The following is a 115,343-nucleotide window of genomic DNA, read 5'->3' as shown; positions in this document are numbered from 1 at the left end:
TCCCAGTAAACACACCTGTTGACCAACGGGGCGTCCATTGTTTGCTTACTTGCATCTCTGCCGCAAAGGTATGCTCTCCTTGATAGCGGTTTCTTGCAATACCCCTCAACTGAATGTCTGGATAGTATTGAGGCGATAGAAAGCGTTCATCAGTCGACAGGGATTTATATTGGCCCCGCAACGCGAGATTCCATTCCTTGTTGATCTCCCAATAATTCAATCCCTCTAGATTGAACGTTTGATAGTTGTAATCACTGCCAAGTCCATCACCAAACCATAGATACTCAGCGACATAGTTATAGCCTTGAGTTGGATTTAGAAAGCTGTTTTTACTGTCGTACTCAACGATTAAACCCAAGCCTGATGAAGTAGGCGAGGTATTTCCAATATTATTTAAGATCTCTTGTGCTTTTGGATGGTTATTTAACGATAACGTAGGCGCAAAAAATTGCTGCGATAAACCGACTAGCCATGGTGTATCTTGGATTCGAAACTGAAGCTTTTGTATTCCTCCCATGCCTTTTAAGCCGAGCTCGATACCTTCGTTTGGAGCGAGGGGTGAAAGAGCATCTGATGAGCTTTGTCGGTAGAAAGTCATATTGATATCGCCATAACCCAAACCACCAAGGTAGCGTATCGAATCCTCTTTCCAGCTTCGCTTGTGACCAATAAATGCCATCCAAGTGCCATTTTCTGTGGCAAAGCCACCGACTGCGGTGATCGCAGGTGTTAAGAGTTGTGCGCCTCCATCAAGGGACTTCTCCGCCAGTGCTTTGCGTGTGTTTTTCTGTTCTTCTGATTCATGAAGGAAGATACCGGTGAAACCACCACCATAGCCAACGGCTGGCTCCGTAATTAGAATCGGGACAGGCAAAAAGCCATAGGCATTTTCAGCTAGGTATTCACCCATGTCTAAGTGACCATCGATTTGGTCGATAAAACTCACTGCACCTGCTGTTGCAGGGAACAGCACGAGCGTGCTCGCGGCTAGGGGTTTTAAACTCATAACGTTCCGTATTATTCACTGTCCAATAACTTCAGTGTAATCAAACAAATAGATAGCGCAATAAAACGAACGTTATTAAGTAAGTTAGGTGTTTAAAGGTGGATCTATGATTAAAATTTCGAATACTTTAAGTATGTGTTGTTTCAATGTGATTTGAGTGAATGATTGATTATAAACAGTTTGCATAGAACGGCATGCCGCATTAACGTGGTGAAAGATTGGGAGGCATTATGATTAGTTGCAGTGATTACGATTATATTGAAATTGTGTGTATGCACAGGTACCCAGTTAAACTCACTTTACACTCCGGTGAACAGGTCGAGGGTGTTGCTTTAGATACCCAACGCAACCAAGACAAAGATGAATGTATTAAGTTAAGTGTCGCTGGACAAGAACAACTTGTTGTATTGACAGGGATTGCTGAATTAGAAGTGTGTGTCGATAACCCCCATTTTAAGCAAAAATTTTTTAAAACCTTGTAGGGGTGACATATGAATACTTCGATAGAGCATTGCTACTGCACATCTTGTCGTGAGCGTACGCAACATGTTGTTGTTTTGGTGAGAAAGGAGAGTGAATTCGCGGGTAAACCAAATCAAAAGCGGCTTGAGTTTATTTCCGGTCTGGTCAAAGGCTGGTTTTTAGGCGGTTTTATCGCTGCGATGGATGAATTTTCTCGCCATGTTGTTTGTGAAAAGTGCGGACATAAAGAGATCCAAGATTAGAATTGACTCGGCTTAACGATTGATAAGTTAATATGGCTCAGGGAATAGAAGAGTGAAAGAACAAACATTAGAGGCAGTAAAAGCGTATGGCTTTGCGGTAAGAACGAATAATACTGATGAAGTTGACCCAGCTAAGGCGAAAATTGGTAAGTTGTGGCAAGGCTTTTTCGAACAAGCTTTTCCTAAGCTAACTCCGGACTCAAAGGTTTACGGCGTTTACACCAATTATGAGTCGGATTTTACCGGTGATTTTGATGTGATTGCATGTACCAACGCTCTCACTGACAACACCATTGACCAATTGGTCGAAACAAAAATCAAAGCAGGAAAATATCTTACTTTCTCAGCAGAAGGCGAGTTGCCACAAGCGGTGATCGATCTATGGGGAGAAGTTTGGGCGTATTTTAACGCGCCAGATTGTCCACATACGCGAACCTACACAACAGACTTTGAGTTGTATAAAGGTGAAACTGAAGTCGAGATTTCAATTGCGATTCAATAATCTCTGAGCGCCGATATTTCGCGTAAAAGTTAATGAAATAAAAGAGCCGTTCGGTATGAGTGGCTCTTTTGCTGTTTGGTCTTATCCAAAAAGACAATCTTGTTTAGTGTCATTCCACAATGGGTACTGTTTCATTACTTGGGTATAGAGCTTACTTTCCAGGTGAGTTCGTAACCAACGTCCTACATTCTGGTATTCAGATTGCACAAACCATTTCTTTTCCACTCTTACAAACTGGCTAACGAAAGGCATAACGGCAAAGTCGGCTAGGCTAGGTGAATCTCCAAACAAATAGTCGTGCTGGGCCAGTTTTCGTTCAAGCTCAGTGATAAAGGCTTCACACAAGTTTCTACGCTGCTCGATGTCGTCATTTCGATAGCGGACTGAAGCGCGATACTTTTCTAAGTGACCAATAAACTCATTGTCATTGTGTTGGATGAGCTGGTGGATTTGGTCACTAAGTGAAGGATTACCCGAACGAAGAAGATCTTGAGGATCGTTTTGTTGAAGCGCCCACATCATCACATCTAAACTCTGCTCAATAACCTCTCCATCGGGTAATACTAATACTGGGACTGTACCTTTTGGCGAGCACTCAAGCAGTTGCTCTGGCTTATCCTTAGTGACAATTTCACGGATTAAGACTTGTTGATTTGCAAGGAGAATTCCTAACCGTCCACGCATTGCATAAGGGCAGCGACGTAGTGAATAAAGGATAGGCAAGTCTTGAGGAGTCTTTGTTGTCATTAGGTTTAAAAGTTGCTGTGCGGTGGTAAAGGGTTGGTGATGTGGGTAGAATACGCGGCTTAAAAATTATAAGTAAGTGAGCGACTTCAAATATGAGCAGAAAAATTGAGTTATTAGCCCCAGGTGGCGATGTAGAGGCGATCAAAGCAGCTATCGTTGCAGGTGCTAATGCGGTCTATTGTGGACTGGGTACATTCAACGCCCGTAACCGCGCCTCGAATTTATCTTTAGACGAACTGAACGGCATTATTCGTCTTGCTCATGAGTACGGTTGTCAGATCTTTCTGACCCTGAATGTCGTGTTACTTGAGAGCGAAATCAAGAACATCAGTAAGCTTCTAAACCAGCTTGTGAACACCAAGGTTGATGGCATCATTCTCCAAGACTTGGGTCTGTTTGATCTGGTGAAGAAATACTTTCCAACGATCGATGTTCACGCTTCTACCCAGCTAACTACGCACAACGAAGGCCAAATCAAGTTCTTAGCTAAGATCGGTGCGTCACGTGTGAACTTATCGCGTGAGTTAAACCTGCCAGAGATTAAAGAGCTGACTCAAGTTGCGCATGAACACGATGTTCTAACAGAAGTCTTTGTTCATGGAGCTTTGTGTATCGCGTTTTCTGGCCAGTGTTACTCAAGCTCAGTGAGTGTCGGTAACTCAGGTAACCGCGGTCGCTGTTCACAGGCGTGTCGTGATGAATATGAGATTACTGATGCAGGTAACCGCTACCCACTTAATTTGAAAGACAACTCCGCTTACTACGATTTGCCAGAACTGGTAGATGCTAAGGTCGATTCACTCAAAGTAGAAGGCCGTATCAAGGGCGCTCACTATGTTTACACCGTGATTGATACGTGGCGCAAACAGATCGACAGCTTCATTGAAAGTGGCGTTCTGATTGACGATGATTCGAATCTTCACAAGGTGTTCAACCGCGACTTCACCAACTCTTTCTTAAAGGGCAATCTAACGAAAGATATGTTCATTGATAATCCGCGTGACAACAGTAAAAACTACGCGGTAGAGCAGGCAGCGAAGCAAGTTCAACAGTTTGACCCAAATGCACAAGACGCGATCTCAGTTGTTCAGATCGAAGATATCAGCAAAGACCTTCACGCAGCGAAAGATGTATTGGGTGATGAGATGCGCAGCAAAATTCAGTATCTGGATATCCGCAAAACACCAATCAAGCTGGCGTTCAGTGCCTGTGAAGGCGAGCCATTAGTGGTGTCAGTGATTTCTGACAAAGATAACTTTGAAGTGAAGTCAAAGTCAGTACTCGTCGCCGATGGTGAAAAGCCATTGACCAAGGATATCTTGGAGAAGCGCTTTAAATCACTTCGCAGCGGTATTCACTCACTTGAAGGTTATGATTTTACTCAGTTCAATGAAGGTCTATTTGTCTCTTTAAAAGAGCTAACTCAGCTAAAAGAAGAGATCGAGTTTATCTTGAATGGTTCTGTAGACGTTGTTAAGAATGTTGATGTACCGGCGCTGCCTAAATTTGGCAAAGTGAATGAAACACCAACATTGTCTATGTTGATTGCTGACACTGCCGATCTGCACCTATGTGATGTGACCGATGCGGATATCTATTTCAAACTGCCTGAGAGTTATAAGAAGCGCAATAATAAGTACATTGATATTCTTTCTGAAAACCCGCACTTGATCCCTTGGTTCCCTGCTGTCTTAATTGGTAAAGATTACATTGAAGCGGTTCGTATTCTTGAAACGGTTAAGCCAAAGCGTATCGTTACCAACAACACAGGTATTGCTTACAAGGCGTATGAGATGGGAATCGAATGGGTGGCGGGTCCATTCATGAACACCACCAACTCACACGCTTTGTACACGCTAAAAGAGCAGTTGAACTGTTCAGGTGCTTTTCTTTCAAACGAGCTGAACAAAGGTCAACTGCGCCATGTTCGTCGTCCTGAAGGCTTCAAGCTTTATTACAGCATTTATCACCCAATCCTGATGATGACCAGCCGCCAATGTTTCTTCCAAAGAACAGTTGGCTGTAACAAGCCTGCTATTGAAGACGGTTGTATGCTGCGATGTGAGAAAGCAACGACCATCACCAATGTGAAAGGCACTTCATTTGCGGTAGATAAGCAGAAGGGTGGTTACCCAAGTATTTACAACCATGAGCAATTCTTAAACCAAGATGCGGTGGCAGACCTTTCAAATCTGTTTGATGAGTTCTTTATCGACCTTACTGATATCGGTTCTGGTTCAAAAGAGAAAGCAGACAAGGTTGAGTTGATTAAACAGTTTGAAGCGCTTGTGAAGGGTGATCAAACCGCAACGGATAACCTAAACCACTTAGTGCAGATCAGAACCAACAACCAATACGTTCAAGGTTTGTAATCAGACACACTCATAAAAAAACAAAGGCCACTCAATCGAGTGGCCTTCTTAATTCTAACAAATATATGGTTCGTTACTCAGCGACTGTTTCTTGCTTAAAGCATGGGCTTTTAAGTGTACTCATGTTCTGAATTTCATTGAGCAATCGGACAGAGAGTAGTGCTTTCTGATTGGATGCAAAGTCAAACATAACGATAGTGGCTGTACCGATGGTGGTGACTTTTTGTTGTGCCTTACTGACGATAGCGTATTCCATGGTAAAGCGGTCGTCTTGAACTTCTGTCACTTTGGAACCCACTAACAACGTGTCAGGGTAGGTGACTGGGCGGAAGTATTTGCAGTAAGTATCACCGAGCACTGGGCCAACTTTGGTGACAGCCATCTCTTCCATAAGCTCAACGTGCTTGAAAAAGTCTAAGCGAGCGGTTTCAAAATAGCGAAAGTAGACCGCGTTGTTTACGTGGTTGAGTGCGTCCATCTCTCCCCAAGCCACGGGGATTTCTGTGATTACAGGGTATTCAGATAATAGTGCTTCCATGCAGACTCTCTTATTGTGGTTAGAATGATCTTTGAGAAATCATGAGTTATTGGAATAAAAACACTATCGCCATTTTAACATTGCTGCAACATAGAAAATGGCGAGCTGTGACTTGTGACCAATGAGCAAATACTCATCAATTTCGTTGACTAACTACGTACGTGTTTAAACTGCAGTTCTACCAGTCTCTGATAAAGGTCGCAGCTCTTCATGAGCGAGTCGTGATTCCCTAAATCCACCAGTTTACCTTGGTCAAGCACGGCAATTTGGTCGGCGTGCTTGATGGTCGAAAGTCGGTGGGCAATGATGAGAGTTGTTCGTCCTTTCATGAGTTCTTCCAGGGCTTGCTGGACATGGTGTTCGCTTTCACTATCGAGCGCGCTGGTGGCTTCGTCCAATAATAGGATGTTTGGATCTTTTAGGATCGCACGGGCAATCGCGATACGTTGACGTTGCCCCCCAGATAAGCGAACACCACGCTCGCCTAAGAAGCTTTTGTAGCCTTCAGGTAGCGACATAATAAAGTCGTGAGCATGCGCTTTTTTTGCGGCTGCAATGACTTCTTCATCAGTGGCATTTGGATTCCCGTAACGAATATTGTGGAACACATCGTGACTAAACAGAGCGGGTTGTTGTGGCACCAACGCCATTTGCGAGCGCAATTCGTTAGGATCGAACTGATGAAGCGGAACGCCGCCAAGTGTAACGCTACCAAGTTGCGGGTCATAGAAGCGTTGCAGGAGTTCGAATAGCGTTGTTTTACCGGCGCCAGACGGCCCAACGAGCGCCAATACCTTCCCTTCTTCGGCTGTCATAGTGAGAGCCGTCGTTGCTGGATCATCTGGGCGAGAAGGGTAGCTAAAGGTGACATCATTGAAGGCAACCTCTGCCGATAACCCGTCGATGGATTGAGGGTGATCAACTGGTGCAACAATATGACTCTCAACGTGTAAAATCTCTATCAGCCTTTCAGTTGCACCTGCTGCACGTTGAAGTTCACCCATTACCTCTGAAATAGTGCCAAGCGATGAGGCGACCATAATTGCGTAAAACACAAATGCGCCCAGATCACCTGCCGACATAGTGCCATTAATCACGTCACTACCACCTACCCATAGCATCCCTGAGATAGCGCTGAACACGATTAAAATCACGCCAGAGATTAGAATCGCACGCTGTTTAACGCGTTGACGCCCAATCTCGTAAGCCTTTTCTACCTCTTTACCAAATGAAGCGATCTCTTGTTGTTCGTGACTATAGCTCTGTACGGTTTTGATGTGCTCTATTGCCTCGCCAGCATAAGAGCCGACATCGGCCATTGAATCTTGGCTCTGACGAGAAAGCGCCCTTACACGTCGACCATAAACTAGAATCGGTACCAGAACGAAGGGAACGGATGCCAAAACGATTAGGGTAAGTTTTATATTGGTCGCGAACAGCATGATCACAGCGCCGATACACATCAATGCGCTACGCATCGCCATTGAGAACGATGAGCCAATAATGCTCTGTAGCAGGGTAGTGTCAGTAGTGATACGCGACATAATGTCACCACTGCCGTTGGTTTCAAAATAACTCGGATGCAGGGAGACCACATGTTTGAACACGGCTAAACGTATATCGGCACTGACCCGTTCTCCGACTGATGACACCAAGTAGAAGCGGAAGAAAGTCCCGACTGAGATTAAACCAATGATCACCAACATAAATTGAATCGCATTGCCCAGTTCATCGGTTGAACGCTGGGTAAAGCCTTGGTCAATCAAGATTCGTACACCATGACCGACAGTAAGCGTCAGACTCGCGGTGAAAATGAGCGCTATTAACGCGATAGCGACTTTGGTTCGATACGGCTTAATGAACTGAAAGAGCTCAAGTAAGATCTTCAGGCTCTTTTTCGTATTCTCGGGCGGTTGTGTGGTTTGCTCTTCAAGCGTAGAAGCAGAGTCGGACATTAGACTACCTTTATGTTGGTTGATAACTCATTAGAGCATGTTATCGCTGGCCAAAATGTGCGATACCGAATGATCTTGGAGATGGTTATTATTCTAACTATATGACTCACTGAGCTTATTTTAAACCACTTCACACCGGATTAAGCGGTTGCACATAACTATCTCCAAACTCACTCTACCAATACTTATTCACCGAATATCTCGATATTTGTTAACTTAAAATGTAGAGCTGTCCAATGCTTGTTTTATAAAACAGAGGTGAAACGTTTGCTAATTAAAACGCCTTTCTTGTAATTCAATAAGATAGATGTAGAACTTATACGACCAGATAAATAGCCTACATTTTGCGCAATATCTGTTACAAAAATTCAACAAAGTAAATTTTTATACATTTTTCTTGCATAAAAAGTCCAAATGAATAGAATGACCAACAAATGACAATTAATGCAGTATTTTGGCATGAGTATTCAAGTAAAGAGCATCAACAAATCGTATGGCGACATCCAAGTTCTTCACGACATTTCGTTTAATTGCGAAAGCGGTGAAACACTGGTTTTACTTGGCCCAAGTGGTGCCGGTAAGAGCTCGTTGCTTCGTGTATTAAACCTGTTGGAAATTGCAGACGATGGCCAGCTAGAGATTGCTAGTGAGTCGTTTGATTTTTCAAGCTCAATCCTAGAGAAACAGGGCCTACAACTTCGTCGTAAAGTTGGAATGGTTTTTCAACAGTACAACCTTTGGCCACACATGACGGTGATTGAAAACCTGATTGAAGCGCCAATAAAAGTTGCCGGAATGGACAAGCAAGAGGCGATTGCTCAAGCGAAGAAAGTCCTAGAAACACTGCAATTAGCTGATAAAGCCGATGCGTGGCCGCTAAAACTTTCCGGTGGTCAGCAACAACGTGTCGCGATTGCACGCGCTTTGATGATGAAACCAGATGTGTTGCTGTTTGATGAACCAACCGCCGCGCTAGACCCTGAAATCACTAACCAAGTTGTCAGCATTATTAAAGAGTTAAGCGGAACAGGCATCACTCAAGTGGTAGTGACTCATGAAGTCGATTTCGCGAAAAAGATTGCTAGCCATGTTCTCTACCTAGAAAAAGGGTACATCGTAGAGCACGGTACGAGCGATGCGTTTATCAATCCGCAGACTCCTCAGTTTGCTGAATACCTGACGCACTAGCTCTACTCAAAGAACCAGATTTAGTAAAAACACAACATCAACTAAAACCAATCAAATTATAAGAATGGCCACAGGCCGCTATTACACTGTATTCGGAGTAACAAAATGAAAAAGATTCTATTAGCTTCACTTATCGGCCTTGCTTCTTTTAACGCAACGGCACAACAAGAAATCAAGTTCGCAATGGAAGCGACATACGCACCATTCGAGTTCATGGATGAAAACAATCAAATCCAAGGTTTCGATGTTGATCTAGCAAACGCGTTGTGTGAAGAGATGAAAGCGAAGTGTACTTTCCATAACCAAGCGTTCGATAGCTTGATCCCAGCGCTTAAATTTAAGCGTTACGACGCAGCAATTTCTGCAATGGATATTACTGATGCTCGTCTTAAGCAGGTGAACTTCTCTAACGCTTACTACGATAACTCTGCTGCATTCATTTCTATTGAAGGCAAAGTCGCAGACCAAGCCGCACTAGAAGGCAAGCGTGTCGGTGTTCAAAACGGTTCAACCCACCAAAGCTACCTACTAGAGCAGATGACTGGTGTAACTGCAGTACCTTACTCAAGCTACCAAGATGCGTTCATCGACATGAAAAACGGTCGTATCGATTCAGTATTTGGTGACACAGCGGTAGTTGCTGAGTGGTTTAAAAAGCAAGACAACCTAACGTACGTTGGTGATCAAGTAACTAACCAAGAATATTTTGGTAATGGCTTTGGTATCGCGGTAAACAAGAGCAACCAAGAGCTAGTTGACCAATTGAACGTGGCGTTAGCGGCTGTGAAAGCGAACGGCGAATACGACGAGATCTTCAACAAGTATTTCGGTAAGTAATATGGAATTAACGGGTTACTCTCTAGGGCTCGTCGAAGCAAGCTGGATGACCATTCAGCTTGCATTTGTCAGCCTATTAGTCGGATTAGTTTTAGCTGTACTGTTTGCAAGTGGAGAGATGTCTCGACGTATCGCAATTAAATGGCCAACCACGGCGTTTGTAACTATGGTTCGTGGTTTACCAGAGATCTTAGTAGTGTTGTTTATTTACTTTGGTTCGACTCAAGTGCTGTTTATGATCACTGGTGATTTCGTTGAAGTGAGCCCGTTTTTATCTGGTGTTGTTGCACTGTCACTTATTTTCGCGTCTTACGCTTCGCAGACTTTGCGCGGCGCTTTAAAAGCCGTCAGTAAAGGACAAAGAGAAGCAGCTAGCGCACTGGGTATTCCTCAATCGCACGCTTTCTTCAAGATTGTTCTCCCACAAGCAGTAAGACACGCACTACCTGGTTTAACTAACCAGTGGCTGGTTCTCCTGAAAGACACAGCATTGGTATCGTTAATTGGTGTGACTGATCTACTAAAGCAAGCACAACTGACTTCTGCCGCAACACATGAAGCATTCACATGGTACGCAACAGCAGCCGCTATTTACTTAGTGATCACCTTGGTGACGCAAAGAGCAGTAAAAGTGATTGACGCGAAATACTCAATCCAAGGCTTAGGTGCAAAAGGAGCGATGGCATGAATGAACAGTACTTCTCTCAAATGCTTGAAGGCCTAGCAACCAGTGTTCAACTAACAGGTGCATCACTGCTTGTCGGCTGTATCTTATCGCTACTAATGACTGTGACTTTGGTGTTAAGACTGCCAGCTGTCCACTGGTTAACTCGAGGTATTATCACGCTATTCACAGGTACACCGCTTTTGGTTCAAATCTTCTTGGTGTATTACGGCCCAGGTCAGTTCGATTGGATTCGTGAAAGCTTTATGTGGACTTGGCTAAGTCAGCCATGGTTCTGTGCAATGTTGGCCTTAGCACTAAACACTGCGGCATATAGCACACTGCTGTTTAAGGGCGCATTTAACGCGATTCCAGCAGGGCAGTGGGAAGCTTGTCGCGCGTTAGGTATGGATAAAGTGGCAACACTTAAAGTGCTACTTCCTTATGCACTGCGCCGCGCCGTTCCAGCTTATTCAAACGAAGTGATTTTGGTATTTAAAGGTACGTCACTCGCGAGCACCATCACCATCATGGATTTGATGGGCTACGCACAGCGTATCAACGGTCAAACCTACGATACTCTAACGGTTTTCGGCATCGCTGGTGCATTTTATCTAGGCGTAAATGGACTACTTACACTGATTTTCCGCCAAGTTGAAAAGAAAGCCCTCGCATTCGAAGCTGCTTAACCCGCTAAGTACAATCGACATTAAATTTTAAGCCCGTGGTCTTGTAATGGATTGCGGGTTTTTTGTATCTCGTTTTTGTTTAGAAACTTATATGGCGATATACCGAACAGTTGACTATCCCAAAGAGCGTTTCCTTAGCAAAATAATCCACATTTTGTGACTCAGTCAAAAGATGGGTGATTTAAGTTACTGAAAATAATGGGGATATAGTGGTATTGTGTTATCCATATGAAACAGAGAGAGTTATTCAGTTATGAAATGCTGATTTGCTCTCTTGATGAAATAACATAAGGAAAAAATGATATGCAAGGTAAGAAAATGGAATGTCCTAAATGTAGCTCCGATTTTGAGCAACTACAGACACCATTTGGCGATGTGGAAAGATGCGTGGACTGTAAAGGTTTGTGGATCGACCGATGTGAAGTTGAATCCATGAAACCTTTAGCAGATGTGATTGATAATGGTGACGAAGAGGTAGGTAAGGAATTTAATGCAGTAGACCGCATTAGTTGCCCAGTTTGCCCTAATAACAAATTATTGCGTCTAGTCGATCCTCAACAGCCTCACATCTGGTTTGAGAGTTGCCCTACATGTAAAGGTCGCTTCTACGATGCGGGTGAATTTAAAGATTTGGCGACACTCGACTTATCAGACTTCTTTAAGAAGTTTGGCCTCGAAGAGCGCGTTTAGTTCTTTTGCAAACAAAGTTATAGCGTTAAAGGAATTACATGGAAGTAGTAGAAGCGAGCATTGGTTTAGCGCCATTGATGGAAAGCTATGCCAAGGAGTGCTCTGAATCGGGTATTCCCAGATATCAAGACGTAGAGAAAGATCCAGAAGGGCATCTTTCTGACATCATCAGACGTGAAAAAGACACCACAGGATTGCCAGAAGGCTATCTACTCAGTAAGACCTATTACTGTGTATCAGATAGTCAAATCTTGGGTGCGATTCGAGTCAGACAAGGTACCAATGACTATGTAGAAAACGTAATTGGGCATATTGGTTACGAAACAAGGCCTACAGCTCGAGGAAAAGGAGTGGCTCCCTTTCTATTGGCGTGGGTTCGAGACAACGCAATTACGGAATCGGCGATAGTCACGTGCTCAGTTGATAACCCAGCTTCTCAAAAAGTGATTGAGAAGTGTGGTGGCGAATATCTTGGCAGTTATACCGCGGAAATAGAAGGGACGGTTAGACGCTATCGTATCAATCGAGCTTAGTTTCTTTAGTTAAACTGATGCAAGAGTCTTGGCGTTTAACTTTGTATCCAACATGTTTTAGCGGACTGCTGCATCACAACGCTTATCCAGACAATAGTCAAAAAGGTTGTAATAAACGTAGCTTTCTACAAACGAGTCTCAATCGATTTACAAGCTTTTTACGAACCTGTTTAGTGTCACAAATCGATGATGAATTTGGTCGTTGATGGCGTAAAAAGTTGGTATCGGCGTTAGCAAAATTCTAATGTAGTGGCGAAGTTTGAAGTGTTTTTGTTTTGTATTTGGCATCTAAATGAATACCTGATGGAACACAATGACGTTACCCCGAGGTTCGTTTTGGTGCTCATGCAACGCTTCAAACAATTCATATATCGATATATTTATACCGCTTTAGGTCACTATCAAATAGGTTGAAACATGGATATAAAGGCAAAAATGCACAGCCAAGAGGTCTATTACTGTGATGACGTCGATCTGCTTGCCGAACAAACACAATGTTTAGAAGTGCTTTACGATTTTAACCACACACGCCCGAGTGAAGGCGACAAACGACAACAGATTATGAAGCAGCTGTTCGCGGAAGTAGGGACGGATTGTTACATCGAACCGCCACTGCACGCGAACTGGGGGCGCCATACGCATCTCGGCAACAATGTATATGCGAATTTCAACCTAACGCTTGTGGATGACACAGACATATTTATAGGTGACAACGTGATGATTGCGCCTAATGTAACCATTGCAGCAGGCACACACCCTATTAGTCCTGAACTGAGGCTCAAAGCAGCACAGTTCAATGTTCCAGTTCGTATCTGCAATAACGTATGGCTTGGCGCACATACGGTTGTGCTACCGGGCGTGACGATTGGTGAGAATTCTGTAATTGGCGCTGGCAGTATCGTAACAAAAGACATTCCAGCTAATGTTGTCGCGGTAGGTAATCCTTGTCGAGTGTTACGAGAAATCAATGAAGATGATCGTGAGTACTACTATCAAGGGCGTCGTATTCCTGAAGAATTAAAGTAGAGCAAAGAAACAAAGATCCGGTGGCGTTAACTAACTAAAGCCGTATCTTCACTATAAAAATGAATCAATACATATGGCACTTATTTGGGTTTTAAGTCATGGATTAATCCCCACACAAGATAATAAATGGAGACAACAGTGAAAGATTACACAGTGTACCTTTTCGACTTGGACGGAACATTGGTTAATTCAGAACCATTGAAAGGTCAGGCGCTTGCAATGGCTTGCGCTGACTACGGCTCGATCGTGGACCACAATATTTACAAAGATGTGATGGGTGAAAGCTGGCAAGTTGTAACAGGTCACTTCTTTCACCATGCTCAAATTTCACCGGAACTCACGGAATTTAATCGCTATTTCCGAGCGCACTATGAAGAATTACTGAGAGTGAGCCTTGAATTGAATTCCGGAGCAAAAGAGTATGTGGAGGCGTTGAAGAAGTCAGGTAAAACCTGTGGTGTCGTGAGCTCAGCTGCTACTTGGATGGTGGAGAATATCTTGGCGTCTTTGCAGCTAGAGAATCTTTTTGATTTAGTGATTACCCAAGAACACGTTACCAAGCATAAACCTGATCCTGAAGCCTATATTCTTGCACTGGATAAGCTCAATGCATCGCCAGAGCAAACCGTTATTTTTGAAGATTCAAATGCAGGTGTCATCGCAGGTAAAGGCAGTGGTTGCGACGTTATCGCTATTGAACACAGCTTTAATGGCAAGAACGATCTTAGTGGTGCTATCGCCAATATCCAATCATACGATGAGCTGTATGGACAGTTGATGGTTCTGAGTTAGTTTAGCTGTGCTGTATTGGGCTATTGAAGATAACAAACAGGGTAGATAGATGGACTACTTTCAATATTACGGGATCGATTGGGTTGCCATGGTGCTTACCTTTCTCGCAATTTGGCAGATAGGAAATAAAAATAGGATCGGATTTGTGTTGATGATGTGCGGCAACACAAGTTGGGTGGCGGTCGGTTACTTGACTGAAAGCGTTGCGATGATTATTGCTAACATTATCTTCTTTTCGATGAATATGAGAGCCATCATCAAATGGTCGGCGCCAAAAACATCTGCTTTAGAATGATTGAAGAATGCGATAATTATAAAAATACCGCCTACTGTTAGGCGGTATTTTTGTTGAATTGCGATTAATTGTTCGCTGCGAGTTCTATTGCACCAGTAGCTGGTTGAGTCTCAGAGTTTGGTTGTTCAGTTTCGACTTTCCAATCGCCCCCAAGTGACTTGTAGACAGCAATCGCGGTATTCGCCGTTTGTAGTTTGGCGGCGACTTGTCGGTCTTGCATCATTTTTTGTTGGCGCTCCGCGTCGAGTACCGCTAAGTAGTCAACAAGGCCTGCTTTGTATAACGACTTCGCCTTACTTACCGCTTTATCAACAGCGAGGGTTGCTTCGTCAATACGCTGCTGATTTTGCTGGCTTCTTCCGTAAGCGAACAGTGTTGAGTCTACTTCGACAAAAGCACTATCTACGGCGTGTTGATAGTTTAGTGCGGCAGATTTAAAGCGTGCTTCGTTCATTTCTACCAGCGCTTCACCGCGTCCACCATCGAACACATTCCAGCTTATCCCTGCAGATGCAGCCCATCCAAAGGAGTCACTGCTAAATAGGTCGTCGAAACTTCCAGCGGTAACGCCTGGCGTACCAGTAAGGAAGAATTTTGGATAGCGGTTCGCGATGCTCGCACCCAGCTCTTCATTAACTGCGGCCATTTCACGTTCGGCGATTTTTATATCCGGACGTCGTGTCAGCAAGTCAGATGGAAGCCCAGTAGGGATAACGCCTTTAAGTCTTGGTAAGGTGTAGTCGCCTTCAAGTTGAACCTCTAATTCAGATAGGGAAGTGCCTAATAGCACTGCCATTCTGTGTTTGTGTACTTGTTCTGCAATCTCTAACTGAGGCGTGATCGATTGGGTCGCTGCTAGTATCGCTTTTGCTTGAGCTAAGTCGAGTTCAGAACCGTAACCACTACGAACGACTTTCTCAACTAGGTTCAAGGTTTGTTTTTGATCCTCAATGTTCTCTAACGCGATTGTTTTACGTTCTTGAGCACCTCGGTATTGCAAGTAGTTATGAATAAGGTCGGCGGTAAGCAGTGTATTTAAGCCTGATTGCAGTATCTCAGCTTGTTCTACTCGAATAGCTGCCGCTTCAGCTTGGCGATCTATTCGTCCGAAGAGGTCCGCTTCCCATGCGATGCTAGCACCAAGAAATCCGCCATCATGCTGTGCTTCAAGTAGTGACATCCCTGTCGCAGATTCAACGGCGTCTGATGCACCAAAAACAGGGCCTAGCAGAGAGTCGTTTTCACTGAGTTGATAGTTGTAATAACCCGCTCCGATGTTAACGGTAGGCACTTTGAATGACTCCACCACGCTCTTGTATGAGCTAGCCATTTTGATGCGCTCAGAAGCGACTTTAAGCGTGGTGTTGTCTGACTGTAGCTGAGTCACTAGTTGGTTTAAAACTGGGTCATTCAGCTGCAGCCACCAGTGTGATTGCGTGGCTTGTTGGTTATCTTCTGAATAGAGAAACGTTTCAGCCATTGTCGTTTGTGGTGCTTGATAGTCAGGGCCTACTGCACAACCAGCTAACAACAGAGAGAGAGCGATTGGTGCTAGTGTCCATGGTTTTTGTGAAATAAAAGACATCATGGCGCTCCTTATTGCGTTGATTCGGTGAGAGTTGCATTCTCTTCTATCGAAGTGCGTGTCTCTTGAGTTCGATAAAAGATCTTGTACAGCGCTGGCATCACAAACAGTGAAAGTACTGTTGCTGCAGCAAGGCCGCCAATGATGGTCGCCGCCATTTGGTCAAACAGTAAGTCAGTGAGTAGTGGAATCATGCCAAGTGCAGTGGTAAGTGCACCCATTGATATCGCCATAGTACGATTTACCGTTGCTTCTTTAATGGAATCGGATAGTGAACGGCCATTGCTGCGTTCTAGCTCGATTTGGTCCATGAGTACGATGCCGTTTTTAATGATCATCCCCGTAAGAGTGACCGCCCCAATCAGTGCCATGAAGCCGAATGGCTTATCGAGAAGCAACAAACTGAAAGTTGCACCTGTGGCCGCTAAAGGCAGGGTGGTGAGAATAATCACCGGCTGTTTGAAGCCGTTAAACATCGCAACCAAGATGATCACCATCAGTAGCATCGCTTTTGGAAGCTGTTTTAAGATGTCACTGACTGCTTTGTGTTCATCATAGTATTCTCCAGCCCATTCAAGCTGGTAGCCTGCTGGTAATTCGATGGCTTCAATTTGTGCTTTCACGTCATTTCTCACGGCTGCTGGAGTTGTGTAACGACCAACGCCTGCCTGAGCTGTAATGGTTTTTACGCGGTCACGACGCCAAATCATGGTCTCTTCACTGGTCATCTCAAAGCCATTAATAACTTGACCTAACGGCACACTATGCAACCCAAGTAGGGAGTTGACAGGCAGTGTCTCCAACGAATCAAGAGAGCGATCAACCCCTCGGACTTGAATTGTCACTAGTTCATCGTTTAGGTTCATGCGACCAATTGGCATTCCCTCTGAAGCGCGCTTGAGTGCGAACGCAATGTCTGCACGGTTGATGCCCGCTTGGCGGCTTTTCTCTTGATTGATGATAGGTTGCAGTACTTTGCTTTGTTGTCGCCAATCATCACGCACATACTTGGTATCAGGATGAGCTTCTAAGATGGCTTTTGCTTGGTTTGATAGGTGATGTAATACATCGACATCAGGCCCCGAAAAACGCGCTTCAACACTGAATTTGTCTGCGGTTGCCAATTTCAAACCACGGAACCTTGGATCTGATTCTGGAAATTTTGTGGCAAGCCACTTATCACCGCGAGCAATGAGTTGGTTGAGTGACTCGTAATCTTTGGCGTTGATAAGAATCTGACCGTAAGCAGGATCGAACGGTTCAGGTTCTATCGTCACCGAGAATCGAGGTGCGCCTGCGCCAACGTACGTAGAGAGATCGACGACTTCAGGTTGTTCGAGTAACCAAGACTCAATTTTTTTCATATCCTCCGAGGTTTGTTCAATCTTCGCACCATTTGGCAGCCAGTAATCTAAGAACAGAATAGGGCGGTCTGCTTGTGGGATGAAATTGATCGCAATGTTAGGAATTGCAAGTGCAGTCACGGCAATCAAAGGCAGTAGTGCACTTAGAGCTTTGAACGGGTTATCTACCGTCCAGTTGACACTCTTGCGATACAAGCTCTCTTTGGTTTGTTGTTGTTTCTTACTTGGTTTAATGAACATCCAACACATTAACGCGGTGAAGGTCATGGCAACGAACCAAGACAGTAGCAATGAAGAGGCAATGATCAGGAATACAGAACCTGCAAACTCGGCTGCGTCTGTTTTTGAGAATATCACCGGGCTGGCACCCATAATTGCAATCACGGTAGCCCCAAGCAGTGGTGTTGCTGTCTCTTTAACGGATTCAACGGCAGCTTGGGTTCTATCAATGCCACGGTTGATTTTTACGATCATCATATCGGTAATCACAATCGCATTATCAACCAGCATCCCTAGCGCGAGAATGAAGGTGCCCAGTGATACACGATGTAGATCGATACTTGCCAAATTCATATAGATAAGGGTGAGTAAGATGGTAAGAAGCAAACTCGAACCAACAATTGTCGCACTCTTAATCCCCATGAAAACAGTGAGTACGATGAATACAATCGCAACACTCTCAAGGAGGTTGTTAACGAAGTTGTCGATCGATTTTTGTACTTCATCAGGTTGGTTGGCAACCGTCGCGATTTCCACACCAAGAGGCAATGAATCTTGGAAATCTGATACGATTCTGTTGATATCGTCACCCAGAGAAACAACGTTAACACCAGACACCGGACTCATCGCAAGTGTTACGGCAGGTGAACCATTGTAGCGGTTCTCCGTCATCGCAGGTTCTTGATAACCCATCGTAATGTCCGCAATGTCACCTAATCGAATAAGCCCTGTACCTAATTCACTGATTCCGCCTTTGAGCATCAGATTTTTGATGTCATCAATAGAGCCAAATTCACTAGACTGCTCGATACGAATTCGCTCGTTGGTGGTCGCAAATCGTCCTGCATCGAAGGTCGTATTTTGTGTATTAAGTTGATTCCACACTTGGGAGATGGATAAACCATATTGAGCTAAGCGCTCATCTGGGATATCGATGTATACAACGCGCGGTTGTACACCATGAAGTTCAACCTTCTTAATACCGTCAACGGTTTTGATTCGACGCTGTAGTTCTTCTGCGTACTGACGTAGCTCGTTTGGTGTTGCATCTTGGCTGTAAATGGAAAACAACATGCCATAGACTTCAGAGAACTCGTCCTGAACCACACTGATTTGCGCTGTGGAAGGCAACAAGAGTTTCATGTCAGACACTTTGCGTCTAAGTAGATCCCACTCTTGGGGTAGAGCGTCTGAATTCAATGACTCTTTAAGGTCGACAAACACCATCGACATACCAGGGCGAGAAAGTGAACGCAGTCGATTGAGTGTGGCCATTTCCTGTAGTTTCGTCTCAACCGTGTCGGTGACTTGCTGTTCGACTTCTTCGGCAGAAGCGCCAGGATACAGGGTAACAACGACCGCAGTTTTAACGGTAAAACTTGGGTCTTCGAGTTTCCCAAGGTCGAAATAAGAGTAGAGCCCAGCAATCACGCTAAGCGCAGTGAAAAAAAGCACAAAGGTGCGTTGCTTTATCGCGAAATCCGCTAAATTCATGACAGTTACCTACAGCTCTTTGACTTGAATTGATGGGAAGTGCTGACCTTCCTGAACGTATTGCGCACCACTAACCACAACATAATCGCCTTCATTCAGTTCTGATTGAACACAAACGTTTTCTTGGTTGAAAGAGCGAACCGAAACTGGCACAGCATGGGCTGTTTGGTCGTGAATCGTGAATACGAGATCTTGTTCCAGTGGTTTTACAATCGCGGAATAAGGGACACACAAAGTCGACTGTGTACTGCCGAGGTGTGTTGTGAGTGTCACGGCTTTTCCGGGTAGAAGCGCTTGGTTGAGTCCATCCAGTTGGTAAGTCACGGTATAGGTTTGCTTAATTGGATCAGGTAGCGTCGAAATCTCAGTGACTTGTCCAGCAACAGATCGTGCTTCGCCATACCAAGAGATTGCCGCAGATTGTTGGGGTTTGAATTGGTGAATCAAGTTTTCCGGAACGTCGATCTCCACCTCAAGCTGGTCAGGCTTATGTAGGGTGAACACGGAGATACCAGGAAGTACTTGCTCATATTGGTCAAAGTTAGATGCGGCGACCACTCCTGAGAATGGAGCGCGTAGTTCGGTGTAACGCAAGGTGTCTTTTGCGCGGCGAATATTTTGCTCGACTACTTTTACTGCTGCTTCACTACGCTCATAACCACTGATAGCGCGATCTAGGTTTACATTAGCAATGGCATCATCAGCGATTGCCTGTTTTACGCGAGCGAGCTCTGCTTTTGCAAGCTTATGGGCAGATTTGGCTTCAAGAGCGCGAGCTTGAAGTTCTTCCAATGCGACTTGGTAGTCATGTGGGTCGAGTGATGCGAGCGGTTGGCCTTTCTCAACGTAATCGCCAGTTTTCACCAATACTTTTTGAATTGTTCCAGGGACTCGAAATGCGACAGCTGCACTTTCAGCAGACTGCAGGGTACCCGTGAAGTGTTTGGCCGCTTGTTCTTCAGCGGCTTTAATTTTGATAACTTGTATTGGACGTGGTTCTTTAGTTGGTGCCACGGCTTGTGATTCATTGCAACCAAGTAATGGAAGTAAGCAGGCTGCGATGATGGAATGACGAAAGATAGTGTTCATGGATTGCTCCTATTAATATATAGGGCAATTCTATCTATCTATTTTCATTAGATAATCCGGTGACAGCGTGAAACACTGTCACACCAAATGAGACAATGTTCATAGTTTAGGCAGTTCTTGTAATAAAAAGTCGACCAAAAGCTGAGACGCATGACTGAGCGCTTTTCGCTGTGGATACAAGAGCCAGGCTTCCTCTTGTTGAAGCCTATCATTAGGGAATAGGTCAACCAAAGTACCGTCGCTGATCTCTTGGCGAACCAATAGTTCAGGCAATAGAGCAATTCCTCTGTGGCGAATTGCGCCACCTTTCACAAAACCGATGCTATCGCTCACGATTGAAGGTTCTACCGTCACGTTGATATTGGTGATGTCCCACTGTTGGTCGATATCGCCAGTTGGCCAACGAAAGCAAACAAATGGATAGTGAGACAGTTCGTGAACTGACGTTGGCTGGCCTTCTTTAGCTATAAAGTCTGGGCTAGCGACAAACACGCGCTGCAAATCCATCACTTTCCTAGCCACCAAATTGGCATCACTTAACCGACCGCCATGCATTGCGATATCGAGACCTTGGCGATGCATATCAACGAAACCATTGTTAATACTTCGAATATCCAACTCAACCTCCGGATATAAATCCTGAAAGCGGAATAGGGTAGATTGCAAAATATCGCTGGTCTCTGGGAGTAGGCCTATCTTAATTTTGCCGTGAGGTAGCACAGACAGGTTAGAGGCAACATGGTTTGCTTTCTCTAATGCTCCGAGAGCGACAAGGAGTTCTTTATAATAAAGCTCGCCAGATTGAGTTAGAGATAAACTACGAGTCGTTCTTAAGAACAGTTGAATTCCCAAAGATTTTTCGAGGTCGCTGATTCGCCGGCTTACATTCCCTCGTGGGAGGTCTAAAGCGTTAGCTGCAGCGGTAAAGCTTCCGAGCTCAACGACGGTAGTGAATAGTTTTAGGTCTTCAATTTTCATTTGTAAAAGGGAGGCTGCCAAAGTCTTCTATTATGGTACACCGTTTCTATTTTGATTTTTGTGAATAAAGTTCATATATGTTCAAAGCCTAACGCGACGACACGTTAGGCTTTGAGTTTACAAATCTAAGAGATCATTACACGAAGAATTAGCGACCGCGGCCATCAACCATAACGATGATAGTTTTGCTGATAATAGATAGGTCAGCAATGATCCAGGACTTCATGGAACATAAGCTCAGTGCGTAGCTATGATCGAAGCCGACTTTTCGTCTTACGTCTTCAATGCAAGTATCGTATCCTTGATTGACTTGAGCTAAGCCTGTAATGCCGGGCATCACGCCATATGTACGATCGGCAAAGTAAGGAATTTCAGTTTCTAATTTGTTGTAGAAAGTCGGGCGCTCAGGGCGAGGGCCAATCAATGACATATCGCCTTTGATTACGTTAAACAGTTGTGGCAGCTCATCAAGACGTGTTTTTCTTAAAAAGCGACCGACTGGCGTAATTCGCGGGTCATTTTTCGTCGCCCATACAGCACCAGATCGTTGTTCTGCATCTTCATACATACTACGGAACTTAAGAATTTCGAAAATCTCCATCTTTTCTGGTGTCGACTTACCAACACGGAGTTGACGATAGAATACGGGGCCTTTCGATGTCATCACAATTGCCAAAGCGATGATAGGGAACACCGGAGAGAACAAGATGATTGCAAACATAGACGCAAAGAAGTCGAAGCTACGTTTAGCGCGAGAAATCTTGTTTTGGTAAAGCATTTGTTGATGGTCTTGAGTAAACATAGTTGATCCTTAACGATTGACTCGTGTCCAAGGGGTATTCTCTAATCCAATCAGGTAACGGATACCGCCGACTAAATTGGCGTAATGGCCCACTACAAGATAAGAAATTAACGAAATAGGTTTGATGCTCAGTTTCTTTGGTAATAGATACCCAATGATACCCAGCGTATACACGGCGATTTGTGCCCAGAATAGAAAGTTAAATAGCAGGTAATCACGCAAGAAAAATGAGCATACCAAGCTAACAATCATTAAATACGGTGTGAGCAGCCTTAACCCTTTGCCAGAAAAGAAGGCAAACGCGATACCTTTGAATTTTGGGCTAAACAGACTAAACAACTCGATAGCTTGCTGCATATTGCCTGCTGAAATTCGTAGTCTTCTTTTGAAGTCAGCTTTGGTGTTAGTTTCTTCTAGTTCCAGTGCCACCATGCGCGTTTCATACTCAGCAATGTAACCTTGTTTGACGATCTGCATTGGTAAGATGAAATCATCATTAATTGTATTGCTTGGCAGTGGGCTAAATAGGTGAGTTCTGAATAGATAGAATGCACCGTGTGACCCCAGACTTGATCCCAGTGACGCTTCGCGTTCTTTAACGGCTGTTTGGTACTTCCAGTAGGCGTCTTCTCCTTCATTACCCGTAGGGCAGAGTTGATAAGTCGCATTCACGACACCTACTTTAGGGTTTTTAAAGTGCTCTCCGGCAATGAGTAGTGCGTCTAATGAAATCAATGCCGAAACATCGCTAAGCGCAGTAATATCTGAATCTATATTGGCTAACTCTTCGTTAACCGTTGCGACTTTGCCACGATTAAGCTGATGGTCATGAATCTCGAAGTAGATGTCACTACAAATCGCTTCTTGGATGGCCATTTGCGCGTTCTCAACGGTTTTGTCTGTACAACCATCACACGCGATGACGACTTTGAGCTTGTTCTTTGGATAATCTAGAGAAGCGAGATTACGAATTTTGTCTGCTATCCAAGCTTGTTCGTTGAACGCTGGAACCAAAATTGTCACTGTCGGAAGCTTACAGTCCTGTTCTTCAGCTTTGTATGCACGTTGGTTTTCATGCACTGGCGTCTTAGGGTGACGTTTCGCATACCAGCGAAGCAATATTGGGTAACCAGCGTGGTGATACACAATGAGTACACCAGCAAATAAGCATAGAGTAGCGAGTACTATGTCAATCATACGTAACTCTCCTCTGATAGCTTGTTGTAAGACTCGACCATATCGCTAATATTAAAGTTCTCAAGCACATAGCGACGAGGGTTAGAGAAATTCTCTAATGTTTCGTTTTGCGACGTTTTGAATAGCGAATAGGCTAGGTGAGGCACATTATCTGCCTTCACTAAATGACCCGTTGCTGGACAAAGCGTTTCTTTAACAGCACCAACATCCATCGCAACTGTCGGAATGTTGCAAGCTTGAGCTTCTAGTGAAGAAAGGGGAAGACCTTCTGAACGTGACGGAAGGCAAAATACATCCAACGCGTTATAGAAAGAGACCATTTCTTCGACAAGTCCAAGAAATATCACGCGATCTGAAACATTCAGTTTTTTCGCCAGTTGCTCAAGTGCGTCTCTTTGTGATCCATCCCCAGCAATGACGACTTTAATGCGTTTCGGAATTAGAGGCAGCGCTTTGATAAGTTGATCTTGACCTTTCACCTCTTCCAATCGACCTGCACAGCCAATGATGAAATCATCCTGACCGAGGTTAAATAGACGTCGAGCCGAGGCCTTTGACGTTGGACGGAATTTTTCGCAATCAATGCCATTTCGAATCGTCATGATGTTTTTGTAAGAAAAGGTAGAACACAGCTGGTTATAAACCTTAGCTGCATCAGCGACTAGCATAGGTTTTGCGAATTGAAGAGCGAGTGCTTGTAGGCGTCTTCTTTTCGCGTTCTTAAGGTGCCATGCGTCATGTTCCGTATGAATGCGATATGGAACACTGCATAGGCGGGCAGCGTAACCAGCGTAAAGGAGCGGGCCAATGTGGTGTGTATGAACCACATCTGGCTTGATGCTGCTGAATGCTTTGATAAGTGAAAGCAGAACGTTAAATTGCACGCCTGGTTTTTTGTCGAGGAACACGATTTGGGAACGGTATTGTTCCAACTTTGGCCAATTCGCGATGGAAGCGTCTCGTTGACCCTCTAAACTAACGATCAAAACTTGATCCTTTGGGTCAGCCAGACGAAGTAGGTCGAGAGTCAATGTTTCCAGCCCACCGGGTGCGAGGTGCTGAACGACATGAATTATTTTCTTTCCTTGTACTTTCATGTGGAACTCCGCTGTAAATGTTGTTGGTTAGTGGGTGAATAAGCCTTTTGAGATTTTCTGAATATTCTCGGTCCTTTATTCAGCTATACCTCTACCTAGCAGGTGCCGTGCCAAGAAAATTAAGTAATAAATACAGTGGTTTATTCGAATTTGGGAGGTTTTGAAATCTCATTCTCAAATTGAAAATCAAAACGCCTATTGAAAAACGGATTGGTAAGAAACGTATAAGTAGACAAAATAAAAAACCACCAGACAGAGCTGGTGGTTCAGGCGCAATAATCATCGAAAAAGTTAGTTCATTCTAGGAATCACGGTAACAACAGGGACACCTAACACTTCTTCAACTTGTGCACTTCCTTTCACTGATGAATCGAACAGTTCGAACAGTATCGCTAAACCTATCCCAAACCCTATCCCAGCTATCAAACCTGCAATTACAAAGATAAATGAAGGCATGTTAGATGGAATGCTTGGTGTGTAAGGTAGGTCGATGATTTTGACACGCTTGTTTTGCTCAAACACCCCAAGAGATCCAGTAAGTTGAGCCATTTCATAACGTTCAACCAATTCATCATAGAGCTGGCGTTTGATTTGAACATCACGCTGCAATCGGTACATCTCTTTCGCATTTTGACCAAAGTTGTTGGCTTTGTTTTCAAGTTCAAAGATCATGGTTTTGAGACTTTTGGTCTCCTCTTTCAGTGATTCAAAACGTGCACGGACAAGTTGTAAGCTGTGCAGTTGGGTTACCAATAACGGCTGTAGTTCAGACACATCATTAAAGGTATTGCTGCTGGCGATGTCCCATAATTGATCGCTATTCATGTTGGGTTGCTTCATTTCGAGCAGAGTTTTGCGTTCGCTCTCTAATCTTTCCAATTCTCGAAGTTTGGCTTGAACAGCACTGTGCTTGTTTGTGTATTTCGCTTGTAGCAATGTAAGTTCACTACGGATATCAATGATCTGATCTTCTATTTTCCCGATAACTGGGTTAGTTCGAGAGAGTTGTTGATCCATTGAGCCTAGGCTTTTCTTAACGCCTGCCATCTCTGCTTCTTTTTCCGACAGGCTCTGTTTGAGAGCCGCTAAGCGGTTGAGGCTCTGGCTTTGAATCTCTGGAGTCGACTCAATGTTATTGTTGCGATAAATCGCCAACGCTTGTTCCGCTTCGTCTAATGCTTCACGGCGTTTTTCTATGTGAATGGCGAGAAAGTTACTAGAGTCTTCAATTGAAGAACGCTCGGGAGCAAGCAACTGAGCAATAAAATGCTCGCTGACGGATGTGAGTGTCTCTTCCATTCTGTCAGGCGTGTCGCTAGTCAGACTGATTTTTAGAAAATCTTTACCCAGTTGTGTCACCATTAGTCGTTGTGAAAGGTCATTAATGATCTGTTCTTGCTCGATGCTAGACATACTTGAATCAATCAGTTCTAGCTCTTCGGCAACCGAGTAAAGAACATGACGACTGTGAAGCAGTGTCTTGAGCGCATTGATGCGATCTTTAAGCATGGTTGATACGGCAATGTCTTCTAAGAACGGGTTCATCTTAGCCGTTTCTTGAATCAGCATGCTGGTATGCGAATCGTACTTTTTAGGCGTTAGGTTCGCTACTAACAGGCCAATGACAGGCAATATCAACATTGGGATAATAATCACGTAGCGTTGTCGCCACGCACCATACAGTATGTGCAATAAACGAGTTTTTAGATTATTCATAGCGACTCCAAAATAGAGTGAACAATCTCACCGCGACTCTTCCAACTCTCTTTTTCAACAATCGTTGGTGAAACAGCGCGTGATTGGCGAGCATGAGTTAAGGCTTGTGATGTCTGTTCAGCGTTATGAACGGTTGTCACATACTCTTGATAAGGCTTGAGTGCCGGGAAAGGAGTAGAAACGACAGGGGTGCCAGCCGCAAGATATTCCATGAGTTTTAATGGGCTACAAGCTCTAATTTGTTCGTTGTCGACAAATGGCAACCAACTTACATCCCAGTGTTGAGAATAACGTGGCAATTCATGGTGCGCTCTTGGGCCTAGATAGAAAACATTGCTCATTGTTGGAAGAGCGAGTTCGTCTAATTCATTTGGTCCGATGAAAACAAAGTCCCAATCTGAGCGTGCTAATGCCGTTCTCTCAATCAAATCATAATCCAGCCATTGAGATAAACTGCCGTAAAAACCTGCAATAGGGCGGTGGTTGCTAGGTAGGTCTAACGCACGTTCAGAGGGTGTCGAAAATAGAGAAAAATCGACACCGTGTGGCAACAAGTGCGCTTTGCCGTGAGGAAATTTGTTCATCAACTTGTCACTGACAGCAAAGATCACATCCGCCTTTTGGACCAAGTCCTGTTCATGTTGAGCAACACACTGGTGGTCAACGCCAGCCAATGCAGCAAAGTCGTCACCACAGTAGTAAACAACATGACTTTCTCCTAAACAACCACAAAGGTCAGCTGCTGTTGGTAATGAGGTCCAAAGTACAGGGTTGTTCATCCCTAACTGCTTAATAACTGGCTTTAGTTGAGTGAGCATAAGCTCTTTAGCAAGCTTTCTTGCAATCGAAGAGCGTGGTGCTGGTATGGTTTTAAGATTCACCACAGTAATGTTGTCGAATCGCTGATTAGGCAACATGTTTTGCGTTTGTGCGTTACTTCTTCCAATGAGTTTGTTTAATGCACGAGTTGCGTCTTTGAGATTCAGCTTTGGCTGTCTCAAGCCAATCGAGTTCACCCATAACACCTTGTGCTGCTTCGATAAATGACGAATCAGGTGTTGTGTCGATGAAGGTAGCCCACCGAAGTCTTCTCCGAAAACAATGAGATCACGCATGATGACCTCCTTTAGATTGTTCATTATCGAACATACTTGATTGATTCGGGATGTTTCCAACAATGCGCGCTGGATTGCCCGCGACAATTGAAAATGGAGGCACACTCTTTGTCACAACGCTTCCTGCTGCAACAACACTGCCTTCACCTATAGTGACACCACCTTTTACGGTGACATTGGTACCAAGCCAAACGTCTTGTTCAAGAATGATATCGCCAATTTGTTCAGGGTCGTCACCTTCACCAAGGGCGCGTCGACGCGCGTCGAGAGGGTGCCCAGAATAACCAAATAGGAATGCACCACTTGCGATCCGCACATTGTCTGACAGGACAACTCGTCTACCGACTGCAATGGTTGACTGCCAACCGACATCAACGTTATTGCCGATTTCTAAGGAAGGCTGACTTCCATCTGCCGTAGGTTGTGTGCAGCCAGAAAAAGTAGTGTGGCCTGAAATACGACACTCGTTACCTACATTAATAGTTAGGGGACCACTTACAAATGGTAAACCTCCATAAAGGTATAGGTGCTTACCGCATTGGTTCAGACGTCCTTTGAAAGCAGGTGTCCAATAGAAAAAACGAGTGATACCCGAAATCAAACCAGAGACGCTGTTGTGAGCATGGTAAAGGCACTTACTCGCAAATTTTGGTAACGGAAGTTCGGTATTACGTATGTCTTTCAAAATGAAAAACAGATTACGAATATGAGAATTAGGATGAAACTTCAACCAAGTCTTAAATTGATGTACTGATACTGACGTCATTTTGAAATCTCCATTTCTTGTTTTAATGGAGTACTTTCATTATACGTGCCAGATAAAAAACTATTATTTTTCAGCTACTTACTGTTATGGTTAATTTAGCTTCTCATTTTGACGTTCAGTCTGAGATATATGAGAAACACAAACGGTGAGTGCGGAAAGGATATAGATAGGCCAGTTAAAGCCTTGAGTGAGGAAGGTGCCAGACACAATTGTCCCGATAAGCCCTGCATAAACGGCGAACGCTGAAGAGTAGAGGATCGGGTTGACGGAATTACCCTTATCTTTGATTTGTTTTAAAGATTTGCGCGCAGTGATGAGCAAAGAGCCAATCAAAATGATAAATACAATTAAACCAACAAAGCCCGTTTCGGCAAGTACCCCAAACCAAGTACTGTGCACTGCGTGGTTGAGGCCATCCCAATGTGGGCTGTAGAAAAAGTAATTCGAATAAAAGTTGTTTAAGCCAACCCCTGTAAGCGGGTTATCGAGAGCCATTTTAAACGCCGCCTCCCAAGCATACAGGCGTCCCATCGCAGAGGCATCAATACCGGCTTCAGCGGCTCCTCCTGAAGTTCGGTCTGATATACCAGCAGCAAAATATAGCCCAACCGCGGCGATTGCTCCTAAGCCGATTAAAGTGACTTTAGAACGAATGATGCTCAAGGCGAAAATTCCAAGTACAGCGATAGAACCCAACAGTCCTCCGCGGCTTTGTGTTGCAATAACTGCGTAGAGCAGGATTAAACAAGCGGCAGTTCCGACGAGACGGTGCGCCGTAGGGATGCCTTTAGTCGTCGCTTGGCTGATTGCAAACGCCATAGGGAACATAAGCACAAGAGCAAGGTCGTTAGGGTCGCCTAACATTGAGCCAATATCACGTCCGATGGTCACACGAGTACCTTCGACGAGTCCAACTCCATTAATTGAGTTAGAGATAGCGATAACGCCAATTAAGCAGCCTGATAAGATAATGATAGTAGACGTTTTTGCGAGCTTATCCATGCTATTAACCAACCATACGATGGCGAGTGTCATCACCATGATTTTCCAATAGATGCCTTTAAATTCTTGGATTGCAACGCCTCGATTCGACGCAAAGACGAGACCAATTGTCACAAGTAACCAGAACAGCGCCAACCAAGAGAGTGAGCGATGCCAATAGGGTTTTAATTCCTTACTAATGAGTGTGTGCCATATCAGAGCGGACAGAGCACCGAGAGAAAGAAACAGTGGCAATTTGAATGCATAAAGCTGAGGAATGGCTTCATGAATACGGAAAAACGAGAAGACGACGAAAAGAATCACCAGCCAATAGGTTTTATTAATGACAAAGAGAGCGCCCAGTGGAACAAACGCGAGGCATAACGCTACAGCAGGGTGTGGTGCAAGAAACCATACGCCACCCATCAACAAGCACAGCATGGATACTGTGACGATTGACGGTAATTTTTGAGCGGCGTTTGTCATAATGAAATTCCTCTGCGTCATATAGCTTACCTAGCAAGGCTTGTGCCCAGATGAGGTTCCGAATTTACTAATGACTTTAGCGCCACATTGCTGAACGAAATCTCTTACGGCTTCGACACGATATGCAGGAAGGCAGCAAATGATGGGAGCAATCACTGCCATGCCAAGACACAGCCAAACATTTTGCATGGAAAGCGCGAGCAAAAGGGACAGCACCAACACATTAAACTCAAAGACAAATAGACCTAACGAGTAGGGAAGGTGAGTGAGTTTTTGACTGTAGATAAACACAGCGACAGCTTTAAAAGCTTGAGCAATACAGAGTGCGCCAATAATGCCCCAGACGCCAAAGCCGCTGAGCAACCACATCATGCCAAGCCCGATTAAAGTGGCACTCACCGAGATAGACAGCTGCAACTTGGTCGCTTTTCTGTGAAGAATACCGATATTGAGTAACTCAGCGACTTCTTTGAACCATGAAAATAGCAGCGTTCCCAATACAAGCTGCGCTGACAACAGATAGCTTTCCGGTAGCGCCAACAAGATAAAGGCCTTGGCTGCGAAGGCAACGCCCACTGTCAGTAGAGTGATGTAAACAATGCCGAGTTGGGTTACCTCTGCGGTTTTACGTCTACCTTGAACCGCTAGAGTATTAAAACGTTTTGGCATCCACCACATTCCAAAAGGCTGAACCAGGATACACATGGCAAAAGAGAATTTAATCGCAATCGCGTATTGGCCAAGCGTATCGAGATTAGTGGAGTAGGCAACAAAGAAGCGTTCCGCACCATTTAAACCAAAGCCTATTAGGCCAGTCAGCATTAATGGCCAGCCGTAACGAAGATAGTCTCGAAATGCTGGGGTTGTGTTCAATACAAGCTTGAAGCGATTGATAATAAGTAGCGCGACGACTTGGAATAGGTAGGTAATAACCCCGCAGATTAAAATCTTTTCAACGCTCGGCCCTGAAAATAACACGCCAAGAATTAAGCTGATTTGTAGTAACGTCGAGGCAACACTCACGGTTAAAAACGTTAGTGCTTTATCCTGCATTCTCAGCCATGCTGTGGACAACCCAATGATGCCCTCAAGGGAGGCGCAGATAAGAATTAAATTGAGTTCAGTGCGGCTAGCGAATGCAAACTGATGACTAAAACTGATATTGATGTAGCCGAATAGAACAATAGACAGAATCAAAGAAACAACGCAAGTGAGTGAAAATATCTCACTGGCTTTTTGAAATCTTATTTTTGAATCACTCTCTTCTCCAACAAAGCGATAAAGTGCTTCATGCAAAGCAAAGGTGACAACAATACCGGCCACGGCTCCAATCGATGCTAGTAGATCTAAACGTCCAATCTGAGAAGGCGCTAGGTAGTTGGCAATAATTGGCAGCATGATTAGTGCTGCGCCTTTACTTATGACTAAGCCAACACCGTAAGTGAGCATGTTCATGAATGGTGTCGGCTGACGTAGAGACTTAATCATGTGAAGTCTCCAATGAACTGACCACTTTTGCATTGTGAGATTGTCCACGCAGTGCGACACAAATAGAGGCATAACACTGATCCGCTCGATACTGCTTAGACATCTCTAAACTGGCTTGTGACAAACGTTGGCGAAGCTGCGGATCATCCATCAGTTGTTGTACTGTCTCATACAAAGATTGCGGGTTTTGTGGCGTGAATTTAAGACAGTTGACCTTGTGTTCAAGAACTTGATCCCAATAAGCACCATCATTTGGAATCACAACGCACAACCCCGCAGCTAGGCTCTCTAGAACAGATAACCCAAATGGTTCGTTGATACTGGTAGAGACAAAAATACCCGAATCTGCACGTATTTGATCGAGATTGGTAGGCGCATGAAACAGTTTAGTATGCGCGTTTTCAGTTGGCAGACTGCTAACACCTAAATGTGTGTTTTGCGGCGTGATATAGCAAATATTCGCATCCCATGGCGTAGTTTGGTTAGCAATATCTAATGCCGTGTTGAGCGTCTCTAATCCTTTCCATTTGAGTAGAGAAGCAGCCCAAAAAACTTGGTTAGACGTTCCTTTACTCGGCGTTGGCCAGTTTGAGGGAGTTAAACCGTTGTTGAAAGATTCAAATCTCGCGTTTTCAAGCACGGAGCGCGTCATGATTTCAGTTTGCTCATCATCATGAGTTTTAGAAAAGTAACAGCTTAGAGCGGCGTGAATTGACTCGACACTTGAAGACAAATAGAACACGTAATCAGCGCGTGTAAAGCAATGGCCGATTGAACGAGAAAGCCCAACAGGTCCATGAACCAGCTGTATGATAGGCACTCTCGACACCCATTTGATAATGTACAGAGCCATATCAATACCCGGGTTTGAGGCACCAACTGCATAGTCAACACGTGGTAAACGGATACATGTAAATAGCAACATCAAAGCTAAAATGCATTGAGCGATCCAATAACGCAGTCCCTGAGGAACAGTAAGAAATCCCCAGTTAGGTAGAGTAATCACTTTCGCATTGAGATTGGTGACAGCTGAATTCCAAGAGTTAGGATCAGCGGTAATAATCGTAAAGTTCACCCGTTGGCTTAGATGATTTTTAATTGATTCGTGAGTGGTCATCAACATTTCAAGTGTTGCAATTTTAGAACCGCCTGCAAATGGAATCGGATCATAAACCAATCCATGTGTAGTGAGGTCGTTGGTATTATCTGTTTTAGTATTCATAGTTCTCTCCAACGATTGACGTTAATGAAATGCCCAGCGAACAAGCGGTTTTAAGCCGTTGAATAGGGAAGATGAGCTGTTCTGGTTGATGACCTTGCGGTATAGGTTTTCAAATTGCTTAGTGTTTGCTTCGATGGTGAGTTCCGAGTGTGTTAAGTGATAAAGTTGACTCGCGAGGTCGCCTCGTAAATGCGTATCTGACATAAGTCGGGTCATCTGATGGCACATTTCATCGATAGGATTGCTAGGGTCAAATAAAAGACCGGTGCGATTATGGTGGATAAACTCAGGTATACCGCCAACACGAGGGGCGATGACGGGTAGTCTCGCCAATCCTGCTTCAGCAAGAACTAAACCAAAGGCTTCGTATCTCGCGCCGCTAATAAACGCGTCGACGTTACCGCACAGCCAGTCTGCCACATCTTCTCTTTCTCCAACAAAGTGAACTTTAGACGTTAAGTCCAAGTCGGCTGCTAATGCGATCAGGTTGTCTTTGTCCTCTCCGTCACCAATGACAATCAAGTGCGCATCTTGTTGAGGTTGGATTCGATTCAGAGATTGGAGGATCAAATCAACGCCTTTTCTTACAATCAAAGAGCCAACGGTAATGAAGACGAAGCTTGATTGCGGGATATCTAGCTCTTTTCGTACGTCTTTGTTTGTTGTTCGATGTTGAACGACACCATTGTGAATAACAGACAGCTGGTCTTGGGGATAGCCGTCATCAAGCAAGCATTTACTGACATCGTGACTCACGCAGGCGATATTCGGTGAGAGATGAAGCCCGAGTGTAAAACGGTCTCGTAGTTGATAGTCACTATGAAGTTGAGTCACAACAGGCACGCTACACAGTTTGGCCGCGATACACATCCATTGGCATGGAGCCCCACTGTTGATATGAACAAGGTCAATCTTATGCTGTTTGATGAGGTCAATAGCTTGCTTTAATTGAGCACCCCATTGGTAAAGATTGAATCTTGGAGCATTCCAACCAAACAACAATTGAAAAGGCGTGTGAACGGTAGGTACTGACTGCTGCTTGAAGTGCTCAGCTAACGGTTCGCAATTGCTCCAAACCACAGGTCGAAATTTTGCCTTATTCAAGCTAGCAACTAAATTGATTAAGCACGCTTCGCTACCACGAATCCAGTTATCACCGTAATGCACAAAGAGTATGTTCTTTTTGTTGTTCATGGTTAAGCCTCACTCTCTACCAATTCAAAGACGCTGTCCCGATTAGGGATAACTTGTTTGTATAGAGTGAACATAGCAAGCGGAGTGCCAGTATGGGTTGGTAATTAACTCATTGATTTTATGATGATTTAATTCTAACGGTTAAACGGATGTCAATTTGAGAATCAGTTTGATGGGTAATTTTTTAGATAAAAGATGAATATTCTATTTTGAGAAACAGAATGCCATGGACTTGAGAGAACATTGCAATATGAGAATCAGAGCCCGTAACACTGTAGCAATTGTGGGATAACAGCTTTGGGTGAGTAGGTATGATTAATAGTTTCAATCGCGTTTTGGCTGATGATCGTTCTTTCATTCTGAGAGAGGGATAGCCAACGGTTCGCGCACGCTGTAAGTTCTTCTGGTTGATTGGCGAGATAACCGTTCTCATTATGATTAATAAGTTGGGGCAAATTACCAACGGCGGTCGCAATCACAGGAATGCCGAGTGACATCGCTTCAAGTGCAGACATTGGTAAACCTTCGTAACGAGATGGGATAACAAGCAAGTCTATGCTTTGCCAAACGTGTTTCATGTTTTGCTGATGGCCATGAAAGGTACAGTTATCCGTTTTTAGTAACTCTAACCGTTCACGCTCGGGACCATCACCAAACAGATGAAACTGATGCTTGGGAAATTGGCTAGCCAAATCCAAAAATCGATCGGCAGCTTTCTCATGACTTAAGCGACCGACAAAGCCAAATCGGCATGACTCTGAACAATCATCATGGAAAATCTGGCGTTCTGGCATCGAAACAAAGTTATTGAGCAGTGTTGTTGTACTGGGGATCTTGTCTTTGATCTTGTTACTAACCACAAGCGAATGGCTAGATAGAAAGCCGGTGTAGCGATCGAGTGCATCATATAACCAAACGCGACCTTTTGGCGTTTCCCCCGCGTGATAGGTGGATACTTGGTAAAGTGAAAGGCGAGGGTTGAGCGTTTTGGTGAGCTTACCAATAATGCTGGATTTGTACCCGTGGCAGTGAAGTAGCTTGGGTTGGTAAGTTTCAATAGCTTGCTTGAGCTGTACTAGTGATGGCCCTTGATTGGAAACCAAATCCTGGAGAAAAGAGTAGTTGAGTTTGGTTTGTACTAGACGTTCAATGATCGGTGGTGCTGGCGAGTAACGAGTGAGCAAAACAATGCGCACCATGTACTGATGCGCTTTGAGCCCTTTAGCTAACTCCAATACATGAGTTTCAATCCCCCCAAAAGTTTGGCTGTCGAGCAACAGCCAAATCTCTTGAGGTTCAATCTCGAGTGATTGAGCTGCGTTAGGCTTGGTTGTACTCATCTTCCGCTTCCCACGCCTGCTTCTTACGATAAACGGTAGAAGGGCTAAGCTCTAATAGCACAGCAGCATTTAAGACATTACCGTCACAATGGTTAATTGCATTCTGGATAGCTTCTCGTTCGATCTTCCACATCGGACGAATACTACCATCAGCAGCGGTGAGAGCAGGGCCGCTGGTTTCCACTGGTGTTTCGATTTGCTCTGGAGTTAGTGGCGCAGGTTTGGCGACGGTTTCTGCCACGACCTCTCGAACGGGTTCTACTCGCTTAATCGGAGTCACGACTTTATTGCGACCACCGGTTCCATTAATCGGTGCAGGAATCATCTCTTTGGTCACACTGGTTTCATTATTAAGAACAACAATATTGCGAATTATGTTCTGTAGCTGACGAACATTACCCGGCCATGGATAGTTCTTTAGCAAGACCTGCGCTTCTTTATCGATCGACTTAAACTTCTTGCCATCTTGCTTAGCGTAGATTTTCAGAAAGTGCTTACAAAGCGTGACAATGTCACTGCCTCGCTCACGCAGAGGTGGCATCTCGATAGGGACAACGTGAACACGATAATAGAGGTCTTCTCTAAATCGACCTTCCTCAACTTCTAGCAGCGGGTCTCGGTTGGTTGCACAGATGATTCGCACATCCACTTTGACTTCACGAGTTGCACCCAAGGGAGTAAATGTACCCGTCTGTAAGAATCTTAGGAGCTTCTTCTGCATTTCGAGCTCCATTTCACAAAGCTCGTCGAGAAAGAGAGTACCGCCATGTGCTTGCATCGCCGCACCTTTTCTGTCGGTCGTTGCACCTGTAAACGCCCCTTTAACATGACCAAAGATCTCACTCTCCATCAGGTCTCTAGGGATTGCACCACAGTTAATCGCAACAAACGGTTTGTCTCGACGTTGACTCTCTTTGTGAATGGCTTCTGCACACACTTCTTTACCTGTACCACTCTCGCCATTAATAAATACGCTGGCAGTGGTAGGGGCTACTGAATCGATGGTTTTGTAAACAGCTTGCATCGGTAAGCAAGAACCAATGAATCCTTGGAAAGATTCTCTATCGAACTTACTTTTTATATCTTCAACTAGGTTTTCTAACTTGGCACGCTTAAGGTGCAGTTGTACTGAGGTTTTTAGGCGTTCTGCTTGGATTGGCTTTTCGAGAAAGTCTTCTGCACCACGCTGAATGAGGCTCACAGCAATATCGACCGAACCATGAGCGGTCGCAATAATCACAGCGGTAGGGACTTCATTTTCAGTTATCCAATCCAGTACCTCTTCACCTGACATATCAGGCAATTTCAGGTCGAGAATAACCAGTTGAGGGGTATGACGCTCAATAAATTTTTTAGCTTCCGCCCCTGTTTCGACGTGGAAAATGTCGTAGGGCTCGTCTTTTACATACTGTTTGTATAAAACAGCTAATGAAGTGGAGTCTTCAACCAACAATACCTTAGGGCGCATTGTGTTATTCCTTTTGAATCTTGTCCTAACCAAACGTCAAAAATTACGTTTATCACTAAATTTCGTTTTGTATCTTTTAGTCTAGAGATTGATGTTTTGTTTTAGAAACCAAGCTCTTTTCGGTCTATCAGTGCCTGTATCGAGTCATCTGCAAGTGTGAGTAACTCATCTACACGTGTAAAAGCGAGTTCGGTTTGCTTCTCTAAGCACTGACGTTCAATGTCCCGAGCTAGGGTAGAGAGTGCGCGGTTCCCTAGAGCGAGTGATGTACTGCCTAAAGTGTGTACTTCGAACTCAAGCGCTTCACCATCTTGGGATTCGGCTGCTTTTTTTATAGCATCAATACGTGTTTTAGACTCGGTCACATAGTGATCGATCAAAATAGGGATGACCTCTGCGCTGGTATCTACAATCATTTGCTGTAGAACCGATTCATCAACAAGGGCTTGGCTTTCAGTATTGGTAACTGTCATCGTAAATAGATCCGTCTATTGATTTCGGTGAACACTCGACGGTTACTCAGGGGTAACATCAACGAATAGCATGTAACGCAAATAGATATTTAAGTATTAGACATTTTTTAGAACAATTTCAACTGCTTGAATATGGAAGATCGTAAAAATGCCAAGCAAGGTGGGTTATGGGTGGTATGAGTAACATTGGAACAATAATAAATGCGCCCACTGCCGTTTAATAAACGTACAGCGGGCGATGTTCAGAAGCTGAATACTAGAGCCTAAGAGGCCTTATCAATCACGGGCTTTGGGGCAGTTTCAGTTTCTCCAGGTTCCGCAAAAATGTCAGCGACAGCACTTCGTTCGAGTTCACCTTTCAAGTTGCCTTCTTCGTCAACAACTGGCAATGAGTATTCACAAGACATGGTATCTTGCAGAATCTCTTCGATAACAGCATCCGGGTTGACTGCTGGAACCTCTTCATAGATGTCATCACTAAAGTCACTCACGCTGTTGTCTTCAACGGCATCTTGTAAGCTCTCTTTGGTCACGAGACCTTGATAACCCTCATCTGTAACATGGTAAGCATAATCGTGCTTCAACATCTTCATTTGAGCCAGCGCGCCCTCAATTGTTTCCGAAGTAATGCGATAGAGTGGAGGTTGCATCACTGTTTCAACGGTCAAGGCGCGTGCACGGTTAACGTCTTTAACGAAAGCTTCTACGTAATCATCCGCTGGATGCAAAAGGATTTCATGCGGCGTGCCTTGTTGAACCAGTTCACCGTCTTTCAGGATCGCAATTCGGTCACCAAGTCGCAGCGCTTCGTCTAAATCGTGGGTAATGAAAATAATGGTTTTATGCAGTTTCTCTTGGAGCTCGATAAGCTGATCTTGCATCTCACTACGAATCAATGGGTCGAGAGCTGAGAATGCTTCATCCATCAGAAGGATTTCCGCATTAGTACAGAGCGCTCGTGACAAACCAACTCGCTGTTGCTGCCCACCAGACAACTGAGCAGGGTATTGATTTTCATAGCCCTTAAGGCCAACCGTGTCTAACCACTCAGATGCTTTGGCTAATCGCGTTTCCTTTTTGATACCTTGAACCTCAAGCCCATAAGCCACATTCTCAACCACAGTTCGGTGAGGCATTAACCCAAAGCGTTGGAATACCATCGACATTTTGTGACGACGAAACTCTTCTAACTCTTTGGTGTTGAGGCTCATTACGTCGGTGCCTTCAACGGTGATTTTACCTTCTGTTGGCTCAATCAAGCGATTGAAGTGGCGAATCAATGTCGACTTACCCGAGCCAGATAGACCCATGATAACGAATATCTCACCACGATTGATTTCTAGGTTAATCTCTTTCAGACCCACGGTATGACCCGTATCGGCAAGGATTTGGTCTTTGTTTTGACCACTATGAATACGCTCGATCACCGACTTTGGCTTGGGCCCGAAGACTTTATACAGTCCGCTAATTTCAATCAGAGGCTTATTAGTCATGTTTAAACCCTCCTAAGTGAGCGTTAGTTCGTTTTGCGTACGCCTGTGACGCGCGGTCGAATAAAATAGCTAATGCCACGATAGCGAAACCATTAAGTAGCCCTAAGGTGAAGTATTGGTTGGTAATTGACTTTAATACAGGTTGTCCTAATCCTTTAACACCAATCATAGACGCGATTACCACCATCGACAGTGCCATCATGATGGTCTGGTTAATTCCCGCCATAATGGTTGGCATAGCCAAGGGGAGTTGAACGCCCCAAAGACGTTGCTTTTTATTGGCACCAAACGCGGTCGCCGCTTCAAGTACTTCTTTATCAACTAAACGAATACCTAGGTTGGTTAGACGAATCACAGGTGGGATAGCGTAAATCACAACCGCGATAAGCCCTGGGATCTTGCCGATACCAAGCAGCATGACTACAGGTATCAAATACACGAACGCTGGCATGGTCTGCATAATATCGAGGAGCGGTGTAACCATAGATTGGACGCGATTAGAGCGTGCCATCGCGATTCCAATAGGAATACCCAAACATATCGACACTAAGGTACACACGGTAATGATACTGAGTGTGCGCATTGTGTCTTCCCACATCCCAAAGTAACCAATCAGAAGCAGTGAACCAACACAGCCTAATGCAAGTTTCCACGATCTGCTCGCAGCGTACACAAGAGCGGTACAAACAGCGAGAACTATAAACCAAGGGGTAGAGATCAGGAGTTTTTCAAACCAGACGAGGAAGGAGAGCAGAGGGTCAAAGAAAGATTCAATCATTTCGCCATATTCACGAGAAAAATCGCGGTAGGCGCCGTCTAGTGTTTTCTTAATTGCTCGTAAATCTGAGCGTTCCATTTCAGGAAAACTGGATAACCAGCTATTGTCAGCCATTTTATATCCTTATATTCCGAAGCGGTTGATGAGCTCAACCGCTTCGAATGCTGAATAACATCAAGTATAGCGACGTTATAATGTGTGATTTTATTGCGTTATAAACCCTTATAAGCAATAAACTGTTTACAGCTCTGCTTCCACTTTCTTAGCAACATCTTGAGATACCCAAGGGTGCCAAATGTCTGGATATTCGCTTAAGAAGTGCAGCATCGCTTCTTCACCGTCGGCTTGATTGTCTTCCATCCAAGCTAATAGAGCATTCATCTTGTCGTTAGTGAACCCACGTTTCGTGAAGTAGTCGTAGGCTTCAGGCGCACGACTTGCAAAGCTTTCGGTGGTAATAGTGTGTACTGGAGAAGGCGGGTACATTGTTGCTTTTGGATCTTCACACTCTTCTTGAGTCGTACAATTTACGAACTCGTCTTTATCGACACCACTGCCAAAATCGACTTTGACCATGTCATATTTACCGAGCACCGCTGTTGGTGCCCAGTAATAACCAAACCACGCTTCTTCACGCTCATAAGCTTTGGCGATAGCCCCAGAGAGACCCGCACTAGAGCCTGGATCGACAATGCTAAAGCCACTCTCTTCGAGTGCTAGCGCATTGAAAAGGTTGCCTGCACTGATTTGGCAGTTCCAACCTGCAGGGCAGCTGTAAAATGCGGATGTATCTGGATCTTCCGGATGTTTGAATAATTTGGCGTGTTTACGAACCCCTTCGATGGTCGCAATTTCAGGATATTGGCTCACTAGATATTTAGGTACCCAAAAACCCTCTTCACCGCCGTTTACGAGTGCTTTACCCGCGTAACGGAGTCGTTTTTCCTCAACGCCTTTATCGAGCGCAGTTTTCAAACTGTTGCTCCAAAGTTCAGGGGCTACATCAGGTTGACCTTTTTCAATCATGGAGGTGCCAGTTGGCATGGTGTCGCCGGGAATCAATTCCGCGTCACAACCGTAGCCATGTTCTAGGATAAACCTATCGATATTGGCGATGAGTGTTGCAGAGTTCCAGTTCATGTCGGCGATTGTTACGCTGCCACATTCACCAGCGTTAGCGTTACTGGCTGCGGCGACTAACAAAAACATGGAGCTTAACTTGTATTTCATATTGAGGTTCCTTTCTCATTAAAGTTTGTAACTCGCAGAACAAGAACACAGGAGAGATGTGTTTGATTATGGAGCTACTGTGAGTGGTCTTGATGTGACGAGTCATATCCTTTGGTCGTCCTACGGGCTGGTTCCTATCGAACTACGAAGGAACAGATAAATGCAGCAAGAGTGGTACCCAGTATTTATGACGAATCAACAAAAATTGACCACTTTTTATAAGTTTAGGGAATATCTGGATAAATTCCATGTTTGATCTGATTTGATTCCAGCATTAACTATGTAAGTCACACTATCGAAGATTAGCATGGTGTTTTTGTTGGAATTTTCATTGAAATGTAGTGATTTTCTGCGAAATTAATTGATTTTAAATAAAATCACTACATTTGGTAAGGCTAAATAGGTAGGTTTAAGAACTCATTTTGAGAAAGTTTGTTGCAAAGGTTGGTACGCCACTTTTGTGGAATAAACTTCATTCTGTTTAATTGACGCCCCAACTCTTGAGTGAAACTTGGTGCGTGTTTCATATTCATGATGGCACCAGATAGTAAAATACCATCAGTGGCTAGTAGTTGTTTCGCTTGTGCCAGTTGACTGGTTGTTGTCTCACCATAAGCGAGCACTAGTAGGGTGGAATCACAAGCATTGGCAACAGACTGTGCAGGGATATTACCTTTATTCACTTGCAATAGTGGCGAAGTATCTATTACTACACGGTCGTATTGCGTTAACCATTTGGCAACCGTACTTTTTAGTGTTGTAGGATCTTTAAACGCTAACTGAGTAGACGCTTCGCGCGGAGCTGGTACGCCAACAAATAGTCGCTTAGACTCTTTGTGCTCAATCAACTGGCCTTGCTGTTCAAGATTAACCAGGTCAAGGTCGTGGAATGCAGGGTTGAATAGGTTTAAGTCGACATACAGAGTCGAGTGACCTGCAAGCATACAGCGCTCTGCAAATGCTGAAGCAATAGACGTGACGCCGTCACCACTTTGACAGGCGGTAATACATGTCGAACGGTAGCCATTAAGCTCTGCTGTTAAATAGAGCTTTTCGACTTCGGCTTGTGTGGCTGAAATAGTCATTATAGCGCTCCAATTAATACGATAGTTGTGGTTAGACGTAGAATGTCATCTAGGGTGACGCGAGCTTTCTCAATAAAGCTCTCACTACGATCTGGAATGTAAATTGTGTCACCAGCACGAAGGACGGGTAGGTGGTAAATGTTTGCGGTTTTGCTGAATTTAATCAGGTCAAACGTACGTGCTTGTCCCTGACAACAAGACATATTTACAACGGTTATTTTCTCTAGATATGCGTTTTCAGTTGGACCTGCGGCTTCTGCTAATAGGTCAAGAATCGTCATGTTGTCGTTAAACACGTAACGTCCAGGCTTGTTGACTGCACCCAATACTCGTACCGTTGACTCTTTCGATGTATCTAACCAGTTCTTGTCTTTCTCAGGGATGTAGATCGTATCACCCGTGGTCACGCGAGGTAATATAGACTCGTCACCGGTTTCAAAGTATAGCGATAGGTTTAGTTTGCTTACTTTCGCATAAGGTTTGTCTCTGTGAGTGACACGAATGTTGTGAATGTCAGCGTCTTTGGTTGGGCCATCAGCCGCCGATAAGATATCTAAAAAGTGCATATCTTTGGTGAAACGGTAACGTCCTGGAGCATTTACTTGTCCAAACACATAAATAGACGCGTCTGAGCTTTGACGAACCCACTGAGATTTGTTGTCGGATGGGTCTTGAGGTAAGTCATGGATACGTACAATAGCACCAGCTCGGATGAATGGCAGGTCTTCACGTGGCGCGCCATTTTTGATGTAGGCATCTAAATCGAAAACGGTAAGTTTGCGCCCGTTTACAACTTCAATTTTCGTTGTGTCTGCACGAAGAGTTGGACCGCCAACGTGAGCAAGAAGATCCATAAGATCCATTTCGTCAGACCATTCAATACGCCCTGGGCGAACGACTTCACCTATCACATTCACAGCGCGGTCTGGTGAAATCTTGAGCCAAGACTTCTCATTCATGTCAGTTTTTTCTGGAACAAAGATAGCGTCGCCCGGTTGGATTGCTGGCGGCTTCACTCCACGTAAACCTTCTGTGTAAGCGGTTAAATCGAACTTAAGAACTTGACCACTGGCTTTAATAACACGGATTTGGCGTGACTCTGCAAATCGAGTTGGGCCACCTGCATTAGCGAGGATGTCCATAAAAGTCGCGCCTTTTTTGCCATCGTATGCGCCCGGCTCGGCGACCTCACCCATAACGTAAACGGTATTTGCGCCTGACTTAATCTCCACCTCTTGTTTAGGTACAAAGATTGTTGAACCAGGACGTAATACAGGCAATAGAGATTCATCGCCCGAATCCAAGTACTGTTTTAGGTTGAATAGGGTGGGTGTGTTGTTTGAGATAACTCGGATCTGTTCAACACCCGCGTAACGAGTTACGCCGCCAGAACGCATGATCACATCAACAAGATCGGTATTATCTTTGTAGGCAAAAGAGCCTGGTGCATTTACTTCGCCGAACACTTTGATTGAATTGCGAGAGTCGGCACTGTCACCAGAGTTAGCAAGCTTGGCAGCGTCAAACTCCTGTTCAATGTTGCCGACAAGCGGAGACGCAGGTACGAAGATCGAATCTAGGGATTGTAATTGGGATAACTGAGAATCATCGCCCGAGTCTAGAAAGCGTTTATAGTTAAACTCTTTTCTATCCGCACCACGTTTAAGAATCAATTTGTCCAACTGCGCACCTGGTCTTAAACCGCCAGCCGCGTATAACGCCATTTGAACGCTAGAGCCAAGCGATAACGTATATTCGCCGGGCTGTTCAACATAGCCTTGCACTGAAATTAGGATTTGTTGCTCTTTGATAAATACCGTCGCTGTCGAAAGATCACGATAAGTTGTGCTTAGAGCGTCAATGACCACTTTCTCTAATTGTTGGTTGTCATAGCCAGCAACAAACACAGCGCCCACTTCTGGAAGCGTAATGCGTCCACGTTTATCAACTTGGAACCCTCTGTTCAAGCTCTCTTCACCAGGTACGTTAACTTGAATGAGGTCACCAACTTGAACTGCGCCGCTGAACTCCTCTTCCGCGTGTACAGATGTAAAGATGAAAGCAAAGAAGCACAGAAGCGTAGTGATTAGAGTTTTCATAGCGAATCTCCCATCATTTCAGCATTATCTGGAGAGACAACCTCAATACTCACACGGCGGTTAGTCAGACGAGTGCCTTCAGATTCACCCTCGAACAATGGCACCGTCTCACCAACAGAGACTGCTTTAATGCGAGTTGGGCTTAATCCGAAAATGGTCAGGTAACGCTCTACTTGTTGAGCTCTGCCTAAAGCCAGCTTATCGTTGTATTCTTCAGTACCTGTCGCGTCAGCATGGCCTGTCACGATTAAATCTAGCGTAGGGTGATCTTTTAAGATCGCACTTGCCTCGGCTAGGTGACCCATGTATTTCGGGTTAACTTCCGTGGAGTTACGAGCAAACTGATTATCTACATTGAGTAAGTCGTAAAGCTGTTCGATAACTGACAGTTGCAATCTGAATTGGGATTCGTTTTTGGGCGGTGCACAACGAGCTTGTGAGGTTACGTAGTCTAAACGAGTCTCTAAGTCGTTTAAGCGTTTGCGCTGAATCACTAGATCATTGGCGGCATCAAGAAGAAGGCCACCTTGAAGCTCACGTGCAATGCGGTTTTGCTTTTCTATCGCTTGAACCACCGCTGCAGGGAAACACCAACGCGCACCTTCTTGAATGAGGGAATCTAAATGAAGTTTCGCTAACTGCCAGTCGAATCTCAGACCATGCTCTGGGCCTAGTGGCTCATCGGGCATTACTGGAGAAAAATCGGCGTTTTGATAATTAATTGAGTCATAACTTTCTGCCAAGCCTCCTGTGCCATGTTCTGGATAGCTGCTGCAACCCACAACAAGGGCAGACAGGGGAAGGGCTATGTAGTAATTCCATTTATTCATGCCAACGTCCTTTGAGTTTTTATTATAGTTATGTCTATCTTTAGCTTAGTGGAACTTTATGAATTCGCAGCCTTTTTTGAATTAACAGGGATAGCGTGACCGATGCGAAGCAGATTCATGATTTCCAGTGGTTGACCTGTTACGTTTTCTAAACGCATATTACGTTCGCGTTCCGTTAGGCGCTTGAACATGTAAACAATCGCGCCAACACCTGATGAGTCAAGAAACTGTACTTGACTGAAGTCGATTTCTACTTCTGGATGAAGGTCGTTTGTAATCACATCATCGATGTCTGGTTGTACTTTGCGACTGCCAGAAGCATCTAGGTCGCCAAAAATTGAAAGAGTTAGAGTTGAATTGTTTAGCTCAATTTTACGTAGTTCCATGATGTCTCTCCTTGAAGCTGTTACTTTTCTTTTTTAGTTTTCTCCTACATTGCAGACTCTGTGCCAATTTTATTTATCATTATTTTCAATAGTTTAGCTTTATGCTTTGGTGTTTCTCAGAATAGGAAATGGCGTTTTCTCAATATGAGAATGAAAAAGAGTGGGCTTCATGGGGGCAACAACACATACAAAATGAAAATGAAACGACGGTAATTATAGTTTTGGTGAGTGTGTCGCATCAGAACCATTCAGGCAGTGAAAGTTAATGCAGGGGGTTCTTAAATTGGAGAAGGACGTTCAATCATGGAATGACAATGACTTTAAACAAATTGACGATCGCCACCTTGCTTGCTCTTTCACCCCACCTCAGTGCAGGAATCCAACCGACCTATCAAGTGATGTTGGCTAACCATTACGATCAACACATCGACATCAATGAGTATTGGCAAAGTGAAAAGCTTGATGGAGTCAGGGCAATTTGGGACGGTCAGCACCTTTATACGAGAAATGGGAATCGTATCTATGCGCCTTCTTGGTTTACAGACCCATTACCACCAATACGTTTGGAAGGAGAGCTTTGGGCGGGAAGGGATCGGTTTCATATTGTCCAGTCAACCGTTCTGGATACGACACCCGTTGATCAAGCTTGGGGTCAGATAGAGTTCATGCTGTTTGATATGCCAGGTGCAGCGGGCGATTACCAGAAGCGCTATTACAACATCATTGATTGGGTCAAACGAATCAATCGAAAACACATCCATTATGTCGAACACTACCCAATAGAGAGCGAAGCCGCGCTGTATACCCAACTCGATAATATCGATAACGAAAAGGGTGAGGGTATTATGTTGAGAAAAATTACTAGTCGCTATCAAGGTGGACGCAGCAACGATCTACTCAAACTAAAACGTCATCATGATGCAGAAGCGATTGTCGTTGGCTATAAGAGTGGTACTGGGAAGTATTCGGGAATGATGGGCTCATTGTTAGTTCATACAGAGAAAGGCGTGCAATTCTATATTGGTACAGGGTTCACCGATGAGATGCGGTTAGATCCACCACAAATCGGAAGTCGAATCACTTTCCGCTACAACGGGTTCACGCAAAATGGGAAACCCAAATTTGCCCGCTTTGTTAGAGAGAAAGACGAATACTAAAAGAGCCCTTGGTACAGGGCTCTTTGTTGTCATGAAGTCTAGGAATATCGCTCTTAGCGCTCACTAAAGGCCATTTGCACACTGTCTTCTTGCTTGTGCATCCAACGCAGTCTCAGTCCTAATAACAAGGCTGCGGAAGAGAGGCCAACAATAAAGCCTGTCCAAAAACCGTGAGCGCCCATCGGCTCAACAATCCAATCAGTCATACCGAGAATGTAACCAAGCGGTAAACCTAAAATCCAATAAGCAATGAAAGTGCGATTGAAGATAGAACGCATGTCTTTGTAGCCGCGGAGTGCGCCCGCTGCTATCACTTGAATCGCATCAGTACATTGGTAAACCGCTGCAAACAACAGTAATTGCATAGCAATAGTAATTACAGCTTGGTTTTCGGTGTAGAGAAGAGCAATCTGCTCTCGGAATAGAACGGTTATTAATGCAGTACAAAGCGACATCGCTAACCCGACTAGAATACCAACATGCGTTGCGATTTTTGCACCTTCGGTACTGTTTTCCCCGAGCTTATGCCCAACACGAATACTTACGGCCGCGCCAACACTCATTGGTAACATGAACACTAAAGAAGAGAAGTTAATAGCAACTTGGTGTGCGGCAACGATCATAGGACCAAGCGGTGCGACCAATAGCGCAACAACCGCAAATAACGTCACTTCAAAAAACAGAGCCGCTGCGACAGGGAAGCCAAGTTTAAACAAGCGTATCTGAGCTTTTAATTGCGGCTTATGGAACTGACCAAACAAGTTAATTTTAGCTAAACGTTTTGACGTCATCACATAGCCAAGTAAGAGAGCGAACATCACCCAATAAACGATGGCGGTTGCAACACCACAACCCACACCGCCAAGCGCAGGCGCTCCTAATTTGCCATACACGAACATCCAGTTAAGTGGGATGTTGAGCAGTAAGCCTATGAACCCAATCACCATCGCGGGCTTGGTTAGTGACATACCGTCTGTAAAGCTTCGAAGAGTCTGGAACAACAGGAACGCAGGTACCGCATACATCACTGCATGCATGTAACCGTTGGTTTTTTCTGCCATCAAAGGCTCAACATCCATCAAGTTAAGAATGCCTTGGGTTTGAAACAAAACACCAACGATTGGCACCGAGATAAGCAAAGCCATAACAGCGCCTTGTTGAATCTCAAATGAGATTTTCTCTTGGCGACCAGAACCATTCAGCTGTGCAACCACAGGAACTAGAGCCATCAACAAGCCGACACCGAACAGAATAGAAGGCAACCAAATACTTGCAGCGATAGATACCGCAGCCATGTCAATTGCACTGACACCACCGGCCATGACGGTATCGACAAAGCCCATACCCGTTTGGGCAACAGAGGCAATCAATACCGGTGTCGCAAGTTTTATTAAGTTTGATGCTTCTGTTTTGTAACGATGCACAAATGACTCCAGCTAGAAGATAATAAGATTAGATACTTAGGGATGGACATTCAGACTGAATCAGAGATACTGATCGTAATGCGCCACTGGGCGAATAATAAAGAAATGTCACTACAACTGCTATGAAAAACTGTGACGTGACGGCACAAAACGGGAATATTATGTTTACAGGTATCGTGCAAGGTATGGCGACCTTGGTTGCTATAAAAAAGAAAGAGATGTTCCAGACTCATGTTATCGAACTGGACGGTGAGATGGCTCAAGGCCTAGCAATTGGTGCGTCTGTGGCTCACAACGGTTGTTGTTTAACAGTAACAGAGATAAACGGTTCACAAGTTTCTTTTGACTTAATGCAAGCAACACTAAGGCTGACAAATCTAGGTCGTTTGAAAGAAGGTGATTTGGTTAACGTTGAGCGCGCAGCAAAATTTGGTGATGAGATTGGCGGACATAGCATGTCGGGACACATCTCTCTGATGGCCAACATCGTTGACGTCATTAAAACAGAAAACAACCGAACGATTTGGTTTGAACTGCCTCAAGAATCGATGAAGTACGTGTTGAGCAAAGGTTATATTGGCATCGACGGGTGTTCACTGACGATTGGTGAAGTAGAGGACAACCGTTTCTCAGTCCATCTTATTCCAGAAACGCTCAATCGAACTTTATTTGGACGACGAGAAGTGGGCGACCAAGTGAATATCGAATTCGACCCGCAAACACAAGCAATCGTCGACACGGTTGAGCGTGTATTGGCGAGCCAAAACAAATAAGTCAGCATTCCTAAGAACTCAAACGATTTCAGGATCAAAAAGAGCACGTCAGTACGTGCTCTTTTAATATCGGAAAGCTCAGTAGCTCTGATTCTGCACTAGAAAACTTGTTCGTCATCTGCGTCAATCGACAAGTTGATGGTGTTCCTAACTTCATCAACTTGCATGTCTAGATGAATGGCATTGCAACAGGCAGGGCAGTCATCATAAAAGTCTTGGCTTCCGTTTGAAGCATCAAGTGTTATCCCGATAGAGTGTCCGCAGTGTGGGCAAGACACGTGCTTTTCAGTGTAATTGTTCATAGTCAATTCTCCTCACAGCAACTTAAACAGCCAGAATCTTCTGAATATGCGCTTCTGTTTGTTCTAGATAACTACCGCCAAACTGATTGCAATGATTGAGAAGATGGTACAAGTTATAAAGGTCTTTTCGAACATTATAGTCGACGTCGAGCGGTGCGACGCTCTGATAGCCTTGATAGAACTCTTTTGGAAAACCACCAAACAATTCAGACATAGCAATATCACACTCTCGGTCGCCCCAATAACACGCAGGGTCATAGCAGATAGGACCGAATGCTGAAGTTGCAACGTTACCATGCCAAAGGTCGCCATGTAGTAGAGAAGGGGTTGGATTGTGTCCAGACAGCTTGGTGTTTACAACATCAACGATCTCATCAATATCACCGAACTCGATGCCTTTCTCTTTAAGTAGTTGCAGTTGGAAGCCTATACGTTGCTCAGAGAAAAAACGTCCCCATTTTTTATGCCACGGGTTGGGCTGAAGGGTACTTCCTATATAGTTGTCTTGATCGTAGCCAAATTCTTTCTGTTCTCCCCAAAGATGGAGCTTGGCCAGCGAGACGCCAAAGTCAAAGCCGTTGTTGCCAGTATCTAATGGTTTGGTCGGTAGGTAGTTGAGGATAATAAAGGAACACTCTTTAGTCGTACCTATCAATACCAATTCTGGGACATATACTGTGCAAGTATTTCGTAACAATCGTAGGTTTTCAGCTTCAATTTCGAACTTATTAATAAACTCTCTTTGGTTCACTTTTACGAAGTAACGCTCGTTGCCATCGGTAATCATGTAGCAATCATTAATATCGCCACCTGATAACTTAACGCGCTCGGTGATCGGGAAGTTAAAAAGAAGGGTGTCTGAAAGTTGTTGAGAAATGGCCTGCCACATAGGAAATCCTCAAAGAACATGGGTATGGCAATAGTTTAGGATAAATTTCCACTATTTTTAGGCGTATGCGTCAATGTTCTTAGCTGTTATTAGCACTCTAGCCGAGCAATTACGAGAATTGTGACCTTTAGCCTCGATCTTAAACAATGTTCGATAAATGTGAGAATGGAATCAATCTCACATTTGAGACGACCTATAAACCAGAATACTGTTAAAGCTTTAATCAATTGATATTGTTGTAAATCAGTTTGTGAATTAAAAAACTTTGCTCTAATGGGTCAAGTCACGTTAAGAAATGAAAATTTGATTTGCTCTTCCAGACAAGCGCTTAGCTCAACGTAAGGCAAAAATACGACTTATGAGTTAATTTTGAGCAGTTAGACGCAAGGTCTAGCGATTTATTAGCAAATCAAACAATTAGTTAATGACAATACTGAGAGTTCGCCTAGTATTGTAGTGACAAATTTACCATTGAGCTTAAACGGAGATGTATTGTGGTTGTAGAAACCGATGGTTATTTAGCTTTGATTGAACACTTGTCGTTTAATTTGGATGTATTTACAGGTGGTAAAGGTGATACAGGCACAGAGAGTGTTGAAGACATTGTGACTGACATGATTTCAACGAACATCATGGCGATCTTCGAACAAAATCCTGAATTGCATTCCAGTGTTCGTTTTCAGTTGCTTAAAGAAGCCGATGCCGTTGTTGCTGACCTAGGTGAAGTGTTAGCGGGTGTTTGGGCTAAGAAAGCTACTAATGAACAGATCGTTTTTCTAGACGAGTATATTGCTCTGGTGAAGAACTTGTTCGATACGGCTGTTGCTAAGTACGACTAAATAGGTCGATAGTTCAAGCGAGAAACAACTCGCTCTGTGTAATTGGCGAATCGTTAGACTAACATTCGCCAATACTCATACCTGATAACTTGGTCGGGTAGTTAGATCCTTCTAAAGTGCCAGAAAGTTGAAGCCCAGTAAGGGTTATCCAGCCTAGAAATAATCACACCCTTTGATGTCGAAGCATGTAGGAATTGCTTATTACCCAAATATACGCCTACGTGCCTAACCTTTGGTGACGTTTTGAAGAACACCAAATCACCACTTTTAGCTTGTTCGTAAGCGATCTCGATTCCATGTTTACTTTGATCCAGCGTTGTTCTCGGTAGCGCCTGCTGTGTTGCATTCAGTACCGCGATTTGAACAAATGCTGAACAATCCACACCGTTAAAAGACGTACCGCCAAAACGATAGGGCACTCCTTGCCATTCTTTATAAACGCTCATATACGCTTGAGTTGTCTGCTTCTCTAACGGGGAGAGCGTTTGGTTGTTGGGCGCAGAATCTTGAAAATCAGGTGACGAAGAGCACCCTATGACACCCATTATTGCGACTGTTAATATAACTCTTTGAATTAATTGCAATCTGTAACTCTTCTGAAAAATTAATGAAATAAAAGTGTCATAGGTGAAACTTAGTATACCGAGCTTAGAAAGGATGCCACACACCGTACCTAAATCGGAACAATAATGCCTGATAAAAATGTACCTAATCAACCCGCTCGTTTCACTTTTTCTCTCATACAAACCGTAACCAGTATCTTTTGTGTAATCTTACTGCTGGTTGTCTTTTTATCTATGGTCAGTTTAAAAGGCGTCGACAGAGTTGGCGGCCATTTTGATGCACTTTCTGAACAAGTATTACCGCTTGCTCTTAATAATGCCAAGCTGACTCAAAATGTACTAGAGCAAGTTAAATTATTGGGTTACAGCACTCAGTCTTCTGATTTAGCAGAACTCAATTCAACCAAATCGTCAATTCAGACTCTTGCTGATGGATCAAACTCAATGCTGCAAGAGTTGTTAGTGATCACCGAGCACTTTCCTGATGCGATCTCGCCGCAAGAGAGAGAACAACTTGTCGCGGACATGACGAGGCTGCGAACACTGACATCGAATGTGCTCACGATACAGATCGATATCTAATCAAAACAAAGTGACATCAATAAACAAATAGAAGCATTTCGTTACGGTGTGAGCTCTGCTGGGCCAGAAATGAGCCGTATCAGCTCATTCTTAGCCGAGGGAAACCCGGAATCTACTGACGCAGCGAATCGATTTGTCTCTAGTGTGAGTGCGATGGAAAGTTCATTCTTAATGCTGATGATGCATGAAGATATAGACAAAGTGGAATCAGAATATCGACAGTTACGTAACCGCCTGGCGGGTATGAACTTAGCTTATGATGATTTTTCTGAGTGGCACCCAGAGGTCAAAGATTTCACTAGCCTTGTCGCCGCTTATCAAATGGTATCTGATGGGTTTGAAAAGCAGGGGATCATCAAAAATATACTCGATAAGCTAATGCTGGCTGAAGAGCAAAAGCAAGAGTTAGCGAAAGTCATGAGTATTGCTAATCGGGTCATTGTTAGTCTTAACACATTGTCGGACAAGGCTTCACGCTTGATTGAAGAAAGTGAGTCGGTGGTAAACAACACCATTAGTAATATCGACAGGGTTCTGATTATCAGTGGTTCGGTTATCACTATGATCATCTTGATTTCTGGCTTTGTGCTTCAACGTTGGGTCAACAAAGGGCTTAAGAACATTAAACAGCATTTGGCTCTTCTCGCAGAACATGACTTTTCCAAAAAATCAGAGCCTAAAGGCCCATACGAACTCCAAGTCATCACTTCAAAACTCAATATAGTAGTGGAATCAACAGCTGAGTCGGTGAGCTCAGTCACTCGTAACTGTGAAACCCTTTATCAAACCGCGGAAGTCAGTCATGACGCAGCAGAGCAAACTAACCAAAGTTTGAACGCGCAAAATGAATCACTGCAAAACATGATTACGACGATTACCGAACTTGAAGCATCTATCAGCGAAATCGCACGAATATCGAATGCTTCAAACGATGATGCATTGCTAGCCGAGACGGAATCGGTGAATGGCAGCCATGTAGTCGGTTTAAATCAACAGCGACTGCATGCCCTAGAGAAAACACTCAGTGTAAATGAAGAATCTATGGATGAGCTCGATGGTCGTGTAAAACAGATCAGAGAGATGGTGGATATGATCAGTGGGATTGCTGAAAATACCAACCTTCTAGCACTCAATGCAGCAATTGAAGCTGCAAGAGCGGGTGAACAAGGCAGAGGCTTTGCCGTTGTCGCCGATGAAGTTCGTAAACTTGCTAGCGGTACATCTCAACAGACAACCAATATACGTAACATGATGACGCAACTGATCGCTGCCGCTGACCGCTCGAAAGAGTCAGTAATTGAGTCACGCAACGAAATGGCGAATGCACTTCAAACGAGTAGTGATGTTAAACAAGCATTCGAGAAAATCGAAGTCGCTGTCGCTCACATCAAAGATCGTGTTGAACAGATCATGGTCGCGACTGAAGAGCAGGCACGGGCAACGGTTGATGTGTCACAATCCATTACACGTATATCTGAACAGGGTGACAACACCAAGATGCAATTAGAGTCGATGATTGAAAGCTCAGAGCAAGTTGCAGATATCGCAGGCCACCAACAAGCGATGCTACATAAGTATGTTTTAAGCTGAGCCTGACAAAGACAATAAAGCAAAAAAAGGACCAATTATCCCTGAGATAATCGGTCCTTTTTCTATTGTGATGAGTAGCAGTTAGCTTTGTTTGATAAAGGGTTGGCGCAACATTTTATCTAGTCGCTGCTCCTTGCCATCTTGAATCTCAGGAACGCCTATTTGAACATTGTCGTGGCCAAGTTTTGGTTGCTCACGATAGGTTTTGAACCATCTGTCCCAAACAGAGAGAAAGAAACCAAAATTGGAATGGGTCTCTTTAACAATCACGGAATGGTGCACTCGATGCATATCTGGTGTCACTATCCATCTACGTAATATTTTGTCTACTTGAAGGGGTAACTTGGCGTTACTGTGATTAAACATCGCGCTAGCATTTAATACAATTTCGAAGACAACCACAGCTATCGCAGGCACACCAAGCATCATTACTAGGGCTATCTTAATCAACATCGAGAGAATCATCTCTATCGGGTGGAACCTCGTTCCTGTGGTGACATCAATATCTAAGTCGGCATGATGAACACGGTGTAAGCGCCATAATATTGGAACTCGATGAAACACCAAGTGTTGAAGATAGATAGCGCAGTCGAGCAGCAAAACGCTCACAACAATGACGATGGGAACAGGCAAAGACAGTTGATTGAACAATCCCCATTGATTTTGTTCAGCAATCAACGCGGATTGGAAAGCGGCGATTGGAATCAATGTTGCTAGCAACACACTATTGAGCGCAACCAAAGCAAAATTGTTAGTCCAGCGATACCATTTATTCTGAGTCAGCTTCTTTCGCGGAGAATACGCTTCCCACAAAGCACAACCGATAAAAGTGGTGACAAAGCAGGCAAGCCGAAGTAAAGAGGGGTCTTGCATAGGAATTCCTTCTATCATTATCCACTCACTCTAAGTACAATCGCACCACTTTTCTAGAGCTATCGTTAAACACCATGAGAATTCACGCTTTTCACCACCTTTATCAACATCGTTTGTCCCTTTCTACTCGACCATTTAAAGCGCGAGGCTGTAAGGTGGTTCGCTGCGAGTATTGTAAGATCGAGCAAGGTCATTGTATCTGCGAACATCAACCCGACATTAAAACGAATGTCGCGACTATGTTGATCTTATCGGATAACGAAGTTCTCAAGCCAAGCAATACTGGTCGATTGATCGTAGATACAGTCAAAGACAGCCACGTCTACCTTTGGCACAGAACCGAGCCAAATCCAGAGATGCTTGCTGTCTTAAAAGACGAGAAATACCAACCGGTCATCGTGTTCCCTGAAGATTATACGGACGATAAGAGCCGAGTGGTTCAAGATCTTCCAGCGATGCGTGATTCAAACAAAACCTTGTTACTCATCTTTATTGACGGTAGTTGGCGCGAAGCTCGTCGTATTTTCCGCCGTTCGGAATATCTGCAACACCTACCTGTGTTATCAATTGAACCTGAGTCGGTGTCTCAATATATGATGCGTAAATCGGATAACGAGCAGCATTTGTCGACAGCTGAAGTAGCAAGTTTGGTCTTGAAGCAAGCAGGTGAAGAGCAGGGGGCAAAAACACTTCAGATGTGGTTTGAAGCGTTTAGAGAGAGTTACATGCTCAGTAAAACTCGCTACAAATCCGATCAAACAAAACCAAGCTTAAATGCTTATATCGATTATCGTGAAAGTGAGACGTCGCTCTAAGCCTGACACCGTATGTGCTGACAACTTGTTCAAACGAACTCAATCAGAGAATAAGTTTGTCATCTATCACGGTTTGTAGGGGGAGTGTTATGGATAATGGCTCACAGTGACTTTTATATTGTCCCAGATTTAGGGAAAAATTGGAGAGATTTGATGTATTACGGCTTTGATGTTGGCGGCACTAAAATTGAATTTGGTGCATTCAATGAGAAACTAGAACGTGTGGCAACTGAGCGTGTACCAACGCCTACTGACTCTTATGAGCAACTGATCGACACGATCGCAGGACTTGTTGAGAAATACGACAGCGAGTTTGCTTGCGAAGGTAAGATCGGTCTAGGTCTACCGGGTATGGAAAACGCTGATGACGGTACAATGTTGGTTGTTAACGTTCCAGCCTCAACAGGCAAGCCACTTCGTAAAGATTTGGAAGCTCGTATTGGCCGTAGCGTTAAGATTGAAAACGACGCAAACTGTTTTGCGCTTTCTGAAGCTTGGGATGAAGAACTACAAGATGAGCCATCAGTTGCTGGTCTGATTCTAGGTACAGGCTTTGGCGGCGGTTTAATCTTTGACGGCAAAGTATTCTCGGGTCGCAACCACGTTGCGGGTGAAGTTGGTCATATGCGTCTACCGCTCGATGCATGGCTACACCTAGGTGACAATGCACCTTTATTGGGTTGTGGTTGTGGTAAAAAAGGTTGTCTGGATAGCTACCTTTCTGGTCGTGGTTTTGAACTTATCTACGAGCACTACTACGGCGAGAAGAAGAAAGCGATTGATATCATCAAAGCACATGCTGAAGGTGAAGAGAATGCCGTTGAGCACGTAGAGCGCTTTATGGAGCTATTGGCTATCTGTTTCGCAAACCTATTCACTACTTTGGACCCACATGTCGTTGCACTGGGCGGCGGTCTATCAAACTTCGAACTTATTTACGAAGAGATGCCAAAGCGAATTCCAAAGTACCTGCTTTCAGTGGCGAAGTGTCCGAAGATCATTAAAGCGAAACACGGCGATTCAGGCGGTGTTCGTGGTGCAGCATTCCTAAACCTGAAGTAATTTAACTTAGGCTTAGCGGATTTACACCAATTTGATAAAAATGCCGCAATCTCTGAAGAGGTTGCGGCATTTTTTTATGTTTAATGTGTTGGTTACTCAATCGAGCAATCAGAATAAAGAAACGAAAGGTTACTTTTTCTTTTTACCAACACCCAAGTTTTCTTTTTGCTTCAATGTAAGCTTTGTGAAGCCAAGCTTACGGAAGTAATTATCTTGATAGTTACGAACCGCTTTTGTATCTGAAATCAACTCAAGTTGTTGCTCTGTTTTTAAATACTCAGAGATGTCGATACCTTCAGCCGCGGCAACAGCTTCTTGAATAGTGCGGTGTTGTTGTTTTGAAAACAGCAACTCTTTTTCTTCATCTTTATAGGTATACAGAATAGTACGAGCCATGGTGCTCTCCAGTTGAATCTAGGATTTTCGCGAACTCTACAGAAAATCTGCCTTACTCTCAAGGATAAGGCGGAATTAGTTGTTTAGTAAAGCAAAGTTGAGCGAAATATAGTGCGGAAAAATCATTTTATAGTACACTATTCTTGCGGGCGATGTTGCCCGATGGCACGCTCATAATTTATATGAACAACACACTTAATTCTCAAATTCTAGGCATTATTACACGAGTCCAAAACTATCCTGGGCTCAAAGGGTTACGTGAAATCGAATCAAAGATCAGCGCCATTTGTAACCAGCATCAAGCTCAATTTCCTACACCAATAAAAACCTTTCTAGAAGGTTACGCCTTTGACCGTCAGGATAACTTACCGAAAGCCATTGAATTATACGAAAAGAGCCTATCAGAGCTTAGCGATGATGATGTTCAACTCGAAGTATTCATCAATGGCCTGCTGGCGTCTATCTATGTCGACTTTGAAGAGTTTCAACGTGGTTATCACTGTTACGAAAGAGCACTCAGAAACTTGCATCGTGTGGATGACAACGTAAGTGCACTGATCTATTGCAATATAAGCGATCTTTACCTCACGCTAGGTCAATATCACGATGCCATTCTCTACGCTAAACTCGGTGCTAAAGCGGCACAAAATGCCAGTCGTTTTCTAGACTACGCGATTTGCTCACTCAACCTTGCTTTCAGTTACTCGCACATCGGTGAATTTGATAAAGGCCTCAAAGCATTGCACCAAGCCAAGCAAATCGGTATTCAAATGAAAAGTGATAGAACCTTAGCGCTCTATTATGGCTATAAAGCACAGATCATGGTGCAATGTATCGATTCAAAAACCGATCAAAGGTTCACCGAACAACAGGTAACTCAAGCGTTTGCTCTGGCAGAAGATTACTATGCCAAGGTTGTAGACGAGCATAACCGCGTTGAAAACCTCGCACACTGGGCGAAATACCTTGAGTCGGTCGAGCAACTGGAAGCATCAAAAAAGTTGTGCACAAAGCTAGAAAGCGAATTCGACATTAAGGCAAGCTTTCAGACTTACAGTATTTACGCGAAAACACGGGCTAATTTGTATCGCCGTGACAACGATTGGCAATCACTAGCAAATATTCAATCGCAACATATTGTTTTAGGCGAGGCGAGTCTTGAACAACATAAGGCCAAACAAAGCTGCGATATTGTAAAAAAAGTCGACACAGTAAGAGACACTCAACATGCGGATGTGCTAAACCAAATTCAAAAGCACATGGGGTCTATTACTGAGATTGGACAGTTTATCGCGACAACCCATTCCTTAGACAGCGTGTTACCGGAGATACTGACCAAAATTAACAGTATCTTGCCCACGTTTGAGTTTGGTATCGCGCTCTATGATCACGTCGGCGATGTACTGGATTACCGTTACTTCGTTGATACCATGGGGTTAGTTGAACCAATGCAAGTGGTGTGCGCAGAGAGTACCACTGTCGGCAGTTATGTAATTAAGCAGCGTGCCACGGTGCACCTTAACAGTGTGACGCCTGAGTCACTTGCGCCATACATCGAAAGCCAATCACAAGGTGGTACTCAAGCGGTTATCGTGAACAATAAACCTGACACCAACTCGATCATCCTGACACCAATACTTCTGAACGAGCAGGTAATTGGTTTGCTTTCTGTTCAACATAGTCAAGCTAATCAGTATCAAACTCATCATAGATATCTGATTGAGCACTTAGCGAGCTTCATCGCTGTATCACTAGAGAATCAAAAGCAGCGTCTCAGGTTAGAAACGGCGAACAATGAGTTAGAGCACCTCTACAAAATTGAACCATTGACGGGTCTGTATAATCGATATCAGCTGGATAGCATCACCCCAACGCTTATTCGACAAGCGAGCTTGAATGCTCAAACCTTGGCGGTACTGATGATTGATCTGGATGAATATAAAGCCTACAACGACTATCACGGTCACCTGCAAGGTGATGAAGCGCTGCGTATCATCAGTCAAATTTTAAAAAGCGTGTTTAGCGAAGAGCAAGATTTACTGTTTAGATACGGTGGTGATGAGTTTATGGCGGTGTGTTACGGCCAGTCGATGAAAACCATTGAGAAAAAGATCAACGAGTTAAGAGTTGCATTGAATGATGCCAACCTAGATAACCCTTCCGCATTACGCGCAGACAGACTGACTGTCTCAATTGGTGGGGTAAACATGAAGTTTGGTGATTCGATGCAAGAGCCAAGTTTCAAGAACATCTGTGATCAAGCTGATAAACAGCTTTACCTTGCTAAGGCGTGTGGTCGAAACGATGTGAAACTAAAAGCGCTTAATAGCCTGCCAACAGAAGAGTTGGTTTATTAACAGTAAAAGAGATTAAAAAAGCGAAGCTCTAAAACAGCTTCGCTTTTTTGATGGAGGTTATTAGATGCGTCCTTGGAGTGGAATAACCGTAACGGTTTCACCCACTTTAACCGTATCAACGGAAGGGGAGATCTCAATCAAACAGTTTGCTTCACTCATCGAGCGTAAAATGCCAGAACCTTGCTTACCTGTTGTACGCACTTCAAGTTGACCTTGGTCATTCATAGAGAACACACCACGACTAAATTCAGTACGTCCTTGGCGAGAACGAAGTTGCTCTGTCGCAATCGCATTCGCTTTAACTGGTGTCCAATTTGTTTGACCTTGCAGTTTGCGAATCGCAGGCTCAACAAAGTTGATGAATGACACCATTACCGCCACAGGGTTACCCGGTAACCCGAAGAAAGGTGTTTGCTCAATCTTACCGTAAGCAAGCGGGCGACCCGGGCGCATGTTGATACGCCAAAAGTTAATCTCACCAAGCTCATCCAGAGCAAGCTTGATGTAGTCTGCGTCACCCACCGATACGCCACCTGAAGTCAGAACCATGTCTGTCTCTAACGCTGCAGAGTGAAGAACTTCTGTCATCTTCTGCTGGTCATCTTCAATAATGCCGTAATCGACAATTTCACACCCTAGCTTCTGTAGCATGCCAATAATGGTGAAACGGTTTGAGTCGTAAATAGAATTCGCTTGCTGCGGAGTGCCCGGCGCTTGAACTTCGTCACCGGTAGAGAAGATACCAACTTTAACCTTACGCAGAACAGGACAAGTAGCGAAACCTAACGAAGCCATCATACCCATTTCAGGTGCTTCAATACGTGTACCTTGGGTAAATACAGCTTGGCCAACTGACAAATCTTCACCGGCCATACGAACATTTTGGCCTACATCGATTTTTGCGTTAGGGAAACGAACAAACTCACCATCTTGAACGGCTTGCTCACGCATAATAACGGTATCGCCACCAATTGGTGTTGGCGCACCAGTCATGATCTTGACCGCTTGGCCTTTCTGGATTTCTTGGTCGTAGCTGTGTCCTGCAAGAACTTCGGCTACAACTTGGTACTGCTCTTGGTCAAGGTCATCACCACGGATAGCGTAACCGTCCATTGCAGAGTTGGTGTTTTGTGGAACATTGATCGGAGAGATAATGTCTTCTGCTAACACTCGGCCATATGCAGACTCAACCGCTACGGTCTCACTAAGCTGTTCTGTAGTGATGCTCTCTAAGATTTTCTCCTGACCTTGCGTTACGCTCAGACCAGCAGGAGAGAAAGAATCACAGCAAACAGCAGGCGCTTTCTCTGCTTTTGATTGGCAACTAACGAAGGTTGGTTTGAAATCTTTGGTGTAGTTGATGATAAAGTCACGAATCGCTTCCAAATCATTGATCGACATTTGAGGAAGATCTGACTCCACTTGCGTATCAGCAGCAATGGCAATGATGTTGTTGTCGTTAGAGTACAACCAAGGTTTACCAACTTCTTCACGATGCAGTTCAATCTTAGGAAATGCGATATTCTTACACCCTTCAACCAGAATCAGATCTAACTTCTCTGTATTAAAGCGAGTCAGTAAGTAATCAAAGTCTGCTTCAGCTTCTGGTGTTTCAGTCATCAACACATGACGCTTTCTTGAAGAAATCAGCATCTGGCCAGCACCTGCTTTACGTAATCGGTAGCTGTCTTTACCAGGCTTGTCGACGTCAAAGTCATGGTGCGCATGTTTAAGTACACCAATGCGCAAACCGGACTCGGTTAACATTGGCAGCAGCGCTTCAAGTAGTGTTGTTTTTCCAGTACCGCTGTAGGCAGCAAAACCGAGTAACGGAAGGTTAGGGCGTTGTTTTGAATCATTCATTATTGAAGCGTACCAAATTGGGTGAGTTCTTCTGGTGTATTAAGGTTTACAAAGCAGTTTGGCGAGTCGCTAAAATCAACAAACTCGGTAACGCAATCTTTGTAGAGCAGAATGATCTTGCGATCGCCACGCTCTAAAAATGCTTCTAACCTAGGTAATACGCGCTTATGGAATAGGGTAAATACTGGCTGTTTAAATTCACCGTCGTGAGCAACCAAAATATCGCTGTCTGGGTTTACTGCCGCACAAAAGCGAGCCACTAAGTCTTCGTTGATTTGTGGGCTGTCACAAGGAACAAAGCCGACCCAGTCGGTGTCGGCATTTTTTAATCCAGCGTGAATACCGCCTAGCGGCCCTGGATAATCAGGAAAAGAGTCCGAAACCACAGGTGCGAAATCTTGATAACGCTCTTGGTTTCGATTGGCGTTAATGGTGATAGATACGTTTTGTTGAGACAATTTGTCGATAACGTATTGAATGAGTGGACGACCGTTCAATTCGACGAGACCTTTGTCACGTCCACCCATTCTGCTCGCTTGTCCGCCAGCTAAGATAACCCAACTAGTTTGCGTTGGAAGCAGCATAAATATTCTCTTGTGCTTTGTCTTTTTTAATAATTTGCAGCAATGGTGATTCCGTCAAAGAGTTATCTTTAATCCACCACTGTTTTTTGCATAGATCGGTTAAGGCATTGGTTTGGTGGCTTGTTATCACCAAACTCGCACAGCGCTGAAGAAGATCTTCGGCCATAACGACCAATCTTTCAATAGATTCTTTATCTAATGATGCACTTGGTTCGTCCATAAGTAGGATAGAGGGTTTTAGAATCCAAGCCCTCGCCATTGCGACTCGTTGACGCTCCCCACCAGACAGAACAGAGATGTGTTCGTCCGCTAGGGTCTCTAAACCTACCATTCTCAACGCATTGATTATTTGAGCTCGCTTATCTTTTTGCGACTCTTTGTTAAATCGAATGCCGTAAGCGACATTTTGATACACAGTACCATCAAACAGATAAGGCGTTTGATGGAGGTAGATAATGTCTTTGAATTTTGAGCGAGGGAATAGGGTACCTTTCCAACTGTGATGAGCCGTCTGGATTTTTCCTGAAGTCGGTTTAATCAAGCCAGATAGAATTTTTAATAGCGTTGTTTTACCTACGCCATTGTCGCCTTTTAGATAGATTGCATCGTTAGGCCCAATGGACAGTTCCGGAATGTGAAAAAGAACGCGCTCTTTGTAGCGCATTGAAACTTGCTGCGTTGTTATTTTTATACTCATGACAGCATTCCTATGTTCTTAAGTAGCCTTTTCCTCTCACACTCGAAAGGAAAAAGTTTAAAACCAGTGCCAATGCTAGCAACACCATGCCCAGCGCAACGCCTTGTGCAAATGCGCCTTTATGACTTTCCATCGCGATTGCGGTTGGGATATTTCTTGTCATACCCATGATATTACCGCCGACCATCATAGAACAGCCTACCTCTGTAACGATTCGTGAAAAGGCAGCAATGGTCGCAGCGAGAAGTGGGAAGCGTGTTTCCCAAATCAATGTTGACGCGATACGGAAAGTTGATACCCCTAGAGTACGAGCAGTCTCGACGGCACGTCGGTCACTTGCTTGAAGTGCGCCATGCATCATAGAGACAAGTATAGGGAAGCAGATTAGCATCTGACCTAGAATCATAGCCTTTTGGGTGAACAGCATTTGCCAGTCACCCAAAGGGCCTGAGCGAGATAACATCATATACATCAATAAACCAATCACGACTGTAGGGATCGCTTGCAAGGTATTAATGATGGATAACAATCCCCATTTACCGGGGAACTCTGTATAAGCGAGTAAAAAGGCCATGACAATTGCAGGCACAATAACCAATGAAATTGCCGACAGAGAAACGCTAAATGACACTGCGACAATTTGCCACAATTCGTGGTCAAAGCTCACAAGTAAGTTCAGTGCATCAAGCGTTGTTTGCCATAAGGTCATGATGTATCTCTTTTGTGCGGGGGCTCCGCGTATAATTCAGTATAGCTTTGTCAGTTGCGAACATTCAGTTGTGAACATTCAATAGCAAATATAATCAGTTGCGAATTTACCAGTCACGATATGAGCGTTTTTCAATTGCTCATATCGCAACCTGAGACAACCTGACTATTTTATTCAGCGCTCGCGACAAATAGCTGCTTACCATGAAGCTTAAACTCGTTAATTAGCTTTTGTCCTTTCGGATTTACCAACCAATCACTGAATGTTTTTGCTGCTTGATAATTGATGCTTGGGTAACGCTCTGGGTTAACAAGAATAACTTGGTACGGGTTGAAAAGGTTCTTGTCGCCTTGGAATAGGATTTTTAGATCAAGTTTATTTTGGTAAGCCAGCCAAGTACCGCGGTCAGTCATGGTGTAACCTTGCATCTCTGAAGCCATGTTCAGTGTTGGTCCCATACCTTGGCCTACACTGCGGTAACCACCGAAGTTAGGTTCCATTTTAGTTTGAGCCCAGATGCCCATCTCTTTTTTGTGTGTACCTGAGTCGTCACCACGAGAAACGAACGTCACATTGTTGGTTGCGATAGATTTGAACACTTCAGCAACGTTGCTTTGTGAAACGATTTTCGCAGGATCTTTTTGTGGACCCACGATTACGAAATCGTTGTACATCAGTTTACGAGGAAGAACGCCGTAGCCTTTCTCAACAAAGTTTGCTTCCGCTTTAGGTGCGTGTGTCATCACCAAATCCACATCGCCGTTTTCGCCCATGCGAAGTGATTTACCCGTACCCGCGGCAATAACGTCGACCTTGATACCTGAGTCTTTTTCAAATTCAGGCAAAAGGAAATCGAGTAGGCCAGAGTGATAAGTACTGGTTGTTGTTGCGAGTTTGATGTGTTGAGTATCTTCAGCGCTGCTCACTGAGTAACTGACGATAGAAAGTGCTGCAATAGTTAAAGGAATTGCTTTCATTATTATTATGTCCATGAGTTATGAATAGACCACCATAAGCAGAGATGCACGACTTATGGCTCCTGGGCCAAATGGTATAAATTAATTATCCACTCCCTATAAGCAAACTTGGTGCCAACAAGGATAGGTAACTAGGTTCATTAAATGTCTGTTATTTCGGACAAAATAGCACCATTTTCGAAATTAAATTTAAAGAAAATATGAGCTAGGACAAAATGTCGCATATTGAACCTGTTGTACTTGAGGCGAGTTGGTACACTCTGTCCCAAATTTCCTCACCGGTGTGTTTTTATGTCTCTTACCAGCTCAAATGTCACAAACAAGACTCTGAACTCCTTAACTCAATACCAAGCTTTCTCTGTTTTGGTTGTCGACGATGAAATAGGAATGCAGGCAATTTTGAAAAAGGCACTGGGCAAACTGTTTGGTAAGGTGATGTGCGCGGGTTCAGTAGAAGAAGCGGAGACAATCCGCAGTGCTGAACACTTTGATTTGATCGTTTTAGATATCAATTTACCAGGGCGTTCTGGCATTGAGTGGGAAGAAGCATTCAATGATAGCGAAAAACGCTCAGACGTTATCTTTATGACGGGTTACGCTGACCTAGAAATGACAATTTCAGCCCTTAAACTTGGCGCTTCAGATTTTATTTTAAAGCCGTTCAATCTCGAACAGATGATTCAAGCCGTACTTCGCTGCATGGACAAACGACTCGCACAGCGAATGCAATATGCGCTTAAGCGTGACGTTAGCCGTCATATCAAAACAGAAATCATCGGTAACTCTGATAAAACTCGACTTCTAAAACAGCTGATTACTCAGTTCGCACCATCTCGTGCGTCTGTGTTGGTTGAAGGCGAGTCTGGTACTGGTAAAGAGCTAGTAGCCCGTGGCGTGCATGAAGCGAGCAAGCGCACAGGACCATTTGTACCGATTAACTGCGGCGCAATTGCACCAGAACTCTTGGAAAGTGAACTATTCGGCCATACGTCGGGCGCGTTTACGGGGGCGAAGAAGAATCGTGAAGGTCTGTTTCGTGTAGCCAATGGTGGCACTCTATTTCTTGATGAGATAGGTGAAATGCCACTACCTATGCAGGCTGCACTGCTGCGTGTATTGGAGCAGCGTACAATCCGCCCAGTAGGTAGCGAAAAAGAGATAACCGTTGATGTACGCATCGTCGCTGCGACCAACCGTAATCTTCAAGAAGAGGTCGAGAAAGGCAATTTCAGACGCGATCTTTTCTATCGTCTCAATGTGTTGAAGATCGATGTCTCTCCGCTGCGTGAACGTGTATCAGACTTAATGGATTTAGTTCCGTACTTCACACGTATGCTGGCTCATGAACTCGGCATGCCGGAACCAACATGGGCACATGAAGATATTCTCGCGATGAACGAGTATCAATGGCCAGGAAACATCCGTGAGCTAAAGAACTTAATGGAGCGCTGTATTTTACTAGGCAAGCCACCAGCCCACTATTGGCGTGAGCTAAACGGCGAGAGTAACGTACCGACTCGCGTATCAGTGACGGTGTCACATGGTTCAGAACTACCAGGGATGGATCCTAATGACGCTGCAGAAGGCTATCCAAATAGCTGGACACTCAAAGAGGTAGAGAAAGCCCACATTGAACAGGTCGTTTCTTATCATGATGGAAACAAATCCGCTGCCGCTCGTGATTTAGGCGTTGCTCGTAAAACGCTAGAGCGTAAATACAAAGATTGGAACGCTGAGGATTCGCAATATGCCGACTAGTCGTCATTGGTGGGGAAAATGGCGTTTTAGATTTAAGACGATGGTTCGCTATCGTCTTCTGTTTTTGACCTCTGCACCAATTATTCTAACGCTTTGCGCCTTGATCGCAATTACGCTCTATTGGTCTGTGCATTACACCTGGCAGGGCGCATTGATTGATGTTGATGAGCGCTTGGATGTTGCTGACAACAGCATTCACCTTATCCAAAATCAGCAAGCCTATAACGTGAGAGCATTCTCTGAATCTTATCGTTTTCGCAATAAACTTGAGAGTGATATTACCGAAGAGCAGCTCATTCAATGGGTATCTGAAAACAAAAGTCGCTATGAGCTCGATTTTTTACGCTGGTACAGCGCCCACTCTTTGAAAGACACGACAGAACTCCTTGAACTTACAAGTAAGCAATCGTTTTTTAGCGTGCTAACACGCAGTCAGCTCAATGAATTAGATCGCACCCTAGCTAAAAGAGCAGAAGTGCCGTTGCTCAATGGTTCGGAAGTCGAGACTCGCGGTTTGGTGAGTCGCACAGTCGTCGCTATATATGATGGAGATAATCGCGTTATTGGTTTCCTTGATGGCGGAATCCTATTGAATAACAGTTCTCAGCTTGTTGATCAGATCAGTAACTTGATCTACCCAAGGCCAGAAGGGTTTTCTCGTCGTGTTGGTACTGTAACCGTCTTTCTAGATGATTTACGTGTTAGTACCAATGTGCCTCTCAACAGCGACGCCAGTGAAGGCCGAGCTATCGGTACGCGAGTTTCTCATGAAGTGCATAGCAAAGTCCTCAACGAAGGCAAAGAGTGGCTAGATCGCGCTTATGTATATGATGCTTGGTACATCACTGCGTACCAGCCGATCCATGATCATCATGAACAAGTCATTGGTATGCTCTATACCGGCTATCTGATTTGGCCACTTATCGAGACGTACTTAACTAATCTTGGTGAGATCAGCGTAACCATTGTCGCGCTTTTATTGCTGTCTGGATTTATTGTGCACCGCGGCGCGCGCGATCTATTCAACCCAATTGAACGCATTCACAAAGTAGTGAAACTAGTTCAGATGGGACAAGACAAACGTATTGGCACTCTGGGTCTTGATGATCAGCATGAATTGACGCAGTTGGCGAAACAGTTCGATAAAATGTTGGATCTTCTGCATGAACGAAATCAAGAAATCCAGCAAGCTGCACTGGAATTGGAGTGTAAGGTTCATTCACGTACCGCTAGCCTTAAAGAGAAGACCGAACAACTTGAACACCATATTACACTGTTGAATCAAGCTCGCGACAAACTAGTGGTTAATGAAAAGTTAGCTGCGCTTGGTGAGCTGACGGCGGGAATTGCACACGAAATCAACAACCCAACCGCTGTGATTCTTGGAAACGTCGAGTTAATGAAGTTTGAACTGGGCGAAGAGACCGACCGAGTGAATGAAGAGATCCAAGCGATCATGGAACAGATCGATCGTATTCGAAACATCACACGCAGTCTGCTCCAGTACAGTCGCCATGGTGGTGTCCAAGATGAGATCACTTGGCAACACATCAACCCAATCGTTGATGAGAGCATTACACTTGTGAAAACCGGAGCCAAGAAGAAAGGAATCGTTTATCACTCATCTCTCGATGCCAAAACGTCTGTTGAAGTGAATCGAAATCAGTTACTACAGATCTTAGTGAATCTACAAATGAACGCGATTCACGCAATGGACGGAGAAGGTAACCTAACCATTTCAAGTGAAGATTGGATTGAAGACGATGTGGTTCAAGGCGCTGTCATTCATGTTGAAGACGAAGGGTGCGGGATTAAAGAAGAGCAACTTCAACGTATCTTTTCACCGTTTTACACGACTAAACGTGATGGGACAGGTTTAGGGTTGTCAGTTTCGCAGAGTATCCTTTCTCAAACTGGTGGTGAAATTCGTGTCACCTCTGAACTAGGTAAAGGCAGCCGTTTTAGTGTCTATTTACCAAAGAAAGCTGTGCCACAGTTATTGGTATCTAACGTCAACTAAACTCGCAACTTTACGTAGGCCTAGGTTTACTTCATCTGTACTAATAATGCTGATATTAGCTACGATGTATGGTTTGCAGTGAACTATGCTCAATTTGTGTTAAACAAATGAGGGTAGGCTTATGTTGGGTAATCCAGTAGGGTGGTTTGAGATCTACGTCAATGACATGGATCGAGCAAAGCAGTTTTACCAAGAAGTATTTCAAGTAACATTATCAAAGCTTGATAGCCCTGGAGGCATTCCTCTTGATATGTGGGTGTTCTCTGATGATATGGGAAGCTACGGAGCAACCGGCGCCTTAGTCAAGATGGACGATATGGCTGCTGGTGGAAATAGCACCATAGTTTACTTTTCCTGTAAAGACTGTGCCATCGAAGAAAAACGCGCGCTTATGAGTGGCGGTACTCTGCAAATGAGCAAGATGGCGATTGGAGAATATGGCTTTATTAGCTTAGTCATGGATACTGAAGGTAACGTTATCGGGCTACACTCGATGAACTAACAACAGCGATGAACATAACGTCATGCATGGAGGCAGAATGACAAAGACATATCTCTTTGATTGGGGGGACACCTTAATGGTCAATTTCCCCGATCAATCTGGAAAAATGTGCGACTGGCCTGTCGTTGAACCCATTGATGGTGCGCTAGAAACTCTCGAATACCTTTCCAAACATCATCGAGTTTATGTTGCGACTAATGCGGCAGACTCCTCAGAGCAAGACATTCAGCGAGCCTTTAGTCGAGTAGGCTTAGACAAATTCATTTCTGGCTATTTCTGTAAAGCAAATCTAGGGGTCGATAAAATGAGCCCTGAGTTCTTTCCTGCCATTCTTGCTCGTCTTAATGTTCCTTCATTAAGGGTGACAATGGTCGGCGATACACTTGAGAACGATATTGTGCCTGCTATCGATGCTGGACTTAATACCATTTGGTTTAATCGAACTGTAAATCAAAATTCCACAAACACTGATTTTCACAGCATTAAACAACTCTCGGAATTAAGAGACTAGCTCAATAACGCTTACCAATTATTGATATTTTTATAAAATTCAATCAACTAGAAGTGACAAGTGTCACTTTTTGCATATGTAATCATGTGAATATTCATTCTTCATGACATGCATCATCGCTAATCGAACTGATTTTGTTAATTTGCTCGCAACTAATAACAAAAATATAAAGTCAGCTCGCTATGAAATTAAGCAACCTTTCGATTAAATCCAAACTCGCCTCTATCGTCATTTTTTCAGTAATCTCACTGATCATGGCATGTACGTATAACTTGCTCCAGCAACGCGCCACTTCCATGGCCGAACGTGAAAGTAAGCTCAGCGCACAAGTAGAGTCCGCCGTATCATTGGCAAAACACTATTACGCCCAACGCACTGTACTCGGTGAAGAACAAGCACAACAACAAGCACTCGCTGCGATTCAGAATCTGCGTTATGACAGCAATAACTACTTCTGGATTCTTAATCAACAATCTCAAGTGGTGATGCACCCATTAAAGCCAGAGCTAAATGGTGAAAACACTCATAACTTCAAAGATGGGGCAGGCAAGTTCCATTGGCGTGAAATGGTTTCTATCTCGCGCTCTCCACAGGGTAAAGGCTTCCTCGATTACCAATGGAAGAGCCCGCAAGGTGAGTTAAAAGACAAAATCTCCTATGTGGAACTCTTTCCTGAATGGAACTGGATTGTCGGCTCTGGCATTTTGGTGGCCGATATCCAAGAAGCATTTTGGGCGCTAGCAATTAAAGAGGCGTTTGTAGCCCTTGTTTTATCAGGGATGCTGTTTGCGATGGGTTACGCCATTTCAAACAATATTCTGATTCCACTTGCAAAACTCATTAACAATACCCATTCGATTGCCAACGGTGACTTACGTGTTCGCATGAACATGACACGCAAAGATGAACTGGGCGAAATGTCTAACCAGATCGACAAGATGTTAGAGAAACTACAAAGCACGCTTAAAACTGCCAACGAATCAGCAGGACAGTCTAGTTCAATGGCGAGCCATATTGCTCAAGCGAGTGAAGAAGCAGCAACAAGTGTTAACTCTCAACACGCACAGCTTGAGTTGTTGTCCACGGCGATGACAGAGATGAGCGCAACAATTTCTGACGTTGCTGTCAATGCGGAAAACACAGCCGTGAGCACCAATAAGGTCGTCGACCATGCTTATCGTAACGATGAAAATATGAAGGTTACCGCAACAAGTATCTCTCATGTTTCTGAGAACATCTCGAATGCGAATAGCTTGGTTCAAGATCTACAAGCGGGCGTAACCGAAATTAGCCAAGTGGTTGGTGTTATTCGTGACGTTTCTGAGCAAACTAACCTGTTAGCGTTAAATGCTGCGATTGAAGCTGCACGCGCGGGTGAACAAGGTCGTGGCTTTGCTGTCGTTGCGGATGAAGTACGTAACCTTGCAAGTCGAACTCAAAATTCTACGAATGAAGTGCAGCACACCATTGAAAAGCTCACTCATCAAGCAGAACAAACCTTTGTAGCGATGAAACAGAGTAATGAAGAGGTCGACCATAGCGTAAAAGCGTCAGACGATACTCGTGCTCAACTTGATGAGATCGTTGCCGAACTGCAAAATGCCAACGACATGGTGGCACAAATTGCTGCAGCTTCAGAGCAGCAAAGTTCAGTGGCGACAGAGATGAACCAAAATGTCTCTAGCATTCATTTAGCCGCAAATGAGGTATTACAAGCTTCTCAGTCGCTTGCAGAAGACAGTCAACAGATGGCGAATACAGCAGAGCATTTAACAGAACAACTTAAATACTTCAAAGTGTAGCCATATGCGTTAGTCTCTTTAAAAAGACTCAAACAAAAGCCCTCGCAATAATCGTAGCGAGGGCTTTTTACTTTTTACTTTTTACTTTTTACTTTTAGACTTTAAGGTGCTTAATCAGAGGCCAAAGCAATCTTAGGCGGTTTGATCCCATGCTTCTTGAACTCTTTCATCACTCTGAGGGTAATATCAGTCTCGAACAGCTTCTCATAAGCAGTATCAACAACGTAAGCCTTACAAGTTAACTGAATCGCTAAGTAGTTATCGGTAATCGTCTGCTTCACTAGTACGGTTACAGGCTTAGGTAAGTGAATGTAGCGACTTGACGATGCCGCTTCCTGAATTAAATCACGGGCGAGGGTAATGTCTTCGTCCATTCCTACATAGAAGGGAATAACGACCTGCATATCCAACGCACCGTAGTTACCACTCGTCGTAACTTCATTAAGGAACTTGTTATTGGGAATTGTGATGATGTCATCGTTGAGGGTTCTCATCCGGACGGAGCGTAGGCCTATCGTAATAATATCTCCGTAATTCCCCTCAAAGGTGACGCGGTCACCTACTTGGAACGGCCTGTCGATCATCACCGTCAATCCTGCGATAAAGGAAGCGGCAAGGTCTTTCAATGCAAAACCAACTGATACAGCCAACGTACCGCCAATCAACGCCAAGATATGATCATTAATACGAAAGCTCATCATAAAGACCACCAGACCGGCGGTCATGTAGATGAAGAACTGTAGGAACGATTGGATTTTTTGCAGCATCATTCGATACTGAACAAATTGACCACCAATGCTCTCAACCATCGAATTCATAAACTTAATCAGCAACCAAGTCGCTGCAACGACTAACGCAGAGAAGAAAACACCACTCCAACGAATGAGGCTGGCGAATTGTTGAATGCTCTCTACGTTAACTACTTCTTCTGCAGCCAATACGGTTCGCAAAGGCAGTAGAAGGGCAAGCAGTACAATACAAAGTGTTTTAGAAATTCTATTCATGTTACTTCACCAATAAATGCTGTCTGTCTAGTACATTGGTAATGTGCCTAAACCAGTGGTCTGAGACTTTGGCTTTGTCTTCGGTCCATTCGATATAACCGCGGCTCTGGAAGTAGCGTAGCGTGCCCGTTACTTCAGAAATGGTTAACTGCGTGCATTCCGCCAATTCCTCAGGCGTTGCTATCTCAAGCTGAATAATGGAGCGCAATACCGCTAGCATAGGTTTTGGCATCTTCTCCAACTCTTCAGATTCAGGCGCATGGAATAGCCTAACCATGACTTGGTCGGTTTCTTTGTTTCGGTTAAGAGAAAAACGGAAGAACCTTAAAGCAACCGTCGGGTTTCCATCTGAGTAGTGCCATAGAATGCGGTAGAAGCCTTGTTTTGCTCGTTCCTCTTCAGTGATCTCTTGTTGATCCCACTGCTTTGGCACAACCAATCCATCAAAACTCACGGTGTAATCCTCAGATTGGTTAATGCGCGTATCGAGCAATGAAGCGATTTGCTGCTCATTCCATTTGGGCAGAAAAGCAACCCAATCAAACAACAACCTTTCACCTCTAGCTCGGTCGACAAAGCGCCAACTCGCTTTCTCAATTGAGATGATGGCGCGATGGTTCTTTTTAGAACGTCGAATCAGATTGGTTAAACGAATGAGTGCCGACAGCCCACCCACCATTGGTTTCACTAACCGTTGCCCATTATCTACAGCTATCAGGTAGGTCGTCTGGCTACCACGAAGCTGACTTAGGATCTGTATTTCTGTCGCGTCTTCGTCCAGGCCAATACTCACCGCAAAATGTGCTAGCAACTCTTGGTAACCAGAGTGCGGGCAGTTGAGATAAATAGGTTCGGCATTTTTCACTTTATAAAGCATCTGCTTCAACAGAGTTGTTGTACCAACCCCGCGCTCACCGGATACCACACATAAAGCAGGCGAGTCAGTCAGCAGGTATTTAGAGAGCTGTTTGATCTCCGCGTCAGCGTATTCAATCAGTTCGCTGTCATGATTACCGGGTAGAACGTAATTGAATGCTGCGTCGCCTTTGACTCGAACCAGAGATTGTCCATCTGCAGTGTTACTTTTCTGTTTCGCCACTTCGATCCGAAACAGATAAGCAAGCGCTTGGCTAAAGAAGGTAAAATGAGAGAGCTTAGCGATTAAACGATGCTTCGCAATATGAATCATAACCCAAGTAGCAGCTATGGCTGTCGCAACGATACTAATAACCCAAATACGTTTTTTGCTGATCGCCCAATTAACCCACCACGGGCGTTCAGCAATGCTCTCCACTAATTCAAACACGGTTTCACGCCACAGTCGCAATACAGAGATGGTGATCAGCACGAACCAGAAGAAGAGTGCACTGTATATCCAGTTATAGATGGTGCCTTTTCCAAGCGTCATGGTAGAGATTTGCAGGATCACACCCGCGATGATTGCACTCCATACATAGCGACGAATTGTTGATAGGCGCAATTCAACGATCTTCTTGCTTGAAGTACGGCTATTACGATAAGCGAACTCCAAAATAAAGCTGATTGCAATGGAGCCTCCAAGTATCCACCAAGTAAATATCTCCAAAAAGACGAGATGCTGGAGGCTAGGAATGGTCGACAACACTTGCAGAGATAGGGTAATCGCCACTAACCACGCTAATGCTTTGTGCGCCCGGCTAAAGTACCAAATGATACGAACCCAAAGTGGTGGAGTACTGGTTTTCTCTAGCACTGTGTTTTTATACAGTTCGATAATTCTCGCGCTGTTAGCTAGCCACCACATTAATACGCTGTAGATGAAAAACACTTTAATACCGGCCCAAACGACAGGGACAGGTGAAACAAAGATGTCTTCTATTAGTGCGTGAAAGCTGCGTAATTGAAAATAAAACAGATACTCAGCATTGAGGAGTGTCAACTGCCACTCTTGCTTCAACTGCCTAACACCTTGAGGGCCAAACCCAGTCAGCTTGTCGCGAGTTGTGCTATCAGCCAGCTCCAATAACTTTTGCTTACTGCGATTGATACTGCTTAGTGTTAAGTAATCGGATTCAACTTTGAACCAAATATCGTCACTCGTTTGCGACTTGATGTCTGAGGCTTCATCGGATTTGAGATTATCGATGAATTGGGAAAGATGCTGTGCAAACTGATCACTCTGCTTTTGCTGCTCAAAGAGCACAACTCTAAGCAACTGCGATACCTTGCGTTGCTCTTGAGCGGACATAAACAGAGGCTCGGGTAGGGTTTGAATCTCGCTACTGATACTGGTAGCTGTTTCACTAACGCTAGGCGCGACTTCCTGTTCGTATTGCCATTCGGCAGCACTACTAAATGAAACCATTGCCATCCATAGTAACCAAATATGCCGAACGCATACCAGTGATAATTGGCGCATAAACTTCACTTTAACTTCCTGATTAGATTGAATTAGTGTAGTTCGTTTACCGCCAATGATCCTCTTAAATTGCTATCACTATCGATGAGAGTGGCATTTCGATGAAATATTGTTCACTCAAAGGTGTTTTTTTCGAAAATCCCTTCTACTTTTTAACAAGCCATTGGTCTGTGTGGAATGTTGAGTGTGAATTACTTCGATTCCTAGGGCTAATATGCTGAATAAGGCAAACAACGCTTGCAGTTGAAGCCCTGAACGAGTAACGTTGCGGCGTTTTTCACATCAAAAAGGTAAAGGCATTGATCTCCACAGCAAATATCACCCAACAATTCGGCGCGAAGCCACTTTTCGAAAATATTTCAGTTAAGTTCGGCGAAGGTAACCGTTACGGTCTAATCGGCGCGAATGGCTGTGGTAAGTCGACGTTCATGAAGATTCTTTCTGGTGAACTAGAGCCAAGCGCTGGTAACGTAAGCTATGATCCAAACGAGCGCGTTGCTAAGCTAAACCAAGACCAATTCGCGTACGAAGAGTTCTCTGTAATCGACACGGTTATCATGGGCCATAAAGAGCTATGGGCTGTGAAGCAAGAACGTGACCGCATTTACTCGCTACCAGAAATGAGCGAAGAAGACGGCATGAAAGTGGCTGACCTAGAAGTTCAGTTCGCAGAGATGGATGGTTACATGGCAGAAGCGAAAGCGGGTGAGCTTCTTCTGGCGGTAGGTATCGAAGAATCTCTTCACTTTGGCCTAATGAGCGAAGTTGCTCCAGGTTGGAAACTACGTGTTCTTCTGGCACAAGTTCTGTTCGCAGACCCGCATATCATGCTTCTAGACGAACCAACGAACAACTTGGACATGGACACCATCCGCTGGTTGGAAGAGACGCTAAACCAACGTAACTGCACAATGATCATCATTTCGCACGACCGTCACTTCCTAAACTCTGTATGTACTCATATGGCTGACCTTGATTACGGTGAGCTACGCGTTTACCCAGGTAACTACGATGAATACATGACGGCAGCGACACAAGCTCGTGAGCGTCTACTGTCTGACAACGCGAAGAAGAAAGCGCAAATTGCTGAACTTCAAACGTTCGTATCTCGTTTCTCTGCTAACGCATCTAAAGCTAAGCAAGCAACGTCTCGTGCGAAACAGATCGATAAGATTCAGCTAGAAGAAGTTAAAGCATCTAGCCGTCAAAACCCGTTCATCCGTTTCGAACAGTCTAAAGAGCTATTCCGTAACGCACTTGTGGTAGAAAACCTATCTCAAGGTTTTGAAGAAGACCTATACAACAAGTTCGACGCGATCTTCGAAGTGGGCGAGCGTGTTGCAATCATCGGTGAGAACGGCGTTGGTAAAACAACTCTACTAAACACACTTGCTGGTGTACTAGAAGCGCGTACAGGTGAATACAAGTGGTCTGAGAATGCGAACATCGGTTACTACGCTCAAGACCATGCTCATGACTTTGAAGAAGACATGAACCTATTCGACTGGATGAGTCAATGGCGTCAAGAAGGCGAAGATGAGCAAGTAGTACGTAGCTTCCTAGGTCGTATGCTATTTGGGCAAGACGACATTAAGAAGTCAGTTAAGGTTATCTCTGGTGGTGAACAAGGTCGTATGCTTCTTGGTAAGATCATGATGCATAAACCAAACATCCTGCTAATGGATGAACCAACAAACCACATGGATATGGAATCTATCGAAGCGCTTAACCTTGCGCTTGAGAACTACAAAGGCACACTGTTCTTCGTTTCTCACGACCGTGTATTCGTAGACTCACTAGCGACACGTATCCTAGAGATCAAAGATGGTCAGATCCATGACTTCCGTGGTACTTACGCTGAGTTCCTAAAAGCGCGCGGCATTGACGGTTAATTGAACCTCTAACGCTACCTAAGCGACACAGGCTTATTAAAAAGCGCCTTTATCATTGCGATAAAGGCGCTTTTGTTTGTTCTGATTTATTCGTTACAACAACACTAATATTTAAACTGGGCGACGATCTTATCCAGTTTAACGCTCACATTGGACACCTGTTCACTACAGCGCACAGAACCTGAAACCACGTCGTAAGTATCAACCGATAACTGTGCAATATCTGTGATGTTACGATCTATCTCAGCTGAGACAACAGACTGCTCCTCAGACGCTGTGGCAATCTGGCTGTTCAAATCGAACATCTCGCCAACCTGAAGATGAATACCTTCAATTGCAGTGACCACACCCTTAGTTTGACGCTTTACGTGCTCGGTTTGGTTTAAGCTCTCTGACATCTTAGTTACAGTTTTATCGATACCACTGGTTAAACCTTGAATAGTGGTTTCAATTTGATGAGTCGAACTGTTTGTCATTAATGAAAGCTCGCGAACTTCCGAGGCGACGACGGCAAAACCACGACCGTGTTCACCTGCTCGTGCTGCTTCAATCGCCGCATTAAGGGCAAGTAGGTTAGTTTGTTCGGCGATGCCTTGAATCGTCGTCACGACTTGATTGATCTCTCGGCTCTGTTCTTCCAGATGATCAATTAAAGATTGTGACTCTTCGATATTAGTAACCAGCACTTGAATACTGTCATTGGTTGCGTGTGTCTCTTGCAGTGCATGGTGCGCATTACCTTTGATTTTCTCAGCACTTAATGCGGCGTTTTCAATATTCGCTGCCACCTCGTTACTGGTCATAACAAGCTCATTGACCGCCGTAGCAACGGATTCCGATTGTTGCTTCTGCTTTTCGGCATTGTTCATACTTTTTTGCGCCGCTTGCTCAGAGCTGCATGAGCTGTCGGTGAGAACGGTCATCACGCCTGAGAGATCTTTGATGTTAGCGTGTAGCTTACTAATGAAGGCATCAAAGGAGTGGGAGAGCTGTGCAAGCTCATCGGTACCTTTGGCATTCATACGCACTGTTAAGTCACCATCCCCATTTGCAATTGACTCCATCAAGTCGTTAATCGCTTTAATACGAGTTAGAACACTCTTACCTATGAAGGCCAACAATGCTGAAAGTAGTATTACGATTGCGAAGCCAAACAGATGCAGCGTATTTTTCGTATCAGAACTCGCTTGGCTAATTGAGCGATTGATTTCAAGCTGAACGTTATTGATCGCTTGCTCGGCTTGATGAACAGTTCGGCGAAGTTCACCTTTGAGTCCTAAATCGGCGGTAAGCCCCAAACGCGTATTTGCCACTAGTAGCTTTTCTACTGAATCACGATAGTTCAAATACGCTTGTTTGGTCGTATCCGTATTCTGCGCGTAAGGAGTAAACGTATCCAATGCACCATCAAATGCGAGGCTGGTTTGATCATTGGTATGTGCAAGGTAGTGGAAATCTTTCTCGACCAATTCAAGCAGCGCAAGTTCCAATGACAAATTGGCCTCTTTTTCTACCGCATGTTTGAGTTCAGTTCGCCTTTTGTCCAGCACCGCTATCAAACCAACGGAAGGGTTAGGGTTTTCAATCGCATTCACTTGTTGAACAATCTGGCGAAATTGATTTTCGTAGCTTTCAACGGCTTGGGTTATCTGGGTAAAGTTATTGGAAAGGTCTAATTCGTAAGAAATAAGTGTCTGATTTAAATCGGATAAACGTTGATTCAACGTCAATGCAGTACTATCAAAGCGCTCAGCATATTTCTGTTCTTTCCTTGCCAGAAAATCTTTCTCGTGCCTTCTTAGCATTAGGAGGTCTACTGAACTCCGTAGGTTTTCATTAGCGGCACGCTCTAACGACTCAAGCCGGTCAAGACTCATCTGTTCATATACGGCATAAACAAAAACAGAGACAAATAGCGTGATATTGATAAGAATAAATTTACTTCGTATAGACAATGACAGCGCAGGGCGCTGCTTTTCAGTTGACCTATCCATAGGCAACTCCTTTTAGCCGATGACGTTGTGTACCTATCAGTTATTCATTTGAGTTATATATTAATAAAAGATAGATATGTAACTAATAGCTTATTGAGGGAGTAACGCAAGAATATTAAGGAATACTAATATGAAATGACCCTAAATAACGGTTTGATAGTGCAAGATAGCTACCAAATGCTTGGTTGCGAGCAATGCGTCATTTAGGGCCTAGTAAGAGGCTACACGATTGTTTTGTAGTGTTAACAATCGAAGTTTAACAATAGTTGTTAGCAATAGCTCTTTAGCAACAATAGATTACTCTGATGCTTGATTGCCTTTTACATCAAAGATAATTTTATCGGCACCCGTAAACACCTGAAAACGTAGGCCTTTTGCACGCGCAATGGTAGTAATACCAAACTTCTGCGCTAAATCGAGCCCCATTTGTGTCACACCTGAACGAGACAGCAACACAGGGATCCCCATTTGAGCAACCTTAATCACCATCTCAGAAGTCAAACGACCGGTAGTGTAGAAGATCTTATCTGAGCCATCTTCTTGATTGAGCCACATTTCACCTGCAAGCGTATCTACCGCATTGTGACGACCAACATCTTCCACGAAAGAGAGCACCTGATCGTCTTTACATACAGCGCAACCATGTACAGCACCGGCTTTTTTGTAGGTATCGTTATAGTGAGTTAATGCTTCTAGGGCAGTATAGATCTCTGACTGCTTTAGTTTAGTCTGAGGTACTTGGTAATTTTCAAGCTGCTTCATTACATTGCCGTACATGGTGCCCTGACCACAGCCTGAAGTAACAGTTTTCTTCTTAAGTGCACTTTCTAATTGGCTGGTATCTTCTTTGGTCACGACCGCCGCTGAGCTGGTTTCCCAATCAATGATGATCGATTCGATAGCTTCAGGGTCAGAAAGGAAGCTCTGGTTTTTCAAATACCCTAAGACCAATGATTCAGGGCGAGATCCTAACGTCATAAGAGTCACGATCTCTTTCCAATTAAGCATAACAGTGAGCGGACGTTCGCAAGCAATCTGTTTAGTCAGCTTTTCGCCATACTCGTCGAACACTTCCACTTCAATGGTTTGTAGCGGGTTTTCACTGGTTTTAATAATGTTTGGTTTAACCACTTTAATTTCCTAGTTGTGTATACGCTCATCACGCGTTTTGACGTTGACGGGTTAGGCGTTATTTTGAAGCCCGAAAAGGGTCACGGCTTCTTTGTATCTATGCTTAAAGCAATTCTTATTCCAAGGCGCTCTTTATCTCAAATTATTCCGCTAATTACCTTTACTTAGCGCAAAATATGTCACATCGGTCTAATCTAAGCAGAAGCTCATGCTTATTTGATTACGCAGTGGCGTGGTTATTGCTTAGTTCAAGTAGATCAAAGATTCTCTGACGTCGTTAATAGAACAAAATGTCCTATTGATAGCGGCGTCTAATAACAACTGGATGAGATATGTCGGATACCAAAGAATTAGAACAACAATATGAGAAAACCGAAACGTCTTGGTCAATAGGCGTTCATCGTGTAGAGAAAGAGATAAAAACAGGCATGTGGACGACCACTCAATGGGAACTCGCAGGCTTTGACTTATCTCCAAACAGCGACACGAAAGATGTATGCCTACTGCAGCTCCATAAAGATGAACGTACAGATTATCGCTTTAACCTAAGCTCTCAGCAGCCGAAGCTTTTCTTAGTTATGGATAATGTCGATTCAGGAGTACCTGTTATTCAATTGCTGACTGCCTCTCAAACAGTCGCAGGTCAGTATATGGATGGAGACAATCAAGTACTTTCATTTGACATGCCTCTAGCCGTTCAAGCTTGGATGGAAGCCTTTATTGGTCGTCACGGCGAGCTTTTGGAAACGCGTCGTAAGAAGCGCAAGGGAGCAGGGCGCGCTAATGGCAACTAGTTTCTTTAGTCGCTGGTCACAGCGTAAGCTAGATGGAGATAAGGCGACTGACGTTGAATTACCTGAGCCAGACAAGACAACGGATAACACCCAAGCCTCTGAATTGACACAAGTTAGCAAACAAGAACCATCGCTCGCTTCTAAACAAGTGTCCGCTGATGTTTCAAGTGAAAGTCTAGATAGTTCAGTAGACAGCCCTGAAGGTGATGGTGAGTCATCTTCTGTTGCTCAGCTGCTTGTCTCTGAGGCATCAGAAAGTGTTAAAAAGGCTGCGCTAAGAAAGCTGTTTTTATCAGAAGAGTTCAACGTTCGTGATGGCTTAGATGACTATGACGACGACTACAGTAACCTTAAGTCTCTTGGGGAAGGGGTCGCGGACACACTAAGGGATTGGGTAAAAGAGACCGTCGAAGATAGCGAATCGGAAGTCACGCAAACTCAAGAGGAGTTAGCATCCTCTAGTGATGAATTAGAAGACGATGAAACAAAAGCAGTGTCAGAAGCAGCGCTAGAGGAACCTGAACAAGAAGATCAGGATAGCCTCACAGACTCTGATAAACCAGAAAGATCCTAAATATCACAAGCACTGTATAAAAACACAGCTACCTATAATATTGGCACGGCTACATATGAAATTGGGACAAAATATACCACACAAACAATAGGTACATTTTGACTAAACACTCAATGAACCGACTGAGACAAATTGTCCCAGTCGGTTTTTTTGTCCTAAAAAAATAGAGATAACACAACTAACCCATTGAAATTAATTAAAAATAAAGTTGGCATATACATTGCTTTGTACAAGTATTATCAACGGATTTGTAGATTGTTTAAGTAACGATGATGAATGTCGACTCATCATTAATTGAGCAATTAATCAGCATTCTATTCGAGGCTGACTACAATCAAGGTTGAGCAGATTATCCATGACGCTATATGGAACTGAGCAATGCTTAAAGAACTATTAAAACAAGCAACATCAAATAATGGTAAAGCGCGACTCTATGCTTTTGAAAATACCGTAGAGTTAACCAACCTTATTCCACCAACAGTCAGTTATGAAAGTGGTGGTAATACCTTAATCATTGGACCAACTGCGATCATTGAGAGCGCAGCGGCGCAGTTACCTCAACTAACCAGTCTTACTTTGTTATCGACTGACGGAGAAAAGGGTTCAAACAGTGAGCTCTATTTTGCTAATTCCGTACAGGTATCCGGTTTCTTAGGCACATTTGAAGTCGTAATTGAAAACCGTGGAACGACGAGTAACTTAGCGAAAGTTGCTATCAATCATGATTGCTTTGATGTTGTTTTAGACCTTTGCCTAGACAGCTGTATGACTGAAGAAGTTCCAGTTCCGGGTTATTACCCAGTTGGACGCGGTTATCCCAAACTGGCCGAAGCACTAGAAGAAATCCCAACGTTGATGGGGACGTTCGATAAGCCGAAATTCTTCCGTCTAGATACCGACCTCTGTGCACATAGCTCTCGTGGTGTTAAAGGCTGTGAGCGTTGTGTTGATGCTTGTCCTGCTGGTGCACTATCTAGTGAAGGTACAGACAAAACGGGTCATCGCGTCGAGATTAATCCATACCTTTGTCAGGGCGTCGGAACTTGTGCAACTAGCTGTCCAACTGAAGCGATCAGCTACGCACTTCCTAATCCAGATGACACGCAAAAATTCATTGAACGCACGTTAGCCAATTATGAGAAAGCAGGGGGCTTAGACCCTATCGTTCTGATTTGTAGCTCGCGTCATGAAACTTACAACGTGATGGCACTTAAAGCACTTCCAGACAATGTTATTCCGGTTGTCGTTGAAGAACTGCCTTCTATTGGAATTGATACGTGGTTTGCTGCTCTAGTCAATGGCGCTACTCAGGTTCTATTTGCAGCATCTCGCTTTATGCCTCAAACCATTATTCGAGTTTTAAATAACGAAGTGGGCATTGCGCAAGAGCTATTGGACCAAATTGGCGTTGCAAAAGAGACTATAGATATCCTTTATCTTGAATCTCTTCGTGAAGGTGCACCGACATTGTGTACCGATTCGTTTGATTTGGCACTCGGTGATCTGCAAGGCAATAAGCGCCAACGCCTGTTTACTGCTCTAGACGCACTAAGCACATCACGAATTCCTGTAGAAAATATCGTTGAGCTTCCATCAAACGCACCGTATGGCAACGTTTCGTGCGAAAGCAAAGATTGTACTTTATGTATGAGTTGTGTGGCGGTATGCCCAACTCGTGCACTTCACACCGATGGCACGTCTCCATCTCTTAAATTCATTGAGCAAGATTGTGTTCAATGTGGCCTTTGTGAAAAAGCCTGTCCTGAAAATGTTCTGACTCTCACACCTCGTATGAATTGGGTGAAAGAGGAGCGTCAGAAGGCTGTTGTGATTCATGAAGAAAAAGCAGCGGAGTGTATCCGTTGTCACAAGCCGTTTGCTCCGCAATCTATGATTGATATGTTGCAAAGCAAGTTACGCGGTCACTCTCATTTTTCAGACGAAGCTGCGATCAATCGTATTGCTATGTGTGAAGACTGCCGTGTCATCGATATGTTCGATTCAATGGCACAAGATCCATTGAAACAATTGAAATACTAGGAGTTGGCTTTGGATACTCATTCAGAACAAGAACAAACATTAAGAACAGATATCTACCTAGTTCTGTCTGCACTATTTCGTAGTGCTCCAACGGAAGAGATGATCGACTTTTTAAAGTCTCTAGAAATTGAAGAGTCAGAAAGTGCGATGCAAAAAGCGTGGATTGCACTTCAAAAATCCGCCATTGAATCTGAGCGTGAAGCACTGGAAGACGAATATCAAGATCTATTCATTGGAATCGGTCGTGGTGAAGTCATGCCTTTTGGTTCATGGCACATGACTGGCGCAATGATGGAAAAACCATTAGCAGAGATTCGCCATGATCTTGAACTTCTTGGTATTGAACGTGATGAAAACGTTAAAGAACCTGAAGACCATATCTCGGCGCTTTGTGAAGTGATGGCGATGCTAACTGGTGAAGAAGAAGAGCTTCAGCAAGTTGTGTTCAATAAACATATTGCGCCTTGGTTCGAATCTTTCACTCGTCAAACGGGAAGTGCAGAACATGCCAACTTTTACAAGCCAGCCGCTCAGCTATGCCAAGCATTTCTATCACTAGAGCAAGTGCGTTTTAGTGTGAATACCAAGAGCAGTAAGCACAAATCAAAAATTGATGTGAAAAACGTCACTGATTACGAGTAATCGAGCAGTACTCGATCATATCGATAGAGGGGCATTAAGCCTCCATAAAGATCTACCGTAAGGTAAGGAAGCAATGATGAAAGATAATAAAGAAGTAAATACAAGCCGTAGGGACTTACTCAAAGGCTTAACAACTGCAGCCGTAGCAGGTGCTGTTGTCGCTGGAACTTCAACAGTGGTATCAGCAGCTGAAACGCCTGAACTTTCCAAAAAAGACGTGAAGAAGACTGGCTATCGTGAAACGCAACATATTCGCGACTACTACGACACACTATAGGGGATAGAGGATGAAACTAGTCAAACGCTCCGATAGTGTGAGCAAGGAAACCAATCAGCTCGGCGTATCTCGTCGTGCATTCATGAAGAACACTTCACTGGCTGCTGGTGGCGCTGTTGTAGGTGCAAGCCTATTTGCTCCAGGCATGATGAAGAAAGCACAGGCAAAGTCTGTTGATCCAGATGCAAAAACTGAGATCAAACGTACGATCTGTTCTCACTGTTCAGTGGGTTGTGGTATCTACGCTGAAGTTCAAAACGGCGTGTGGACAGGTCAAGAGCCTGCATTTGACCACCCATTCAACGCAGGTGGACACTGTGCGAAAGGTGCAGCACTGCGCGAACACGGCCACGGTGAACGTCGTCTGAAATACCCAATGAAATTGGAAGGCGGTAAGTGGAAGAAGCTTTCTTGGGATCAAGCGATTGAAGAGATCGGTAACAAAGCGCTTGAGCTTCGTAAAGAGTCTGGTCCTGACTCTGTCTACTTCCTAGGTAGTGCGAAACACAGCAATGAGCAAGCTTACGCATTCCGTAAGATGGCGTCGCTTTGGGGCACCAACAACGTCGACCACCAAGCGCGTATTTGTCACTCAACTACGGTAGCCGGTGTAGCAAACACTTGGGGCTACGGTGCAATGACGAACTCGTTCAATGACATGCACAACTGTAAGTCGATGTTATTCATTGGTTCGAACCCGGCTGAAGCTCACCCAGTTGCAATGCAGCACATTCTGATCGCAAAAGAGAAGAACAACTGTAAGATCGTCGTTGCGGATCCTCGTCGTACTCGTACAGCAGCAAAATCTGATCACTACGTATCACTTCGCCCAGGTTCTGACGTTGCCTTTATTTGGGGCGTACTATGGCATGTCTTTGCAAACAAATGGGAAGACAAAGAGTTCATTCGCCAACGTGTATTCGGTATGGATGAGATCCGTGCTGAAGTTGCTAAATGGACACCAGCTGAAGTTGAGCGCGTAACTGGCGTATCAGAAGCTGACGTTTACCACACAGCGAAGCTGCTTTCTGAAAACCGTCCAGGTTGTATCGTTTGGTGTATGGGTGGTACTCAACACACCACAGGTAACAACAACACTCGTGCATACTGTGTGCTTGAACTTGCACTTGGTAACATCGGTAAATCAGGCGGCGGTGCAAACATCTTCCGTGGCCACGATAACGTACAGGGCGCAACTGACCTTGGCGTATTATCAGATACACTTCCAGGTTATTACGGCCTGTCTGAAGGTTCTTGGCGCCACTGGTCAAAAGTTTGGGATCTAGACTTCGACTGGGTAAAAGGTCGTTTCGATGACAACGCTTACGGCGGTCAAAAACCAATGAACAGTGCAGGTATCCCTGTATCTCGTTGGGTTGATGGTGTACTTGAAGACAAAGACAAGATCCGTCAACGCGAAAACATTCGTGCGATGTTCTACTGGGGTCACGCGGTGAACTCTCAGACTCGTGGTCCTGAAATGAAGAAGGCGATGCAGAAGCTGGATATGATGGTTATTGTTGACCCATACCCAACGGTTGCAGCGGTAATGAACGATCGTACTGATGGCGTTTACCTACTTCCAGCGACAACGCAATTCGAAACTTACGGCAGTGTAACGGCGTCTAACCGCTCACTACAGTGGCGTGACAAAGTCGTTGATCCTCTGTTCGACTCTAAGCCAGACCACGAAATCATGTACCTACTTTCTAAGAAACTAGGTTATGCAGATCAGTTGTTTAAGAACATCCGTGTTGAAAACAATCAGCCATTGATTGAAGACTTAACACGCGAGTTCAACAAAGGTATGTGGACAATCGGCTACACAGGTCAAAGCCCTGAGCGTATTAAAGAGCACCAACAGAACTGGCATACATTCCACAAAACAACACTGGAAGCAGAAGGTGGCCCAATCCACGGTGAAACCTATGGTATGCCTTGGCCATGTTGGGGTACACCAGAGATGAAACACCCTGGTACTCATATTCTTTACGATACGTCTAAGCCTGTGGCAGAAGGCGGCGGTAACTTCCGTACTCGTTTCGGTGTTGAGTTCGAAGGTCAAAGCCTATTGGCAGAAGACAGCTACTCAAAAGGCAGCGAAATCAAAGATGGTTACCCAGAGTTCTCTGACAAGCTTCTGAAACAACTAGGTTGGTGGGACGATCTCACAGCCGAGGAGAAAGCAGCAGCGGAAGGCAAAAACTGGAAAACCGACCTGTCTGGTGGTATTCAACGCGTCGCAATCAAGCACGGCTGTATCCCATTTGGTAACGCTAAAGCGCGTGCGATTGTTTGGACATTCCCAGACCGCGTACCACTGCACCGTGAACCGCTTTACACACCACGTCGCGACCTTGTTGCTGACTACCCAACGTGGGATGACAAGGAAGCGATCTTCCGTGTACCAACTTTGTACAAATCGATTCAAGAAGAAGATAAATCTGGCGAATACCCAATTATCCTAACTTCTGGCCGTCTGGTTGAATACGAAGGTGGTGGTGAAGAAACGCGTTCTAACCCTTGGCTTGCTGAACTGCAACAAGAGATGTTCGTTGAAGTTAACCCGAAAGACGCAAACGACATTGGCTTTAAAGATGGCGATGATGTTTGGGTTGAAGGTGCAGAGAAAGGCCGCATTAAGGTTAAAGCTCTTGTAACACGTCGTGTGAAACCTGGTCTGGCGTTTATCCCATTTCACTTCGGCGGTAAGTTCCAAGGTGAAGACCTACGTTCTAAGTACCCTGAAGGCACTGACCCGTATGTTATTGGTGAAGCTGCAAACACAGCAACCACTTATGGTTATGACCCTGTAACGTTAATGCAGGAAACGAAAGTAACCCTTTGTAACATTCGCAAGGCTTAAGGAGTCCAATAATGGCTAGAATGAAATTTCTTTGTGACACTAAGCGTTGTATCGAATGTAACGGCTGTGTCACCGCATGTAAAAACGAAAACGATGATGCTCTAGAGTGGGGTATTCAACGTCGCCGCGTAGTAACACTGAACGATGGTGAGCCGGGTGAAAACTCTATCTCAGTTGCTTGTATGCACTGTACTGACGCGCCATGTATGGCAGTTTGTCCTGCAGACTGTTTCGAGCACACTGAAGATGGCATCGTGCTACATAACAAAGATCTGTGTATCGGTTGTGGCTACTGTCTGTTTGCTTGTCCGTTTGGTGCACCGCAGTTCCCTAAACAGGAAGCATTTGGTGAGCGCGGTAAGATGGACAAATGTACATTCTGTGCAGGCGGTCCTGAAACTGAAGCAGGTTCTGTTGAAGAGCGTCAGAAGTACGGTGCGAACCGTATTGCTGAAGGTAAGCTGCCAATGTGTGCATCACTATGTTCAACTAAAGCGCTACTAGCGGGTGATGCAGAGAAAGTCTCTGATGTTTTCCGTCAGCGTGTTGTAGAGCGTGGTGCAAAAGGCGCAGGTTGGACCAATGGTAACGACCTATCTTACGATGCGACTAAGAGCTAAGTAGGGAGAGACGTATGCTTTCATTGTTAAAACGTCTCTCACTTGTCGTGCTGCCGCTATTGGCAGCACTGACAATGCTGGCTCCAATGAGTCACGCTGCTGAGACGAAAGCGAATACCGCAGAGCGTGAGATGACCCAACTGGCGGGTGCAGACTTTTGGCGACAAGTGCGTGAAGGTGAGACAGGATACACAACGTCTCAATCTGCTGAGCACGGTATGCTGATCAGTACGCCCGGACAAACGTGGTACATCTTAAAAGAGAAGTGGATGTCTCCGGCAGGCGCAGTTGCTATCTTTGGTAGTATTGCCTTTGTTACTCTGATGTATGTTGTTATTGGTCCGCTGATGTTAAGTGCACCAAGAACAGGACGTAAGATAAAACGTTGGTCTCGCTTAGACAGAGCGCTCCACTGGAGTATGGCGTTTACCTTCCTGACTCTCGCCTTTAGTGGCTTGATGCTAGTTTACGGTAAGCACTTCTTAAAGCCTTATATCCCAACGGATCTATGGGGCTTTATCATTATGCTCGCTAAGCAATACCACAACTACATCGGTCCAATCTTCTATGTATTGCTGATGTGCGTACTAGTGAAGTGGTGGCGTAAGTCTATCTTCAAGATGGTTGACCTTAAGTGGTTCATGAAACTTGGCGGCATGGTTGGTAAGCATAAGGGCTCACATCCATCGGCAGAGTTTTCAAACGCTGGTGAAAAAGCGTTATTCTGGCTACTTATCGTCGTCGGTACCGTCGTCGCGATCAGTGGATTAGTTCTCGACTTCCCAATCTTTGGTCAAACACGTCGTGATATGGAGCTTTCTAACTTAGTTCATATGTTGGCGGCATTGATCCTTATCTGTGGCTTTGTGTTCCATATCTATATCGGCCTATTCGGTATGGAAGGTGCGCTAGAAGGTATGGTAACAGGCGAGGTGGATGAAACTTGGGCTAAAGAGCACCACGACCTTTGGTATGAAGAAGTGATGGCTAAAGAGAAGCAGGAGGCAGCACAAGGTGGCGCTTCTGTCGTGAACACAGAAACTGTCTCTCACACAGAAAATAAAGAGGTAAAACCGAATGAACAAACCTCATAAGGGTATATGGGTTGCTTACATATTAAGTTGCTTTACGCCATTTACCTGTCTGATTTCTGGTGTGATCGCGATTGTTTACGCTGGCTATCGCTTAGACAAAGGGGAAGATGGTGAAGTCGTTGACTCTCATTACTACGGCCTGATTCGCACTTTCTTCCTCAATCTGACTTACTTTGTGGTATTGATTGTTACAGTTGCGACATCAAATGGCGTTTTGGTCGGTGTAAACGACTACTGGTATAAGAGCCATTTCATCGATGAAATAGCATATTACATCCCTTACGTAGGTATGTTGTTTGGTGCTGTTGCTATCGTCGTTTGGTTCATTCGTATGTACCAAGGAATGACGCGTCTGAAGCAGGGTCTACCACAAAAAGCGTCGACAGGACCAAACTTGTAATAGCACTCCCAGAGTTCTCCTAATTAAAACCCAGCCCAGCGCTGGGTTTTTTAATCTCTGTATCTTTACCTCTTAACCGTCTAAATCTCGAGCCCAATGTTGCACGCTCTTTTATGGTGCAATTCACTATGTTGGTGCAAATAAAAATCAAAGCTCGCGCTATGTAGCTCACCAAACCTGTGCCACCAAACAATAAAACCAAGGATAATCAGCAAGTTAAAAAGGAGTGCAGACTGCGTCTATTTGGTTCGAAAGTAATGGAACACATCTTGCGTAGCTATTGAGTCTTTAAATAATTACATCATTTAACTCGCACATAATAAGTGCAAATGATAAAGCAAAAGGAGTTAGCTTTAATGAGCCAGTCAGTCGAGCAAGTTCATAGCGCAGTACAGAACTTGACGCAAAGTTCGGACACACTGTTTTTACTACTGGGTGCCATCATGGTGTTTTTGATGCACGCAGGTTTTGCCTTCCTGGAAGTGGGTACAGTAAGAAAGAAAAACCAAGTCAACGCCTTGGTAAAGATCCTTGCGGATTTTGGCGTTTCAGCCATCGCGTATTTCTTTATCGGTTATTGGGTTGCTTATGGTGCACACTTTTTTGCTGATGCCGATACTTTAGCTCAAGCTAACGGCTATGAGTTAGTGAAGTTCTTTTTCTTAATGACGTTTGCTGCAGCGATTCCTGCAATTGTGTCGGGTGGTATCGCAGAGCGTGCGCGTTTCTACCCAGTACTATTAGCAACCCTGTTTACAGTTGGGCTGGTATATCCATTTTTCGAAGGGATTATTTGGAATGGGAATTTTGGCCTACAAGATTGGTTTGAGGCGCAGTTTGGTTACGGCTTCCATGACTTCGCTGGCTCAATCGTGGTTCACGGAGTAGGTGGTTGGATTGCATTAGTCGCAGTTTATTTTCTGGGTATGCGTAAAGGGCGTATTCGTGCAGGCAAACACACCAACTTCGCACCATCAAACATTCCTTTCTTAGCGCTTGGCGCATGGATTCTTTGTGTTGGTTGGTTTGGCTTTAACGTTATGTCAGCGCAGGCAATCAATGGCATTAGTGGCTTAGTCGCAATGAACTCGCTGATGGCGATGGTTGGCGGTATTCTGGCGGCACTGTTTGCTGGCAAAAATGACCCTGGCTTCATTCACAATGGCCCTTTAGCTGGATTAGTCGCTGTTTGTGCAGGCTCTGATTTGATGCATCCACTCGGTGCACTCGTAACAGGTGGTGTGGCAGGTGCGCTGTTCGTTTACTTATTTACTTACATGCAAAACAAAACCAAGATTGACGATGTTCTGGGTGTGTGGCCTCTGCATGGCGTTTGTGGCGCGTGGGGCGGTATTGCTGCGGGCATCTTTGGCCAACAAGCATTCTGGGGACTAGGTGGTGTGAGCTTTGTGGTACAGGTTTTAGGTACTATCGCAGGCATTGTGGTTGCAGTTGGCGGTGCATTTATCGTCTACGGCATCCTTAACAAAGTAACGGGCCTTCGTTTGAGCGAAGAAGACGAATTCAACGGTGCAGACCTTTCTATTCATAAGATCTCATCTGTGAGCGAAGATTAAGTTTCAATACGAATTATCTTCTGGTCATTCTAACCCCAATCTAAAAGCGGCCTCGGTCGCTTTTTTAATTGCTCTACATCATCACAATCGACACATTGTTTCTCTCATCACAGTTTTTCTTATTTAAAACTCAAGCTAGTTCACAAATGACCAATGAATACATGCACATAAGACCATGGTCTAATCCCCAAAACTATTGTTGGAATTTGAACAATGCTAAGCTGTTACAAAGTGACATATTGATAAGGAAGTAATATGAATTTCCCATACAAAAATATCGTGATTCTCACAGGAGCTGGGATCTCGGCAGAATCAGGAATACAAACTTTTCGTGCACAAGACGGATTATGGGAAAACCACAAGATCGAAGATGTGGCGACTCCCGAAGGCTTTCAACGAGATCCTGATTTGGTTCAGGCATTTTACAACAAACGCCGCAAAGGACTGCAGAGCCCCGACATTGAACCTAATGCAGCACACAAAGCGCTAGGAGAGCTTGAGAAGCGTTTAGAAGGGAAGGTCACTATCATTACACAAAATATCGATAACCTTCACGAGAGAGGCGGCAGCGAGAATGTAATACACATGCATGGTGAGCTTCTTAAAGCGCGTTGCAGTGAGTCCAATCAGGTTATCGAACATAAAGAAGACATCTTTACTGGCGAGTTATGCCACTGCTGTCAAATCCCAGCACAAATGAGACCTCACATTGTCTGGTTTGGAGAAATGCCTCTGCGCATGGGTGACATCTATTCTGCACTAGAAGAAGCTGACTTGTTTATTTCGATTGGTACCTCTGGCGTGGTTTACCCAGCTGCTGGCTTCGTCCACGATGCCAAAATGCACGGTGCTCATACGATAGAAATTAATCTAGAGCCGAGTGCCGTAGAGAGCGAATTTGTTGAAAAGCGTTACGGTAAGGCAAGTATTGAAGTCCCTAAGTTAGTCTCAGAACTCCTATACGAAGAGCCGAGCAGTTTAAGAGCTTGAAAGCGTGACTAACTTATTACGACAAACGAAAACAAGGCATCACAGTAAAATGTGATGCCTTGTTTTTTTGAGTATGGCTCATGCTAATGGATAGCCGATATGTATAACCAATATTGCGTTAGTGCTTTTTGGCATAGAAGGCGATGGCCTCCTCGCTGGTCATCCCGTAATTTTGAATCAGGTCTACAAGTTGACGTTTTTCTTCTAGCTCAGCAAGAATCTCTGGATCAGTTTCAATTTCATAGTCGTCAATATCATCTATCGGCTTCACGTCTCTTATCCTTCTGAACTACAACAAAAAAAGACTAGCATAACCAACAGAGACTCAGATAATAGTTCACACGAAGTGCGAGTTACCGTGCAAAAACAGATCGTTCATCGCATCGTTTCAGAAACACATTTCACCGTATAACTTATCATTCTAATGAGTGTGTTTCGCTTTCTTCATGGTGTACATGGCTTTATCTGATACCACTAAAGCTTGCTGAAAAGTCTCACGTGTTGCTGGGGTCACGCCGTATGAGAAATGAATATTCTCGCCGTGAAGCAGATTCGCAACCTGTTCAATAAACTCTCCACCACGCCCTTTGAGCGTAACCACAACAAACTCATCACCACCAATTCGAAATAGTAGCTCTTCTTGCACAGCGGCCTGACGCAGCACTTGGGAAAAACGCACGATCATGAGGTCACCGACGTTATGGCCCTTAAGATCATTAACTCGCTTTAAACCGTCAAGATCAAGATAGATAACATCGAACTCTTCAAGCGTGACTGTATCCAGTTTTTTGCGGTTGAAGAGACCCGTTAATTCATCAATATCGCCTTGAGCCTTAATGGATGAAGTCAGTTGCGTGATTCCAATCGCAATCAACAAGAATGCAATCTGCAATAAACCGTCTTCTAAAATAGTATCGAGAAGCTCATGACGGTCAGCCCATTCGTCTAGACGCTCAAGCTCGGTGGTAACGTCATAGAATAAGTTGAAAATAAGGAGCAGGGCACCGAAGTGTAAGATCTTATGAGGAACGATAGCTTTGCGAGCAACCGCATAAACATAGATAACGATAATGAGGGTATTCGTTTCAAAAAATAAGTCGTAATTTGAATCTATGTCCGTCACTGAGCTCAAGCCAAGCATGATGAATGAGCCTAAAAGCATAAGAGTAACGATCACCAATATAGAGTTTGCTTTCATATTTAACCGCACTTTATGTTGTTTATTCCATCCTATATAAAGTTTAGATAAAAAGAAAGCGGCTAAAGCCGCTTTCAATATCATTTAAAGTTAAATTAATTGTTAACTTTCAGTTTTTGGAAGTACTCGTCATAAATCACGCTCGCTTCACCCACTTCGTCTTGCCATACACCGTTGTCCATCACAGATTGTGGTGGGAAAACGTTCTGGTCTTCAGCAAACTCTTTAGGTAGAAGAGGGTATGCCGTTTTCACAGGCGTTGGGTAACCGATCTCTAGTGCGATTTTCGCTGCGTTTTCAGGGCGAAGTAGGAAGTCGATCATCTTGTGTGCCGCTTCGATGTTTTTCGCACCTGATGGGATCGCTAGGCTGTCCATCCAGAAGATTGCGCCTTTCTCTGGCCAGATGATATCAATGGTTGCACCTTCTTGACGTGCCATGTAAGCAGAACCGTTCCAAAGCATGCCTAATGATACTTCGCCAGCAAGGTAAGGGTTTGCAGGGAAATCTGAGTTGAATACTAATACGTTTGGCATCAGTTTTTTCAGCTCTTCGTAAGCTGCTTTGATTTCATCTGGGTTAGTGGTGTTTGGAGAGTAACCCAGTTTAGTTAAAGCGATGTGGAATACTTCACGAGAGTCATCCATCATCATTAGCTGACCTTCCCACTGTGTATCCCATAGGTCATCCCATGATTTAACAGAAGACTTGTCTAGCATGTCTGAATTAATGCCAATACCCGTTGCACCCCAAATATATGGGATAGAGTAGCTGTTGCTTGGGTCAAATGGCTTATCTAGGTAGTTTGGATCCAAATCAGCAAAGTGAGTTAACTTAGATTTGTCTAGCTCTTGAAGCATGCCTTCTTTACGCATCTTAGATACGAAGTACGTAGAAGGTACAACTAGGTCGTAACCTGAACCTTGAGTTTTTAACTTAGCGTACATGCTTTCGTTAGACTCATAGGTAGAGTAGATAACTTTAATTCCAGTCTCTTCAGTGAAATCTTCTAACACTTCGTTAGGGATATATTCAGACCAGTTGTAGAAGTACAGTTCTTGGTCAGCTGCGAAAGAAGGAGTTGAAAGTAAGGTAGCAGCACACAATGCGCCGGTATACAGTGTTTTTTTCATTACTGTTCCGTTCATTTGTTTGATTTGAATCTGGGTTGCGGACCCAATGTGAATCGATTTATAAAAATCGCGTCGGATTATAGCAGTCTAATACGAAAATAGGCAGCCTAAGCTGCCTATTGCATTGAAATTATTATAGACCTTACTGGCCTGCTTTCAACTTCATGAAGTAATCTTCGTATTTTACTGTTTTGTCACCAACCGCAGCTTGCCATTCAACACGATCCAGGTCTTCTTGAGAAGGGAACAGTGCAGGGCTATCTTTGAACTTCTCATTCGAAGCTTTTACTGCTGTTAGGTAACCAGTATCGCGAGAGATTTGTTCTGCGATTTCAGGACGTAGTAGGAAGTCAATCATCTTGTGAGCCGCTTCTACGTTCACTGCACCAGAGCTGATAGCAAAGTTGTCTACCCAACCAATACCACCTTCTTTCGGGAATACTAGCTTAATTGGTAAACCTTCATTTTGCGCTGCTGCTGCAGAGCCGTTCCAAAGCATACCTAAACCAACTTCACCAGACATGTATGGCGCACCTGGGTTATCAGAGTTAAACACAAGTACGTTTGGCATCAGCTTTTGCAGCTCAGCGTAAGCTTCATCGATCTGCTTTTCATCTGTTGTGTTGCCTGAATAACCGAGTTTACGAAGAGCGATATGGAACACTTCACGCGTGTCATCCATCATCATCAACTGACCTTCAAGCTCTGGCTTCCACAGATCAGCCCAGCTTTGAAAATCTTCTGGGTCATACATATCTGTATTTACAGCAAGACCAGTGATCGCAACAACGTGAGGAATAGAGTAGTCGTTGTTTGGATCGTATGGCTTATCTAGGTAGTTAGTGTCTAGGTTAGTAAAGTTACTTAGCTTAGACTTATCAATTTTTTGCAACATGCCTTCATCGCGCATTTTAGACACGAAGTAGGTTGATGGCACAACAAGGTCGTAGCCTTTGTTATGTGTTTTTAGCTTTGCGTATAAAGTTTCATTCGACTCGTAAGTAGAGTAGATAACCTTGATACCTGTTTCGTTCGTGAACTGTTCTAGGATCTCACTATTGATGTAAGGACCCCAGTTCATAAACACTAGTTCTTTGTTCTCTTCTGCAGTAACAGATGCAGAAAACATAGAAAGCGCACATGCACTACCAGCTAATAAAGTAGCCCATTTTTTCATTGACGTTAGCTCCAAACTAAACGTTGCCCAAAGGCAGTAGATAGAGAAACAGAATGATGACATCACCATTCTGTTTATGAATAACACTTGAGGTTTACTTGATTTTCTCTCTCGCTAGTAATTGAGACGCAACCACTAGTATCAATGAGACCACAAGCATGACCGTTGCAAGGGCGTTAACCTCGGGTGAAATTCCCACTTTAACCATTGAGTAAATCTTCAATGGTAAGATTTCATAAGTTGGACCCGTTACAAAAGAGCTTATGATTACGTCGTCTAAAGACAAGGTAAAGCTCAATAACCAGCCCGCAGCAACCGCAGGTTTCGCTAGCGGTAGGATGATCTGTTTCAAAATCGTCCATTCGCTCGCACCTAAGTCTTTTGCTGCTTCAAGCATTTTGACATCAAATCCGTTCAAGCGGCTGTAAACTGTCACCACAACAAACGGTAGGCAGAACGTGATGTGAGCAGCGAGTAGGGTAAAGAACCCTAACTGAACGCCCATCACCAAGAACAGAGCCAGCAATGAGATCGCCATAACGATATCTGGTGACATCATTACAACAAACAACATTGTGTTTACGACGCCTTTGCCTTTGAACTGGTAGCGGAACAAGGCAACCGCCGTTAAACTACCTACAATTGTAGCTGCCGTTGCAGAAAACACAGCAACATTTAGAGAGTGCCACGCTGCCTGCATAAGGCTATCGTTGTTTATCAGCGCGTCGTACCACTTAGTCGTAAAACCGCCCCATTTCATACCAAACTTGTTCGCATTAAAGGAGTTAGCAATTAACACGATGATTGGCAGGTATAGGAAACCATATACCAATGTCATAAAGCTGAACTTAACTGTGCGACCCATTAGTCTAGCTCCACCTTTTTATTCAATAGCTTGCCTGCACGATAGTAGGCATAAAGCATCACAGCCATAGCAGCGGTTAGTGCAATACTGGTTGCTGCACCAAAAGGCCAATCTCGAGCATTCAATACTTGGCTCTTAATCACGTTACCAATCAATAAGTTCTTCGCTCCACCCAGAAGATCGGAAATGTAGAACATACCTAACGCTGGTAATAGAACAAGCAAGCAGCCGCCAATAATACCTGGCATTGTCAATGGCAAGATGACTTTAAGTAGTGTCTGCAACTTATTCGCACCCAAGTCTTTTGCTGCTTCGATATAGGTATCGTCCAACTTCTCAATCGCAGAGTAGAGTGGCAAAATCATAAATGGCAATAAGATGTATACCAGACCGATCATCACAGCCGTTTCGGTGTACATAATACGCATCGGTTTGTCGATGATTTCGAGCGCCATTAAGCTTTTGTTCAACACGCCTTGGGTACCCAATACAATCTTCAAACCGTAAGTACGAATCAGTGAGTTGGTCCAAAAAGGAACTATCACTAAGAACAGCATGAATGGGCGCCACTTAGCTGGCATTTTTGCCACGATGTAAGCAAACGGGTAGCCAATCACTAAACAAAGTAGAGTAGCCACAATCGCCATGTAGAACGAATGCGCCAACACTTTGAAATAAAGTGGATCAGCCAAACGCGCGTAGTTATCGAGTGTAAAAGTCATCTCGATAAGGTTCGCTTCATCTCTAGTTAAAAAGCTTGTACCGATGATCATGATGTTTGGAATCATCACGAAAATAACAAGCCAACCAGTGATCAAAGCGATAATGGCGTTTTGTAAATTAAACTTCTTGCTCATCTTCTAGTACCACTTCCCAGCTCTCAACCCAAGTTACAGCAACTTTTTGGCCCAATGAGTGATCAACATCTGGGTCATCTTCGTTGAAGAATTCGCTTACCATAACGCGCATACCAGATTCTAGTTCAACGACTGAATCTAGGGTCATGCCTTTGTAGGTACGCTCAATAATATGGCCAACAATACCGCGCTGTTCTGACTCTTTGATCTCTTCGATTCGAAGATCCTCTGGTCTTAGTAGGACTTGCAGCTTCTGTCCTTCCGAGATCGCTTTATCGTGGTAGATAACCGAATCTTCACCTTCAATCTTTGCCACGATGCGTTTGTCATCAAGACGAGATATCGCTGTTGCTTCAAACACGTTGATTTCACCAATGAAACGCGCAACGAATAGGTTCTTAGGCTCTTCGTAAATTTCACGTGGTGTACCATCTTGTTCGATAACACCGTCTCGCATAACAATAATGCGGTCTGACATTGATAGCGCTTCTTCTTGATCATGCGTTACAAAAATGAAAGTAATCCCAAGTTGACGCTGAAGTTGCTTAAGCTCAATTTGCATCTGTTTACGAAGTTTGTAATCCAATGCAGACAGAGATTCATCCAGCAGTAGAACTTTAGGCTTGTTAACAACGGCACGCGCAATCGCGATACGTTGTTGCTGACCACCAGAGAGTTGGTGTGGTTTTCGCTGTGCCATCTGCTCTAGGCGTACCATTTTCAAAGCGTCCATCACACGAGGTTCAATCTCTGCGCTAGGAACTTTCTGCATACGTAGACCAAATGCCACATTGTCGAAGACAGTCATATGTGGGAATAGGGCGTAGCTTTGGAAAACAGTGTTTACGTGCCTTTGTTCAGCAGGGACTTGGGTAACATTCTGGTCAGCTAATAGAATTTGACCATTATCTGCCGTTTCAAAGCCCGCAATCATTCTTAGTACTGTGGTTTTACCACAACCCGATGGACCTAAGATGGTGAGGAACTCACCGTGATTGACATTTAGATCAAGATTGCCGATGACTTCCTTACCATCGAAACTTTTACTAATACCAGTGAGTTGTACTACTGGTTTTCCTACTGATTGTTTAGCGTTCAACGTCTGTTTTTCTCCACCTTGGTCCTTTTCAAGACCTGTTGCTACACACTTTTAAGGCGCGCATCATAATCACCAAAATCGTGAATTCAAAGCATTTTTTATCATTGGTTGATAAAAAATTTCGCAGGTAAAAGTAAACATCCTTTACCATACTGATATTTGAGGCATTTCTGCATAAATAAGTGTTTAATTATTAACCATTAACGCATAAAAGCAAGCCTTGTTACAGAATCAAGTTTTAGTTTGCACTCTACATATGAGTATAATGAAGCCAATTTTTTATCAATAAGTTAGGTGGCTTCGAATTCGCTAGCGCACCTAGGTATCACTATGAATAATGACATCGAAAAAGACTTTAATTTAGGCGGCAGTATCGACAGAGCACTTTCTGGAGATTACGAATTGAAAGCGACAGCTGTTTTCCAAGAAGCATGGAAGCATACGATTAGCCACTTCTTAAACTTCTCGCCAGCCATTATTGCTTTAATGTTTGTCCAACTTGCTATCTTTTATATCGCTCTGAAGCTACAGCTTGGTGACCCAAGCATTATCCTTGATGCCGTGATTGATCCTGAAGCATTTACGCCTCAGATCGTTGAATCGATTTTTATTGCTAACTTTAGTTATGAAGTAATCAGCGCACCGGTTTACGCAGGTATCAGCTTAATGGCAATGAGCCACGCGGCCGGATTAAATACTAAGTTGCGCCATATTGGTAAAGGGCTTCAATTCACAGTACCCGTGATCTTAGCAACGCTATTTAGCCTAATGCTACAAGGCATCGCAGGTATGATTCTGCCTTTCTTGTCGATTTATTTCTCGTTGGCATTTACGCACTCAATCCTGCTTATCTGTGATAAGAAAGTGCCGCCGATGCAATCTTTGTTACTGTCATTACGCGCAGTAAACAAAAAGATATTCACGGTTGCCGCCATTTACTTGATGGTAATGCTGATGTTTATTGCTGCAGCGATGCTTTACGGCATTGGCTTGATTTTCGTTTTACCGTTCTTCTTCCATGTGAAAGGTATTCTGTATCGCGAAATGTTCGGTATTAAGCTGAAGCTTATTGCATCGGACAAGCCTAAGAACGATGACGACAATAACAACGACTCACAGGTTTTCGATGCATAATTCAGATTCAACACAAAAAAGCCGTGCTCTTGCACTAAAGGTTACGGCTTTAGCATTGGTAGGCTCGGTCTCTCTGGTTGGTCCTTACCTCTATAATGAAGAAGAGGAACGTCGAAAAGCATCTCTAGAGAAAACACAAGCAAAAGCGATGCATACTATCCCAGAGCTGGATCTGCCATCAGGGAAGCCTAACTTCGCGGCAATTGAAGATACCAACGCAAAGAAAAAAGCCTTCTTCGATTACTTACGTCCAAGTATCAACCTAGAAAACCGTGGTATTTCAAAAGAAAGAGCCTTCTTAAAAAGCCTAGCTGATAAGAAAGTGACAAATGCAGACTCGGAAGATAAGGCGTACGCAAACAGATTGGCGAAACTTTATAGTTTACCGTTACCAACCGCAGGTATTGATGACGCTTGGTTAAACGAGATGCTGAGCCGCGTCAATGTGCTACCTGAAGCTCTGGTCCTCACACAAGCGGCTAATGAGTCTGCTTGGGGTACATCGCGCTTCGCCACTGCAGCAAACAACTACTTTGGACATTGGTGTTACAGCAAAGGATGCGGGCTTGTACCATTACAACGTAACGAGGGAAGCACCCATGAAGTTGCTAAGTTCTCGTCAAGCCAAGAGTCTGTTCACCGTTACTTTATGAATCTGAATCGCAATAATGCCTATCAAGACCTACGTGCTATACGCGCGCAACTTGATGAGCAGGGCGAAGACCTTCTAACTTTTGGTGCAGCAACCGAGTTAACACAAGGCTTATTAAAATATTCTGAACGTGGCGTCGACTATGTGACTGATTTACAAGCCATGATACGTCACAACAAGGTATACTGGGTCAAATAACCTATCAAACTAATAGAGAGCAGCGGGTTAACGCTGCTCTTTTTGTTTTTAAGCTCAACAATTATAAGAAGTACCATGAAAAAGACGACGCTTGCTATTCTTGCCTCATTGAGCCTTGGGCTATCTCTGCCTGCTGCGGCCCAAGAGTACATGTTCACCTATTCAAAGCTCTATACTCAACTCAAAAACAACCTTAAAGAAGGGCATGAAGACGTTAAAGTCGCTGTTTTTTTCGTTGATCAAGCAACCAATACCACTTGTCACATCAGTAAGTCGTGGATGGAAAAAGAAGAACATTACGAAGATCTGAAAGTATCACCAGTGAATGAACTGCTTCTTCCTATCGACAAGAACTTGCGCTCTGCTAATCCTTTAATCTTCGTTCATACAACGGAAAAAGAGTGCGCATATTCCCTCGTAGTTATGACCAAAGAACCACTACAAGGCGAAGTACAGGTTAGCGACATCGAGGCACTACTGCCGCAAATGCAAACCATGTTAGAAGATCTTAGCGGTATGTTCTCTAGTTGGTTTACACCCGATATTGAGGGCGTGACATTGGAGTTCCCAAATCAACTCAACAGTGAAATCAGCCTTTCAAATGGCAAAACAATAGCAATTGAGCAGGGTCGAGCTCGCTTTACCATTGCAGATCTTGATGGAGCGAGCAGCTTTACACTACCAGAACCAACGCTGAGAGTGCTGCCGTATATTCCAACTGATAAATAAAACGGCTCCTAACATCTAATCGAAAACAGCAAGCATATCGCTTGCTGTTTTTGTTTGAATCCAATTGATATAGAACAGTATTGTCAATAAGAGGTGAGGTTATCTCGCGTTGACTATTTCAACCTGAAATAAAAATCCGTATAATCCACGCCCTAAAACATACCACCTAGCAATCGACAGTCGGTGTTTCCGGCAGTATGAGAATAGCAATGAACCAAAACGATAACAGAAAAGAAATCCACGAATTCAACAAGCTTCAAAAACGCCTAAGAAGAAATGTTGGAAATGCCATCATCGACTACAACATGATTGAAGAAAATGACGTAGTAATGGCGTGTATTAGTGGCGGTAAAGACTCATTCGCTATGTTAGACATCCTGCTACGTTTACGCGAAGCAGCACCAATCAAGTTCGATGTTGTGGCGGTAAATTTAGACCAAAAACAACCAGGTTTCCCTGAGCATATTCTACCTGAATACTTTGAAACCCTGAACATCCCTTACTACATTGTCGACAAAGATACTTACTCAGTAGTAAAAGAGAAGATCCCAGAAGGTAAAACAACTTGTGGTCTATGCTCGCGTTTGCGTCGCGGTACACTTTACTCGTTTGCAGAGAAAATTGGCGCAACTAAGATTGCCCTGGGTCATCACCTAGACGATATCGTAGAAACCATGTTCCTAAACATGTTCCACGGTGCGCGCCTAAAAGCGATGCCACCTAAGCTACGTTCTGATGATGGTCGTAACGTGGTTATCCGCCCGCTGACTTACTGTCGTGAAACCGACCTTATTAAGTACGCAGAGCACAAAGAGTTCCCGATCATTCCTTGTAACCTATGTGGATCACAAGAGAACCTACAACGCCAATCTATTAAAGCGATGCTGATTGATTGGGATAAGAAAACACCAGGTCGTGTAGAGAAGATCTTTAAGTCAATTCAAAACGTGAGCCCAAGCCAACTGGCTGACCGCGAGCTGTTCGATTTTGTGAATCTACCACTTGATCGTAGTGGCGAGCGTGAAGAGTATGAGTTTAGCGAAGCCGAGATCTCTTCATCTAACATCGATGAATCAATGTTCATCGACGTGACGAATATTTAGCATTAAAGCTAGAAAAGAACAGATACAAACAAAAGCGCCTCTAGTCTCACTAGAGGCGCTTTTTTAATACAGGAGAAAACCTAGTTCGATGTATTTGGGTCGAGCGGACTAATAAACCCAGCAGGTTTCAGAGCCAAGACATCACAGTTAATTTTATCAATCACATGCTCTGCCGTATTACCAATAAACACTGCAGACAAACCAGTACGGCCTGTTGTGCCTAGGATCACCATAGCAGCATTATTCTCTGCCGCCACCTTAGGAATAATATCTTCAGGTAAGCCTTGTTCAACAATCGTCTGCTCCTCACACATACCATGTTTCTGGCGTAGTGCTTTCATTGCCGTGAGATGATGCCCACGGACAGCATCGGTATAAGATGTCGGATCGAATTCCGGAAGCTCAATCGTGATATTTGCTGGCGTAACAGGGTAGGCGTTAACCAAGTATGGTTGAGCATCTAATCGGCCTGTAATTTCCAACAATCTATCAACCATCGCATCATTAAGTTCTAGATGAGATTCCGTCTCAGAACCAACGTGAACAGACGCATAGATCTTCGCATCCTCTGGCCAATATTCGTTTTTCACCAATAAAACAGGGCTTGGGCATTTACGTAACAGGTGCCAATCTGTAGGAGTGAAGATTACAGACTCTAGCGTATCGTGCTTACGAGTACCTTTAATTAAGATGTCGTGTTCACCACTAAACACCTCAGCAATAATGGCTTCATACGGGCGGTTATGCCATACAACCTTAACATTGAATTCGATGGTGTCATCAATGTATGGCTCAGCCACTTTGTTCATCCAAATCTCACGTTGGTGAATCACACCTTTACGCATAGCATCACGCTCGTCGGCCGAGAGCATTGAAGTCATGTCATACGAGAAATCATAAATGGAAAGAAAGAAAGTAACGTGGCTTTTTGAAGTGCTTTTTTTGGCAAGTTGAATAGCGCGAACGAGGGCTGGTTGCTCATCGTGATTGATGTCAGCGACCACTAAAATTTTGTTATAGATACTCATAACTAAGCCTACTTTTCAGACTGAACATATAAACAATGTAGCGTAGTTATGGAGAGATTAAGAGAAATATAGGAGGTTTTTGAAGAGAAACATGATGTAGCTCATTATTGAACTACATCATTGATATTTAGAACTATTCTTTCGAAACGCCAGCTAATTCCATAAGCGCATCGTGATCTTCGATAGTAATGTACTTACCTTTAACGCTCAGGATGTCTGCTTTTTGGAAACGACCAAGTAGGCGACTGATTGTTTCAACAGTAAGACCTAGATAGTTACCGATATCGCCACGAGTCATTGTTAAGCGGAACTCTCTTGGGCTGAAACCACGTTGAGAGAATCGAGTAGACAAGTTGTAAAGGAATGCAGCAAGACGCTCTTCTGCATTCTTCTTAGAAAGAAGCAGAATCATTTCTTGGTCACCTTTAATCTCGTTACTCATCAAACGCATGATTTGCTGACGAAGCTTCGGCATCTTACCTGATAAGTCATCTAGAATTTCGTATGGGATTTCACATACCATTGATGTCTCTAGAGCTTGTGCAAAGCTAGGGTGTAGGTCGCCAGTAATTGCATCAAAGCCAACTAAATCACCAGCCAAGTGGAACGCAGTAATCTGCTCATCACCTTGCTCAGTAATTGTATAGCTTTTGATAGTGCCAGAGCGTATCGCGTAAAGAGACTTAAGCTCATCACCCGCTTTAAATAGCTCTTGGCCCTTTTGAATAGGCTTTTTTCGCTCAATGATCTGGTCTAGTTGATCCAGTTCAGATTCATTCAAAGTAAATGGGATACACAGCTGGCTAATACTACAATCCTGACAATGGATTGCACAGCCACCAGACTGAACACGTTTCGTCACAGGCTTTTCAGAAATCATAACAATCTTTCACTATTTGATATACGTCAATATTTTAGCATCCATTCAGAGTAAAGGATAGCAAAAAAACCGCATTTAAAGCACGCCTATACGGTATAAATAATGAGCTGAATGGCTTGGTAGGCAGTAAATAGACCGTATAAAAGGATCAAAATTGCACCGCATTGTCTAAACAAGTCAGCTTGTTGCAACTTTTTTAGAAAACCAGCACCAAAACCAACGGTGAGCATTGCGGGCAAGGTTCCGAGACCAAACGCGAGCATGATTCCAGCACCGTTAATCCAGCTTCCTGAGACTGCGGCCCACGTCAACATAGAGTAAACGAGACCACAAGGAAGCCACCCCCAAACAAAGCCAAATGGCAGAGCATGGCTTGGGTGCTTGAGAGGAAGAAGCGATTGACCTATTGGAGAAACATAGCGCCATAAGCGTTGTCCAACTGTTTCAAAAGCCAATAAGCCAAACCACCATTTACCGATGTATAACGCCAGCACAATCATGAATACCGCAGCAACAAGCCTTAACCAAGCTAACGCAGCGTTAAAATCACTAAGCTGTCCTAATGAAGAAACCGCACCACCAATTAACCCACCAATCATCATATAACTGAGTAAACGCCCAAAGTTATAAAGAATAGGAGTAATAGGGGAAGGCTTTTGAGCGCCAATAGAAAGAATCGACGCGATGCCACCACACATTCCCATGCAGTGGCCTGCGCCGATCAACCCAACCACAAAGGCACCAATCCAATCGGGTGTCATTTCTTGCTACTTGGTTGGTTCTTTGAAGCAGGATCGTTTGCGTCTTCATCGAACAAAATGTTGTGACCTTGGCGTTCTAAGTCTTCAAATTGTTCGCTTTTCACTGCCCACAAAAATATGCCGACAGCGATGCACACTAAGACGATAGCGATAGGAATGAGTATGTATAAGCTTTCCATTATTTACCTTGCTCTTTTAGAAGTCTCAGTGAGTTAGACACTACAATGATAGAACTCGCTGACATGCCAACCACAGCGATGTAGGGTGCGACTAGGCCGGCAACCGCAAGCGGCAGTATAAGTAGATTGTAACCCAGTGACCACGCTAAGTTTTCACGAATGATTTTACGAGTTTTCAATGCCAACTTACGTGACTGAAGTAGCCTATCAAGCTTATCACCTAACAAAACCATATCAGCAGAAGCTTTAGCGACATCTGTACCGCCGCCCATAGCTACAGATAAATGAGCGCCCGCAAGAATAGGGGCATCGTTAATACCATCACCAACCATCATCGTAATGTCTTTGTGATCACGAGAGTTGAGGTAGGCAAGCTTATCTTCAGGTTTAGCGTTGGCAACAATATCTGTAATACCGATCTCTTCCGCGACAGGTTTAGCATTGACTAATGAATCCCCTGTCAAAAGAGTGGTTTTGATGCCCGCTTCTTTGAACTTTTGAATGAACTCGATGCTCTCTTTACGAATTGGATCTTCATAAACAAAGGTTGCAATGTGTTTATCATCAAGAGAGAGGTAAATACCGTTACTCTGATCATTCTGAGCCTCGCCAAGAATAAACTCGCTACTTCCGATAGCCACTTTATGACCATTCCACTCACCAGTAATACCAGAACCAATGACATTGTTCACTGAGTCGACTCTTACATCATCAGATTCAAACGCTTTAAACGCTTTAGCGATAGGGTGGTTAGCATGTTGCTCAAGGCTTGCGGCTATCTGTAGACAGGTATCTTCGTCTATATCTGAATGCGTTGCAGTTTGACTAATACGAATGTCACCTTCAGTAAGGGTACCTGTTTTATCAATGATGAGGTGATTTACCTTACAGAGCGTCTCAAACACATGACCCTTGCGAAGCAGGATACCGAAATTACCCATACGGGAAGTTGAACAGGTGATTGCCGTTGGTGTTGCAAGAGATAATGCACAAGGACAAGTCGCAACCAATACTGACAACATGATCCAGAATGCGTCTTCTGGTTTAGTTTGATGCCAGTACAACCAAGTACCAAAAGAGATAATCAAAATCACCGCGACGAAATAGCGCGCTACGATATCCGCAATCTCTGCAATACGAGGCTTAGAAAGCTGAGCTTCATCTTGTAAACGTACAATGTTAGAGATAACCGAATCCGCTTTTGAGCTCTTAACTTCAAGCTCAAAAGACTCGTCACCATTTAAGGTACCTGCAAAAACAGAGTCCCCTTTATTTTTTACAACGTGGATAGATTCACCCGTGAGCATCGATTCATCAATATGAACTCGCCCAGATAACACGACGCCATCTGCAGGAATGTGTTCACCGGGTAGAACTCGGATTTTGTCGCCAACCTTAAGCGTCTTAACTGGAATTTGATCGCCATCGAGAGTGGTTGCCATTGCTGGAACTAACTTAAGCAGGTTGCCACTTGCGGCAGCTGCTTTGCGACGGGCGCGCATCTCAAGGAATCGCCCTAACAAGAGGAAGAACGTAAACATCGAGATAGATTCGAAGAAGACTTCGCCTTGCTCTGTTACAGTTGCCACTAAGCTAGCCACGTAGGCGAACAACAGGGCGATAGATACGGGTACATCCATACCTAACGTGCGGCCTTTGATACTTCGCCAAGCATTAATATAAAAAGGTAATGCTGAATACAGTAAAACCGGTGTTGCGAAGATCAAACTTACCCAACGAAAATAGTGTTTGAACTCGGGTTCAAGATTACCGAAAACTTCAAGGTACAGGGCGACTGCAAGCATCATTACTTGCATCGTTGCCAGACCAGCAACACCTAAGCGATACAAATAGTTCTTCATCGAACGATGGTAAGCCGCTTCTTGCTTGTCTGCCTCGAAAGGCGCCGCTTTGTAACCAAGCGTATGAATCGCAGAAAGCAGCTCGCTCAATTTAGTTTTTGTATTGTCCCAGCTAAGAAGGGCACGGTTGGTTGTGGTGTTAACACGAATACCATAAACACCGTCTTGAGCAGAGACTTGCTTCTCAATCAACCAAGCACAAGCCGCACAAGAGACACCCTCTAGTGACAACGTCACCTCTGAGGTGTTTTCAGAATTACGTACAAACTCAAGTTGTACATCTTCATTGTCGTAATGGCTAAGGGCAAGTAACTGTTCAGGAACGAGATCAGCTTTTTCAGCCGGAGCGGTACGATATTGGTAGTAGGAGACCAAGCCACTATCAACGATGGTTTGGGCTACGGTTTCGCAGCCCGGGCAACACATTGGACGTATAGAGCCTAATATTTCTACTTTAAAATCCGTTTCCGCTGGTACATCTTCACCGCAGTGATAACAGGATTCACTCATACTTTAGTTCTCTAGTTTGATTTTGTTTTCTAGAGGGAAGGTGATACGGCCTTGCACCAACCATTCTTCGTTGTGTGGCGTCAATTCAATGAACCAAGGGCCTTCAATCTCATGGTCAGTGTTAAGCACGTAATCGCCCTGTGCATTCGCTGTAAGCAGTTGTGTGAAGTCGCGGTCAGGCAGGGTGCGGTGAACAAACATGGCACTGAGCGCAGGGAAGTGCTCAAGCTTGCCTTTATCTAAAGAAATGATGATTGACTCACCACGCTCAGAAATGTCTGCTGACAAGCCTAGTGCTTTTGCTACGTTAACCTTAGAGATATCGACATTAATGCCTTTCCCTTTTTTATAGTAATCCTCAGTGACCAAGTCGACAGAGTTCTGTGTAAATACAATAACCGTTAAGATCGTCCAGACCACAACTGTCGCAGGCAACGCGATTAAGAACCACGGCCAAAATTGTTTATACCAAGGCTTTACCATAAAAAAGATCTCGAAAAAGAATAAAAAGAAGTGTTTATAAAATAAAGGAAAGACAGCCCCTAAGAAAGGGGCTGTTATTGAAATGTTACTTATTATCTGAGTTGCTTAAGCTCCACACGTAAGCAGAAACTAGTTGAACTTTTTCTTCACCTAGAATGTCCTTCCATGCTGGCATTACACCAGAACGGCCGTACATTACAGTTTCTGTTACATCTGCACGAGAATCGCCGAACAACCAATCGCGGTCAGTCAGGTCAGGTGCACCTACAGCAGGGTTACCTTTACCATCTGTACCGTGACACGCTGCACACACTACGAAACGAGCTTTACCAGCTTCAGCTTCACGAGCGTTAACGCTACGACCAGAAAGGCTAAGAGTGTAGCTAACTACTTCTTTCACGCCTTCTTCGCCAAGAGCGTCTTTCCAACCTGGCATTTGACCAACACGACCGTGTAGTACTGTCGTTAGGATCGCTTCCGGCTCACCACCGTATAGCCAAGCATCGTCAGTTAGGTTAGGGAAACCTTTCTGACCACGTGCATCCGAACCGTGACACTGAGAACAGTTTTGTAGGAACAGACGTTGACCTACTTTAATTGCTTCAGAGTCTGATGCGATATCAGGGATCGAACGAAGACCGTTATCATCGTATGCAAGTTGGTTAAACGCTTCGCCAAAGTAGTTGTTAGCGTCGTCTAGCTCTTTCGCATACTGGTCTAGTCGCTTGTTCTGTTGCGCGTCAACTACAGAAGCACGAGACTGTGCAACCGAAGTAACGGTCTGGTCAGAACTTGTCCAACCTAGAACACCTTTAAAGTTACCTAGACCTGGATAAAGGATGAAGTAGATTACCGCGAACACAAGCGTGCCGATAAATAGGTAAGTCCACCACTTCGGAAGAGGGTTGTTTAGTTCACGAATACCATCGTATTCATGCCCCATGTCATCACCTTCTTCAATACCCGTTTTGTTCGAGAAGCATGAGCGAAGTAAAACCGCACAACCAATGAGTGTACCGATAGTAATTACGGAAACCCAGATACTCCAGAATGTACTCATTACTTAGTCACTCCTTGTTCTTTTGAACTCGTTTCAGCTTCATCCGCAAAAACTAGGTTTGCATCGTCTTCGAAACGAGATTTACGATTCTTGCCAAATGCCCACCAAACGATGCCGATAAAACAAGCAAAAACGGTCACAGTCCAAACGCTTTGAAATGTAATAATGTCCATAGTCATTCCTTATTTCATTGCGTGGCCAAGAGATTGAAGGTAAGCAATGATTGCATCCATCTCTGTTTTGCCTTCAACATCTTGCTTCGCGTTAGCAATCTGTTCGTCTGTGTAAGGAACGCCAAATTGATTGCGGAAGAGTTCAAGCTTCTGCTGAGTCAATTTACCATCAAGTACATTGTCTTCTAGCCATGGGAAACCAGGCATGTTTGACTCTGGAACAAGTTCACGAGGGTCAATTAGGTGAACACGGTGCCACTCATCAGAGTAACGATCACCAACACGCGCTAGATCCGGACCAGTACGCTTAGAGCCCCACAGGAATGGGTGTTCCCAAACGCTTTCGCCCGCTACAGAGTAGTGGCCGTAACGCTCAGTCTCAGAACGGAATGGACGAATCATTTGGCTGTGACATACGTTACAGCCTTCACGAATGTAAATATCACGACCTTCCATCTCAAGAGCAGAGTAAACACGTAGATTATCTACAGGTTCAGTTGTCTGCTTTTGGAAGATAAGAGGAGTGATCTCTACAAGAGCACCGAAGCTGATTGCGATAACGATCAGGATTGCTAGCAAGCCAACGTTTTTTTCTACCAACTCATGGCGATTATTTGAATTTGAGCTCATTCTTAAATCTCCTTAAGCCGGTTGCGCGATAGCTTTTAAGCTAGCTTTTGGTGCTGTAACAGTTTTGTACGTGTTGTATGCCATTAAGAACATACCAGTTAGGAAGATGAAACCACCTAGGAAACGTACAAAGTAGAATGGGTAAGATGCTTCTACAGACTCAACAAAGCTGTAAGTCAACGTACCGTCAGAGTTAACTGCACGCCACATCAGACCTTGCATTACACCTGAGATCCACATTGCTACGATGTAGAAAACAGTACCGATTGTTGCCAACCAGAAGTGAACGTTGATTAGAGATACAGAGTACATACGCTCTTGACCAAATAGTTTTGGAACTAAGTGGTAAACAGAACCGATAGAAACCATTGCAACCCAACCTAATGCACCAGAGTGTACGTGACCGATAGTCCAGTCAGTGTAGTGAGATAGTGCGTTAACCGTTTTAATAGCCATCATCGGGCCTTCGAAAGTCGACATGCCGTAGAATGATAGAGAAACGATTAGGAAACGTAGGATAGGGTCGTAACGTAGCTTATGCCACGCACCAGATAGAGTCATAATACCGTTGATCATACCACCCCAAGAAGGAGCGAATAGAACAAGCGACATAACCATACCTAGAGATTGAGTCCAGTCAGGTAGTGCTGTGTAGTGCAGGTGGTGAGGACCAGCCCAGATATACAGAGACACTAGAGCCCAGAAGTGAACAATCGATAGACGGTAAGAATAAACAGGGCGTTCAGCTTGCTTAGGTACGAAGTAGTACATCATACCTAGGAAACCAGCTGTTAACAGGAAGCCTACCGCGTTGTGACCGTACCACCATTGTACCATTGCATCGATAGCACCTGAGTAAATCGAGTACGATTTAAACGCAGATACAGGAACAGCTAGGCTGTTAACGATGTGCAACACGGCAACCGTGATAATGAAGGCTCCGAAGAACCAGTTTGCTACGTAGATGTGTGACGTCTTACGCTTAATCATTGTTCCAAAGAACACGATTGCATAAGCTACCCACACAAGCGTGATAGCGATATCGATTGGCCATTCAAGTTCTGCATATTCTTTACCAGAGGTTAGACCTAACGGTAAAGTAATTGCAGCGGACAGAATAATCGCTTGCCAACCCCAGAAGGTGAAGGCTACGAGTGGACCACCAAAGAGACGCGTCTGACAGGTGCGTTGTACAACATAATATGATGTTGCAAACAGGGCACTTGTACCGAACGCAAAAATAACCGCATTAGTATGCAGGGGACGTAAACGACTGTACGTCAGCCACGGCGTATCAAAGTTTAGCTGTGGCCAAACTAATTGAGCGGCAATCAAAACACCAACGCCCATACCGACAATACCCCAAAGAATAGTTACTAAGGTGAACTGACGGACGACCGTATAGTTGTAGTTTTGTTCAAGCTGCTTTTCTTGGCTCATTTGCATGCTTCCAATTTCTTATTTACTACACTTTACTTCCAACACGACTCACGTCGTAATGCCACCCAAATCAGAAAAAGAAACTCAGACTATTCAGAACTTTATTTCCGCTTGCTGATTTTAAAAAAAAGTGGCATTTTCAACGCGACACTATACTTGAATTAACAAATCAATGACAGAGTAGTAACCTTACGGTTGGTCAGGAAATGTATTTTTATTTAAAAACTTTGAACTTTGTAACAAGGAGTAAAGGATAAAATGGCAGCACAAAAGCTCACAAAAGGCAGGCTTGTACAAATTATCGTCATGTTGTCTATTTTAGTAGCTGCATTTACTTGGAGAACAGTAACATACGAAAATAACGAAACGGTTGACTGTATTCTTTCAGCACCGTGTGAAATTACTATTGATAAATATAATGTTAGTGTTTCAAGTGATAATCATGGCTATTTAATCGAAACATCTGAAAGTAACAAAATTGCTATTAACTATGATGGAAAAGGAACTCTAGTTGTAAAAAGTCCATCTTCTTGGTTACTTACAACCGATGAACCGACATCACAAATAACAGTCACAACCCCGCAACAAGGCCATCGAGTTTCGGTGACCCTCTCAAAATAAGCATTATGAGGTCGGAGGTGGGATAAACTTGTACTAAATCAGTAAAAACTCATGCTTCAAAATGGTATAACTGACCGATTAATAAATTAATCAAGCGTTTATGAAGTTTCTCTCTAAAGTTTCCTACTCACACGACAACGTCGTCGCTGTTCATGAGCTCCTCACCGGTTTAGAGCGAACTCATGAGATTGCCTGCCTTATCTGCTACTGCACTGAAGAGTATTCAACGTTCTCAGTTCAGGAGTTGCTTAAACAACAACTGCCAGATACACCAGTTCATGGTTGCACGACTTGTCATGGGATAATGACAGAGACGGGGTTTCATTCTGGCCCCGTGATTGGTGTGTTAGCCATCTATGACTCGGGGATAAACGCCTACGGAACAGGGATACAAAGCTTTGAAAGTGATGTTACCTCTAGTACTCATCATGCAATAGATATGGCATTGAGAAAGGCTGATCGAATAGGGGAAGTCCCAGACCTTATTCTTCTTCATTCAACTCCAGGGAATGAAGAAACAGTCATGAATGCGATCGATGCGAAATTCGGTACCGAAGTGCCAATCATTGGTGGTAGCGCCGCTGACAACAAAGTTTCTGGTAATTGGAGTATCTTTACCGAAGATCTCGTTTCTATTAACGGGGTTTCTCTCACTGTCTTTTTCTCATCTCAATCTGTATATAGCTCACTAAATGCAGGGCATACGCCAACTCAATTTTCTGGCACAGTGACTAAAGCTCGAGATCGTATTCTTCAGGAAATTGATAATAGACCCGCTGTGGATGTATATAATGAATGGACAAATTATCACTTAGGGAACTCTGATGACGGTTTTATTTTCGAACAGTCATCCGTTTACCCTTTAGGTCGAAAGGTCGGTTCTTCGTATAAGACACCTTATTTCAAATTGTCACACTCAATTAGACAAACAGAGTGCAAAGGCATTGAACTATTTACCGATATTAATGAAGGTGATGTGATCAACTTAATGCAGGGCTCTAGAAAACAGATCATCAGCAGAGCCGCCAATATCATACATTCATCTTATTTTAACGACATGGATCATGAAGAGAAACTGGGTGCGATCAACATCTTTTGCGCAGGGCCCATGTTGAGCTTAAAACAGGATATGGACGAAGTCTGCACGCAAATAAATCAAGCACTTAATGGGCTTCCATACATATGCCCATTCACGTTTGGCGAACAAGGACGTCTTTGTGGTGGTGAAAATGCGCACGGTAATTTAATGGTGTCGTCGGCCACTTTTTATAGGTTAAAGAAATAATGGGTACGGACAACCAGGAAGCGCTACAAGAGGCGCTGGTACAGTTAGAAAGAGCCAAATCACGCGAGCGTAGTTTAGCTGAAGAGAATAGGGTGATACTGTCGACTATCTCTGAAATTAGCAAGGCTAACTCTATTTCTGATATATTTTCCAGCCTAGAACTAGTTCTTAAGAAGTATATAAAATTTGACGATTTCATCGTAATTTCACGTGTAAACAACCAAGATAGTTTTAAAACACTCTTAGCGAACAACCGTGCTTATGAAAATATTCAGTGGCAAGACTCAGGAAAGTTATCGCGCGTTATAAACGGTGAATGCACAATTTTATTTGAGCCACGCAGTCTGCCAGAGTTTAGTTCACTTAATTCAATATTACTTGACCAAATCAACTCCGTATTAATGACCGGTATCGACACAGGCTTAACTCAATCTGTGATCGTTTTTATCCATTCCAATACAAAACACTTTAGTGTTGAAACGAAAGCCACACTGAACCGTTTCCGGCCACTGATTGAACGCGCAGTGTTCGACATCGAAAACAAAGAGAAGTTAGAGGCGACGGTTAGAGAGCGCACCGCTGAACTCATATCTGCGCGTAAAGAAGAAGAACGCGCAAACAAAGCCAAATCCGAATTCTTAGCAATGATGAGTCACGAGCTGCGCACACCACTTAATGCCATTATTGGATTAATTGAGACATTAAAGTGCTCAGACTTAACTAATGAACAACGCTCGATCATTCAGAGCATGGGAACATCCTCTGAACTTTTGCTGGCCATTATAAGTGACGTACTAGATTTCTCTAAAATTGAATCCGGCTGTTTTTCTTTAGCGCCACAATGGAACAATGTAAGAGACACTGTAACTTTTGTTTTGTCCGAACAAACTAAGATAGCTGACGCTAAAGGGTTAACGCTAAATCTAACCTGCGAAATGCCCGAGCACGAGCTACATTACATCGACCAAACGAGACTTGCTCAAATCCTATTTAACTTAGTCGGCAATGCCATTAAGTTTACTGAGCGAGGAGAAGTTAATATCGGTATTCATTACCAGCAAAGTGCTTTCCATATATCCGTAGAAGACACTGGTATTGGCATGAATCCTCGACAATTGGCATCGTTATTCAGCCCGTTTGTTCAAGCGGATAGCACCATTACACGTAGATTTGGTGGAACAGGTCTAGGTTTAGCCATCACCAAGCGCTTGGTGGAACTAATGGATGGAAGAATCGAAGTAACGAGTGAGTTGAACAAAGGCTCATGCTTTAAGGTTCAATTGCCTGTGTTAAGTCGGTTAAACAAAGATGCTCAGTTGAAAGAAGTGTGCGGCACGGCAAGCCAATCGCTTAGGACTCAATATTCTGTGTTAATCGTAGAAGACAATCCAACGAACCAAATGGTTATTCAACTAATTCTGTCGAGACAAGGACACAAAGTTTTCATCACAAGTAACGGAAAAGAAGCCATTAACTTTATTCAATCTGAAAAAGCACCCATAGACATTATTCTTATGGATGTTTCAATGCCGGTGATGGACGGACTAACAACCACCAAAGTTATGAGGCAAAAAAACATAAACATACCAATTGTCGCGCTAACAGCTCATACATCAAATGAAGACAAATGTTCGTGCTTAGATGTAGGTATGAATGACTTCGTTACCAAACCAGTAAGAACCAAAGAGATCACAGAAGCGATCGATCGCTTATTAGTAGAGTCCTAATAAACGTATTCTGAATCGAAGATTATGAATATGATTATTAGGTATTTTATGGTAAATAGACTTTCGGTTAAATTGAAACGCTTTTACCGGCCACAAAGTGTAAGTGGGGTGCCAGAAATGAACACAATACCTGTTTCCACCAAACCTTATTTAACATAAGATAGATAATACGCACTGATTTATGTAAGAGCAATATAGTAATGTCCGGTTTGAGCAACTTTAAAATGTCCTCCTAAGCTTAAAACATTGTTTGGCTTTTAGGACCTAAACTGCTGACTTTTTAGATATCTCTATTAGACATGTCAGACAACTGTTAAACCAAACCAATCGGCAACTTGCCCAAGTTCGCCGACAGTTTCTACAACCTTCAGTTTCTTTAACTACATGAAAGCCTCGCTTCAATACTAATTGAAAATCACAATAACGATTGAATTAACGCTACGAAAATTCCCGTACCCACTAAGTCACGTATTATATGACAAACGCCTATGGTGACTTCTAGGCTTCAATCGAATCTATTGAATGTGACTCTGTGTTGAAATCTGAACATGCTTGCTCCTGTAACTACCCAGATTTCACGCACGCCTCTGTATCCTTTGATAATTCACTACTTGAAAATGTCACAAGTTTATAGCGGACGATCTTTGTCTTAGACCTTGTTGTTACTTCTTAAGTGCTTAGTTCCAATACCGTGCTTGGTTTCTAATGTTCAACAACGACCAGGATGGCGCTATGGTAACCAAGCAAAAAGCCAACGTACGAATGAATACCAATTCTCATAACAACACTTTCATTTGATAATGACTCATCTGGTACCTTTATCTTAGTGTAGATGCAAAAGTTTTGAGTTACAGCGTCACCAAAGCTAACCATTGCCATACATCGGTCAAAGATGAAGCTCTATCATTCTAAATGGTCTGTATTGGAATAGGCGGACAGGAGTTCAGTACAACCCCTTCAGTGATTTTGGAAAGTAAGAGATAGGAAGATTTCAGGCTAAAAGATGACTATCTGTACCGACAATAACTACAAGATATCGTCGGTACAAAACAAAAAAGTGACACGGTCACTAGATACTATTGGTTAACTGACCAGGAACTCGTGATTTCATTTGAGCAATAGCCAAGCCTGACATTTGAACTTGTGAAAACCAGTAAGGACGATGCTTTAGATTAAATAGTTCACTATGATTTAAGGCTTCAAAAATTGAAAACGCATGGGCCTGAGCAAGCGCTGCACCATAAACACTCCTCTCAGAAACATTCACACCATCAACCTCCTCCACTAGCGCTTGTTTAATGTAGGTTGTATTTGGACTCCAATCGATATGTTCAATTAACTTATTAAGGAGTGTCATTTCCATACTGGAGAATACTTTCTCTAAGAAGCTAGTATTTGGTAGCACTTCAGCACAAGCATAGTATTCATTGTGTTTGTCACTGGCTCCACGATAACTCAGCATCGTTTGTACGAGTGCGTCTTCAAATGTTTGAGAGAAATGATTACACACTAGGAACATAGGCAAAATACGCAGTGTGCCCAATAGAATACCGACATCGGGATCTCGTACAGAGGTATCTTGTAGACGTATACGTGTTGCGTTCGCCGTCACCATTAAGTGTTGCCATAGTTTAGGCGCGATATGCTTAGTATTTTCGTCAGACCATTTAAGTAGCGGCTGGCTCATTAAAATAGGATAAAGCAAACGGCTATTATCAATGCCAATCTGACCTACAGCGACTTTCGGATCCAAGATAACTTTAGGCTTACGACCATACTTCTCACAAAACTGCCTATTGGAAACAAAGTCAGTTAAGCTAGACGACAGACTTCGGTTCTCTTCTGCTAAACGGTGAAGTTTGTTGAAATTCAATGAAGGAGAATAAGCAACACTAGCAAAGGCGTTGAAATCCGGAAGCTGGGAGAAAAGTGAGCTTATGAGAGTGCTTTCAAGTTTTTTTTCTAGAAGCACTGAGGCTGTTTCACATACATCTTCTAGAACATAGCGCAATGTATTTTGTTTAGCTGCGATCTTTTCACGTTTAGCGGCAACCCTATCCTGCTCACACATTAACAAGATGCGCTGGTTATTGGTTATACGCTCAGATTCTTTAAAAATCACATCATCACAATAGCGATTTTCTAAGCTAAGTAATGAGTCAACGAGATCCTGATTGAGTTTGTAATTAGGACTTACGAGCCACTTGTTAAAGCGTTCTGCAACATTCGATGATATCTTTCTTGAGAGTTCTACTACTTCAGGTGTGAAATTTTTATTTGCTAACAACAACCTACAAATCCCTTGACCACATTTCATTACCTGGCTGTTATAACAGCCTATCTAAATTATTAGTTCTGTATATTAAATGAAGTCGCATTATTTTTCACGGGATAGTTAACTGTTACTCAATAAATTTAGTTATAGTGCATTAAATCATATCTTTCATGTTAAAAAGCGATCTGTATTCGAATGAACTTTTCGTAACTTTGGTAACGATATTGCTTCTTCGGTACTGCCTTTTTAGCTAGCTTACATAGCTTGGCATCTCCATGGGTTTTAACTCGGTGAACCTTAGTGAATGCTTTGCTATGCCTCATTTCCAACATCAAGTCACAAAATCCATTAAGATCACTGTTCCCTTTAGCATTAAGTGTTTTGATGACTTGTGACTTTATCTTTTTTGCTA

At 43.9% G+C, this 115,343-nt stretch carries 105 protein-coding genes and 1 pseudogene (2 of these 106 cut by a window edge); 44 read left to right on the top strand and 62 right to left on the bottom strand.

Features of this window, described 5'->3' with window-relative positions; genetic code table 11:
• Window positions 1–1,006 carry the 5' portion of a BamA/TamA family outer membrane protein gene (locus L1D60_RS09870; RefSeq protein WP_239840921.1) on the bottom strand. It extends 173 nt beyond the left edge of the window, so only the first 1,006 of its 1,179 coding nucleotides appear in the window; it begins with the start codon at window positions 1,004–1,006; its stop codon lies beyond the left edge, outside the window.
• A gap of 230 nt (window positions 1,007–1,236) precedes the next feature.
• On the opposite strand from L1D60_RS09870, the gene L1D60_RS09865 reads away from it, so the two are divergent.
• The 3 genes from L1D60_RS09865 to L1D60_RS09855 are packed head-to-tail and all read left to right on the top strand — an operon-like array spanning window position 1,237 to window position 2,233.
• Window positions 1,237–1,488: a Rho-binding antiterminator gene (locus L1D60_RS09865; RefSeq protein ID WP_239840920.1), complete on the top strand. Its 252-nt coding sequence runs from the start codon at window positions 1,237–1,239 to the stop codon at window positions 1,486–1,488.
• 9 nt (window positions 1,489–1,497) lie between these two features.
• Window positions 1,498–1,731, top strand: a complete 234-nt coding sequence (locus L1D60_RS09860) for a hypothetical protein (RefSeq protein ID WP_239840919.1) — start codon at window positions 1,498–1,500, stop codon at window positions 1,729–1,731.
• A gap of 52 nt (window positions 1,732–1,783) precedes the next feature.
• Complete coding sequence (locus tag L1D60_RS09855; RefSeq protein ID WP_239840918.1) at window positions 1,784–2,233, top strand: GyrI-like domain-containing protein; 450 nt, start codon at window positions 1,784–1,786, stop codon at window positions 2,231–2,233.
• Between the two features lie 81 nt (window positions 2,234–2,314).
• On the opposite strand, the gene L1D60_RS09850 is transcribed toward L1D60_RS09855, so the two are convergent.
• Window positions 2,315–2,917 (bottom strand): glutathione S-transferase, encoded by a 603-nt coding sequence (locus L1D60_RS09850; RefSeq protein WP_239840996.1) that lies wholly within the window; start codon window positions 2,915–2,917, stop codon window positions 2,315–2,317.
• Window positions 2,918–3,072: 155 nt separating this feature from the next.
• Here L1D60_RS09850 and L1D60_RS09845 point away from each other — a divergent pair, with 155 nt between their 5' ends.
• Window positions 3,073–5,352 carry a peptidase U32 family protein gene (locus L1D60_RS09845; RefSeq protein WP_239840917.1) on the top strand — a complete coding sequence of 760 codons (2,280 nt, stop codon included), beginning with the start codon at window positions 3,073–3,075 and terminating at the stop codon, window positions 5,350–5,352.
• A gap of 73 nt (window positions 5,353–5,425) precedes the next feature.
• Here L1D60_RS09845 and L1D60_RS09840 read toward each other — a convergent pair whose 3' ends face one another.
• On the bottom strand, window positions 5,426–5,890 hold the full coding sequence (locus L1D60_RS09840; protein ID WP_032548968.1) for an acyl-CoA thioesterase: 465 nt from the start codon (window positions 5,888–5,890) through the stop codon (window positions 5,426–5,428).
• Window positions 5,891–6,039: 149 nt separating this feature from the next.
• Complete coding sequence (locus L1D60_RS09835) at window positions 6,040–7,845, bottom strand: ABC transporter ATP-binding protein/permease (protein WP_239840916.1); 1,806 nt, start codon at window positions 7,843–7,845, stop codon at window positions 6,040–6,042.
• A gap of 459 nt (window positions 7,846–8,304) precedes the next feature.
• On the opposite strand from L1D60_RS09835, the gene artP reads away from it, so the two are divergent.
• From artP to L1D60_RS09790, 9 genes are all read left to right on the top strand, one after another.
• Window positions 8,305–9,033 carry an arginine ABC transporter ATP-binding protein ArtP gene (artP, locus tag L1D60_RS09830; protein ID WP_345772867.1) on the top strand — a complete coding sequence of 243 codons (729 nt, stop codon included), beginning with the start codon at window positions 8,305–8,307 and terminating at the stop codon, window positions 9,031–9,033.
• A 105-nt stretch (window positions 9,034–9,138) separates the two neighbouring features.
• The gene (locus L1D60_RS09825) at window positions 9,139–9,870 is read left to right on the top strand and encodes a lysine/arginine/ornithine ABC transporter substrate-binding protein (protein WP_239840914.1); all 732 of its coding nucleotides are present in this window, start codon (window positions 9,139–9,141) and stop codon (window positions 9,868–9,870) included.
• Between the two features lies 1 nt (window position 9,871).
• The gene (gene artQ, locus L1D60_RS09820) at window positions 9,872–10,558 is read left to right on the top strand and encodes an arginine ABC transporter permease ArtQ (RefSeq protein ID WP_032548972.1); all 687 of its coding nucleotides are present in this window, start codon (window positions 9,872–9,874) and stop codon (window positions 10,556–10,558) included.
• A complete protein-coding gene (gene artM, locus L1D60_RS09815) occupies window positions 10,555–11,223 on the top strand; it encodes an arginine ABC transporter permease ArtM (RefSeq protein ID WP_239840913.1) in 669 nt (222 codons plus the stop codon). Before artQ ends, artM begins: the two co-directional genes overlap by 4 nt.
• A 318-nt stretch (window positions 11,224–11,541) precedes the next feature.
• Entirely contained in the window at window positions 11,542–11,913 is a 372-nt protein-coding gene (locus L1D60_RS09810) for a zf-TFIIB domain-containing protein (RefSeq protein WP_345772868.1), read from the top strand.
• 38 nt (window positions 11,914–11,951) lie between these two features.
• Window positions 11,952–12,446, top strand: coding sequence for a GNAT family N-acetyltransferase (locus L1D60_RS09805; RefSeq protein WP_239840911.1), 495 nt, complete (start codon window positions 11,952–11,954; stop codon window positions 12,444–12,446).
• Window positions 12,447–12,863: 417 nt separating this feature from the next.
• Window positions 12,864–13,472: a sugar O-acetyltransferase gene (locus tag L1D60_RS09800; protein WP_239840910.1), complete on the top strand. Its 609-nt coding sequence runs from the start codon at window positions 12,864–12,866 to the stop codon at window positions 13,470–13,472.
• A 126-nt stretch (window positions 13,473–13,598) separates the two neighbouring features.
• A complete protein-coding gene (locus tag L1D60_RS09795) occupies window positions 13,599–14,264 on the top strand; it encodes an HAD family phosphatase (RefSeq protein ID WP_239840909.1) in 666 nt (221 codons plus the stop codon).
• Between the two features lie 49 nt (window positions 14,265–14,313).
• Entirely contained in the window at window positions 14,314–14,559 is a 246-nt protein-coding gene (locus L1D60_RS09790; protein WP_239840908.1) for a PnuC protein, read from the top strand.
• 64 nt (window positions 14,560–14,623) lie between these two features.
• Here the strand turns inward: L1D60_RS09790 and L1D60_RS09785 are convergent, their stop codons facing one another.
• The 24 genes from L1D60_RS09785 to L1D60_RS09670 form a co-directional block, all read right to left on the bottom strand.
• Complete coding sequence (locus L1D60_RS09785) at window positions 14,624–16,144, bottom strand: efflux transporter outer membrane subunit (protein WP_239840907.1); 1,521 nt, start codon at window positions 16,142–16,144, stop codon at window positions 14,624–14,626.
• Window positions 16,145–16,155: 11 nt separating this feature from the next.
• Window positions 16,156–19,221 (bottom strand): efflux RND transporter permease subunit, encoded by a 3,066-nt coding sequence (locus tag L1D60_RS09780; RefSeq protein WP_239840906.1) that lies wholly within the window; start codon window positions 19,219–19,221, stop codon window positions 16,156–16,158.
• A 9-nt stretch (window positions 19,222–19,230) separates the two neighbouring features.
• A complete protein-coding gene (locus tag L1D60_RS09775; protein ID WP_239840905.1) occupies window positions 19,231–20,310 on the bottom strand; it encodes an efflux RND transporter periplasmic adaptor subunit in 1,080 nt (359 codons plus the stop codon).
• Between the two features lie 99 nt (window positions 20,311–20,409).
• Window positions 20,410–21,288 (bottom strand): LysR substrate-binding domain-containing protein, encoded by an 879-nt coding sequence (locus L1D60_RS09770; protein WP_239840904.1) that lies wholly within the window; start codon window positions 21,286–21,288, stop codon window positions 20,410–20,412.
• A gap of 148 nt (window positions 21,289–21,436) precedes the next feature.
• Complete coding sequence (locus L1D60_RS09765) at window positions 21,437–22,090, bottom strand: sugar transferase (protein ID WP_172974231.1); 654 nt, start codon at window positions 22,088–22,090, stop codon at window positions 21,437–21,439.
• A 9-nt stretch (window positions 22,091–22,099) separates the two neighbouring features.
• Complete coding sequence (locus tag L1D60_RS09760) at window positions 22,100–23,287, bottom strand: glycosyltransferase family 2 protein (RefSeq protein ID WP_239840903.1); 1,188 nt, start codon at window positions 23,285–23,287, stop codon at window positions 22,100–22,102.
• Window positions 23,284–24,384, bottom strand: a complete 1,101-nt coding sequence (locus L1D60_RS09755) for a glycosyltransferase (protein WP_239840902.1) — start codon at window positions 24,382–24,384, stop codon at window positions 23,284–23,286. The genes L1D60_RS09760 and L1D60_RS09755 overlap by 4 nt, the downstream gene beginning before the upstream one ends.
• A gap of 291 nt (window positions 24,385–24,675) precedes the next feature.
• Window positions 24,676–26,100 (bottom strand): GNVR domain-containing protein, encoded by a 1,425-nt coding sequence (locus L1D60_RS09750; protein ID WP_239840901.1) that lies wholly within the window; start codon window positions 26,098–26,100, stop codon window positions 24,676–24,678.
• Window positions 26,097–27,215: a glycosyltransferase gene (locus L1D60_RS09745; RefSeq protein WP_239840900.1), complete on the bottom strand. Its 1,119-nt coding sequence runs from the start codon at window positions 27,213–27,215 to the stop codon at window positions 26,097–26,099. The genes L1D60_RS09750 and L1D60_RS09745 overlap by 4 nt, the downstream gene beginning before the upstream one ends.
• Window positions 27,208–27,981, bottom strand: coding sequence for an acyltransferase (locus L1D60_RS09740; protein WP_239840899.1), 774 nt, complete (start codon window positions 27,979–27,981; stop codon window positions 27,208–27,210). The genes L1D60_RS09745 and L1D60_RS09740 overlap by 8 nt, the downstream gene beginning before the upstream one ends.
• Before the next feature lie 90 nt (window positions 27,982–28,071).
• Window positions 28,072–29,448, bottom strand: a complete 1,377-nt coding sequence (locus L1D60_RS09735) for an O-antigen ligase family protein (RefSeq protein WP_239840898.1) — start codon at window positions 29,446–29,448, stop codon at window positions 28,072–28,074.
• Window positions 29,449–29,478: 30 nt separating this feature from the next.
• Window positions 29,479–30,936 carry an oligosaccharide flippase family protein gene (locus tag L1D60_RS09730; RefSeq protein ID WP_239840897.1) on the bottom strand — a complete coding sequence of 486 codons (1,458 nt, stop codon included), beginning with the start codon at window positions 30,934–30,936 and terminating at the stop codon, window positions 29,479–29,481.
• Complete coding sequence (locus L1D60_RS09725; RefSeq protein ID WP_239840896.1) at window positions 30,929–32,158, bottom strand: glycosyltransferase family 4 protein; 1,230 nt, start codon at window positions 32,156–32,158, stop codon at window positions 30,929–30,931. Before L1D60_RS09725 ends, L1D60_RS09730 begins: the two co-directional genes overlap by 8 nt.
• Before the next feature lie 21 nt (window positions 32,159–32,179).
• Entirely contained in the window at window positions 32,180–33,352 is a 1,173-nt protein-coding gene (locus L1D60_RS09720) for a glycosyltransferase family 4 protein (RefSeq protein ID WP_239840895.1), read from the bottom strand.
• 257 nt (window positions 33,353–33,609) lie between these two features.
• Window positions 33,610–34,692 (bottom strand): glycosyltransferase family 4 protein, encoded by a 1,083-nt coding sequence (locus L1D60_RS09715; protein WP_239840894.1) that lies wholly within the window; start codon window positions 34,690–34,692, stop codon window positions 33,610–33,612.
• The gene (locus L1D60_RS09710; RefSeq protein WP_239840893.1) at window positions 34,673–36,160 is read right to left on the bottom strand and encodes a sigma-54 dependent transcriptional regulator; all 1,488 of its coding nucleotides are present in this window, start codon (window positions 36,158–36,160) and stop codon (window positions 34,673–34,675) included. Before L1D60_RS09710 ends, L1D60_RS09715 begins: the two co-directional genes overlap by 20 nt.
• Window positions 36,161–36,261: 101 nt before the next feature.
• Complete coding sequence (locus tag L1D60_RS09705) at window positions 36,262–36,633, bottom strand: Hpt domain-containing protein (protein ID WP_239840892.1); 372 nt, start codon at window positions 36,631–36,633, stop codon at window positions 36,262–36,264.
• A 263-nt stretch (window positions 36,634–36,896) separates the two neighbouring features.
• Window positions 36,897–38,126 (bottom strand): glycine betaine/L-proline ABC transporter ATP-binding protein, encoded by a 1,230-nt coding sequence (locus L1D60_RS09700; protein ID WP_239840891.1) that lies wholly within the window; start codon window positions 38,124–38,126, stop codon window positions 36,897–36,899.
• Complete coding sequence (locus tag L1D60_RS09695) at window positions 38,119–39,018, bottom strand: proline/glycine betaine ABC transporter permease (protein WP_239840890.1); 900 nt, start codon at window positions 39,016–39,018, stop codon at window positions 38,119–38,121. The genes L1D60_RS09700 and L1D60_RS09695 overlap by 8 nt, the downstream gene beginning before the upstream one ends.
• A 126-nt stretch (window positions 39,019–39,144) precedes the next feature.
• The gene (locus L1D60_RS09690; RefSeq protein WP_239840889.1) at window positions 39,145–40,134 is read right to left on the bottom strand and encodes an ABC transporter substrate-binding protein; all 990 of its coding nucleotides are present in this window, start codon (window positions 40,132–40,134) and stop codon (window positions 39,145–39,147) included.
• 395 nt (window positions 40,135–40,529) lie between these two features.
• On the bottom strand, window positions 40,530–41,219 hold the full coding sequence (locus L1D60_RS09685; RefSeq protein ID WP_239840888.1) for a chromosome partitioning protein ParA: 690 nt from the start codon (window positions 41,217–41,219) through the stop codon (window positions 40,530–40,532).
• Entirely contained in the window at window positions 41,219–43,318 is a 2,100-nt protein-coding gene (locus L1D60_RS09680) for an SLBB domain-containing protein (RefSeq protein ID WP_239840887.1), read from the bottom strand. The genes L1D60_RS09685 and L1D60_RS09680 overlap by 1 nt, the downstream gene beginning before the upstream one ends.
• The gene (locus L1D60_RS09675) at window positions 43,315–44,148 is read right to left on the bottom strand and encodes an OmpA family protein (RefSeq protein WP_239840886.1); all 834 of its coding nucleotides are present in this window, start codon (window positions 44,146–44,148) and stop codon (window positions 43,315–43,317) included. The genes L1D60_RS09680 and L1D60_RS09675 overlap by 4 nt, the downstream gene beginning before the upstream one ends.
• A 56-nt stretch (window positions 44,149–44,204) precedes the next feature.
• On the bottom strand, window positions 44,205–44,534 hold the full coding sequence (locus L1D60_RS09670; protein WP_239840885.1) for an STAS domain-containing protein: 330 nt from the start codon (window positions 44,532–44,534) through the stop codon (window positions 44,205–44,207).
• Between the two features lie 314 nt (window positions 44,535–44,848).
• Between L1D60_RS09670 and L1D60_RS09665 the strand changes: the two genes are divergently transcribed.
• Window positions 44,849–45,691, top strand: coding sequence for a DNA ligase (locus tag L1D60_RS09665; RefSeq protein ID WP_239840884.1), 843 nt, complete (start codon window positions 44,849–44,851; stop codon window positions 45,689–45,691).
• A 53-nt stretch (window positions 45,692–45,744) separates the two neighbouring features.
• Here the strand turns inward: L1D60_RS09665 and L1D60_RS09660 are convergent, their stop codons facing one another.
• On the bottom strand, window positions 45,745–47,115 hold the full coding sequence (locus L1D60_RS09660; protein ID WP_239840883.1) for an MATE family efflux transporter: 1,371 nt from the start codon (window positions 47,113–47,115) through the stop codon (window positions 45,745–45,747).
• A 161-nt stretch (window positions 47,116–47,276) separates the two neighbouring features.
• On the opposite strand from L1D60_RS09660, the gene L1D60_RS09655 reads away from it, so the two are divergent.
• Window positions 47,277–47,888 carry a riboflavin synthase subunit alpha gene (locus L1D60_RS09655; RefSeq protein ID WP_239840882.1) on the top strand — a complete coding sequence of 204 codons (612 nt, stop codon included), beginning with the start codon at window positions 47,277–47,279 and terminating at the stop codon, window positions 47,886–47,888.
• 98 nt (window positions 47,889–47,986) lie between these two features.
• Here the strand turns inward: L1D60_RS09655 and L1D60_RS09650 are convergent, their stop codons facing one another.
• Window positions 47,987–48,190, bottom strand: coding sequence for a CPXCG motif-containing cysteine-rich protein (locus L1D60_RS09650; protein WP_239840881.1), 204 nt, complete (start codon window positions 48,188–48,190; stop codon window positions 47,987–47,989).
• A gap of 22 nt (window positions 48,191–48,212) precedes the next feature.
• Complete coding sequence (locus tag L1D60_RS09645; protein ID WP_239840880.1) at window positions 48,213–49,079, bottom strand: fructosamine kinase family protein; 867 nt, start codon at window positions 49,077–49,079, stop codon at window positions 48,213–48,215.
• Between the two features lie 494 nt (window positions 49,080–49,573).
• On the opposite strand from L1D60_RS09645, the gene L1D60_RS09640 reads away from it, so the two are divergent.
• The gene (locus L1D60_RS09640) at window positions 49,574–49,918 is read left to right on the top strand and encodes a DUF3802 family protein (RefSeq protein WP_239840879.1); all 345 of its coding nucleotides are present in this window, start codon (window positions 49,574–49,576) and stop codon (window positions 49,916–49,918) included.
• Between the two features lie 101 nt (window positions 49,919–50,019).
• Here L1D60_RS09640 and L1D60_RS09635 read toward each other — a convergent pair whose 3' ends face one another.
• Window positions 50,020–50,502 (bottom strand): NlpC/P60 family protein, encoded by a 483-nt coding sequence (locus L1D60_RS09635; protein WP_239840878.1) that lies wholly within the window; start codon window positions 50,500–50,502, stop codon window positions 50,020–50,022.
• 105 nt (window positions 50,503–50,607) lie between these two features.
• Here L1D60_RS09635 and L1D60_RS09630 point away from each other — a divergent pair.
• A pseudogene (locus L1D60_RS09630) lies at window positions 50,608–52,653 on the top strand (methyl-accepting chemotaxis protein).
• Window positions 52,654–52,734: 81 nt separating this feature from the next.
• On the opposite strand, the gene L1D60_RS09625 reads toward L1D60_RS09630, so the two are convergent.
• Entirely contained in the window at window positions 52,735–53,526 is a 792-nt protein-coding gene (locus tag L1D60_RS09625) for a sterol desaturase family protein (protein ID WP_239840995.1), read from the bottom strand.
• A 74-nt stretch (window positions 53,527–53,600) separates the two neighbouring features.
• On the opposite strand from L1D60_RS09625, the gene L1D60_RS09620 reads away from it, so the two are divergent.
• Complete coding sequence (locus L1D60_RS09620) at window positions 53,601–54,341, top strand: tRNA-uridine aminocarboxypropyltransferase (RefSeq protein WP_239840877.1); 741 nt, start codon at window positions 53,601–53,603, stop codon at window positions 54,339–54,341.
• Between the two features lie 153 nt (window positions 54,342–54,494).
• A complete protein-coding gene (gene nagK / locus L1D60_RS09615) occupies window positions 54,495–55,403 on the top strand; it encodes an N-acetylglucosamine kinase (RefSeq protein WP_239840876.1) in 909 nt (302 codons plus the stop codon).
• 129 nt (window positions 55,404–55,532) lie between these two features.
• Here nagK and L1D60_RS09610 read toward each other — a convergent pair whose 3' ends face one another.
• Window positions 55,533–55,799 (bottom strand): DUF2960 family protein, encoded by a 267-nt coding sequence (locus L1D60_RS09610; protein ID WP_239840875.1) that lies wholly within the window; start codon window positions 55,797–55,799, stop codon window positions 55,533–55,535.
• Between the two features lie 182 nt (window positions 55,800–55,981).
• Between L1D60_RS09610 and L1D60_RS09605 the strand changes: the two genes are divergently transcribed.
• Window positions 55,982–58,156: a sensor domain-containing diguanylate cyclase gene (locus tag L1D60_RS09605; protein WP_239840874.1), complete on the top strand. Its 2,175-nt coding sequence runs from the start codon at window positions 55,982–55,984 to the stop codon at window positions 58,154–58,156.
• Between the two features lie 60 nt (window positions 58,157–58,216).
• On the opposite strand, the gene L1D60_RS09600 is transcribed toward L1D60_RS09605, so the two are convergent.
• The 5 genes from L1D60_RS09600 to L1D60_RS09580 form a co-directional block, all read right to left on the bottom strand.
• Window positions 58,217–60,019 carry a bifunctional molybdopterin-guanine dinucleotide biosynthesis adaptor protein MobB/molybdopterin molybdotransferase MoeA gene (locus L1D60_RS09600; protein WP_239840873.1) on the bottom strand — a complete coding sequence of 601 codons (1,803 nt, stop codon included), beginning with the start codon at window positions 60,017–60,019 and terminating at the stop codon, window positions 58,217–58,219.
• Window positions 60,019–60,603, bottom strand: coding sequence for a molybdenum cofactor guanylyltransferase MobA (mobA, locus tag L1D60_RS09595; RefSeq protein WP_032549022.1), 585 nt, complete (start codon window positions 60,601–60,603; stop codon window positions 60,019–60,021). Before mobA ends, L1D60_RS09600 begins: the two co-directional genes overlap by 1 nt.
• Window positions 60,581–61,300, bottom strand: coding sequence for an energy-coupling factor ABC transporter ATP-binding protein (locus L1D60_RS09590; protein WP_239840872.1), 720 nt, complete (start codon window positions 61,298–61,300; stop codon window positions 60,581–60,583). Before L1D60_RS09590 ends, mobA begins: the two co-directional genes overlap by 23 nt.
• A 10-nt stretch (window positions 61,301–61,310) precedes the next feature.
• Window positions 61,311–62,009: an ABC transporter permease gene (locus L1D60_RS09585; RefSeq protein ID WP_150872452.1), complete on the bottom strand. Its 699-nt coding sequence runs from the start codon at window positions 62,007–62,009 to the stop codon at window positions 61,311–61,313.
• Between the two features lie 170 nt (window positions 62,010–62,179).
• Window positions 62,180–62,986: a substrate-binding domain-containing protein gene (locus tag L1D60_RS09580; protein ID WP_239840871.1), complete on the bottom strand. Its 807-nt coding sequence runs from the start codon at window positions 62,984–62,986 to the stop codon at window positions 62,180–62,182.
• Between the two features lie 291 nt (window positions 62,987–63,277).
• On the opposite strand from L1D60_RS09580, the gene L1D60_RS09575 reads away from it, so the two are divergent.
• The 5 genes from L1D60_RS09575 (at window position 63,278) to L1D60_RS09555 (ending at window position 69,579) form a co-directional block, all read left to right on the top strand.
• Window positions 63,278–64,744, top strand: a complete 1,467-nt coding sequence (locus L1D60_RS09575) for a sigma-54 dependent transcriptional regulator (RefSeq protein WP_239840870.1) — start codon at window positions 63,278–63,280, stop codon at window positions 64,742–64,744.
• The gene (locus L1D60_RS09570; RefSeq protein ID WP_239840869.1) at window positions 64,734–66,764 is read left to right on the top strand and encodes a HAMP domain-containing sensor histidine kinase; all 2,031 of its coding nucleotides are present in this window, start codon (window positions 64,734–64,736) and stop codon (window positions 66,762–66,764) included. Before L1D60_RS09575 ends, L1D60_RS09570 begins: the two co-directional genes overlap by 11 nt.
• Window positions 66,765–66,885: 121 nt before the next feature.
• On the top strand, window positions 66,886–67,266 hold the full coding sequence (locus L1D60_RS09565) for a VOC family protein (protein ID WP_239840868.1): 381 nt from the start codon (window positions 66,886–66,888) through the stop codon (window positions 67,264–67,266).
• Window positions 67,267–67,303: 37 nt separating this feature from the next.
• Window positions 67,304–67,777 (top strand): HAD family hydrolase, encoded by a 474-nt coding sequence (locus L1D60_RS09560; RefSeq protein ID WP_239840867.1) that lies wholly within the window; start codon window positions 67,304–67,306, stop codon window positions 67,775–67,777.
• 182 nt (window positions 67,778–67,959) lie between these two features.
• A complete protein-coding gene (locus L1D60_RS09555) occupies window positions 67,960–69,579 on the top strand; it encodes a methyl-accepting chemotaxis protein (RefSeq protein WP_239840866.1) in 1,620 nt (539 codons plus the stop codon).
• Between the two features lie 110 nt (window positions 69,580–69,689).
• Here the strand turns inward: L1D60_RS09555 and L1D60_RS09550 are convergent, their stop codons facing one another.
• Both L1D60_RS09550 and L1D60_RS09545 read right to left on the bottom strand, forming a co-directional pair.
• A complete protein-coding gene (locus tag L1D60_RS09550; RefSeq protein ID WP_239840994.1) occupies window positions 69,690–70,574 on the bottom strand; it encodes a mechanosensitive ion channel domain-containing protein in 885 nt (294 codons plus the stop codon).
• 10 nt (window positions 70,575–70,584) lie between these two features.
• A complete protein-coding gene (locus tag L1D60_RS09545; RefSeq protein ID WP_239840865.1) occupies window positions 70,585–72,981 on the bottom strand; it encodes an ATP-binding protein in 2,397 nt (798 codons plus the stop codon).
• A 299-nt stretch (window positions 72,982–73,280) separates the two neighbouring features.
• On the opposite strand from L1D60_RS09545, the gene L1D60_RS09540 reads away from it, so the two are divergent.
• Window positions 73,281–74,873, top strand: a complete 1,593-nt coding sequence (locus L1D60_RS09540) for an ABC-F family ATPase (protein WP_032549035.1) — start codon at window positions 73,281–73,283, stop codon at window positions 74,871–74,873.
• Window positions 74,874–74,977: 104 nt separating this feature from the next.
• Here the strand turns inward: L1D60_RS09540 and L1D60_RS09535 are convergent, their stop codons facing one another.
• Window positions 74,978–76,867 carry a methyl-accepting chemotaxis protein gene (locus L1D60_RS09535; protein WP_239840864.1) on the bottom strand — a complete coding sequence of 630 codons (1,890 nt, stop codon included), beginning with the start codon at window positions 76,865–76,867 and terminating at the stop codon, window positions 74,978–74,980.
• 297 nt (window positions 76,868–77,164) lie between these two features.
• Complete coding sequence (gene fdhD / locus L1D60_RS09530; protein ID WP_239840863.1) at window positions 77,165–77,998, bottom strand: formate dehydrogenase accessory sulfurtransferase FdhD; 834 nt, start codon at window positions 77,996–77,998, stop codon at window positions 77,165–77,167.
• A gap of 332 nt (window positions 77,999–78,330) precedes the next feature.
• Here fdhD and L1D60_RS09525 point away from each other — a divergent pair, with 332 nt between their 5' ends.
• From L1D60_RS09525 to cobB, 11 genes are all read left to right on the top strand, one after another.
• Window positions 78,331–78,792 (top strand): DUF3305 domain-containing protein, encoded by a 462-nt coding sequence (locus L1D60_RS09525; RefSeq protein ID WP_239840862.1) that lies wholly within the window; start codon window positions 78,331–78,333, stop codon window positions 78,790–78,792.
• Window positions 78,782–79,366, top strand: a complete 585-nt coding sequence (locus tag L1D60_RS09520) for a DUF3306 domain-containing protein (protein WP_239840861.1) — start codon at window positions 78,782–78,784, stop codon at window positions 79,364–79,366. Before L1D60_RS09525 ends, L1D60_RS09520 begins: the two co-directional genes overlap by 11 nt.
• 378 nt (window positions 79,367–79,744) lie before the next feature.
• On the top strand, window positions 79,745–81,406 hold the full coding sequence (locus L1D60_RS09515; protein WP_239840860.1) for a 4Fe-4S dicluster domain-containing protein: 1,662 nt from the start codon (window positions 79,745–79,747) through the stop codon (window positions 81,404–81,406).
• A 9-nt stretch (window positions 81,407–81,415) separates the two neighbouring features.
• The gene (locus L1D60_RS09510) at window positions 81,416–82,048 is read left to right on the top strand and encodes a molecular chaperone (RefSeq protein WP_239840859.1); all 633 of its coding nucleotides are present in this window, start codon (window positions 81,416–81,418) and stop codon (window positions 82,046–82,048) included.
• Between the two features lie 76 nt (window positions 82,049–82,124).
• Window positions 82,125–82,325, top strand: a complete 201-nt coding sequence (locus L1D60_RS09505) for a twin-arginine translocation signal domain-containing protein (RefSeq protein ID WP_239840858.1) — start codon at window positions 82,125–82,127, stop codon at window positions 82,323–82,325.
• Between the two features lie 10 nt (window positions 82,326–82,335).
• Window positions 82,336–85,191, top strand: coding sequence for a formate dehydrogenase subunit alpha (locus L1D60_RS09500; RefSeq protein ID WP_239840857.1), 2,856 nt, complete (start codon window positions 82,336–82,338; stop codon window positions 85,189–85,191).
• 11 nt (window positions 85,192–85,202) lie between these two features.
• Complete coding sequence (gene fdh3B, locus L1D60_RS09495) at window positions 85,203–85,811, top strand: formate dehydrogenase FDH3 subunit beta (RefSeq protein ID WP_032549044.1); 609 nt, start codon at window positions 85,203–85,205, stop codon at window positions 85,809–85,811.
• Window positions 85,812–85,825: 14 nt separating this feature from the next.
• Window positions 85,826–86,905, top strand: coding sequence for a formate dehydrogenase subunit gamma (locus L1D60_RS09490; protein WP_239840856.1), 1,080 nt, complete (start codon window positions 85,826–85,828; stop codon window positions 86,903–86,905).
• A complete protein-coding gene (locus L1D60_RS09485; protein ID WP_239840855.1) occupies window positions 86,889–87,305 on the top strand; it encodes a hypothetical protein in 417 nt (138 codons plus the stop codon). Before L1D60_RS09490 ends, L1D60_RS09485 begins: the two co-directional genes overlap by 17 nt.
• A 356-nt stretch (window positions 87,306–87,661) precedes the next feature.
• Window positions 87,662–88,882 (top strand): ammonium transporter, encoded by a 1,221-nt coding sequence (locus L1D60_RS09480; protein WP_239840854.1) that lies wholly within the window; start codon window positions 87,662–87,664, stop codon window positions 88,880–88,882.
• 255 nt (window positions 88,883–89,137) lie between these two features.
• Entirely contained in the window at window positions 89,138–89,872 is a 735-nt protein-coding gene (gene cobB, locus L1D60_RS09475; RefSeq protein WP_239840853.1) for a Sir2 family NAD+-dependent deacetylase, read from the top strand.
• Between the two features lie 118 nt (window positions 89,873–89,990).
• Here cobB and L1D60_RS09470 read toward each other — a convergent pair whose 3' ends face one another.
• From L1D60_RS09470 to potA, 7 genes are all read right to left on the bottom strand, one after another.
• Window positions 89,991–90,143 carry a hypothetical protein gene (locus L1D60_RS09470; protein WP_160168782.1) on the bottom strand — a complete coding sequence of 51 codons (153 nt, stop codon included), beginning with the start codon at window positions 90,141–90,143 and terminating at the stop codon, window positions 89,991–89,993.
• A gap of 150 nt (window positions 90,144–90,293) precedes the next feature.
• On the bottom strand, window positions 90,294–91,070 hold the full coding sequence (locus L1D60_RS09465; RefSeq protein ID WP_239840852.1) for a GGDEF domain-containing protein: 777 nt from the start codon (window positions 91,068–91,070) through the stop codon (window positions 90,294–90,296).
• A gap of 95 nt (window positions 91,071–91,165) precedes the next feature.
• Window positions 91,166–92,203 carry an extracellular solute-binding protein gene (locus L1D60_RS09460; RefSeq protein WP_239840851.1) on the bottom strand — a complete coding sequence of 346 codons (1,038 nt, stop codon included), beginning with the start codon at window positions 92,201–92,203 and terminating at the stop codon, window positions 91,166–91,168.
• Between the two features lie 142 nt (window positions 92,204–92,345).
• Window positions 92,346–93,380 (bottom strand): extracellular solute-binding protein, encoded by a 1,035-nt coding sequence (locus tag L1D60_RS09455; protein WP_239840850.1) that lies wholly within the window; start codon window positions 93,378–93,380, stop codon window positions 92,346–92,348.
• Window positions 93,381–93,474: 94 nt separating this feature from the next.
• Entirely contained in the window at window positions 93,475–94,245 is a 771-nt protein-coding gene (potC, locus tag L1D60_RS09450) for a spermidine/putrescine ABC transporter permease PotC (RefSeq protein WP_032549054.1), read from the bottom strand.
• Window positions 94,245–95,102, bottom strand: coding sequence for a spermidine/putrescine ABC transporter permease PotB (gene potB / locus L1D60_RS09445; RefSeq protein ID WP_239840849.1), 858 nt, complete (start codon window positions 95,100–95,102; stop codon window positions 94,245–94,247). Before potB ends, potC begins: the two co-directional genes overlap by 1 nt.
• On the bottom strand, window positions 95,086–96,201 hold the full coding sequence (gene potA, locus L1D60_RS09440; protein ID WP_239840848.1) for a spermidine/putrescine ABC transporter ATP-binding protein PotA: 1,116 nt from the start codon (window positions 96,199–96,201) through the stop codon (window positions 95,086–95,088). The genes potB and potA overlap by 17 nt, the downstream gene beginning before the upstream one ends.
• A gap of 330 nt (window positions 96,202–96,531) precedes the next feature.
• On the opposite strand from potA, the gene L1D60_RS09435 reads away from it, so the two are divergent.
• The 4 genes from L1D60_RS09435 to ttcA all read left to right on the top strand — a co-directional run bounded on the left by L1D60_RS09435 (window position 96,532) and on the right by ttcA (window position 100,017).
• Complete coding sequence (locus L1D60_RS09435) at window positions 96,532–97,335, top strand: hypothetical protein (RefSeq protein WP_239840847.1); 804 nt, start codon at window positions 96,532–96,534, stop codon at window positions 97,333–97,335.
• Window positions 97,328–98,185, top strand: a complete 858-nt coding sequence (locus L1D60_RS09430) for a glucosaminidase domain-containing protein (protein WP_239840846.1) — start codon at window positions 97,328–97,330, stop codon at window positions 98,183–98,185. The genes L1D60_RS09435 and L1D60_RS09430 overlap by 8 nt, the downstream gene beginning before the upstream one ends.
• Before the next feature lie 75 nt (window positions 98,186–98,260).
• Window positions 98,261–98,914 (top strand): DUF2987 domain-containing protein, encoded by a 654-nt coding sequence (locus L1D60_RS09425; RefSeq protein WP_239840845.1) that lies wholly within the window; start codon window positions 98,261–98,263, stop codon window positions 98,912–98,914.
• Window positions 98,915–99,123: 209 nt separating this feature from the next.
• Window positions 99,124–100,017, top strand: coding sequence for a tRNA 2-thiocytidine(32) synthetase TtcA (gene ttcA / locus L1D60_RS09420; protein WP_239840844.1), 894 nt, complete (start codon window positions 99,124–99,126; stop codon window positions 100,015–100,017).
• An 80-nt stretch (window positions 100,018–100,097) separates the two neighbouring features.
• On the opposite strand, the gene uspE is transcribed toward ttcA, so the two are convergent.
• From uspE to ccoN, 10 genes are all read right to left on the bottom strand, one after another.
• Window positions 100,098–101,045 carry a universal stress protein UspE gene (gene uspE, locus L1D60_RS09415; RefSeq protein ID WP_239840843.1) on the bottom strand — a complete coding sequence of 316 codons (948 nt, stop codon included), beginning with the start codon at window positions 101,043–101,045 and terminating at the stop codon, window positions 100,098–100,100.
• A 133-nt stretch (window positions 101,046–101,178) separates the two neighbouring features.
• Complete coding sequence (locus L1D60_RS09410; protein WP_017632474.1) at window positions 101,179–101,925, bottom strand: FNR family transcription factor; 747 nt, start codon at window positions 101,923–101,925, stop codon at window positions 101,179–101,181.
• Window positions 101,926–102,011: 86 nt separating this feature from the next.
• Entirely contained in the window at window positions 102,012–102,686 is a 675-nt protein-coding gene (locus L1D60_RS09405) for a sulfite exporter TauE/SafE family protein (protein ID WP_239840842.1), read from the bottom strand.
• The gene (gene ccoS / locus L1D60_RS09400; RefSeq protein WP_239840841.1) at window positions 102,683–102,865 is read right to left on the bottom strand and encodes a cbb3-type cytochrome oxidase assembly protein CcoS; all 183 of its coding nucleotides are present in this window, start codon (window positions 102,863–102,865) and stop codon (window positions 102,683–102,685) included. The genes L1D60_RS09405 and ccoS overlap by 4 nt, the downstream gene beginning before the upstream one ends.
• Complete coding sequence (locus L1D60_RS09395) at window positions 102,865–105,237, bottom strand: heavy metal translocating P-type ATPase metal-binding domain-containing protein (protein WP_239840840.1); 2,373 nt, start codon at window positions 105,235–105,237, stop codon at window positions 102,865–102,867. The genes ccoS and L1D60_RS09395 overlap by 1 nt, the downstream gene beginning before the upstream one ends.
• 3 nt (window positions 105,238–105,240) lie before the next feature.
• Window positions 105,241–105,720, bottom strand: a complete 480-nt coding sequence (locus tag L1D60_RS09390) for a FixH family protein (RefSeq protein ID WP_239840839.1) — start codon at window positions 105,718–105,720, stop codon at window positions 105,241–105,243.
• 85 nt (window positions 105,721–105,805) lie between these two features.
• Window positions 105,806–106,780 carry a cytochrome-c oxidase, cbb3-type subunit III gene (gene ccoP / locus L1D60_RS09385; RefSeq protein ID WP_032549070.1) on the bottom strand — a complete coding sequence of 325 codons (975 nt, stop codon included), beginning with the start codon at window positions 106,778–106,780 and terminating at the stop codon, window positions 105,806–105,808.
• On the bottom strand, window positions 106,780–106,953 hold the full coding sequence (locus L1D60_RS09380) for a CcoQ/FixQ family Cbb3-type cytochrome c oxidase assembly chaperone (protein WP_032549071.1): 174 nt from the start codon (window positions 106,951–106,953) through the stop codon (window positions 106,780–106,782). The genes ccoP and L1D60_RS09380 overlap by 1 nt, the downstream gene beginning before the upstream one ends.
• 9 nt (window positions 106,954–106,962) lie before the next feature.
• Window positions 106,963–107,583, bottom strand: coding sequence for a cytochrome-c oxidase, cbb3-type subunit II (ccoO, locus tag L1D60_RS09375; RefSeq protein ID WP_032549072.1), 621 nt, complete (start codon window positions 107,581–107,583; stop codon window positions 106,963–106,965).
• A 12-nt stretch (window positions 107,584–107,595) separates the two neighbouring features.
• Window positions 107,596–109,023, bottom strand: a complete 1,428-nt coding sequence (gene ccoN, locus L1D60_RS09370; RefSeq protein ID WP_239840838.1) for a cytochrome-c oxidase, cbb3-type subunit I — start codon at window positions 109,021–109,023, stop codon at window positions 107,596–107,598.
• 258 nt (window positions 109,024–109,281) lie between these two features.
• On the opposite strand from ccoN, the gene L1D60_RS09365 reads away from it, so the two are divergent.
• The 3 genes from L1D60_RS09365 to L1D60_RS09355 all read left to right on the top strand — a co-directional run bounded on the left by L1D60_RS09365 (window position 109,282) and on the right by L1D60_RS09355 (window position 112,656).
• Entirely contained in the window at window positions 109,282–109,644 is a 363-nt protein-coding gene (locus L1D60_RS09365; protein ID WP_239840837.1) for a hypothetical protein, read from the top strand.
• Between the two features lie 100 nt (window positions 109,645–109,744).
• Window positions 109,745–110,929: an FIST N-terminal domain-containing protein gene (locus tag L1D60_RS09360; protein WP_239840836.1), complete on the top strand. Its 1,185-nt coding sequence runs from the start codon at window positions 109,745–109,747 to the stop codon at window positions 110,927–110,929.
• On the top strand, window positions 110,929–112,656 hold the full coding sequence (locus L1D60_RS09355; protein ID WP_239840835.1) for a response regulator: 1,728 nt from the start codon (window positions 110,929–110,931) through the stop codon (window positions 112,654–112,656). Before L1D60_RS09360 ends, L1D60_RS09355 begins: the two co-directional genes overlap by 1 nt.
• A gap of 1,069 nt (window positions 112,657–113,725) precedes the next feature.
• On the opposite strand, the gene L1D60_RS09350 is transcribed toward L1D60_RS09355, so the two are convergent.
• Together L1D60_RS09350 and L1D60_RS09345 are read right to left on the bottom strand one after the other, a co-directional pair.
• On the bottom strand, window positions 113,726–114,946 hold the full coding sequence (locus tag L1D60_RS09350; protein WP_239840834.1) for a hypothetical protein: 1,221 nt from the start codon (window positions 114,944–114,946) through the stop codon (window positions 113,726–113,728).
• Between the two features lie 158 nt (window positions 114,947–115,104).
• On the bottom strand, window positions 115,105–115,343 hold the 3' portion of the coding sequence (locus L1D60_RS09345) for a hypothetical protein (RefSeq protein ID WP_239840833.1). Its footprint extends 70 nt past the window's final position; only the last 239 of its 309 coding nucleotides appear in the window; the start codon falls outside the window, past its right edge; it ends in the stop codon at window positions 115,105–115,107.

Source organism: Vibrio sp. Isolate30, from assembly GCF_022397975.1.
Taxonomy (GTDB): Bacteria; Pseudomonadota; Gammaproteobacteria; order Enterobacterales; family Vibrionaceae; genus Vibrio; species Vibrio fortis.
This window is presented reverse-complemented; position numbering and strand designations above follow the sequence as displayed.

Bases quoted from the DNA above. Each gene is read 5' to 3' on its own strand.
- L1D60_RS09480 (WP_239840854.1), top strand. From the start codon at position 87,662: ATGAGCCAGTCAGTCGAGCAAGTTCATAGCGCAGTACAGAACTTGACG.
- L1D60_RS09515 (WP_239840860.1), top strand. From the start codon at position 79,745: ATGCTTAAAGAACTATTAAAACAAGCAACATCAAATAATGGTAAAGCG.
- L1D60_RS09455 (WP_239840850.1), bottom strand. From the start codon at position 93,380: ATGAAAAAATGGGCTACTTTATTAGCTGGTAGTGCATGTGCGCTTTCT.
- nagK (WP_239840876.1), top strand. From the start codon at position 54,495: ATGTATTACGGCTTTGATGTTGGCGGCACTAAAATTGAATTTGGTGCA.
- L1D60_RS09620 (WP_239840877.1), top strand. From the start codon at position 53,601: ATGAGAATTCACGCTTTTCACCACCTTTATCAACATCGTTTGTCCCTT.
- L1D60_RS09355 (WP_239840835.1), top strand. From the start codon at position 110,929: ATGGGTACGGACAACCAGGAAGCGCTACAAGAGGCGCTGGTACAGTTA.
- L1D60_RS09500 (WP_239840857.1), top strand. From the start codon at position 82,336: ATGAAACTAGTCAAACGCTCCGATAGTGTGAGCAAGGAAACCAATCAG.
- L1D60_RS09565 (WP_239840868.1), top strand. From the start codon at position 66,886: ATGTTGGGTAATCCAGTAGGGTGGTTTGAGATCTACGTCAATGACATG.
- L1D60_RS09785 (WP_239840907.1), bottom strand. From the start codon at position 16,144: ATGTCTTTTATTTCACAAAAACCATGGACACTAGCACCAATCGCTCTC.
- L1D60_RS09680 (WP_239840887.1), bottom strand. From the start codon at position 43,318: ATGAAAACTCTAATCACTACGCTTCTGTGCTTCTTTGCTTTCATCTTT.
- L1D60_RS09590 (WP_239840872.1), bottom strand. From the start codon at position 61,300: ATGAGTATAAAAATAACAACGCAGCAAGTTTCAATGCGCTACAAAGAG.
- fdh3B (WP_032549044.1), top strand. From the start codon at position 85,203: ATGGCTAGAATGAAATTTCTTTGTGACACTAAGCGTTGTATCGAATGT.
- L1D60_RS09780 (WP_239840906.1), bottom strand. From the start codon at position 19,221: ATGAATTTAGCGGATTTCGCGATAAAGCAACGCACCTTTGTGCTTTTT.
- L1D60_RS09845 (WP_239840917.1), top strand. From the start codon at position 3,073: ATGAGCAGAAAAATTGAGTTATTAGCCCCAGGTGGCGATGTAGAGGCG.
- L1D60_RS09765 (WP_172974231.1), bottom strand. From the start codon at position 22,090: ATGTTTACTCAAGACCATCAACAAATGCTTTACCAAAACAAGATTTCT.
- L1D60_RS09865 (WP_239840920.1), top strand. From the start codon at position 1,237: ATGATTAGTTGCAGTGATTACGATTATATTGAAATTGTGTGTATGCAC.
- L1D60_RS09745 (WP_239840900.1), bottom strand. From the start codon at position 27,215: ATGCGTGATCTCATTGTTTTCGGAGAAGACTTCGGTGGGCTACCTTCA.
- L1D60_RS09555 (WP_239840866.1), top strand. From the start codon at position 67,960: ATGAAATTAAGCAACCTTTCGATTAAATCCAAACTCGCCTCTATCGTC.
- L1D60_RS09700 (WP_239840891.1), bottom strand. From the start codon at position 38,126: ATGACTAATAAGCCTCTGATTGAAATTAGCGGACTGTATAAAGTCTTC.
- ccoP (WP_032549070.1), bottom strand. From the start codon at position 106,780: ATGAGTACATTCTGGAGTATCTGGGTTTCCGTAATTACTATCGGTACA.
- L1D60_RS09810 (WP_345772868.1), top strand. From the start codon at position 11,542: ATGGAATGTCCTAAATGTAGCTCCGATTTTGAGCAACTACAGACACCA.
- L1D60_RS09380 (WP_032549071.1), bottom strand. From the start codon at position 106,953: ATGGACATTATTACATTTCAAAGCGTTTGGACTGTGACCGTTTTTGCT.
- L1D60_RS09570 (WP_239840869.1), top strand. From the start codon at position 64,734: ATGCCGACTAGTCGTCATTGGTGGGGAAAATGGCGTTTTAGATTTAAG.
- artM (WP_239840913.1), top strand. From the start codon at position 10,555: ATGAATGAACAGTACTTCTCTCAAATGCTTGAAGGCCTAGCAACCAGT.
- L1D60_RS09535 (WP_239840864.1), bottom strand. From the start codon at position 76,867: ATGGATAGGTCAACTGAAAAGCAGCGCCCTGCGCTGTCATTGTCTATA.
- L1D60_RS09625 (WP_239840995.1), bottom strand. From the start codon at position 53,526: ATGCAAGACCCCTCTTTACTTCGGCTTGCCTGCTTTGTCACCACTTTT.
- L1D60_RS09435 (WP_239840847.1), top strand. From the start codon at position 96,532: ATGAATAATGACATCGAAAAAGACTTTAATTTAGGCGGCAGTATCGAC.
- uspE (WP_239840843.1), bottom strand. From the start codon at position 101,045: ATGAGTATCTATAACAAAATTTTAGTGGTCGCTGACATCAATCACGAT.
- L1D60_RS09395 (WP_239840840.1), bottom strand. From the start codon at position 105,237: ATGAGTGAATCCTGTTATCACTGCGGTGAAGATGTACCAGCGGAAACG.
- ccoS (WP_239840841.1), bottom strand. From the start codon at position 102,865: ATGGAAAGCTTATACATACTCATTCCTATCGCTATCGTCTTAGTGTGC.
- L1D60_RS09720 (WP_239840895.1), bottom strand. From the start codon at position 33,352: ATGAACAACAAAAAGAACATACTCTTTGTGCATTACGGTGATAACTGG.
- L1D60_RS09795 (WP_239840909.1), top strand. From the start codon at position 13,599: ATGGAGACAACAGTGAAAGATTACACAGTGTACCTTTTCGACTTGGAC.
- L1D60_RS09390 (WP_239840839.1), bottom strand. From the start codon at position 105,720: ATGGTAAAGCCTTGGTATAAACAATTTTGGCCGTGGTTCTTAATCGCG.
- L1D60_RS09850 (WP_239840996.1), bottom strand. From the start codon at position 2,917: ATGCGTGGACGGTTAGGAATTCTCCTTGCAAATCAACAAGTCTTAATC.
- L1D60_RS09405 (WP_239840842.1), bottom strand. From the start codon at position 102,686: ATGACACCCGATTGGATTGGTGCCTTTGTGGTTGGGTTGATCGGCGCA.
- L1D60_RS09545 (WP_239840865.1), bottom strand. From the start codon at position 72,981: ATGCGCCAATTATCACTGGTATGCGTTCGGCATATTTGGTTACTATGG.
- L1D60_RS09805 (WP_239840911.1), top strand. From the start codon at position 11,952: ATGGAAGTAGTAGAAGCGAGCATTGGTTTAGCGCCATTGATGGAAAGC.
- L1D60_RS09790 (WP_239840908.1), top strand. From the start codon at position 14,314: ATGGACTACTTTCAATATTACGGGATCGATTGGGTTGCCATGGTGCTT.
- L1D60_RS09800 (WP_239840910.1), top strand. From the start codon at position 12,864: ATGGATATAAAGGCAAAAATGCACAGCCAAGAGGTCTATTACTGTGAT.
- L1D60_RS09775 (WP_239840905.1), bottom strand. From the start codon at position 20,310: ATGAACACTATCTTTCGTCATTCCATCATCGCAGCCTGCTTACTTCCA.
- L1D60_RS09685 (WP_239840888.1), bottom strand. From the start codon at position 41,219: ATGACTATTTCAGCCACACAAGCCGAAGTCGAAAAGCTCTATTTAACA.
- potB (WP_239840849.1), bottom strand. From the start codon at position 95,102: ATGAGCAAGAAGTTTAATTTACAAAACGCCATTATCGCTTTGATCACT.
- L1D60_RS09725 (WP_239840896.1), bottom strand. From the start codon at position 32,158: ATGAATACTAAAACAGATAATACCAACGACCTCACTACACATGGATTG.
- L1D60_RS09575 (WP_239840870.1), top strand. From the start codon at position 63,278: ATGTCTCTTACCAGCTCAAATGTCACAAACAAGACTCTGAACTCCTTA.
- L1D60_RS09665 (WP_239840884.1), top strand. From the start codon at position 44,849: ATGACTTTAAACAAATTGACGATCGCCACCTTGCTTGCTCTTTCACCC.
- L1D60_RS09710 (WP_239840893.1), bottom strand. From the start codon at position 36,160: ATGCGCCCTAAGGTATTGTTGGTTGAAGACTCCACTTCATTAGCTGTT.
- L1D60_RS09655 (WP_239840882.1), top strand. From the start codon at position 47,277: ATGTTTACAGGTATCGTGCAAGGTATGGCGACCTTGGTTGCTATAAAA.
- L1D60_RS09525 (WP_239840862.1), top strand. From the start codon at position 78,331: ATGTCGGATACCAAAGAATTAGAACAACAATATGAGAAAACCGAAACG.
- L1D60_RS09705 (WP_239840892.1), bottom strand. From the start codon at position 36,633: ATGACAGTTACCAATACTGAAAGCCAAGCCCTTGTTGATGAATCGGTT.
- L1D60_RS09360 (WP_239840836.1), top strand. From the start codon at position 109,745: ATGAAGTTTCTCTCTAAAGTTTCCTACTCACACGACAACGTCGTCGCT.
- L1D60_RS09460 (WP_239840851.1), bottom strand. From the start codon at position 92,203: ATGAAAAAAACACTGTATACCGGCGCATTGTGTGCTGCTACCTTACTT.
- L1D60_RS09410 (WP_017632474.1), bottom strand. From the start codon at position 101,925: ATGATTTCTGAAAAGCCTGTGACGAAACGTGTTCAGTCTGGTGGCTGT.
- ccoN (WP_239840838.1), bottom strand. From the start codon at position 109,023: ATGAGCCAAGAAAAGCAGCTTGAACAAAACTACAACTATACGGTCGTC.
- mobA (WP_032549022.1), bottom strand. From the start codon at position 60,603: ATGCTGCTTCCAACGCAAACTAGTTGGGTTATCTTAGCTGGCGGACAA.
- L1D60_RS09485 (WP_239840855.1), top strand. From the start codon at position 86,889: ATGAACAAACCTCATAAGGGTATATGGGTTGCTTACATATTAAGTTGC.
- L1D60_RS09860 (WP_239840919.1), top strand. From the start codon at position 1,498: ATGAATACTTCGATAGAGCATTGCTACTGCACATCTTGTCGTGAGCGT.
- L1D60_RS09690 (WP_239840889.1), bottom strand. From the start codon at position 40,134: ATGAAATACAAGTTAAGCTCCATGTTTTTGTTAGTCGCCGCAGCCAGT.
- L1D60_RS09735 (WP_239840898.1), bottom strand. From the start codon at position 29,448: ATGACAAACGCCGCTCAAAAATTACCGTCAATCGTCACAGTATCCATG.
- L1D60_RS09520 (WP_239840861.1), top strand. From the start codon at position 78,782: ATGGCAACTAGTTTCTTTAGTCGCTGGTCACAGCGTAAGCTAGATGGA.
- L1D60_RS09645 (WP_239840880.1), bottom strand. From the start codon at position 49,079: ATGTGGCAGGCCATTTCTCAACAACTTTCAGACACCCTTCTTTTTAAC.
- L1D60_RS09600 (WP_239840873.1), bottom strand. From the start codon at position 60,019: ATGAATGATTCAAAACAACGCCCTAACCTTCCGTTACTCGGTTTTGCT.
- L1D60_RS09490 (WP_239840856.1), top strand. From the start codon at position 85,826: ATGCTTTCATTGTTAAAACGTCTCTCACTTGTCGTGCTGCCGCTATTG.
- L1D60_RS09610 (WP_239840875.1), bottom strand. From the start codon at position 55,799: ATGGCTCGTACTATTCTGTATACCTATAAAGATGAAGAAAAAGAGTTG.
- L1D60_RS09675 (WP_239840886.1), bottom strand. From the start codon at position 44,148: ATGAATAAATGGAATTACTACATAGCCCTTCCCCTGTCTGCCCTTGTT.
- cobB (WP_239840853.1), top strand. From the start codon at position 89,138: ATGAATTTCCCATACAAAAATATCGTGATTCTCACAGGAGCTGGGATC.
- L1D60_RS09695 (WP_239840890.1), bottom strand. From the start codon at position 39,018: ATGGCTGACAATAGCTGGTTATCCAGTTTTCCTGAAATGGAACGCTCA.
- L1D60_RS09835 (WP_239840916.1), bottom strand. From the start codon at position 7,845: ATGTCCGACTCTGCTTCTACGCTTGAAGAGCAAACCACACAACCGCCC.
- L1D60_RS09465 (WP_239840852.1), bottom strand. From the start codon at position 91,070: ATGAAAGCAAACTCTATATTGGTGATCGTTACTCTTATGCTTTTAGGC.
- L1D60_RS09585 (WP_150872452.1), bottom strand. From the start codon at position 62,009: ATGACCTTATGGCAAACAACGCTTGATGCACTGAACTTACTTGTGAGC.
- L1D60_RS09715 (WP_239840894.1), bottom strand. From the start codon at position 34,692: ATGAGTACAACCAAGCCTAACGCAGCTCAATCACTCGAGATTGAACCT.
- L1D60_RS09560 (WP_239840867.1), top strand. From the start codon at position 67,304: ATGACAAAGACATATCTCTTTGATTGGGGGGACACCTTAATGGTCAAT.
- ccoO (WP_032549072.1), bottom strand. From the start codon at position 107,583: ATGAGCTCAAATTCAAATAATCGCCATGAGTTGGTAGAAAAAAACGTT.
- L1D60_RS09650 (WP_239840881.1), bottom strand. From the start codon at position 48,190: ATGAACAATTACACTGAAAAGCACGTGTCTTGCCCACACTGCGGACAC.
- L1D60_RS09750 (WP_239840901.1), bottom strand. From the start codon at position 26,100: ATGAATAATCTAAAAACTCGTTTATTGCACATACTGTATGGTGCGTGG.
- L1D60_RS09430 (WP_239840846.1), top strand. From the start codon at position 97,328: ATGCATAATTCAGATTCAACACAAAAAAGCCGTGCTCTTGCACTAAAG.
- L1D60_RS09425 (WP_239840845.1), top strand. From the start codon at position 98,261: ATGAAAAAGACGACGCTTGCTATTCTTGCCTCATTGAGCCTTGGGCTA.
- L1D60_RS09755 (WP_239840902.1), bottom strand. From the start codon at position 24,384: ATGAAAGTACAAGGAAAGAAAATAATTCATGTCGTTCAGCACCTCGCA.
- L1D60_RS09605 (WP_239840874.1), top strand. From the start codon at position 55,982: ATGAACAACACACTTAATTCTCAAATTCTAGGCATTATTACACGAGTC.
- L1D60_RS09770 (WP_239840904.1), bottom strand. From the start codon at position 21,288: ATGAAAATTGAAGACCTAAAACTATTCACTACCGTCGTTGAGCTCGGA.
- L1D60_RS09365 (WP_239840837.1), top strand. From the start codon at position 109,282: ATGGCAGCACAAAAGCTCACAAAAGGCAGGCTTGTACAAATTATCGTC.
- L1D60_RS09730 (WP_239840897.1), bottom strand. From the start codon at position 30,936: ATGATTAAGTCTCTACGTCAGCCGACACCATTCATGAACATGCTCACT.
- L1D60_RS09670 (WP_239840885.1), bottom strand. From the start codon at position 44,534: ATGGAACTACGTAAAATTGAGCTAAACAATTCAACTCTAACTCTTTCA.
- L1D60_RS09580 (WP_239840871.1), bottom strand. From the start codon at position 62,986: ATGAAAGCAATTCCTTTAACTATTGCAGCACTTTCTATCGTCAGTTAC.
- artP (WP_345772867.1), top strand. From the start codon at position 8,305: ATGAGTATTCAAGTAAAGAGCATCAACAAATCGTATGGCGACATCCAA.
- L1D60_RS09825 (WP_239840914.1), top strand. From the start codon at position 9,139: ATGAAAAAGATTCTATTAGCTTCACTTATCGGCCTTGCTTCTTTTAAC.
- L1D60_RS09760 (WP_239840903.1), bottom strand. From the start codon at position 23,287: ATGATTGACATAGTACTCGCTACTCTATGCTTATTTGCTGGTGTACTC.
- artQ (WP_032548972.1), top strand. From the start codon at position 9,872: ATGGAATTAACGGGTTACTCTCTAGGGCTCGTCGAAGCAAGCTGGATG.
- potC (WP_032549054.1), bottom strand. From the start codon at position 94,245: ATGGGTCGCACAGTTAAGTTCAGCTTTATGACATTGGTATATGGTTTC.
- L1D60_RS09740 (WP_239840899.1), bottom strand. From the start codon at position 27,981: ATGACGTCAGTATCAGTACATCAATTTAAGACTTGGTTGAAGTTTCAT.
- ttcA (WP_239840844.1), top strand. From the start codon at position 99,124: ATGAACCAAAACGATAACAGAAAAGAAATCCACGAATTCAACAAGCTT.
- L1D60_RS09840 (WP_032548968.1), bottom strand. From the start codon at position 5,890: ATGGAAGCACTATTATCTGAATACCCTGTAATCACAGAAATCCCCGTG.
- L1D60_RS09505 (WP_239840858.1), top strand. From the start codon at position 82,125: ATGAAAGATAATAAAGAAGTAAATACAAGCCGTAGGGACTTACTCAAA.